Origin of the sequence: Shewanella sp. MBTL60-112-B2 (assembly GCF_019655055.1) — a bacterium.
In the GTDB taxonomy this organism is placed as follows: domain Bacteria; phylum Pseudomonadota; class Gammaproteobacteria; order Enterobacterales; family Shewanellaceae; genus Shewanella.
In genome coordinates, this window is sequence record NZ_BPFA01000013.1 from 1 (window position 1) to 114,544 (window position 114,544).

Annotated in this window: 104 protein-coding genes, 1 tRNA gene and 1 pseudogene; 54 read left to right on the forward strand and 52 right to left on the reverse strand. The window is 43.7% G+C overall.

From position 1 onward, the window contains the following. Positions 1–65: 65 nt before the first annotated feature. The 7 genes from tyrA to ffh all read right to left on the reverse strand — a co-directional run bounded on the left by tyrA (position 66) and on the right by ffh (position 6,208). Positions 66–1,205, reverse strand: a complete 1,140-nt coding sequence (gene tyrA / locus K5Q73_RS10075) for a bifunctional chorismate mutase/prephenate dehydrogenase (RefSeq protein WP_220764437.1) — start codon at positions 1,203–1,205, stop codon at positions 66–68. 14 nt (positions 1,206–1,219) lie between these two features. Further along, positions 1,220–2,311, reverse strand: a complete 1,092-nt coding sequence (locus tag K5Q73_RS10080; protein WP_220764435.1) for a 3-deoxy-7-phosphoheptulonate synthase — start codon at positions 2,309–2,311, stop codon at positions 1,220–1,222. Between the two features lie 351 nt (positions 2,312–2,662). Next, positions 2,663–3,016 carry a 50S ribosomal protein L19 gene (gene rplS, locus K5Q73_RS10085; protein WP_012276214.1) on the reverse strand — a complete coding sequence of 118 codons (354 nt, stop codon included), beginning with the start codon at positions 3,014–3,016 and terminating at the stop codon, positions 2,663–2,665. Between the two features lie 36 nt (positions 3,017–3,052). Then, on the reverse strand, positions 3,053–3,799 hold the full coding sequence (trmD, locus tag K5Q73_RS10090) for a tRNA (guanosine(37)-N1)-methyltransferase TrmD (protein ID WP_012154309.1): 747 nt from the start codon (positions 3,797–3,799) through the stop codon (positions 3,053–3,055). Between the two features lie 15 nt (positions 3,800–3,814). Further along, positions 3,815–4,345 (reverse strand): ribosome maturation factor RimM, encoded by a 531-nt coding sequence (gene rimM, locus K5Q73_RS10095; RefSeq protein ID WP_220764433.1) that lies wholly within the window; start codon positions 4,343–4,345, stop codon positions 3,815–3,817. A 20-nt stretch (positions 4,346–4,365) separates the two neighbouring features. Beyond that, complete coding sequence (gene rpsP / locus K5Q73_RS10100; protein ID WP_012154307.1) at positions 4,366–4,617, reverse strand: 30S ribosomal protein S16; 252 nt, start codon at positions 4,615–4,617, stop codon at positions 4,366–4,368. 217 nt (positions 4,618–4,834) lie between these two features. Then, the gene (gene ffh / locus K5Q73_RS10105) at positions 4,835–6,208 is read right to left on the reverse strand and encodes a signal recognition particle protein (protein ID WP_220764430.1); all 1,374 of its coding nucleotides are present in this window, start codon (positions 6,206–6,208) and stop codon (positions 4,835–4,837) included. A 405-nt stretch (positions 6,209–6,613) separates the two neighbouring features. Here ffh and K5Q73_RS10110 point away from each other — a divergent pair, with 405 nt between their 5' ends. Continuing rightward, complete coding sequence (locus tag K5Q73_RS10110; protein ID WP_220764428.1) at positions 6,614–7,402, forward strand: inner membrane protein YpjD; 789 nt, start codon at positions 6,614–6,616, stop codon at positions 7,400–7,402. Positions 7,403–7,545: 143 nt separating this feature from the next. Continuing rightward, complete coding sequence (locus tag K5Q73_RS10115) at positions 7,546–8,826, forward strand: HlyC/CorC family transporter (protein ID WP_220764419.1); 1,281 nt, start codon at positions 7,546–7,548, stop codon at positions 8,824–8,826. A 97-nt stretch (positions 8,827–8,923) separates the two neighbouring features. Here the strand turns inward: K5Q73_RS10115 and K5Q73_RS10120 are convergent, their stop codons facing one another. Continuing rightward, positions 8,924–9,463 carry a DUF962 domain-containing protein gene (locus K5Q73_RS10120; RefSeq protein ID WP_220764410.1) on the reverse strand — a complete coding sequence of 180 codons (540 nt, stop codon included), beginning with the start codon at positions 9,461–9,463 and terminating at the stop codon, positions 8,924–8,926. Positions 9,464–9,758: 295 nt separating this feature from the next. Beyond that, positions 9,759–10,811: a toxin-antitoxin system YwqK family antitoxin gene (locus K5Q73_RS10125; protein ID WP_220764408.1), complete on the reverse strand. Its 1,053-nt coding sequence runs from the start codon at positions 10,809–10,811 to the stop codon at positions 9,759–9,761. A 400-nt stretch (positions 10,812–11,211) separates the two neighbouring features. Here K5Q73_RS10125 and K5Q73_RS10130 point away from each other — a divergent pair, with 400 nt between their 5' ends. Together K5Q73_RS10130 and K5Q73_RS10135 are read left to right on the forward strand one after the other, a co-directional pair. After that, positions 11,212–12,153 (forward strand): Dyp-type peroxidase, encoded by a 942-nt coding sequence (locus tag K5Q73_RS10130; protein ID WP_220764406.1) that lies wholly within the window; start codon positions 11,212–11,214, stop codon positions 12,151–12,153. 189 nt (positions 12,154–12,342) lie between these two features. Continuing rightward, entirely contained in the window at positions 12,343–12,819 is a 477-nt protein-coding gene (locus K5Q73_RS10135) for a GNAT family N-acetyltransferase (RefSeq protein WP_220764404.1), read from the forward strand. On the opposite strand, the gene acpS is transcribed toward K5Q73_RS10135, so the two are convergent. The 11 genes from acpS to rpoE all read right to left on the reverse strand — a co-directional run bounded on the left by acpS (position 12,808) and on the right by rpoE (position 22,222). After that, entirely contained in the window at positions 12,808–13,203 is a 396-nt protein-coding gene (gene acpS / locus K5Q73_RS10140; RefSeq protein WP_220764395.1) for a holo-ACP synthase, read from the reverse strand. The two genes, K5Q73_RS10135 and acpS, sit on opposite strands and share 12 nt — an antisense overlap. A gap of 89 nt (positions 13,204–13,292) precedes the next feature. Then, the gene (gene pdxJ / locus K5Q73_RS10145; RefSeq protein ID WP_220764393.1) at positions 13,293–14,030 is read right to left on the reverse strand and encodes a pyridoxine 5'-phosphate synthase; all 738 of its coding nucleotides are present in this window, start codon (positions 14,028–14,030) and stop codon (positions 13,293–13,295) included. 122 nt (positions 14,031–14,152) lie between these two features. Then, positions 14,153–14,842, reverse strand: coding sequence for a DNA repair protein RecO (gene recO, locus K5Q73_RS10150; protein WP_220764391.1), 690 nt, complete (start codon positions 14,840–14,842; stop codon positions 14,153–14,155). Between the two features lie 104 nt (positions 14,843–14,946). After that, a complete protein-coding gene (gene era, locus K5Q73_RS10155; protein ID WP_220764389.1) occupies positions 14,947–15,939 on the reverse strand; it encodes a GTPase Era in 993 nt (330 codons plus the stop codon). After that, a complete protein-coding gene (gene rnc / locus K5Q73_RS10160) occupies positions 15,936–16,613 on the reverse strand; it encodes a ribonuclease III (protein WP_220764387.1) in 678 nt (225 codons plus the stop codon). Before rnc ends, era begins: the two co-directional genes overlap by 4 nt. A 1-nt stretch (position 16,614) precedes the next feature. Further along, positions 16,615–17,532: a signal peptidase I gene (gene lepB, locus K5Q73_RS10165; RefSeq protein WP_220764385.1), complete on the reverse strand. Its 918-nt coding sequence runs from the start codon at positions 17,530–17,532 to the stop codon at positions 16,615–16,617. A 140-nt stretch (positions 17,533–17,672) separates the two neighbouring features. Further along, positions 17,673–19,463, reverse strand: a complete 1,791-nt coding sequence (gene lepA / locus K5Q73_RS10170; RefSeq protein WP_220764383.1) for a translation elongation factor 4 — start codon at positions 19,461–19,463, stop codon at positions 17,673–17,675. A 131-nt stretch (positions 19,464–19,594) separates the two neighbouring features. Then, positions 19,595–20,059: a SoxR reducing system RseC family protein gene (locus K5Q73_RS10175; RefSeq protein ID WP_220764369.1), complete on the reverse strand. Its 465-nt coding sequence runs from the start codon at positions 20,057–20,059 to the stop codon at positions 19,595–19,597. Between the two features lie 13 nt (positions 20,060–20,072). Next, complete coding sequence (locus K5Q73_RS10180) at positions 20,073–21,005, reverse strand: MucB/RseB C-terminal domain-containing protein (protein ID WP_220764367.1); 933 nt, start codon at positions 21,003–21,005, stop codon at positions 20,073–20,075. Between the two features lie 12 nt (positions 21,006–21,017). Further along, a complete protein-coding gene (locus tag K5Q73_RS10185) occupies positions 21,018–21,620 on the reverse strand; it encodes a sigma-E factor negative regulatory protein (RefSeq protein WP_220764365.1) in 603 nt (200 codons plus the stop codon). Positions 21,621–21,643: 23 nt separating this feature from the next. Beyond that, positions 21,644–22,222, reverse strand: a complete 579-nt coding sequence (rpoE, locus tag K5Q73_RS10190) for an RNA polymerase sigma factor RpoE (RefSeq protein WP_202720438.1) — start codon at positions 22,220–22,222, stop codon at positions 21,644–21,646. A 220-nt stretch (positions 22,223–22,442) separates the two neighbouring features. On the opposite strand from rpoE, the gene nadB reads away from it, so the two are divergent. Beyond that, a complete protein-coding gene (nadB, locus tag K5Q73_RS10195) occupies positions 22,443–24,053 on the forward strand; it encodes an L-aspartate oxidase (protein WP_220764363.1) in 1,611 nt (536 codons plus the stop codon). A gap of 28 nt (positions 24,054–24,081) precedes the next feature. On the opposite strand, the gene K5Q73_RS10200 is transcribed toward nadB, so the two are convergent. The 9 genes from K5Q73_RS10200 to rppH all read right to left on the reverse strand — a co-directional run bounded on the left by K5Q73_RS10200 (position 24,082) and on the right by rppH (position 32,562). Then, positions 24,082–24,498, reverse strand: a complete 417-nt coding sequence (locus K5Q73_RS10200) for a protein YgfX (protein ID WP_220764361.1) — start codon at positions 24,496–24,498, stop codon at positions 24,082–24,084. Then, on the reverse strand, positions 24,479–24,718 hold the full coding sequence (locus tag K5Q73_RS10205; protein ID WP_220764469.1) for a succinate dehydrogenase assembly factor 2: 240 nt from the start codon (positions 24,716–24,718) through the stop codon (positions 24,479–24,481). Before K5Q73_RS10205 ends, K5Q73_RS10200 begins: the two co-directional genes overlap by 20 nt. Before the next feature lie 236 nt (positions 24,719–24,954). Further along, entirely contained in the window at positions 24,955–25,863 is a 909-nt protein-coding gene (gene nhaR, locus K5Q73_RS10210) for a transcriptional activator NhaR (protein WP_220764352.1), read from the reverse strand. Positions 25,864–25,931: 68 nt separating this feature from the next. Continuing rightward, positions 25,932–26,315, reverse strand: a complete 384-nt coding sequence (locus K5Q73_RS10215) for a hypothetical protein (protein WP_220764351.1) — start codon at positions 26,313–26,315, stop codon at positions 25,932–25,934. Beyond that, positions 26,312–27,487, reverse strand: coding sequence for a Na+/H+ antiporter NhaA (nhaA, locus tag K5Q73_RS10220; RefSeq protein WP_220764349.1), 1,176 nt, complete (start codon positions 27,485–27,487; stop codon positions 26,312–26,314). Before nhaA ends, K5Q73_RS10215 begins: the two co-directional genes overlap by 4 nt. Before the next feature lie 490 nt (positions 27,488–27,977). Then, complete coding sequence (locus tag K5Q73_RS10225; protein WP_220764347.1) at positions 27,978–28,829, reverse strand: thymidylate synthase; 852 nt, start codon at positions 28,827–28,829, stop codon at positions 27,978–27,980. Positions 28,830–28,912: 83 nt separating this feature from the next. Beyond that, complete coding sequence (locus tag K5Q73_RS10230; RefSeq protein WP_220764345.1) at positions 28,913–29,713, reverse strand: sulfite exporter TauE/SafE family protein; 801 nt, start codon at positions 29,711–29,713, stop codon at positions 28,913–28,915. A 74-nt stretch (positions 29,714–29,787) separates the two neighbouring features. Next, positions 29,788–32,022 carry a phosphoenolpyruvate--protein phosphotransferase gene (ptsP, locus tag K5Q73_RS10235; RefSeq protein ID WP_220764343.1) on the reverse strand — a complete coding sequence of 745 codons (2,235 nt, stop codon included), beginning with the start codon at positions 32,020–32,022 and terminating at the stop codon, positions 29,788–29,790. Between the two features lie 18 nt (positions 32,023–32,040). After that, complete coding sequence (gene rppH, locus K5Q73_RS10240; RefSeq protein WP_220764341.1) at positions 32,041–32,562, reverse strand: RNA pyrophosphohydrolase; 522 nt, start codon at positions 32,560–32,562, stop codon at positions 32,041–32,043. Positions 32,563–33,253: 691 nt separating this feature from the next. On the opposite strand from rppH, the gene mutH reads away from it, so the two are divergent. After that, positions 33,254–33,925: a DNA mismatch repair endonuclease MutH gene (mutH, locus tag K5Q73_RS10245; protein WP_220764339.1), complete on the forward strand. Its 672-nt coding sequence runs from the start codon at positions 33,254–33,256 to the stop codon at positions 33,923–33,925. Between the two features lie 125 nt (positions 33,926–34,050). Continuing rightward, complete coding sequence (locus K5Q73_RS10250) at positions 34,051–35,124, forward strand: adenylate/guanylate cyclase domain-containing protein (protein ID WP_220764337.1); 1,074 nt, start codon at positions 34,051–34,053, stop codon at positions 35,122–35,124. Between the two features lie 64 nt (positions 35,125–35,188). On the opposite strand, the gene oxyR is transcribed toward K5Q73_RS10250, so the two are convergent. The 3 genes from oxyR to K5Q73_RS10265 form a co-directional block, all read right to left on the reverse strand. Then, entirely contained in the window at positions 35,189–36,103 is a 915-nt protein-coding gene (gene oxyR / locus K5Q73_RS10255; RefSeq protein ID WP_220764335.1) for a hydrogen peroxide-inducible genes activator, read from the reverse strand. Positions 36,104–36,308: 205 nt separating this feature from the next. Further along, positions 36,309–36,674, reverse strand: coding sequence for an Hpt domain-containing protein (locus K5Q73_RS10260; RefSeq protein WP_220764333.1), 366 nt, complete (start codon positions 36,672–36,674; stop codon positions 36,309–36,311). A 202-nt stretch (positions 36,675–36,876) separates the two neighbouring features. Further along, complete coding sequence (locus K5Q73_RS10265) at positions 36,877–37,806, reverse strand: TIGR01212 family radical SAM protein (protein WP_220764467.1); 930 nt, start codon at positions 37,804–37,806, stop codon at positions 36,877–36,879. 488 nt (positions 37,807–38,294) lie between these two features. Between K5Q73_RS10265 and gltB the strand changes: the two genes are divergently transcribed. The 8 genes from gltB (at position 38,295) to K5Q73_RS10305 (ending at position 51,375) form a co-directional block, all read left to right on the forward strand. Continuing rightward, entirely contained in the window at positions 38,295–42,743 is a 4,449-nt protein-coding gene (gltB, locus tag K5Q73_RS10270) for a glutamate synthase large subunit (protein ID WP_220764331.1), read from the forward strand. Positions 42,744–42,750: 7 nt separating this feature from the next. Continuing rightward, entirely contained in the window at positions 42,751–44,160 is a 1,410-nt protein-coding gene (locus tag K5Q73_RS10275) for an FAD-dependent oxidoreductase (protein WP_220764329.1), read from the forward strand. A 539-nt stretch (positions 44,161–44,699) separates the two neighbouring features. Further along, positions 44,700–45,305: a transcriptional regulator BetI gene (gene betI / locus K5Q73_RS10280; RefSeq protein WP_220764327.1), complete on the forward strand. Its 606-nt coding sequence runs from the start codon at positions 44,700–44,702 to the stop codon at positions 45,303–45,305. Beyond that, positions 45,296–46,759 carry a betaine-aldehyde dehydrogenase gene (gene betB / locus K5Q73_RS10285; protein ID WP_220764325.1) on the forward strand — a complete coding sequence of 488 codons (1,464 nt, stop codon included), beginning with the start codon at positions 45,296–45,298 and terminating at the stop codon, positions 46,757–46,759. The genes betI and betB overlap by 10 nt, the downstream gene beginning before the upstream one ends. Before the next feature lie 9 nt (positions 46,760–46,768). Continuing rightward, positions 46,769–48,466, forward strand: coding sequence for a choline dehydrogenase (gene betA, locus K5Q73_RS10290; protein WP_220764323.1), 1,698 nt, complete (start codon positions 46,769–46,771; stop codon positions 48,464–48,466). Positions 48,467–48,796: 330 nt separating this feature from the next. Beyond that, the gene (locus K5Q73_RS10295; RefSeq protein ID WP_220764314.1) at positions 48,797–50,014 is read left to right on the forward strand and encodes a BCCT family transporter; all 1,218 of its coding nucleotides are present in this window, start codon (positions 48,797–48,799) and stop codon (positions 50,012–50,014) included. 29 nt (positions 50,015–50,043) lie between these two features. After that, positions 50,044–50,748 (forward strand): TorF family putative porin, encoded by a 705-nt coding sequence (locus tag K5Q73_RS10300; protein WP_220764465.1) that lies wholly within the window; start codon positions 50,044–50,046, stop codon positions 50,746–50,748. A 144-nt stretch (positions 50,749–50,892) separates the two neighbouring features. Further along, positions 50,893–51,375: a MarR family winged helix-turn-helix transcriptional regulator gene (locus tag K5Q73_RS10305; protein ID WP_220764313.1), complete on the forward strand. Its 483-nt coding sequence runs from the start codon at positions 50,893–50,895 to the stop codon at positions 51,373–51,375. A 22-nt stretch (positions 51,376–51,397) separates the two neighbouring features. On the opposite strand, the gene K5Q73_RS10310 is transcribed toward K5Q73_RS10305, so the two are convergent. Both K5Q73_RS10310 and K5Q73_RS10315 read right to left on the reverse strand, forming a co-directional pair. Beyond that, complete coding sequence (locus K5Q73_RS10310; RefSeq protein WP_220764303.1) at positions 51,398–51,862, reverse strand: GNAT family N-acetyltransferase; 465 nt, start codon at positions 51,860–51,862, stop codon at positions 51,398–51,400. A gap of 89 nt (positions 51,863–51,951) precedes the next feature. After that, positions 51,952–52,809, reverse strand: a complete 858-nt coding sequence (locus tag K5Q73_RS10315) for an alpha/beta hydrolase (protein WP_220764301.1) — start codon at positions 52,807–52,809, stop codon at positions 51,952–51,954. A 318-nt stretch (positions 52,810–53,127) separates the two neighbouring features. On the opposite strand from K5Q73_RS10315, the gene mtnN reads away from it, so the two are divergent. From mtnN to K5Q73_RS10345, 6 genes are all read left to right on the forward strand, one after another. Further along, positions 53,128–53,820, forward strand: a complete 693-nt coding sequence (gene mtnN, locus K5Q73_RS10320) for a 5'-methylthioadenosine/S-adenosylhomocysteine nucleosidase (RefSeq protein ID WP_220764299.1) — start codon at positions 53,128–53,130, stop codon at positions 53,818–53,820. Between the two features lie 85 nt (positions 53,821–53,905). Further along, the gene (locus tag K5Q73_RS10325; protein WP_220764297.1) at positions 53,906–54,886 is read left to right on the forward strand and encodes a cobalamin biosynthesis protein; all 981 of its coding nucleotides are present in this window, start codon (positions 53,906–53,908) and stop codon (positions 54,884–54,886) included. A gap of 166 nt (positions 54,887–55,052) precedes the next feature. After that, a complete protein-coding gene (locus K5Q73_RS10330; protein ID WP_220764463.1) occupies positions 55,053–55,430 on the forward strand; it encodes a DUF2721 domain-containing protein in 378 nt (125 codons plus the stop codon). Beyond that, positions 55,427–56,050, forward strand: a complete 624-nt coding sequence (locus K5Q73_RS10335; RefSeq protein WP_220764295.1) for a trimeric intracellular cation channel family protein — start codon at positions 55,427–55,429, stop codon at positions 56,048–56,050. The genes K5Q73_RS10330 and K5Q73_RS10335 overlap by 4 nt, the downstream gene beginning before the upstream one ends. Then, complete coding sequence (locus K5Q73_RS10340; protein WP_220764293.1) at positions 56,050–56,529, forward strand: nuclear transport factor 2 family protein; 480 nt, start codon at positions 56,050–56,052, stop codon at positions 56,527–56,529. Before K5Q73_RS10335 ends, K5Q73_RS10340 begins: the two co-directional genes overlap by 1 nt. A 154-nt stretch (positions 56,530–56,683) precedes the next feature. Further along, entirely contained in the window at positions 56,684–57,094 is a 411-nt protein-coding gene (locus K5Q73_RS10345) for a hypothetical protein (protein WP_220764285.1), read from the forward strand. 65 nt (positions 57,095–57,159) lie between these two features. Here K5Q73_RS10345 and tyrS read toward each other — a convergent pair whose 3' ends face one another. Then, on the reverse strand, positions 57,160–58,356 hold the full coding sequence (tyrS, locus tag K5Q73_RS10350; protein WP_220764283.1) for a tyrosine--tRNA ligase: 1,197 nt from the start codon (positions 58,354–58,356) through the stop codon (positions 57,160–57,162). A 127-nt stretch (positions 58,357–58,483) separates the two neighbouring features. On the opposite strand from tyrS, the gene K5Q73_RS10355 reads away from it, so the two are divergent. Together K5Q73_RS10355 and K5Q73_RS10360 are read left to right on the forward strand one after the other, a co-directional pair. Next, positions 58,484–59,899: a peptidoglycan DD-metalloendopeptidase family protein gene (locus K5Q73_RS10355; protein WP_220764275.1), complete on the forward strand. Its 1,416-nt coding sequence runs from the start codon at positions 58,484–58,486 to the stop codon at positions 59,897–59,899. Positions 59,900–59,948: 49 nt separating this feature from the next. After that, positions 59,949–61,058 (forward strand): anhydro-N-acetylmuramic acid kinase, encoded by a 1,110-nt coding sequence (locus K5Q73_RS10360; protein WP_220764273.1) that lies wholly within the window; start codon positions 59,949–59,951, stop codon positions 61,056–61,058. Between the two features lie 261 nt (positions 61,059–61,319). Here the strand turns inward: K5Q73_RS10360 and K5Q73_RS10365 are convergent, their stop codons facing one another. Continuing rightward, positions 61,320–63,470 carry a winged helix-turn-helix domain-containing protein gene (locus K5Q73_RS10365; protein WP_220764271.1) on the reverse strand — a complete coding sequence of 717 codons (2,151 nt, stop codon included), beginning with the start codon at positions 63,468–63,470 and terminating at the stop codon, positions 61,320–61,322. 353 nt (positions 63,471–63,823) lie between these two features. On the opposite strand from K5Q73_RS10365, the gene K5Q73_RS10370 reads away from it, so the two are divergent. From K5Q73_RS10370 to K5Q73_RS10395, 6 genes are all read left to right on the forward strand, one after another. Further along, the gene (locus K5Q73_RS10370; protein WP_259650809.1) at positions 63,824–66,607 is read left to right on the forward strand and encodes a TonB-dependent siderophore receptor; all 2,784 of its coding nucleotides are present in this window, start codon (positions 63,824–63,826) and stop codon (positions 66,605–66,607) included. 135 nt (positions 66,608–66,742) lie between these two features. Further along, positions 66,743–69,265: a S9 family peptidase gene (locus K5Q73_RS10375; RefSeq protein WP_220764269.1), complete on the forward strand. Its 2,523-nt coding sequence runs from the start codon at positions 66,743–66,745 to the stop codon at positions 69,263–69,265. Positions 69,266–69,360: 95 nt separating this feature from the next. Next, positions 69,361–70,788, forward strand: coding sequence for an alkaline phosphatase (locus K5Q73_RS10380; RefSeq protein ID WP_220764267.1), 1,428 nt, complete (start codon positions 69,361–69,363; stop codon positions 70,786–70,788). Positions 70,789–70,941: 153 nt separating this feature from the next. After that, the gene (gene aqpZ / locus K5Q73_RS10385; protein ID WP_220764265.1) at positions 70,942–71,637 is read left to right on the forward strand and encodes an aquaporin Z; all 696 of its coding nucleotides are present in this window, start codon (positions 70,942–70,944) and stop codon (positions 71,635–71,637) included. A gap of 136 nt (positions 71,638–71,773) precedes the next feature. Next, entirely contained in the window at positions 71,774–72,154 is a 381-nt protein-coding gene (locus tag K5Q73_RS10390) for a DUF2750 domain-containing protein (RefSeq protein WP_220764263.1), read from the forward strand. Positions 72,155–72,241: 87 nt separating this feature from the next. Next, on the forward strand, positions 72,242–72,742 hold the full coding sequence (locus K5Q73_RS10395; RefSeq protein ID WP_259650858.1) for a hypothetical protein: 501 nt from the start codon (positions 72,242–72,244) through the stop codon (positions 72,740–72,742). 101 nt (positions 72,743–72,843) lie between these two features. Here K5Q73_RS10395 and erpA read toward each other — a convergent pair whose 3' ends face one another. Then, a complete protein-coding gene (gene erpA, locus K5Q73_RS10400; protein ID WP_012154245.1) occupies positions 72,844–73,194 on the reverse strand; it encodes an iron-sulfur cluster insertion protein ErpA in 351 nt (116 codons plus the stop codon). Next, the gene (locus K5Q73_RS10405) at positions 73,187–73,990 is read right to left on the reverse strand and encodes a DUF6776 family protein (RefSeq protein ID WP_220765735.1); all 804 of its coding nucleotides are present in this window, start codon (positions 73,988–73,990) and stop codon (positions 73,187–73,189) included. Before K5Q73_RS10405 ends, erpA begins: the two co-directional genes overlap by 8 nt. Before the next feature lie 61 nt (positions 73,991–74,051). On the opposite strand from K5Q73_RS10405, the gene K5Q73_RS10410 reads away from it, so the two are divergent. From K5Q73_RS10410 to K5Q73_RS10435, 6 genes are all read left to right on the forward strand, one after another. After that, a complete protein-coding gene (locus tag K5Q73_RS10410) occupies positions 74,052–75,773 on the forward strand; it encodes a chloride channel protein (protein WP_220765736.1) in 1,722 nt (573 codons plus the stop codon). Between the two features lie 505 nt (positions 75,774–76,278). Further along, positions 76,279–76,599 (forward strand): c-type cytochrome, encoded by a 321-nt coding sequence (locus K5Q73_RS10415; RefSeq protein ID WP_220765737.1) that lies wholly within the window; start codon positions 76,279–76,281, stop codon positions 76,597–76,599. Further along, positions 76,599–77,825 (forward strand): molybdopterin-dependent oxidoreductase, encoded by a 1,227-nt coding sequence (locus tag K5Q73_RS10420; RefSeq protein WP_220765738.1) that lies wholly within the window; start codon positions 76,599–76,601, stop codon positions 77,823–77,825. The genes K5Q73_RS10415 and K5Q73_RS10420 overlap by 1 nt, the downstream gene beginning before the upstream one ends. After that, positions 77,825–78,214: a cytochrome C gene (locus K5Q73_RS10425; protein WP_220765739.1), complete on the forward strand. Its 390-nt coding sequence runs from the start codon at positions 77,825–77,827 to the stop codon at positions 78,212–78,214. The genes K5Q73_RS10420 and K5Q73_RS10425 overlap by 1 nt, the downstream gene beginning before the upstream one ends. 1 nt (position 78,215) lies before the next feature. Next, positions 78,216–78,626: a cytochrome c gene (locus K5Q73_RS10430; protein WP_220765740.1), complete on the forward strand. Its 411-nt coding sequence runs from the start codon at positions 78,216–78,218 to the stop codon at positions 78,624–78,626. Positions 78,627–78,907: 281 nt separating this feature from the next. Then, positions 78,908–79,972 carry a glucosaminidase domain-containing protein gene (locus K5Q73_RS10435; protein ID WP_220765741.1) on the forward strand — a complete coding sequence of 355 codons (1,065 nt, stop codon included), beginning with the start codon at positions 78,908–78,910 and terminating at the stop codon, positions 79,970–79,972. Between the two features lie 71 nt (positions 79,973–80,043). Here K5Q73_RS10435 and lgt read toward each other — a convergent pair whose 3' ends face one another. Beyond that, entirely contained in the window at positions 80,044–80,829 is a 786-nt protein-coding gene (lgt, locus tag K5Q73_RS10440) for a prolipoprotein diacylglyceryl transferase (protein ID WP_220765742.1), read from the reverse strand. Between the two features lie 296 nt (positions 80,830–81,125). Between lgt and K5Q73_RS10445 the strand changes: the two genes are divergently transcribed. Together K5Q73_RS10445 and hemL are read left to right on the forward strand one after the other, a co-directional pair. Continuing rightward, positions 81,126–82,145, forward strand: a complete 1,020-nt coding sequence (locus K5Q73_RS10445) for an aspartate carbamoyltransferase (protein ID WP_220765743.1) — start codon at positions 81,126–81,128, stop codon at positions 82,143–82,145. 26 nt (positions 82,146–82,171) lie between these two features. Beyond that, positions 82,172–83,461 carry a glutamate-1-semialdehyde 2,1-aminomutase gene (gene hemL / locus K5Q73_RS10450; RefSeq protein ID WP_220765744.1) on the forward strand — a complete coding sequence of 430 codons (1,290 nt, stop codon included), beginning with the start codon at positions 82,172–82,174 and terminating at the stop codon, positions 83,459–83,461. A gap of 107 nt (positions 83,462–83,568) precedes the next feature. Here hemL and K5Q73_RS10455 read toward each other — a convergent pair whose 3' ends face one another. Further along, a complete protein-coding gene (locus K5Q73_RS10455; protein WP_220765745.1) occupies positions 83,569–84,657 on the reverse strand; it encodes a general secretion pathway protein GspB in 1,089 nt (362 codons plus the stop codon). After that, positions 84,657–86,324 (reverse strand): ExeA family protein, encoded by a 1,668-nt coding sequence (locus K5Q73_RS10460; protein ID WP_220765746.1) that lies wholly within the window; start codon positions 86,322–86,324, stop codon positions 84,657–84,659. The genes K5Q73_RS10455 and K5Q73_RS10460 overlap by 1 nt, the downstream gene beginning before the upstream one ends. A 407-nt stretch (positions 86,325–86,731) precedes the next feature. Between K5Q73_RS10460 and K5Q73_RS10465 the strand changes: the two genes are divergently transcribed. Next, the gene (locus tag K5Q73_RS10465) at positions 86,732–87,970 is read left to right on the forward strand and encodes a multifunctional CCA addition/repair protein (RefSeq protein WP_220766142.1); all 1,239 of its coding nucleotides are present in this window, start codon (positions 86,732–86,734) and stop codon (positions 87,968–87,970) included. A gap of 216 nt (positions 87,971–88,186) precedes the next feature. Next, complete coding sequence (locus K5Q73_RS10470; protein WP_220765693.1) at positions 88,187–88,453, forward strand: Lpp/OprI family alanine-zipper lipoprotein; 267 nt, start codon at positions 88,187–88,189, stop codon at positions 88,451–88,453. 174 nt (positions 88,454–88,627) lie between these two features. Here K5Q73_RS10470 and K5Q73_RS10475 read toward each other — a convergent pair whose 3' ends face one another. The 5 genes from K5Q73_RS10475 to folB are packed head-to-tail and all read right to left on the reverse strand — an operon-like array spanning position 88,628 to position 92,138. After that, positions 88,628–89,527 (reverse strand): L,D-transpeptidase family protein, encoded by a 900-nt coding sequence (locus K5Q73_RS10475; protein ID WP_220765694.1) that lies wholly within the window; start codon positions 89,525–89,527, stop codon positions 88,628–88,630. 53 nt (positions 89,528–89,580) lie between these two features. After that, positions 89,581–90,414, reverse strand: a complete 834-nt coding sequence (locus K5Q73_RS10480) for a putative RNA methyltransferase (protein WP_220765695.1) — start codon at positions 90,412–90,414, stop codon at positions 89,581–89,583. A gap of 54 nt (positions 90,415–90,468) precedes the next feature. Beyond that, entirely contained in the window at positions 90,469–91,269 is an 801-nt protein-coding gene (locus K5Q73_RS10485; protein ID WP_220765696.1) for an undecaprenyl-diphosphate phosphatase, read from the reverse strand. A gap of 23 nt (positions 91,270–91,292) precedes the next feature. Continuing rightward, complete coding sequence (folK, locus tag K5Q73_RS10490; protein WP_220765697.1) at positions 91,293–91,784, reverse strand: 2-amino-4-hydroxy-6-hydroxymethyldihydropteridine diphosphokinase; 492 nt, start codon at positions 91,782–91,784, stop codon at positions 91,293–91,295. After that, positions 91,785–92,138 carry a dihydroneopterin aldolase gene (folB, locus tag K5Q73_RS10495; RefSeq protein ID WP_220765698.1) on the reverse strand — a complete coding sequence of 118 codons (354 nt, stop codon included), beginning with the start codon at positions 92,136–92,138 and terminating at the stop codon, positions 91,785–91,787. It lies immediately after the preceding gene. A gap of 312 nt (positions 92,139–92,450) precedes the next feature. Here folB and plsY point away from each other — a divergent pair, with 312 nt between their 5' ends. Next, positions 92,451–93,050: a glycerol-3-phosphate 1-O-acyltransferase PlsY gene (gene plsY / locus K5Q73_RS10500; RefSeq protein ID WP_220765699.1), complete on the forward strand. Its 600-nt coding sequence runs from the start codon at positions 92,451–92,453 to the stop codon at positions 93,048–93,050. 313 nt (positions 93,051–93,363) lie between these two features. After that, positions 93,364–93,987, forward strand: coding sequence for a 2OG-Fe(II) oxygenase (locus K5Q73_RS10505; RefSeq protein ID WP_220765700.1), 624 nt, complete (start codon positions 93,364–93,366; stop codon positions 93,985–93,987). A 62-nt stretch (positions 93,988–94,049) separates the two neighbouring features. On the opposite strand, the gene tsaD is transcribed toward K5Q73_RS10505, so the two are convergent. Continuing rightward, positions 94,050–95,066, reverse strand: a complete 1,017-nt coding sequence (gene tsaD, locus K5Q73_RS10510) for a tRNA (adenosine(37)-N6)-threonylcarbamoyltransferase complex transferase subunit TsaD (protein WP_220765701.1) — start codon at positions 95,064–95,066, stop codon at positions 94,050–94,052. A 228-nt stretch (positions 95,067–95,294) separates the two neighbouring features. Between tsaD and rpsU the strand changes: the two genes are divergently transcribed. The 5 genes from rpsU to K5Q73_RS10535 all read left to right on the forward strand — a co-directional run bounded on the left by rpsU (position 95,295) and on the right by K5Q73_RS10535 (position 100,246). Further along, positions 95,295–95,510, forward strand: a complete 216-nt coding sequence (rpsU, locus tag K5Q73_RS10515) for a 30S ribosomal protein S21 (protein WP_006080725.1) — start codon at positions 95,295–95,297, stop codon at positions 95,508–95,510. Positions 95,511–95,517: 7 nt separating this feature from the next. Continuing rightward, positions 95,518–95,961 carry a GatB/YqeY domain-containing protein gene (locus K5Q73_RS10520; protein ID WP_220765702.1) on the forward strand — a complete coding sequence of 148 codons (444 nt, stop codon included), beginning with the start codon at positions 95,518–95,520 and terminating at the stop codon, positions 95,959–95,961. A 153-nt stretch (positions 95,962–96,114) separates the two neighbouring features. Further along, positions 96,115–97,845 carry a DNA primase gene (dnaG, locus tag K5Q73_RS10525; RefSeq protein WP_220765703.1) on the forward strand — a complete coding sequence of 577 codons (1,731 nt, stop codon included), beginning with the start codon at positions 96,115–96,117 and terminating at the stop codon, positions 97,843–97,845. A gap of 126 nt (positions 97,846–97,971) precedes the next feature. Beyond that, positions 97,972–99,816: an RNA polymerase sigma factor RpoD gene (rpoD, locus tag K5Q73_RS10530; protein ID WP_220765704.1), complete on the forward strand. Its 1,845-nt coding sequence runs from the start codon at positions 97,972–97,974 to the stop codon at positions 99,814–99,816. 353 nt (positions 99,817–100,169) lie between these two features. Then, positions 100,170–100,246, forward strand: a tRNA-Ile gene (locus K5Q73_RS10535). 283 nt (positions 100,247–100,529) lie between these two features. On the opposite strand, the gene K5Q73_RS10540 is transcribed toward K5Q73_RS10535, so the two are convergent. Together K5Q73_RS10540 and K5Q73_RS10545 are read right to left on the reverse strand one after the other, a co-directional pair. Beyond that, positions 100,530–100,859, reverse strand: a complete 330-nt coding sequence (locus K5Q73_RS10540) for a hypothetical protein (protein WP_220765705.1) — start codon at positions 100,857–100,859, stop codon at positions 100,530–100,532. A gap of 186 nt (positions 100,860–101,045) precedes the next feature. Continuing rightward, entirely contained in the window at positions 101,046–101,321 is a 276-nt protein-coding gene (locus K5Q73_RS10545) for a hypothetical protein (protein ID WP_220765706.1), read from the reverse strand. Between the two features lie 374 nt (positions 101,322–101,695). Here K5Q73_RS10545 and K5Q73_RS10550 point away from each other — a divergent pair, with 374 nt between their 5' ends. The 4 genes from K5Q73_RS10550 (at position 101,696) to K5Q73_RS10565 (ending at position 105,004) form a co-directional block, all read left to right on the forward strand. After that, complete coding sequence (locus tag K5Q73_RS10550) at positions 101,696–103,168, forward strand: site-specific integrase (RefSeq protein WP_220765707.1); 1,473 nt, start codon at positions 101,696–101,698, stop codon at positions 103,166–103,168. 69 nt (positions 103,169–103,237) lie between these two features. Further along, entirely contained in the window at positions 103,238–103,513 is a 276-nt protein-coding gene (locus K5Q73_RS10555) for a hypothetical protein (RefSeq protein ID WP_220765708.1), read from the forward strand. An 8-nt stretch (positions 103,514–103,521) separates the two neighbouring features. Then, on the forward strand, positions 103,522–103,923 hold the full coding sequence (locus tag K5Q73_RS10560) for a hypothetical protein (protein ID WP_220765709.1): 402 nt from the start codon (positions 103,522–103,524) through the stop codon (positions 103,921–103,923). A 259-nt stretch (positions 103,924–104,182) separates the two neighbouring features. Continuing rightward, positions 104,183–105,004, forward strand: a complete 822-nt coding sequence (locus tag K5Q73_RS10565; RefSeq protein WP_220765710.1) for a hypothetical protein — start codon at positions 104,183–104,185, stop codon at positions 105,002–105,004. 344 nt (positions 105,005–105,348) lie between these two features. Here the strand turns inward: K5Q73_RS10565 and K5Q73_RS10570 are convergent, their stop codons facing one another. Next, a complete protein-coding gene (locus tag K5Q73_RS10570; RefSeq protein ID WP_220765711.1) occupies positions 105,349–105,798 on the reverse strand; it encodes a hypothetical protein in 450 nt (149 codons plus the stop codon). Positions 105,799–105,950: 152 nt separating this feature from the next. After that, entirely contained in the window at positions 105,951–106,859 is a 909-nt protein-coding gene (locus K5Q73_RS10575; protein ID WP_259650855.1) for a hypothetical protein, read from the reverse strand. A 282-nt stretch (positions 106,860–107,141) separates the two neighbouring features. On the opposite strand from K5Q73_RS10575, the gene K5Q73_RS10580 reads away from it, so the two are divergent. Both K5Q73_RS10580 and K5Q73_RS10585 read left to right on the forward strand, forming a co-directional pair. Next, positions 107,142–108,419: a hypothetical protein gene (locus K5Q73_RS10580; RefSeq protein WP_220765712.1), complete on the forward strand. Its 1,278-nt coding sequence runs from the start codon at positions 107,142–107,144 to the stop codon at positions 108,417–108,419. Positions 108,420–109,339: 920 nt separating this feature from the next. Then, positions 109,340–109,600 carry a hypothetical protein gene (locus tag K5Q73_RS10585; protein WP_220765713.1) on the forward strand — a complete coding sequence of 87 codons (261 nt, stop codon included), beginning with the start codon at positions 109,340–109,342 and terminating at the stop codon, positions 109,598–109,600. 514 nt (positions 109,601–110,114) lie between these two features. Here the strand turns inward: K5Q73_RS10585 and K5Q73_RS10590 are convergent. Further along, positions 110,115–110,632: pseudogene (locus K5Q73_RS10590) on the reverse strand (transposase); the annotation flags it as partial. A 195-nt stretch (positions 110,633–110,827) separates the two neighbouring features. On the opposite strand from K5Q73_RS10590, the gene K5Q73_RS10595 reads away from it, so the two are divergent. Both K5Q73_RS10595 and K5Q73_RS10600 read left to right on the forward strand, forming a co-directional pair. After that, a complete protein-coding gene (locus K5Q73_RS10595; protein ID WP_220766143.1) occupies positions 110,828–113,047 on the forward strand; it encodes a retron Eco8 family effector endonuclease in 2,220 nt (739 codons plus the stop codon). A 155-nt stretch (positions 113,048–113,202) separates the two neighbouring features. Beyond that, positions 113,203–114,435, forward strand: coding sequence for a reverse transcriptase domain-containing protein (locus K5Q73_RS10600; RefSeq protein WP_220765715.1), 1,233 nt, complete (start codon positions 113,203–113,205; stop codon positions 114,433–114,435). The last annotated feature ends 109 nt before the right edge of the window (positions 114,436–114,544 follow it).

The following is a 114,544-nucleotide window of genomic DNA, read 5'->3' on the forward strand; positions in this document are numbered from 1 at the left end:
ATCATATCTATTAATTTATGCTGAAAACATGTTCTAGCAACCAGCCTTAAACTTGGCAGTGACTATTAACCGGTTTTCATATCGTTAACTGACTGCAACATTGCCCGGCTCTCGCGCTGGAATTGCGGCGCGAAGTCACCAAACCAACGCGAGACTTCAGCAAATTGCTCAACAAAAGCATCACGGTTGCCAGATTTTAAAATCGACAGCGCCTGTGAGTAATTATCTAAGTAATCACCAATCGCCACTAAACTCTCTTCTTGAGCAAAGATAATGTCGGCGTATAGCTCAGGGCTTTGAGCAAATAAGCGTCCAACCATCGCCAGCTCTAAACGATAAATTGGCGAGCTAAATTGCAGTAATGACTCAATATCGGCTTCTTCTTTATATAGGTTTAAGCCATATACAAATGAGGAGAAGTGTCGCATCGCCTGCACTAACTGCATGGCTTTATCATGCTTACTAGGCTCAGCTTCAACAATACGCGCGCCCCAGATTTCGATTTGCTCAATCAGCCATTGGTAAGCATCACTATCGCGGCCATGACACACCACCACAACTTGTTTAGCAAGGCTACCAACATCCGGGCCAAACATAGGATGTAAGCCAAGAACGGGGCCTGAATGCGCCGCAAGCATCGCCTCTACTGGCGCACCTTTAATCGATGTTAAGTCAGCTAGAATACAGTCTTTAGGTAGATTGGTTAGCTTGTCAGCAATCAGTTCACAGGTAATGTTAATTGGCACTGTCACTATCACTAAGCCTGCACCATCAAAAATGCTTTCGCTATTGACCCAGTCATCTTTATCTAAGCTTTTAACTTGGTAGCCAGACAAAGTGAGCATTTGCGAGAATAAGCCGCCAAGCTTACCTTCACCGCCCACTATCACCACATGGCCTAAATCTTGTTTTACTTGCTTAAAGCCTACATCTTTTTCATTAAGGTAAGACTCTCGCATAAGGCGACGCAGAATATCTTCTATCAGTTGCGGCGCCACATTCATCTCTTTAGCTTCAGCACGTCGCTTAGCCAGCATATTAGCTTCACGCTGCGGAGCATAAATTGGCAAACCTGCACCATGCTTGACCGCGCCAACTTGGGCGACTAAATCGAGTCGCTTTCTCAGTAAATGCAGTAGTTGCTGATCAACGCCATCAATCAAACCTCGTAGGTTTTCTAGCTCTGCGGTAGTTTTCTCATTCATCAGTCTTTCTTCCATCAGCCATTTGCTACTTTGAGCATATCAAATCGAGTCGGTAAAACCGGCGCTAACAGCTTAGCCCCTTCACGCAATAGGCATTCAGTTGTCTGCCAATTAATGCAAGCATCTGTTACTGATACACCGTACGCAAGTTCATCCATTGCTAAATCACTACTTTGCTTACCCGCATTTAAGTGACTTTCAAGCATAACACCAATAATTGATTTATTACCCAAAGCGATTTGGTTAAACACATCTTCACAAACCGGCTTTTGCTTATTGTGATCTTTTGAGGAATTACCATGGCTACAATCAACAATTAAGCGCGCGCTTAATTTAGCAGCATGTAATTGTTGTTCGCACTCAGCCACACTCGCGGCATCGTAATTTGGCGTTTTACCGCCACGTAAAATTACATGGCCGTCTGGGTTACCCGCGGTTTGTAATAACGCTACCTGCCCTTGCTGATTAATACCCATAAAACGATGACTGCTCGCCGCGGACTCAAGGGCATTGATGGCAACTCCAAGCTTACCATCGGTGCCATTTTTAAAACCTACAGGCATAGAAAGACCTGACGCCATTTCGCGGTGAGTCTGTGATTCAGTGGTACGTGCACCAATCGCTGACCAAGTGATGAGCTCTGACATGTACTGCGGGCTAATAGGGTCGAGTGCCTCAGTGGCAACTGGCAATTCAAGTTCAGCCAGCCAAATCATTAGCTCGCGTGCTTTTCTAAGGCCTTTATCGACATCGAAAGATTCATCCATATCAGGATCGTTGATCATGCCTTTCCAGCCAACCGTAGTGCGCGGCTTTTCGAAGTAAACACGCATCAGTACAAAAAACTGATCACCGAGTTCATCATGTAGCTTCTTGAGCTTAAGCGCGTACTCTTTTGCGGCATCAATATCGTGGATTGAGCAAGGGCCTGAGATCACCAATACGCGATTATCACGTTTGTGCACGATATCTGATACCGTTTTACGCGCATTCAGTACATATTGGTATGCATGCTTAGACAGAGGCAATTCACGCTTTAGCTCTTCTGGAGTCACTAACACTTGTTCTGAACTGATATGGACATTGTTAATTGTATCTTGTTGCATAATAACCACCTGCTTATCTCTAATCCGCTTCCCGCGTCAACGACTTTTTCTACACTGAAGAACGTCTCAACTCATATGAACCAAACTACCAAAGTAATATTGTAACGGTACACCATTACACCTTGTAAGCACTATGCCTATTCGGCGATATAAGATCAAGTGCAATTTAAATAAATGAAAAATTCTAATCTAGCAGTGGGCAAGCTGAAGGAAAGAGAACAAAACGAGGAGGTGGCTGCTTGAGCCAAAACAGACAGCTCTGTCAGTTTTGACTTATTTTAGGCAACAAAAAACCGCCATATAGGCGGTTTCTCGTGCGAACACTGCATCTTTTTTTTAGCGAGTACTAAATTACTTAGTAGCAAGCTTCTCACGGATACGTGCAGACTTGCCTGAACGATCACGTAGGTAGTAAAGCTTAGCACGACGAACACGGCCGCGACGCTTAACTTCGATGCTAGAGATGATTGGGCTGTGAGTCTGGAACGCACGCTCAACACCTTCACCATTAGAGATTTTACGTACTGTGAATGCAGAGTGAACGCCGCGGTTACGCTTAGCGATTACAACGCCTTCAAACGCCTGTAGACGCTCTTTACCGCCTTCTACAACACGTACTTTAACAACTACTGTATCACCGGCACCAAATTGTGGTACGTCGGTTTTCATTTGCTCTTCGTTGAGCATTTTGATGATGTTATTCATTAAATAAACTCCATACTAGTAATAACTGCGCTTCGACTAATCATCTTGTTTGATGCTGTCAACAAATTCGGCTAAAAGCTTCTCTTGTTCGCCAGTCAGAGCTAGATTTTCAAGTAATTCTGGTCGTCTCAACAAAGTCCTACCTAGGCTTTGCTGTAAACGCCAGCGTCTAATATGTTCGTGGTTGCCACTTAGCAATACGGCTGGAACATCCAGTCCATCCAAACTTTCAGGACGCGTATAGTGGGGACAATCCAGTAATCCGTCAGAGAAAGAATCTTGCTCTGCAGAAGCTTGTTTTCCTAGCACGCCAGGAACCAATCTTGAAACTGAATCAATCAGAGTCATCGCTGGAAGTTCACCGCCCGAAAGCACGTAATCCCCTATCGACCACTCTTCGTCCACTTCAGTTTGAATAATGCGTTCATCAACACCTTCGTATCGACCACACACTAAAACCAAACTGGATGATTTTGCTAACTCTTCAACGCCTTGCTGTGTCAGCTTACGGCCCTGAGGAGACAGGTAAATCACCTTTGCCTCTTTTCCAGCTGCAGCTTTCGCCGCATGGATGGCATCACGTAAAGGCTGCACCATCATCAACATTCCAGGGCCACCACCGTAAGGGCGGTCATCCACTGTTTTATGTTTATCATGGGTGAAATCACGAGGATTCCACGTTTGCAACTCTAGTAACCCTTTGCTAACTGCACGACCCGTTACACCAAAGTCTGTTACGGCACGAAACATCTCGGGAAACAGGGTTACTACCCCTAACCACATATGTTGTACCTCGACTTAAAAGTCCGGATCCCAATCCACTAAAATCTGTTTTGCTGCCAAGTCCACCTTTTGGATGAACTGGTCAGTAACAAAGGGAATCATACGTTCCGCTTTGCCAAAGCCATCTTTCGCGTTTGCTTTAACTAGAAGTACGTCATTCGATCCTGTTTCCACGATCTCCTGCACTGTACCCATGTTGTAGCCTTTGGTATTAGTGACTTCACAGCCTATAAGATCTCGCCAGTAGAATTCATCTTCTGGTAAGTCTTGCATCTGATCAGCTGGCACAGCAATCTCACAATTAGTAAGCGCTTGCGCCTCATCCCGTGTTGATACGCCTTCAAGACAAGCAACTACGGCTTTACCTTGGAAACGCCACTGGGCGACTTTAACCTCGCGCCATTCGCCTTGTTCTTTAATAAGCCAAGGTGAATAGTCAAAGATACCTTCAACAGAGTCGGTATAGGTAGTGATCTTCAACCAACCTTTAATGCCATAACTTGAACCGATTTTGCCAAGGATGACGGGTTCTTGTTTACTACTCATCAATCTATACCTTAACGCTATTAAGCAGCAGCTTTACGAGCGTCTTTGATCAGTTTTGCTACACGATCAGTAGTAGCAGCACCGTTAGCAACCCAATGCTCAACACGGTCAAGATCTAAGCGTAGAGCTTCTTCTTGGCCACGAGCTACAGGGTTAAAAAAGCCAACGCGCTCGATGAAACGACCGTCACGGGCGTTACGGCTGTCAGCTACAACGATGTTATAAAATGGACGCTTTTTTGCGCCGCCACGAGCTAAACGAATGGTAACCATGCGTTTGGTATCCTCTAATGATTTGCTTTTTATCAAGCAAAAATAAAAACTGAAACTCCGTGTTCGCGAAGAGCCCCAGATAGAAAGCCGGCAGATTTTACCTGACTGACCGACGAATGCAACCGTAATCGGCGTTTTTTACGCCTAAAACGATTTACAGACCAGAGTGAGTTTCACTCTAGTCTGTAAATTTAGCTTTGCGGAATATTATAAATGCCTAGCGACCGGGCATTTTCATGCCTGGTGGAAGCATACCACTCATGCCACGCATCATTTTTTTCATGCCGCCTTTTGAAGACATTTTTTTCATCATCTTCTGCATCTGCGTAAACTGTTTCAATAAACGGTTCACGTCTTGAATTTGTGTGCCGCTGCCCATCGCGATTCTGCGCTTGCGCGAACCTTTAATGATATCTGGACGTTGGCGCTCGCCTGGTGTCATAGAATTGATAATCGCTTCCATCTGCCCAGTCATTTTGCCATCTTGAACTTGAGCAAGTGCTTCAGGTGGTAATTGACCCACACCCGGTAGCTTCTCAATCATGTTCATCATGCCGCCCATGTTTTTCATCTGCTGTAGTTGTTCACGGAAATCTTCTAAATCAAAATTTCCACCTTTCTTCACTTTAGCAGCCAGCTTCATGGCTTTTTCTTGGTCTACGCCGCGCTCAACCTCTTCAATAAGAGAAAGTACGTCGCCCATACCAAGAATACGTGAAGCAACACGATCAGGGTGGAAAGCTTCTAGTGCGTCGGTTTTTTCACCTACACCCAAGAACTTAATTGGCTTACCTGTGATGTGACGAATCGATAGCGCTGCACCACCGCGTGCATCACCGTCAACCTTAGTTAGAACCACACCCGTTAGCGGTAGTGCTTCATTAAAGGCTTTGGCTGTATTTGCCGCATCTTGACCTGTCATGGCGTCAACCACAAACAGTGTCTCAACCGGTTTTACTGCAGCGTGAAGCTCTTTGATTTCATCCATCATGGCTTCATCGACGTGCAAACGACCTGCAGTATCGACAATAACCACATCAATGAACTTCAGCTTAGCGTGTGCAATTGCTGCATTAGCAATATCGACTGGCTTCTGGCTAACATCTGATGGGAAAAATTGAACTTCAACTTCAGCCGCTAAGGTTTCTAGCTGCTTGATCGCTGCTGGTCGATATACATCGGCAGATACAACAAGAACTGATTTCTTTTCGCGCTCGCGTAAGAACTTAGACAGTTTAGCAACACTGGTTGTTTTACCCGCACCTTGCAAACCCGCCATCATAATCACAGCTGGAGGCTGCGCCGATAGGTCCAAAGCTTCGTTTGCTTCACCCATCGCATTTTCAAGTTCGCTTTGTACGATCTTAATAAAGGCTTGGCCTGGACTTAGACTCTTGGAAACCTCTTGTCCAACAGCGCGTTCTTTAACGCTATTTACGAATTCACGAACCACAGGCAAGGCAACATCGGCCTCAAGAAGAGCCATGCGGACTTCGCGTAAGGTTTCCTTAACGTTTTCTTCCGTTAAGCGACCACGGCCACTGATATTTTTCAGAGTCCGTGACAATCTGTCAGTTAAGTTCTCAAACATTATCCAGTTCTTTACCGTTTAAAATTACTATTGATGGGGCTGTATTATAGCGATGCCCAGATATTATGCTACAGAATGAAGCAAGTTACTTTTACAACTAAGAGCAGTGAAACGTAAAAAGTGACTAAAAATTGGTTATTAGATAAAAAATCGACCTATTTTTGCAACCAAGGTCACTGCCCAAAGCCCATTAGCTCATGCTATTCTACACCATAATGTTACATGCTAACTTAGTGTTTAAAGTCTAAATAACTTTTGTGGTTAGAATCGACACGATATTTTAGTTCATCAGTGATTTAACTCCTGCTTGAATCAGGCTAGTATGCAAGTCGTTGGTCAGCTTTGCTTAAACATAAGAGCATGTGTTAGCGCATCAAGTTCATAAAACAAATAGGTTAATACTCAATGGTCATTTTTTCAGCTTCAGCCATGTTGTTTTACAGTATTGCTTTAGTTCTCGTCGCCAGCCGACTTTTTCACGCTGACGGTCCAAACAGAAAATTAGTTGCTGGCGTTGCCGCGATTGGTGTAGTTCTGCATGCAGCAGCGCTATCTCAAGCCATTATGACAAGTGATGGGCAAAACTTCAGCCTAACCAATGTTATCTCAATGGTTAACTGGATTATTACCTTCAGCTTTACCATTTTACTATTTAGACTCAAAGTAATTGTCGTATTACCTGTGGTCTATGCCTGTTCAGTGATCTCTGTCGCTCTACTTTGGTTAGTGCCACCCGAGTACATAATTCATTTTGAGATCCATCCAGACGTCTTAGTCCACGTTGTATTGTCATTAATGGCCTATAGTGCGCTGATGATTGCTGCTCTGTATGCAATTCAGTTAGCCATTATTCAGAACCGTCTTAAGAACAAAAAAATTGTCATGACATCGGCTATGCCACCACTAATGACGGTTGAAAAGCAGCTTTATCATTTGGTGATTGTTGGGGTGATTTTATTGAGCTTGTCGTTAGCAACTGGCTTTATTTTCCTCGATGATATGTTTGAAGAAGGCAAAGGTCACAAAGCTGTATTATCGATTATGGCTTGGTGCGTCTATATCGCCATGTTAGCTCAACAATACTGGGTAGGTTGTCGTATTAGAGCTGCGGTTGCTTACACGTTAACCGGTGGCGTTCTATTATCATTGGCCTATTTTGGCGCCCGCGTTGTTAAAGAGCTAATCCTCAACTAAGCTGCACCCATTGATATTTGACCCACCCATCATGGTGGGTCAAACTTGACACCCTCTTCAAAGTTCTGTAATTACTAATTTCATAGTGCTTTTTGAGCTTTAATATTCGCCCCTTTCTTTAAACAACAGCGGAGTTCCAACGTTTGGACGATATATCCACTGGCGTACTTTTATCTATTCTGTTCGTCTTAATTTTACTGTCTGCTTATTTCTCTGGCTCAGAAACTGCCATGATGTCGCTTAACCGCTACCGCCTGCGTCACTTGGCAAATAGCGGCCACAAAGGGGCTAAACGCGCCATCGTCATGCTTGAACGCCCAGACAGGCTTATTGGGCTAATCCTTATTGGCAATAATCTGGTTAATATTTTAGCCTCAGCTATCGCGACTCTTATTGGAATGCGTTTGTTTGGTGATGTGGGGGTCGCCATCTCGACCGGTGTGTTAACTTTAGTCGTATTGGTTTTTGCAGAAGTCACGCCAAAAACCGTTGCCGCACTTCACCCTGAACGTATCGCCTTTCCCTCTACTTTAATTCTTCGCGTGCTATTAATCGTGTTATCGCCCTTTGTTAAAGTCGTTAATTTTATCACTTCAAGCTTTTTACGCTTGCTTGGCATTCACTCAGTAAAAGCCAGTGACGCACTTAGTCAGGAAGAGTTACGCACGGTAGTCAATGAAGCTGGCGCACTAATTCCACAGCGTCACCAAGAGATGCTGCTATCGATTATGGATCTTGAAAAAGTCACCGTTGATGACATCATGATCCCGCGTAATGAACTCTACGCAATTAATATCAATGATGATTTTAAGAGCATCAACAAACAGGTCATTCAAAGCCCACACACACGTGTTTTACTTTATCGTGATACCGTTGATGATGCAGTGGGTTTTGTTCATCTAAGAGATGCCCTGCGTTTACAATCCAAAGGACAGTTCAGTAAATCATCCCTGCTACGTGCGGTAAAAGAGCTGTACTTTATCCCTGAAGCCACGCCACTCAATGTGCAGTTATCCAACTTTCAACAGAACAAAGAACGTATCGGCCTAGTTGTCGATGAATATGGTGATATACAGGGCTTAGTTACACTTGAAGATATCTTAGAAGAGATAGTTGGAGACTTTACTACCTCTATGGTAACCACACCAAGTGAAGACATTACTCCACAACAAGATGGTAGTTACTTGATTGAAGCGAGTATTAACATCCGCGATCTCAACAAAGAGATGAGTTGGCACTTTCCTATTGATGGCCCTAAAACCATCAATGGCCTTGTACTTGAGTACCTTGAAGAGATCCCGGAGCCAAATACTTCAATGCGCTTATACGGTTACCCATTAGAAGTGATAGATGTTGCTGACAATATGATTAAAACAGTTAGAGTGATGCCGCAACATTATCGACCGCCTAAAACGGCTGGCTAATCGAGTGCAGCTCTATTCACAAATAAAAAGGCGCTTTTGCGCCTTTTTAACTATTTAACAGACCCATCCTTAATAACGTTGACACTTTTCAAACCGTTTAAACGGCTTTTCTTGCCACTTCTAACGCTCTGCGTTTATCTCGCGCTAAAGGCGTAATGTCAGCTAACAGCTTCTTCTCCAGACCCAACATAAAATACACCTCTGCCATCAAAAAGAACGGGCCGATTAATAACTGATTCAAATCATCGACAAAAGCGGGCTTGGCTTTCTCGTAATGGTGACCCACAAACTGGATCAGCCAACCAAAAAAAAAGACAACGACCGCTATCCATATCGCATTGGGAATTTGCGCTACTAGGCTCGATGTATAAAGTACTGGGATGATAAAAAGGGTCAAACCAATTGTGAGTCTGGCATGCAACAAGAAATAGTAGATAAGCACAGCGACTGTGAAAATCGTGGCGACATTAAAGCTAATGACAGGATCATTTAAGACTGCAAAATTAAGCGGGATTAGATTCAATAATAAAAACAGCGACCAAATAATCAGTGGTACTCCCACAAAATGAGTTCGGATATTTTTAGGGTTCAAATGGACACTTTTATAGGTTGATAACTGTTCTTCAGCGGATTTCATCTGCTCTTCTCCATATAGGCTTGCGAGGTTTGATGCCTAGCTCTTAGTATCTAACTGACGACGGTATTTGGCTCAACATGACATGAGTTGCGTCAATGCCGCGATAGTTTGTTGTTAGCACTTAGATTAACCGAGATTAACCGCCGCCGAATTTAACTAAATATTAACCTAATGGATCTTTCCACATTTTAATAGAGTAAAAGTTCAAAATAGCGTTTTAGGCTGCATCGCTCACCAATAAAGCAGCTTATGCTGACTCACAGCCCTCATCGCAAAGGTAGAATCACTCTGGCACCTAATCTGTCGTCGAATAAGTCACCCATTTAGCAGAGTCATCATCAAAGTAGCTTTCCTGGGTGATCTTACCTTTACCATCAAGCTTTTTGATCACCACCGCCTGGCCATTCTCATCATAAACTTTAATCTGTTTATCTATCACCACGCCGTTGACATAGGTACGCTTGGATATTAACTGACCATTACAGTGATATTTAGCAAACTCGCCATCTTTTACGCCCATATTGTAATGCTCGCGAGAATCAACCCGACCATTTTCACCACAGAAGGTTAGCTGCACCCCATGGCGAGTATTTAACGGATTATAACCATAATGCTGCTCTGAGCGTCGTTTGCCATCTGAGCTATAGGTTTCTAACATCCCGCAGTTACTTGCTCTGTCGTAGCTAAATTTGCTTCTTAAACGACCATTTCGATAGTAGGTTTTCTCATTCAGTTTTTTATAATCGGCATAAATAAATTCACTATTACTCTCAAGCTGGCCATCTGCATAATAGTCCTTGTGACGCTGGCGCTTTTCACCATCGACAAAGTAGTACAGGCGCCATTCACGGCCCCTTTCATAACTGATGCTCTCGACCTCTTTGTCGCCTTCAAATCGCTTATAACTGAGGATTACGCCCTGCTCATTATAAAGCCACTGCTCAGTCTTCACGCCTGCTTGATAAAGTCTCACCCATTGCGGCTTTCCAGTGGTCGAAAAGTGGTAACTAATCTCTTTACCATCTAACTTGCCCGCCTTATACCAAGCGGTTTCATTGAGTTGATTATTGAGCGTCGAGAAACTATAGCCGTGCTCGAGTCCATCTTGATACTGAGTCGCTCTATAAAACGCCTTGCCATAAGCATAATTAGTCGCAATGCCAGTAAAAAATTGGCCTCGATAAAACTCAGGGCAATCACTTTGATATCGCTCGCTGCACTGGGGCTGTTTTAGGTCATCCTCACTAACCGGAAGCTGTATATCATTGCCGCATGCCGATAGTAACCACACACTTATCAGCAGCATTAATAGGGAGGTTACTCGCATTAATCTTTGGGTATACAGCATAATCATTACTCAATGTGGTTAGAGGTATTTGGCAGGAAAGCCAATGCAAACATAAAACACGTAAATAAAACACGTAAATAAAACACCAACTTAAACTGCAGCACAATACACAGAGTTAACAGGGTTCTCAAATTGCTCAAGCATTAGTGCCTACTTTATTGATGGTTTCGTAACTCAGGTCACTGTATGCAATTAATTCTAACCCAAATACCTATCCTCTCGCTCTTCCAGACAATGATTAACGCTAGTTAATTTCACATCTATAATTAAAGGCGTATAGTTTTAAGTACTCCAGTCAGTTCTATCTTCTCTTTAACAAGAGGTATTTATTTGGGATGTACTCCTGCAATAGATATTGACGGTTCTACCATAGCTAACCTTTTCAGACGGGGAAACTTTAATGACAGCGCTTTGCTCACTCGCACAACCAGGGGTGTTATCTAACCCTACCTCCCATGTTGAGTACCTCACTTTTTGCCTCAAACCTAGCTCAGCACCCTCGGATGCTATTGACGATTGCATTGCTACAATTGGCGGTATTGAAAAGTCTATAAACCACAAAGATCTCAGCGCAGGCCTCAATATCTCTGTTGGATTCTCGGCAAACGCTTGGCCGCAACTTTTCCCCGACCATGCCTTACCGGCTGAGTTACACCCTTTTCCCGCCATGAGTAATGGCGAACGCGTATTTCCTGCTACTGCTGGCGACATCTTTGTGATGATTAAGTCTGAGCGCATAGATCTAAACTTCCAAGCGGCAAAGTACATACGTAACAGCCTGGCTGATATCGCCACTCTTACAGAAGATATACAAGGCTATAAATATCTGGATAACCGCGACATGATCGATTTTGTCGATGGTACTGAAAATCCTGATGGTGATGAAAGAGTCGAAGCGGTATTGGTTACCGATGATATTGAATTGCACCGTGGTGGCAGCTATTTACATGTGCAGCGCTATATAGACCGTCAAGGCCTGTGGGACAAACAGACAACTGAATATCAAGAGCAGGTTGTTGGTCGTACAAAAATGGATAACGTAGAGCTCAATGATGACGTCAAACCTGCTTGGGCACACAATGCTAAGAGTAAAGTCGAAATTGATGGCGAAGAGATAAAAATGCTTAGGCAGAACCGTCCTTATGGTAATGCAATAGAGCATGGCACCATGTTTGTCGGATTTGCTGCTACACCAGCAATTATTGAAACCTCTTTAAGTCAAATGATTAACGCTGATGATAACGGCCACTATGATCGTTTACTCGATTTTGTCGAAGCTAAGACTGGCTGTTTATTCTTTATGCCATCAAAATCCTTTCTTGAGCAGTTTGATGATGAATAAATAGCCTATAACGTTATGAACTTGCTCTATTAGCATATGGTTAGTCATTAGCGCGCAGATAGAGTGAGTTCAAATCAGTTACTAATATCAGTTCAACTTTGTAGTGGTTTTAGTTTTAGCTTGAAGCTGAGTAGCCAAAGGATTATATTCGCCGCATTAGAGTAACACTATCCTTAAACTAAGCCATCAATGTCACAGCCTATTCCTTTACTCACTATCGACCCCGTCAATAGCCATAACTTGAGCACACTACTTAAACTGCAATTAAAACCTGAGCAGTGTGGTTTTATCGAGTCGATTGCCGAGTGTTTACAAGAGGCTAAAGAAGACCCTCGTTACACACCTGTAGCACTTTGTTGTGAGCAGCGAGTCGTCGGGTTTGCTATGTATGGTTTATTTAATGAATGCCAAACGCAACGGGTATGGTTTGACCGATTCCTTATCAGCCAAGACTGTCAAGGCCAAGGTTTAGGCAAAGCCTTTGCAGACTTGCTATTAGCGCTTTTATTTCGCCAGTTTCAATGCCCACGGATTTTCTTAAGCGTTTATCCGAATAACCTCACAGCTATCACTCTGTATCACAAACTAGGTTTTGAGTTTACCGGTGAGCAAGACATAAATGGTGAGCATGTAATGGCATTAGAGAATGCCAAATCAAGACTCTAAAATTACCGTAGCCGTAGCGTAATGTTTTTCATCTGCGATAGATATATGAACCCGGCAGCCCCCCAACGCTGATAACCTTTGAGCTGCGCCATCAGTGAAGGTAACCAGTGGTGCGCCATGGTCATTATTACTGATCTGTATATGCTGAAAAGACACCCCGCGACCTATGCCTGTGCCCAGTGCTTTTGCCGCAGCTTCTTTAGCTGCAAAGCGCTTAGCTAGATAGCGGCCAGGTTGAGTTGAGCCTACAAAGAGTGCGAACTCAGCTTCTGTTAATACACGCTTGGCTAAGCGACAACTTAATAATGCTTCATCTCCTGCCACAGGAATACGTTCTTCAATCCGAGCGATTTCCACAATGTCAGTGCCTAAACCTACAATCATAATAGCTCTCTATCTAATCTCGTCTCAATTTAGGGTAAATAAAAGCCGAGAGCATCAGTCTCGGCTTCAATAACAACGCTATGCTGAGTTTATTCGCCGCGACGACCTTCTAGCATCAGCTGCTTCATATCACGTACGGCTTTATCTAATCCATCGATAGCGGCGCGAGCAATAATCGCATGGCCAATATTGAGCTCATAAAGTTCAGGGATGGCAGCAATTGCTTTAACATTATGATAATGCAAGCCATGACCCGCATTGACCACTAAACCCTTGCCATGAGCATAGGTCGCCATTTCAGTAATACGCTTAAGCTCTGCAGCTTGCTCGCTATCCGTTTCTGCATCGGCATAACAGCCGGTATGAATTTCAATAACCGGTGCGCCAACAGCAACTGCGGCATCAATTTGCCTACTATCGGCATCGATAAATAAAGACACCTTGATGCCTTCTTTAGTCAAACGCGACACAGCGGCTGCAATCTTGTCTTGCTGGCCAGCCACATCAAGGCCACCTTCGGTAGTCAGCTCTTCACGCTTCTCAGGCACTAAACATACGTAGGCAGGCTTAATTTCACAGGCAATATTGAGCATTTCTTCGGTAACTGCCATCTCAAAGTTCATACGCGTCTTTAAGGTTTTTGCCAATGTATATACATCACGGTCGATGATATGACGGCGATCTTCGCGCAAATGAATGGTAATACCTTCTGCACCGGCATGCTCTGCAACGGCGGCAGCATGAACGGGATCGGGATAATTTGTACCGCGCGCCTGACGCAGAGTCGCAATATGATCGATGTTAACGCCCAATAAGATCCGGCTCATGATTGTTCCTTAAAAAGTAAGCAGAATAAAAGACAATATTGTACTGATAGGGTTGCTGTTTAGCCAGTATCGCCGACCAAACTGTGATGAATTTATTGTGAGTGACTTTTACCAGTTACGGCCTAAAGTTTAGGTTTTTTAGCGAACAGGGTTCTGGAGTGCAGCGGTTTATCACCAAGGACGGGAGCTAATAGCTGTCGCATTAACTTCTTAGCTTCTAGATAGTGCTCTACCGTCAATGTACGCTGATTCAAGGCCACCAACATTTCTCCAGTAAAAAATCGATGTTGATTGAAAGCTGTTGCAATCACAGGCGTAAAGCCGTGGTCTTGCTCTAAACGATAAAAGCCACTTGCAGTAATGGGGGCATCACTTGGATCAAAATCAAGTGACGGCATAGTACCAAGTTCTTTCAAAAGCGCATGCTCAAAGTATCTAAGTTGGCTTTGATTGAACTCTGTCGCCATCGCAATCAAGGTGCGGTGATAGTCAAAAAACAAGTTTTCGGCACTATGCTGCACGCTTAAACAACGAATGAGTAGCTCATTAAGGTAAAGCCCTGAATACAAACAATCTCCCGTTAACGGGACTGCAGGACTTGCTGCCTCTACTTGTTTAAGGTTTTTGAGATCGGTTTTCCCCTGCAGTTGAAAAATAATCGGCTGGAAAGGTTGGATAATACTGCGAATTGAGTTTTTCGCGCCGCCCAAACGCGCAACAGCATCAACCCGCCCCTTACCATCTACTAGTAAGTTCACGATGACGCTGCCATCACGAAAATGCCTACTATGAAGAACGTAACCACGTTCCATATTTACGATCCCAATTCACTAATACCAATCAGTATAATAGCCAATAAAAATGCCCCTTCTTATCACTAAAAAGAGGCATATTTCGCTGTTAAGTTAACAGGTGACTATTCGTCACCGTAACCTAAGCTACGCAGTGCACGTTCGTCATCAGCCCAGCCTGACTTAACTTTAACCCACATTTCTAAGAAAACCTTGTTATCAAACAAGACTTCCATATCAACGCGTGCAGCAGAGCTTATCTTCTTGATACGCTCGCCCTTGTTACCAATCACCATACGCTTTTGAGTTTCGCGCTCAACAAGCACCAAAGCGTTGATCTGGTATACGCCATTTTCCATCATCTTAAACTGTTCGATCTCTACCGTACAATCGTATGGTAGTTCGTCACCTAGGAAACGCATCAGCTTTTCACGTACGATTTCAGAAGCCATAAACTTTTGCGAACGGTCGGTCACATAATCTTCAGGGAAGTAATGTGGCGACTCAGGTACTGAGGCAACAGACATATCCAAGATGCGTTGAACGTTTGTGCCTTGAGTCGCTGAAATAGGCAAAATTTCATCAAATGGAAACTTCTTAGATAGCTCTTCAAGGTGCGGGAACAGCGCTTCTTTATCTTTGATGTTATCAACTTTGTTGATCGCTAGAATCGTCTTACGACCATCATCACGGCTCTGTAGCTTACGCAGCACCATCTCATCATCTGGCGTCCAGTTCATACCGTCGACCACAAATATCACCAAGCTGACTTCCGCTAACGAACTTGCCGCAGCACGGTTCATTAAACGGTTAATCGCACGCTTCTCTTCCATGTGAAGACCTGGCGTATCGATAAACACAACCTGACGCGGACCATCGGTATGAATACCCATGATGCGGTGGCGGGTAGTTTGCGGCTTTTTAGAGGTAATACTAATCTTCTGGCCTAAGAGCTTATTAAGAAGCGTTGACTTACCCACGTTCGGGCGACCAACAATCGCCACCATGCCGCAATAGGTCACCGCGTACTTAACCGCTGACGACGGATTGTTCATATTAGCCAGTAGTTCGTCTAAACTTGGCTCTTGGCTTTCAGGTAAATCTTTGTTGTCACTCATTTCTTAATTAACTCCAACACTTGAGCCGCAGCACTTTGTTCCGCTTTTCTGCGCGAACTTGCTACTCCGATAACGGCTTGGCTCAAGTCTTCTACAATACATTCAACGGTGAAAGTCTGCTCGTGAGCATCACCTTCAGTATGGGCTACTCTGTAAACAGGCAGTGGTTTTCTAAACTTCTGCAAATACTCTTGCAGTAATGTTTTAGGATCTTTTTGATTTATAGGTTCAATAACCTTTAGGCGCGATTCGTACCAATTAAGGACTAACTGACGACAGTTCTCAATATCAGAATCGAGATAAATTGCACCAATAATCGCTTCTACTGCATCGGCTAAAATTGACTCTCGTCTAAAACCGCCGCTCTTTAGCTCTCCAGGGCCTAGCTTTAGGTAATCACCAAGCTTAAATTCAATCGCAATTTCAGCCAACATTTTGCCGCATACCAGTGTTGCGCGCATTCGGCTTAAATCACCTTCAGTGGCTGCAGGAAACTGATGATAAAGCGCATCAGAAATTACTATCGATAAAATAGAATCCCCTAGGAACTCCAATCTTTCATTGTGCTTGTTAGAGGCACTTCTATGGGTCAAGGCTTGGTCTAAAAATGCTTTTTCGTTGAACTCATACCCTAGAGTACGGCACAAACGTGGAATGTTTTTAATTGGTTCCATATTACTCAATTCCGCCTACACGGTTAAAGCGAACCCCTGTAGGGATCCAAGTCGGTAAAAAGTCTGCAGGCGCTCTGTCAAATTCAAAGCTAATCCAAATTGCTACAGCTTTACCCACTAAGTTTTGCTCTGGAACGAAGCCCCAGTAGCGACTGTCTTGACTGTTGTCACGGTTGTCACCCATAGCGAAGTATTGACCTTCAGGGACAACAAACTCCGTAAGTGGGACATTGTCTTGACGGAAAAAGTGACTAATCATATCTGGACGAGACGGATTGATTAAGATGTCATGACTCACGTCACCAATCTGCTCTTTATAACGCAGCAAAGGCGTACCATTTTGAGAAAACTCACCACGGTTCACTAAGGCTCTATCAACCATCTTTAGCTCTGGACAAGGGCTTTGGCCCTCTTTGCAAGCTGGTTGAATATAAAGCTCTTTGTTGCGATAAATAATTCGATCACCTGGTAAACCTATGATGCGCTTTATGTAATCGACTTGCGGGTTAACTGGATATTTAAATACCGCTACATCGCCACGTTCAGGCTTACCCGTCTCTTTAAGCGTAGTACGCCAAACAGGATCTTTAATACCGTAGCTAAATTTCTCAACCAAGATGAAGTCACCAACTAACAAAGTTGGCATCATAGAGCCTGATGGGATCTGAAATGGTTCATAAATAAAAGAACGTAAAATCAATACAAAAGCGATAACTGGGAAGATAGACTTGGATGTTTCAACCAAAGCCGATTCACGCATAATCTTATCAACGCTTTCTTCGCTCAAATCTGCTTGAGCAGCTTGAGCCATTGCCAACTTCTCACGGCGCTTAGGCGCAAAAAACAGAGCGTCGGCCATCCACACTAAACCGCTACTTAAAGTAACCAACACCAATATTAGAGAAAAATAGGCTGCCATTATTAAATAAACTCCTGCCAAACATAATCGGTTTTATGGCGATAGCGCCATTGTCATTAATGGTTATACGCCAGTAATGAAAGCGCCGCAAATTGCGGCGCTCAGTCTAGCGATATATTAACAATTCTTAACGATTAAGCTTAATCGTTAAGCTTCAGTACCGCTAAGAATGCCTCTTGTGGCACTTCAACGTTACCAACCTGCTTCATACGCTTCTTACCTTCTTTCTGCTTGTTCAGTAGTTTCTTCTTACGAGATACGTCACCACCGTAACACTTAGCCGTTACGTCTTTACGCATCGCTTTAATCGAAGAACGCGCAATAATCTGGCTCCCCACTGCCGCTTGAACAGCAATATCAAACATTTGACGAGGAATAAGCTCTTTCATCTTATTCACAAGTGCTAGACCCTTAGTACGGATCAAACCTTTATGGATAATCATGGCTAACGCATCGACTCTGTCACCGTTGATTAAGATGTCTAAACGCACCATGTCAGCAGGTTCAAAACGAATGAAGTTATACTCAAGAGAAGCATAACCGCGACTGGTTGACTTAAGACGGTCGAAGAAGTCCATTACCACTTCAGCCATTGGCAATTCGTAAGTCAGTGCCACTTGGTTACCGTGGTAAACTAAGTTGGTCTGTACACCACGCTTTTCAATACAAAGCGTAATAACGTTACCCAAATACTCTTTTGGAACCAAAATATTAGTTTCTACGATTGGCTCACGCATCTCGGCAATGTTATTTACCGCTGGTAAATCTGACGGGTTATCAACATAGATAATCTCGCCATTAGTTTGAACAATTTCATACACTACCGTAGGAGCGGTAGTAATTAGCTCTAGGTTGTATTCACGCTCTAGACGCTCTTGAATGATCTCCATGTGAAGCAGACCCAAGAAGCCAATGCGGAAACCAAAACCTAGTGCTGAAGATGTTTCTGGCTCGAAGAACAACGAAGCATCGTTCAAGCTTAGCTTGTTAAGTGCTTCACGGAAGTTCTCGTAATCATCGGTAGAAATTGGGAATAAACCCGCATAAACCTGCGGTTTAACCTTTTTAAAGCCACCAAGTGGTTTGTCTGCACCGTGCTTAGAATGCGTCAAGGTATCACCTACAGGTGCACCATGGATCTCTTTAATACCAGCAATAACAAAGCCAACCTCACCGGTTTTCAACTCGGTAGTATCGGTTTGCTTAGGAGTAAAGATACCCACGCGATCAGCATTGTAGTTCTGCCCTGTAGACATAACCTTAAACTTATCGCCTTTTTTCAATACGCCATTTTTAATACGTACTAAAGATACAACACCTAAGTAGCTGTCAAACCAAGAGTCGATAATCAGTGCTTGAAGTGGACCTTCTGGATCACCTTCTGGTGGTGGAATTTGCGCAACAATAACTTCAAGAACATCTTTGATACCGATACCCGTTTTAGCTGAACAACGAACAGCGTCAGTTGCTTCGATACCTACGATGTCTTCAATTTCTTCAGCTACACGATCTGGATCGGCCTGAGGTAAATCGATTTTATTAAGGACAGGAACAACGTCCATATCCATCTCTAACGCTGTATAACAGTTTGCTAGAGTTTGCGCTTCAACGCCTTGACCTGCATCGACAACTAACAATGCACCTTCACACGCGGCAAGCGAGCGCGATACTTCATATGAAAAGTCAACATGACCTGGAGTATCGATGAAGTTTAGCTGGTAAGTTTCACCGTCATTCGCTAAATAATCCAAAGTTACGCTTTGCGCTTTAATGGTAATACCACGCTCACGCTCAATATCCATTGAGTCGAGAACTTGCGCAGCCATTTCGCGATCTGTTAAGCCACCGCATTCTTGAATAAGGCGATCTGATAGTGTTGATTTGCCGTGGTCAATATGGGCAATAATTGAAAAGTTTCTAATATGCTTCATTATGCTGGGATGACTTAACTCGAAGTTGATAAAAATTTTAAAGTGCAGAATTGTACCCGATTGCAGCTTTAATACCAATTTTTATAGTGCGATAACTGAGGAAAAAGTAACTAGTGTGCCTTATGAGGTCGCTAACTCGCGATCTCGATAGGTTTACCTAGAGACTTAATAATGACTGGTTGAGCCTCGAGTTCTAATTTTTTAGCTGCTCGCTTTCCAAGCATCCAAAAAACAAAGGCTCCAAATACGGCTCCAAAAATGGGTAGTAAATCTGAATAGTTACCCAATAAGTGTGCCATTTGATTTCCGCCAAATGCGCCTATAAATAGGCCTATGAGGGGGAGTATATAGACTAAGGCAGCTGCTTTTAAAATAACGCTTTCAGGCAAACCAAGCTTCAAGCGTTCGCCTTTAGCAAACTGCCTATCACTCTGAATCGAAAAACGTTGTACCTTAGGTGAGAAGGCTTTTGAAACTGCTGAAGTACCACAAGAATCACCACTTTCACAATGATTACAAGCGCTCTTCATCTCAACTTCCACGACTACCCATCCAGAGTTGCTATTAGCAACAACTCTGGCGACCTCTTCCATCATGACAAAACCTTCATTACTGTAACATGATACTCTTGGCGATACGGCTCAAGGTCTCAGCAGGCACCTTACCCACAGCAACCACTTCTGCATTGCCGACTCGCTCTGTCGCAAGCGATAATCCGTTGCGAGTCACTAGCTCATCAGGCAGTGGCGCCTCACCCGCCTTAGCAACGTATACAGAGATATGAGCTAGACCATCGCTTATGGCGATGTACTCAACCGCTTCTTTACTGCCTATGAGTCTGTGTTGATCTTTAATCAGCACCTTAAAACCTGCCGGTAACCAGCTAAACTGCCAGTCTTCACCACCGTCTCTGTCCGATTGAGACAGCACCGGAGGCCATTCTTGCTTGTAGGCTTCTTTTAGAATCGCAGGTACTTCATCGAGTACTAATAATTCAACCACTAACAACTGCTCTAAAAGTTGCTTGTCATCGCTAATCATGTCAAAACGTAGTGGTAAATAAGTATCCATATCCAACCAAACTTGATAACCATAGCGGTTATTGTCTATTGGAATAATTCGCACAAGCTGGCCTGGTCGTCCCGCAATTCGGCTACGACCGCCCAACACGAACTGATAGCCTTCTTCTAGCTTAGATACATCATCGGCTAATGCTCCGGGAATAACCCCCTGAATGCGATTAGAATGAACACTATAAGCAGGTTGGTCATGCTCAATAAAAGTGACGGTGTTACCCACACGCACGGCATTTTTAGGCGGTCCATTTAGGTGCTCTAAAAAGGCCACTTCTTGATCTTCGACTTTACCGTGAATATAAACCAGTGGGCGTATATGATCGGCCTGAAGTTGGATAAGGGATATTTTAAATTCTTGTTCACGCAGGGCTTGGCTCATATTCTCTAGCCAAGCTTTGGCGGGCATGTCCTCCCGCGCCATCGCGGGAAAACTCATGGCTATAATAGCCAATAGGATCAGACGCAAGCTAACTCCTCATTATTGAGCAACAGGTGTAGTATCGACCTCGCTATTGTCGTCGATATTCACTCCATTATTCAATCGTTGTTGCAACATATGATCTTGAATATAGGCATTAATACGTCGACGCTGGTCAGCAACCTGGTCATTAGTATAGCTTTGGCTCTGCTGTACCGCCCCCGTTTGAAGGCTTACAGGTGAAGCGCTACCAATTAATGGGCGCGTATTTAGCACTGGTAATGGAGAGTTTTCCATTAACGTGTCTTGGTTGTAGTTCTGCACACCAACTACGGCAACCAAAGCCACCGATGCAGCAATAGCATACTGACCAAATTGCTTAAACAACGGAATAATTTTACCCGCTGAAGAAACCTTTGGCTCTTGGGTTGCTACTGGCTGAGGCGCAACAATAGCAGGCTCATCATCAATAGCAGCCATAATGCTTGCGCTAAGATCCAAAGACATTGTCTTTGGCAACTCACCACGCATCGCATCACCAATTAAATGATAATCACGCCACTGTTCATGTGAATCTGCGTCAGCCGCTAATTCAGCTAACGTGTGCTCATCAATTTCACCATCGACAGCAGCAGATACCCATTCCTGACCTAACTTATCCATTATTCACCTATCTATTTAAGATGCTAACGTTCTAGCAACGGCTTAAGCTTTTTATCGATTGCTTCTCGGGCTCTGAAGATCCGTGATCTTACCGTCCCCACAGGGCAATCCATGACATTGGCAATCTCTTCGTAACTCATACCATCGAGTTCTCGCAGTGAGATAGCCATCTTCAATTCTTCTGGCAACGTGTCTAACGTGTCGAAGACAACCTTCTGAATCTCATCCGACAGTACTAGACGTTCTGGGGAGGCAAACTCCTTTAACGCATCACTGCCATCATAATATTCGGCTTCTTCGGCATCGACATCATTCGCTGGAGCACGACGCCCCTGAGCGACCAGATGATTCTTCGCAGTATTCACTGCAATGCGGTACAACCAAGTATAAAACGCACTTTCACCACGAAAGTTTGGTAGTGCTCGGTAAGCTTTAATAAAAGCTTCCTGCGAAACATCTGCAACGTCGGCCTGATTTCGTACGTAACGAGATATCAGATTTGCGACCTTGTTTTGATATTTCTGTACCAAAAGGTTAAAAGCGTTTTTGTCTCCACGCTGTACGCGCTCAACTAACTGTTGATCACTTATTTGTCCACTCATCCGAGCCGACTACTCCTAAATCTAATACTGATTTCTCAGCCGCTCGAATCATATTCACTTATGTAGACTAGCGAGTTTCAAAAAAGTTCTAAAAAATTTTGCAAAGATGTGATTTTCTTTTATGGAAGCTTTGATTTCTTTATATGCGACCTATGAAAGTATCCATATTCGGCGTCATGGTTTAACATAGTCGGACTCCCAGATAACTCTATGATACCTGATGAAACAAGTAGTTGAACACCAATCTGACGTTTTGGTTATCGGCAGTGGTGCCGCTGGTCTCACTTTAGCTTTGCATCTTGCTGAAAAATCTAAAGTTATTTTGCTTTCCAAAGGGCCACTCAGTGAAGGCTCAACCTATTATGCACAGGGCGGTATCGCCTCAGTCTTCGATGAAGATGACACAATTGAGTCTCACGTTGCCGACACATTAGTGGCCGGAGCAGGGCTTTGCGACGAGCCTGTTGTTAAATTTACCGCCGAAAATGCCAAAGCAGCAATGCAATGGTTAATTACTTGCGGCGTTGCCTTCGATAAAGAGGAACTGCCAGCTGGCAGTACTGCAGAAGCACCTTATCATTTAACCCGTGAAGGTGGTCATAGTCACCGACGTATTTTGCACGCTGCCGATGCAACTGGCAAAGAAGTGCAAGTGACCTTGCAAGACCGCGCGCGTAACCATCCTAATATTCAAGTGCTAGAAAGATATAACGCCATCGATTTGATTACTACACGTAAATTGAATCGTCCTGGTAACCGTGTTCAGGGCGCTTATATCTGGAACAGAAATGAAGAGCATGTTGAAACCGTTAAAGCACGCTTCGTCGCCTTAGCGACGGGTGGTAGCTCCAAGGTTTATCAATATACCTCTAACCCTGATATCGCATCAGGTGATGGCATTGCCATGGCGTGGCGCTCAGGTTGCCGCGTAGCAAACATGGAATTTAATCAATTTCACCCGACCTGTTTATACCATGCTGACGCGCGAAATTTCTTACTCACTGAAGCACTTCGCGGCGAAGGCGCATTTTTACGTCGCCCCGATGGCACCCGCTTTATGCCTGACTTTGATGAACGTGCAGAGCTTGCCCCGCGTGACATAGTAGCCCGTGCTATAGACTATGAAATGAAGCGTTTAGGCTCTGACTGTGTCTATCTTGATATCACTCATAAGCCTGCAGACTTTATCATTAAGCACTTCCCTACTATCCATAAGCGCTGCCTAGAGCTAGGAATTGATATCACTACAGATCCGATCCCTGTAGTACCTGCAGCCCATTATACTTGTGGTGGCGTGATGACTGACTTACACGGGCAAACCGACCTTAATGGCTTGTATGCTATTGGTGAAGTTGCCTATACCGGTCTGCACGGGGCAAACCGTTTAGCCAGTAACTCACTACTTGAGTGCTTAGTGTTTGCCAGAGCGGCGGCTGAGGATATTGAAAGTCAGCTAAATAAAATCCCTATGCCAGGCACTTTGCCTGCTTGGGATGAAAGCCAAGTATCTAACTCAGATGAGGAAGTGGTGATTGCCCATAACTGGCATGAGTTGCGTCTATTTATGTGGGATTACGTTGGCATTGTGCGCTCAGATAAACGTCTTGAGCGAGCACTGCGACGCTGCGTGATGTTACAGCAAGAGATCCAGGAGTATTACAGTAACTTTAGAGTTAGCAATAACTTGCTAGAGTTGCGTAACTTGGTACAGGTAGCTGAGCTGATTATTCGCTGCGCAATGGAGCGTAAAGAAAGTCGAGGCCTGCATTACAATATCGATCATCCAAACAAGGATGCCTCACCAAAACCAACGATTTTGCAGCCAGATTAGTCCCGTTATTAACTAAACTAGCTAGCTGTCAGCTCTGATAGGCTAACTGCAGTAGACGACATAAATGCCGATAATTTGTGTCGTCTAACATATCCGCCCATAGCACGAGTCTTTTCTTCCCCCCCATAATAGTGATATCAAACATTACCGCAAATGGTGTAATCACCGGCTTGCCCTGTATAACAAAATCTCTACCATCTTTAAATCTGCCTGCGCCATCCGCTTTTAGCACAAATTGACATTGCCAATACTTTAATCGATAAAGCTGCCAAATAAAAAAGCCACTGCAGGCGCAGAATAATAGCGACTTGAGCAAGATATAAAGGGTATTTTCAGCGTAAGGCCAAATAAGAAAAGAGCTTAAACAGATGAGGGCAACAACGGTCAGAGAGAGTCGCTGACCGTTTGATGAGGTTAGATCAAAACTATGCTGCTGGACGTCCACGAACTCTGATAATCATTTCGGCAAACGCAGAATTTGGACACTGTTCATGCCCCATAAACCAAGCAAACAACTCAGGATCTTCACATTCGAGCAGTGCAACAAAAACGTTTTTATCTTCTACCGATAAGGCTTCATATTGCTGCTCAACAAAAGGTTGAAATAGCACATCCAGCTCGAGCATGCCTCTGCGGCAAGCCCACTTAACTCTAGGTAACTTCATTGGTTCTTGGCTTGATTCAGACACAGTGAACACTCCAATTTTTTATCGTTTTTTATAGTAACGTTAGTGTATCAGTTGCTGAGTATTTGTGTCGATATCGAAACACTAGGAAAGAAATAACTCGCCTTATTCAACAAATAACTCTACCGATAAAGCTATCAACTGGGTTATTAAAATTTGTGAATTGCTGATTGGGGCAAAGCGGTTAACTAGGAAGTCCGCTTTTATGCAAAATACTATAACTGTTGTACAGACAAATCCTTACCCGCAAACAACTCTGTAAAATCAGTTTCTAGTAGGCGCTTAACTGCAGGGTGCTGGATCATGCGTTCAGCAAACATCACATGGTAGACCTCTTTAACTTCAGATGTTTCACCCAACAAAGTCATGCCATGAGCAAGAATATCTTGCTTATAAATCGATGGAGCAACAAAGATCCCCTGCTTAAAAAATCCAAACGACTTCATCATTGCAGCATCGTCAAATTCACCAAGAATGCTAACGTTTAAGGCTTTTTCATCGAACCAGCGCACCAACTGCTGACCAAGCGAAGTACGTCTTCCTGGAATAAGTAGCTTTCCCTGCTCTAAGCACTGAGGAAAAGGCTTGGAGTATGTTTCAGCAGAGAAGAAGGCGACTCCAGACTCACCTAATTGTTTAGATAAGATCTCAGGGTACTTCAAACTTTCCCCTGCACAATCGGATAGGATCATATCTAATTTATGCTCTCGTAGTCTTGTCATTAGGTCTTCGTGTGTCGCCTCATAGCAAGCTAGGTGCATAGAGCCATCACTCGGCACGACAGATAACAATACTCGACTTGTTAACGCTTTAGATAACGCCGCGGCGATTCCGACCTCAAATAAAATATTCTCATCTTTTTGATAGTTCAACAGATCTAACATTTCATAGCTGAGGCTAAACATCTTATCGGCATAACGAAATACTAATTCCCCCAGTTCGGTAGGCTCCAATGAACGACCGACTCGTTTAAACAAGCTTCCTTTAAGGCTGGCCTCTAATACTCTAATTTGTCCTGTAACCGTTTGAGGGGTTAAACATAACGCCTCTGCAGCCTTAGCAACAGTGCCTTTCTTTTGGATCATCCAGAAGTAATAGAGGTGATTGTAGTTTAGATTAGACATGGTGAACGCGGCCGTTTTGGATAAAAAAAGAGGCAACTAATATTGTTGCCTCGTTAATTAATCTAGGATTACTTAAGACGTTGGCAGTCTAATAATCCAGTCATTGCTGTCGTTAAATCATCTGTGGTTTTAATTTCTTTGGCTGAAAAAGCCTCCGCTAACCCCGCAACTAACACATCTCTATCTGGTAGATTGTCTTGGCAGAAAGTTCGGTTAGCCTCTTGGAAACGCTTACCACCTCGGTATTTTAGCGCGCGAGACTCATAACCATCACTTTCTAGTCTCTGACCCACTGCTGCGGCTTTATACATCAAAGCACCATCAACCACGCCTTCAAGGTAGTTTTGACATACAAGGCCATCAATATCTTGATTACAAACTTCAATTTGATTGGCCGATGCTACTGAGCTAAATCCCAATCCAACGACTAATGCTAATAGTGTGATTCTCATGCTTTCTCTCCTTTTTCAGGTAGCACCTTAGACAACCAGAAATAACCAATAAGTGCCGATGCTAGTGATCCCAATAAAATCCCTAATCTTGCGTAGTCACCGTACATTTGACTGTCGCCAGTAAAGGCTAGAGACGAAATGAACATTGACATAGTAAAACCAATACCACACATAACCGCCACAGGCGTAATGTGTCTCCAACCCATGCCTTCAGGCAATACAGCTAGCTTTAGCTTCACCGCTACAAAGCTAAACAACATAATGCCAAGTGGCTTACCTACGAGTAACCCTAGTGCAATACCTAATGGCACAGGAGACAATAGCGAGCTTAAACTCATGCCGCTTAAGTCAACACCAGCATTCGCGAAAGCAAAGATCGGTAGAATAATGAAGGTACTCCATGGGTGCAGGCTATGCTCTAAACTTTCAGATGGCGACGAGCCGTCTTTCGCTCGAAGCGGAATACAGAACGCAATAATTACACCAGCAAGTGTCGCATGGACACCGGACTTAAGTACTGCTATCCACAGGATCATACCCACTACACCGTATGGCGCTAATGATGTCACCCCTTTGCGGTTTAGGCCAATTAAGCCCACAATCGCTGCAGCTGCAATAACTAAGCTGATCGTCGATAAATCTGTGCTGTAGAACAAGGCGATAATCACCACGACGCCGAGGTCATCGATAATAGCCAGAGCTAACAGGAACACTTTTAGCGCAACTGGAACACGACTACCTAGCAACGCCATAATACCTAACGCAAACGCGATATCTGTCGCAGCCGGAATAGCCCAACCCGCTTGGGTTATCGGATCTGAGTAGTTGAATATAAGATAAACGGCCGCAGGAAAAACCATACCACCAATCGCTGCAAACGTAGGCAAAGACGCCTGCGCTCGACTAGACAAGGCGCCTTCGAGTAGCTCTCTTTTCACTTCCAAGCCGATAAGCATGAAGAAAATAGCCATCAAGCCGTCGTTGATCCAATGAATAAGTGTCTTATCGATATCTAGGCTACCAAGCCTAACTTGCATTTCTGTTTCCAGAAATCCTTGATACATACCCGATAAAGGTGAATTCGCAAAAATCATTGCTACCACGACGGAAATCATCAATAAGATGCCGCCTGCCGATTCCTGGCTTAGAAAATTCCTAATTGCCCGTTCCATTAATACGCTCCATAAAATCTCAATACTTCGAGTCTAGCTGAATACGATTAACCTGAATAATCGTTTGCGTCAGCTACAAACATCGGAATATCCGAAGTATCGAGTCTAGTCCTAGTAAGAATAAATATCAAACATCAACAGAATAATCACGTTTTAAAAACTCACAATAACAATAAAGTGCTGAAGATCACACTTTTTTAGCAAGTAAAACGGCGATCTATATTGTAAGTCTATTTTTCCTTAAAAGTGAGAGCTTAAATAACATACTTTCAAGGCTTCGAAAATATCGAGCAATCGCTCGATTTATCAGCAACAACTAACTGAAGCAAAGCTGAAAACAGACTTAAGGCACCAAAAAATCAGGAGTTTTTTACAGATATAATTCAGTTTGAAGCGGGAAAGTATAAGAAGTGATTTTAGAGAGGCTAACGCACTTAATAACAAAAACTCGCCGTTCGGCGAGTTTAAAATCTGGTTTTTAACAAGTTAACTACACTGAAAAAGGATAGCTAATTGCTTCGTGATGCTCGTAACCTGTCACCTCAAAATCATCCATTGTTACCCAAGTTTCAAGATCTTCAAGTGACTTTATATCAGGATTAATGACAAGTTTAGGAGAATTAAAAGGTTCACGCTTAAGCTGAACATCCTGCATCAACTCTAACTGATCTTCATAAATATGGGCGTTGACGATCTTATGGTAAGCCTTTCCCGCTTTAAAACCGGTGATCTGCGCCATTAACGCCAGCAAGGTAAATACCTGCACTTGGTTAAAGTTAAGCCCTAATGGCACATCACATGAACGCTGAAAACTGGTTAGGTGTAGAGTATCGCCTACTAACGAGAAGTTATGGGTGTGCATACAAGGTCTCAAACAGCCCATATGAAACTCACCTGGGTTATAAAAGCTTAGGATCTCGCCTCTATCATCTATTCCCTGTGATAAGTCATCAACAATTTTACGTAATTGATCTATGCTTCCGCCATCAGGCTTACTCCAAGCGCGGCCTTGCACACCATACACGCGCCCCATATCGTCAGTACCTTTACGATGTGGGTTATCGAGCCATGCTTGGTTATCGTTAGCATTGGCGTTCCAAGTGTTGCAACCTATCGCCCTAAAATCAGCAGCATTGTCATATCCACGAATGTAACCGAGCAGCTCTGCTATTGCCGCTTTATAAAAACTCTTACGGGTCGTAATAAGTGGGAACTCATTTTTATCTACATGATAAACCAAGTCAGCATTAATCACGGTGAGGCAACGTTTACCCGTTCGACTATTCTCCACCCAAGTTCCTTCATCAATGATTCGCTGACAAAGATCTAAATACTGTTTCATGATTATCTACCTATAAAAAGAGTTGCTGAGCTTACTCTCAGCGCCAACCAAAGAAATACTAGCAATAATAGCTCAATAGAACATTATGCTAAAACAAGTTTAAGACCAACTAGGGCAAGGAAGACGGCAAAAAAACGCTTCAATTTCACCGTTGGTAAATTAGTTGCTGCCCGCGCGCCCACTGGTGCCATCAACATAGACGTCGAAACAATGCCTACCAATGCAGGTAAATAGATGTAGCCTAGGGTCCAATCCGGTAGGCTGCTTGTATTCCACCCCGCTAGCGTATAACCAATACTGCCAAACGAGGCGATTAATAAGCCTGTTGCCGCAGAGAAACCAACGGCATACCGCATCTGTAAACCGCACCAGGTTAAAAACGGCACTAAAAGCACTCCACCGCCGATCCCCATCAACGCAGCAATTATTGCTATACATGTGGCAGCAAAAAATAAGCTAATTGGGCCCGGCATAGCCCGATTAGATTCAGCTTTAAACGGGAATGCCATTTGCACGGCCATCAAGATAACAAACAGTGCAAAAATTTGTTGTAATGATTTAGCGGGGATCATTTCAGAGATAAAACCTGAACACATTGCTCCTAACACGAAGCCTGGCAGCATGGATTTAAATAACGGCCAAGGAATGTTTTCTCGTTTATGGTGAGCACGAGCAGAAGAGAGCGAAGTGAGAATAATTGCGGCTAAAGAGGTGGCAATCGCAACATGGGGTAAGCTTTCTGGCGCAATGCCGATTTGTGGCAGGATATGCAGCAATGCAGGAACCGCAATCAGACCACCACCGATCCCAAGCAGTCCGGCCATAAAGCCAATTCCCGCACCTAGCACTAGGCAGATGCACAATATATATAGCCAGCTTTCCACAAGCGCTACCTTTATTCGTTATTATTTATAAAGCTTAAAGCAATCAAGTTGCAGTTAATAGAGTATTGGCTGTTTTAACTCAATACCGATGCCAGACCCTTTTGCTCACAATACTGGCTCACGAGTATCCTCACCTCTTCACCACTATTAAGCTTTAATACATCATCCAATAACTGATTCAACTCAGTTTGGGAAACCCGTCTCAATAGATAATTGATCCGCGCTAAGCTGGCTTGGTTCATACTCAGTTGCTCGTACCCCATGGCAATTAACAACACCGCACCTAGAGGTTCACCTGCCAACTCGCCACAAACGCTAATCGGCAACTTATGCTCGTTACAACGTTCGACTGCAAACTTAAGTGCTCTCAGCACTCCGGGATGATAGCTATCAAACAAAGGACTCACGCTTGGATTATTACGATCTACCGCTAGCAGGTATTGGGTTAAATCATTCGAACCTACTGAGACAAAGTCCACCCGTTTAGCAACTTCATCGAGCTGATACAGCAGCACAGGGACTTCCAGCATGATGCCCACTTTTGGCATAGTGATTAACTTACCTAATTCAGCAGTTAACTCTTGGCAGGCTTGCTCTAAATAGATAAGCGCTAAATCGACCTCTTCGAGGCTACTGACCATAGGGAGGAGGATATGTAATTGCTGTGAGCCTATCGCTGCTTGCAACATGGCACGAAGTTGAATAAGAAACAACTCCGGATGATCCAGTGACAGACGAATACCACGCCAACCTAGAAACGGGTTATCTTCCACGATAGGGAAATAGTCTAGGGGTTTATCTCCCCCGACATCAAGGGTACGCATCACTACGGGCTTGTCGCCTGCAGCTTTTAGGACTTTTCTATAAATCTCAAGCTGCTCTATCTCACCAGGAAAGCACTGCTTGAGCATAAACAGGATCTCGGTACGATACAGCCCGATACCATCTGAGTCGCTACCAGTTTCAGAGTCAACACTAGAGAGTAAGCCACTATTAATATACAGATAAATTCTTTTACCATCTGAGGTAACAGTTTTTAAAGATAGCTCTTTGGCATACTGACGCTGCTGCTCGACTTGTGCAGCAATTAAGCTCTGATATTCAGAGAGTACAAATGCGGTAGGCTCAATAATCACCTGACCACGATTAGCGTTGATGATTATTTGCGACTGGTCAATGTTAGCGCTTAAGATGCCATCGACACCAATTATCGCAGGCACTCCCATTGCTCGAGCAAGAATAGAGGCGTGGGAATTAGCCCCACCAAACTCGGTCACAATACCGGCAAGCTTTTGTCTTGGAAATTCAGCTAACAGCGTAGTGCTCGCTTCACGCGCAATTAAGATAACAGGAGTTTCTGGCTCTAAAAAAATCTTATTAGGCTCAATCAACTGCCTAAGCACCCTTTGCCCCAGATCTCTTATGTCACTAGCCCGCTCTTTTAGATACAGATCACTCATCGACTCAAAGTGTTCTATATAGCGTTTTGACACACGACAAACCGCGGTTTCAGCGCACCAACCAGAGCTAACGTCTTTAATGTACTCGCCGCCTAGACTGCCTTTTTCAAGTAACAGTAACAAGGCATTAAATATAGACGCGGCCTCTTCATCTTTCTCTCTGTCAAAACGCTGCGATAAACCAACTAATAAGTCTTTACTGCGGTTCATTGCTTCTTGAAGACGAAGTAACTCAGCAGCGATTGACTGTGCTCTGTTCTCTACAAGATCAAAAGAGATCTGCCCACCAAGCACTAACGCCTTAGCTATCGCGATCCCTTTTGACGCTTGAGTTCCTGTGTAATAACGCTGCAACAGGCTATCGTCAGACTTGCTCCTATGAGTCAGCCCCTTTATAGCCACGGCGAGTTGCGCCGCGAGAGTCATTAAAAATGCTTCTTCTCCTTCACTAAATTGCCGCGCTTGAACTTGCTGAACAACGATGACACCTATCACCAATTTTTGATAAACGATGGGCACAGCAAGAAAAGCGCTATAAGCTTCTTCGGCAACTTCAGGGAGTAACTTAAATCTAGGATGTGTAGCCGCGTCGGCTAAGTTAATGGCTTCTTCACGCTGGGCAACAAGCCCGACTAAGCCTTGAGTAATGGGGAGTTTTACACGATTAACTGCTGAAGGATCTAGGCCATCGGTCGCTGAAAGAACAAGGTGTTGCTCTTCTATAATATAGATTGAGCAACATTCGGTCTTCATAGCTTGTTTGGTTTGCGTAACCAGCAACTCTAACGCGTATTGAAGGTCGCGAGCTGAAGCTACTGCTTGTGTGATATCTCTAAGTGTTTTGAGCACTAACGCAAACCTCCCTATTTAGTTTCTACGCATACCTCGTCTTCTGTTATTCGACTCTTTAACCTGTAGAGGTAAAGTGGTCACCGCAAACTCTTTCATGACTTTACGGTAAACATCTCTTTTAAAAGAAACGACTTGTCTTACTGGATACCAATAACTCACCCAACGCCAATCATCGAACTCTGGATGACCACTTGCGTTAAGATCTATAGCAGTTTCGGCACTTTTCAATTGTAGCAAAAACCACTTCTGTTTTTGCCCTATACACACGGGTTTACTATCTTGTCTGATTAACCGCTTAGGTAGCCTATAGCGTAACCATGATCGCGTCGATGTTAGAATTTGCACATGTTCTGGCTTTAATCCTACTTCTTCGTATAACTCACGATACATGGCCTCTTCTGCTGACTCTCCATCGTCAACGCCACCCTGAGGAAATTGCCAGGAATGTTGGCCAAATCGTCTTGCCCACATAACCTGCCCAAAGCGATTACAGATAATGATGCCCACATTTGCGCGAAAGCCGTCACTATCAATCACATGGACTCCGAACTATTAACTATTAATCTTTCGATTGTTTCACAAAGCGTGTCCGGCGGCAAATATCTGTTAACCACATTTCTTTGGATAAATCCTCTTTAATGCCAACCTTATCAACAGAGCGGTTACTGAATAACTCATGATATCCACAAAAACTGTGGATATCTCTGTTGGAAACTCAATTAAAGTCTAAGAACTTATGCTTTAAGGCTGAATTAACTAATTTTACACAGACAAACAAATGACATACATATACCTTTAAATCAACAACTTAAAATTAAAGGTAAAACCAATTATAGCTACCCCACTTATAATCGATTACTTTTTAACCAATGAAATTAAATCCCATAAACTGATAAATGACTTAAGGGTGTTATTCACAAGTGCAATAGTTTAGCGCTATAAAAAAGCCAAAAAGCGCTAAATAATTGCATTGACAGATCACATTTATTTCAGTAGTGAGTCAATAGATTGGAGTTATCCAACAAATCTGTGGATAACTATGTTGGAAAAAGCGGGAAAGCAGTGGTGTAACTCTACAACTAATGAATAAAAGCATTGCCACAAAAACAAGATCACCCTGCAATTCATGAACTTAGATAAATTATTCTCCATTCTCTTCAACAAAATGAACCAGTGTTTGTTTTTTATCCAGTTTAATTAACGCCGTTACTCAGGTAAAATTACCCACATGAAGAAATCACTCCACTCTCCAAATAGCATCGCAGAATTGATGCAACGCGCTGAATCCATGGCAGGATTAACCCTAGGCCAACTCGCGCATTTTCATGGCATCGAGATGCCTCAAGATTTAAAACGCCATAAAGGCTGGGTTGGTCAATTAATAGAGCTGGAACTCGGCGCCTTGGCGGGCTCAAAGCCTGAACAGGATTTTGTACATTTGGGTGTAGAGCTGAAGACGATTCCAATCAGCCGTCTAGGCAGAGTATTGGAAACGACCTATGTGACTGTCGCTCCACTTACCAATATACAAGGCTTAACTTGGGAAGACAGTGTTGTGTGCCATAAGCTACAGCAGGTTCTGTGGATCCCAGTACAAGGTGATCGAGAGATCCCATTAGCCGACCGTCAAATTGGCTCACCTATTCTGTGGCAGCCATCGATTGAAGAAAGCGAACTTCTCAAGCAGGACTGGGAAGAGATAATGGAATTTATCTCAATGGGCCAAGTCGACAGGGTCACTGCTCGTCATGGTGAAGTTTTACAGTTACGACCAAAGGCTGCAAATAGCCAAGTACTAACTGATAGTATTGGACGCGATGGAGAGCTCACCCAAACTAACCCTAGAGGTTTTTATTTAAAAACCCAATTTACCCAAAAAATACTTTCACAGCTGCTTTAAGCGGTTTTTGTTTCAAAAATCACACTCATTTGACTTAGATCACAAATACTACTGGTAAAAGTAGGGAGATATTCTATAAAATGGCGCCTCCTAAAATTATGTAGTATTTGGATACCCCTTTAATAGTGAAAGCACATATACAAGCGAAGAAATTAGCCTTTGCTATGTTCGCTTGGACTACAGCCATGGCGGCTTTCGTATTCTTTAGATACGCGCAAACTCCAGAACTTCCACAGTGGGCCATTGGTTCCGCTGACTTAGCCACGCTTTCTATTTATATGGGTATTATTTTCGGTAGCCTTCACTGGATGTCGAACTTAATTGCCGACTTTAGTGCAATCAATCGCTTACCTTATGTTTTCTCTGTAGTTTTTAAGGGCTTATTCCTACTTTTAGGCGCCACTACGCTGGCTTATATTACTCAATACCTAAATATGTGGGCCATTGAGAATCATATGACCACCTTGCGCCAAATGTTAACTGCGCACATTCTCTATAGTCCTTCATTCCAAGCACTGATTGTTTATTTGGTTGTGGTTCGTGTTGGCCTAGCTTTTATTGAACAGATGGCGTTACTCGTTGGCCCTAGAGTGCTGTTTAATATAGGTTTAGGTAAATACCATAAGCCAAGATATGAGCAACGATTATTTCTTTATTTAGATATGGTGGCCTCAACCACTCATGCAGAGTCTCTTGGTGATTATCGTTTTAGCCGTTTAATCCAAGATAGCTTTAGCCTGTTAGCCGACACCGTGACTAACAATGAGGCTGAAATATATCGCTATATGGGCGATGCGGTATTAATCCACTGGCCACTCAAAGACGGGATTAAAGAAGATCGATGCTTCAATATTTATCATGAGTTCAGTCAGCAGCTTAGCTGGCAGAGACAATATTTTGAAGAACAGTACGGCTTTGTTCCAAAATTTAAAGCTGCAGCTCACTGTGGGCAAGTCGTAGCTGCGGTTGTTGGTGTACAGAAGCAAGAGATTAGCTTTTTTAGCGACGTACTTAACACCTTAGCGCGACTGCAAGATCAGTGTAATCCTCTAGGGCAGCGCATGCTTATTTCAGGTTCATTACAGTCACGATTGGAATATAGCGACTCACAATATAACCTAAACAGCCTAGGTCCCATTAAGCTAAAAGGTAAGCAGCACTCCATCGAAGTCTTTGGTGTTTCGCCTAAAAATACCTAGTACATCAATGCTCAAAACTTATAGCCAAAAAAGCCGATAGTAATATCGGCTTTTTTGTTTGATCTTATAGCGAATCTGATTGTTGCAACAGCTTTTGGATCTCTAATCCCAAGGTTCTGAAGGTCAGGATCCGACTCGACGTTTGTCGCCAGACTAAGCCAATATCTCGATAAGGGGTTTCACCTGGTGGCGCCATTGTCGTCAGATCGGTATTATTCAAAATCCCCGCATCAATAGCCATCTGTGGCAGAAAGGTGGTACCCAGTTTACAGTTCACCATTTGCACTAAGGTATGCAAACTCGTAGCTGCAAACGGATTAATCTTAACGCTCTCCCCTAACTGACACGCCGTTATCGCATGTCCAGTAATACAATGCTCAGCCTGTAACAGGAAGATACTCTCATCGGGCAAATCTTGGTAGTCAATCGGCTCGTGGATCTCATCTGTTAAATCTTTATGTACCACCATCTTAAACGGGTCAATGCCCACCTTCATGCTATGGAAACCGCTGGTATCCACAGGAAGAGCTAGCAACAACAGATCTAACTCTCCTTTGCCTAGTGCATCAATCAGCCTATCTGTGGTGTCTTCTTTTAAAAATAGCGTCAGCTCAGGGTAAACCTGCTTGCAATGTTGAACCACATTACTCAGCAGAAAAGGGGCAATTGTTGGAATACAACCTAAACGGATCTCTCCAGTCATAGGCTCACCTTGGTGCTTAACTAGCTCGACAAGATCATCAACATCAGTCAATAACTTACGCGAACGCATCACGACCTCTTCGCCAATAGCGGTAAAGATAAATGATTTATGATCCCGTTCAATAAGTTGGTGTCCCAACTGTTCTTCAAGGTTTTGAATACCGCTAGACAAGGTCGATTGACTAACATGACAGATTTTGGCCGCTCTATTAAAATTCTGCTCTTGATGTAGATTCACCAAATAGAACAGATTTTTTAAACTCGGGAGATGTTTCATAAAACAGATTACCAACGACATTATTTATCTATAAGTTCAATCTAACTCTAGCATAAATCTGTTAGTGAACCTTTAACTAGCTTGATTAGTTTGTGAACTGAATCAAAAATGTACAAGATAATCGACTAACACAAGTAAATTTTGGATAAAAAAATAGCGCAGTGGGAAACCCAAGCTGCGCTATTAAATACAAGAGTCGGTTTAGTTAAACCTTAGACTCCAAATATTCTTTTAATTGCTGTAGATCTTTCGATGCATATTCAACAATTTCATTTAACCATACTGCGTGTTCTTGTTCCCAAGCCGCATCTTCGCCATGCTGTAATAACTGAGCGTATTGTTGAATACGCTTAAGACCTACTGAACCCGCCGCGCCTTTAAATTTGTGCGCTTCGCTGCAAAGTGTATCTTTATCATTTGCCTGCTGTGCACTGACTAAATTGCCAACGTATTCAGGCATAAGTTGTTCAAACAAAACGACGCTTTTAAGTAGCGTACCTGCACCAATTGCACTGCAGTATTGCTCCAGTGTATTAAGATCTAAGATTGATTCTAATTCAGCTGCTGCCATTTAGGCACCTCTCAAAATATTGTCGTGTATACAAAAACTCGATTTTACCACATAATACCCGCTAAAATCTTAGGCGCAACAACTAGTGTCATATGAGTCTAAAATTCCCGCCAATTTAACTATTTAACAACATCAAATTAAACAAAATCACTATAAGCCATAGGATTAATAGCTAACACTGAATATTTTTCACTCAACAAAGTTAAGCAGCAGGGTCTTGCTCAATCTCAAGATAAGCTCCTTGACCACCTTTAGCTTCTAGATCGTCAACAATAGCGACGAGACCATTCCAACGATAAGCACACCAATCAGGCCCTAATAGCATTGGCTTTTTCGCATAAGCCGTCACGCGGTGAAATATCACCTCTTTAGGGGTTCGGCGAATTAACTCGCCTACGCTATAAGCATAGTCCTCTAGCTCAAGCAGACTCATCTTATTATTGCGCCATGCTTTAGCCATGGTGCTGCCTTCAACAATGTGCAATGGATGTATCTTCATTCCATCAACACCGACGCTCAATACCTTATCAAGTGTTTGCAGGTAATCTTGATGCTCTTCACCCGGTAAGCCCAAGATCAAGTGAGTGCATACTTTAATGCCAAGCTTACGCGCACGAATAACCGTATCTTCATAAGCGGCAAAATCATGACCACGATTGATCTTCTTCAGCGTCTTATCATTAGCTGACTGTAGCCCTAGCTCCAACCAAACATCAACACCATCGTTTTGGTAGCCAACTAATAACTCTAGCACCTCATCGGGAACACAATCTGGGCGAGTGCCAACACAAAGGCCAACGATGTCGCTATCTTGAATAGCCTCATCGTACTTTTGCTTTAATACTAGGTACTCATCATAGGTACTGGTATAAGCCTGAAAATAAGCGATGTACTTAGAGGATTTAGAAGATAATCGCTCTCTGCCTTGAGCCAGTTGCTCTTGAATAGATAGCTCGGTCTTATGCTCGTGGCTAAAAGATGCCACATTGCAATAGGTACAACCGCCCTTTCCCAAAGTGCCATCACGGTTCGGGCAAGTAAACTTTGCATCGATTGTCAGCTTACGGATCCGCTCGCCATATTTTTGCTTACACACACCACCGAAGGTATTTACGTAACTATCCAGTCCCAACTGCAATATCACCTAGCCAATGAATTTGCGCTATTTTAACCAGTTCTAAAAAACATTAATTAGCGCTAGCTCAAATAACCGTAATACCGAGCAGTTAGACTGTCTGCTGTTAGTTAACAACTTTAGCGGTTATCAATGCATAAATAATCACAAGTTGCAGTGATTATCATTTCACTGTATTTGCAATAAAAATCACTTTACTGAAATCAAGTACAATCAACCAATTTGTTACAAAACCGTAAACAATAGAAAGGGGTGAATTTAAAATTCTTTTTATTCATAAGGTTATACGTGCAATTTTACAGTTTACGTTAAGGTAAACCAAGTAATACGAGCGTATGAAACCACACGGTTAAGTTATTTTTTATGCAATAAATAGGTTTGACCTTTACCACTCATGGGGTTAATTTGATTGATTCGGGTGCATATCTATAGATATTTTTGCTTTATTTCCCGAGTTGTATCAGTCGAGGTTAGGGAGTGTAGTAATGAGCTTATATCATCCAAGTTTTGAGCGGGACAATTGTGGATTTGGCTTAATCGCCCAGATGGACGGTGAACCGAGTCACCGAATTGTACGTACCGCTATTCACGGCCTAGACCGAATGAAGCATCGTGGTGGTATTGCAGCAGATGGTCGCACCGGCGATGGCTGTGGTCTACTGATGCAATTACCGATTAATTTCTTCAAAGCGATTGCCGAAGAAAATGAGTGGCACCTTAGTCGTCGCTTTGCGGTGGGAATGCTGTTTCTCAGCCAAGATGCCATTTTAGCTTCTCAAGCCAAGCAGCTCATTGAGCAAGAGCTGCAGAAAGAGACCTTAAGTGTTGCAGGCTGGCGAGACGTACCAGTTAATAGCAACGTACTTGGCCCTATAGGTAAAGCTAGCCAACCACAGATCGTACAGGTGTTAATTAACGCCCCTATCGGTTGGCGAGAAAAAGATTTAGAGCGCCGCCTATATATGGCAAGGCGCCGAGTAGAACAACAGCTCACCCACGATAACGACTTCTACGTTGCCAGTCTTTCAGGCCAAGTTATCGTCTACAAGGGTTTGATGATGCCTGCGGATCTGCCCGCTTTTTATAGCGACTTGGCAGATATACGCTTGCAGAGTGCGATCTGTTTATTCCACCAGCGGTTCTCAACAAATACTTCACCTAAGTGGCCACTGGCTCAGCCATTAAGATACCTCGCGCATAACGGTGAGATAAACACCATCACTTGTAATCGCCAATGGGCAAGAGCCCGTGCTTACAAGTTTACAGCACCACTACTTGCCGATTTACAACAAGCCGCTCCTTTCGTAAATGAGACCGGCTCAGACTCTTCGTCCCTCGATAATATGCTTGATATGCTGCTAGCCGGCGGCATGGATTTATACCGAGCCATGCGTCTGCTTATTCCACCAGCATGGCAAAGTAATCCAGAAATGGATGAAGAGCTTAAAGCATTCTATGACTTTAACTCTATGCATATGGAACCTTGGGATGGACCCGCGGGCATCGTAATGACCAATGGCCGCCATGCGGCCTGCGCTGTGGACCGAAATGGTCTACGCCCGTCACGCTATGTCATTACCAAAGACCGGATTTTAACCTTAGGTTCAGAAGTCGGAATTTGGGACTACGGCCCCGATGAGGTGATAGAAAAAGGCCGAGTCGGTCCAGGAGAACTACTGGTTCTGGACACCTTAAATGGCCAACTTTACTCGTCGTTTGAGATCGATAACGACCTCAAACGTCGCCATCCCTATAAAGAATGGATGGCTAAAAACAGTAAAGTACTCAAGCCCGCCGAAGATTTTGGTCCAAATGAGCAAGGCAAGCGCGAGTTTAACGACGCTCAGCTGCTGCAATACCAAAAGCAGTTTGGCTATTCACGAGAAGAGCTCGAACAAATTATTTGGGTGCTAGCCCAAAAGGGTGAGGAAGCAACAGGCTCTATGGGTGATGACACACCTATGGCTGTACTATCAAAAAAGTCTCGCACCATCTATGACTATTTCCGTCAAAAGTTCGCCCAGGTGACCAACCCACCTATCGACCCTTTGCGAGAAAAGCATGTGATGTCACTGACCACTTGCGCGGGTCGTGAGCAAAACCTATTTAACGAAACCACAGGCCACGCTTATCGGGTAATGTTTAATTCGCCAGTGTTGCTATTTAGTGATTTCAACCAGCTGATGGCTCTCGATAGTACTTATTATCGCGCCAACACAGTTGACTTGAATTATGACCTCAGCGAAGGGCTAGAAGCGGCCTTGAAGCGCATCTGTGACGAAGCCGATCGCTTAGCTCGCTCCGGTACCACGTTGTTAGTGTTATCAGATCGCGCTACCGCCAAATCAAAGCAAGTGATCCCAGCAGCTATGGCTGTCGGCGCTGTGCAGCAGGTCTTAGTCAATAATAGTCTGCGCTGTGACACCAACATTATCGTAGAAACCGCATCGGCAAGGGATCCGCACCATTTCGCTGTTCTACTTGGCTTTGGCGCTACGGCGATTTATCCATATCTTGTTTATGAATGCATCTCCGATCTTGCAAAGCGTAACGGTGTTGAAAATACCCGCGACTTGATGCTCAATTTCCGTTACGGCATAGACAAGGGACTACGTAAGATCATGTCCAAAATGGGCATTAGCACCGTCGCATCTTATCGCTGTAGCCAACAATTTGAGGCCATTGGCCTTGCAGATGAAGTGGTCAAATTATGCTTTAACGGCGTAATTAGCCGTATTCAAGGGGCCAGCTTCAAACTAATAGAACAAGATCAGCAACTGCTTCATAAGCATGCCTTTAGAGCCCATCAACCATTGTCACAAGGTGGCTTACTAAAATATGTAGAAGGCGGCGAGTATCACTGCTTTAACCCTGATGTGGTTAATAGCTTACAAGCAAGCTTGCGAGATCAGGACTACCCCGCCTATAAGCGATTTGCAGAGCTTGTGGATAATCGTCCGGTAGCAACATTGCGTGACTTAATTGAAGTCAAAGGCGAACTTGCTCCGGTATCGATCGAAAAAGTAGAAGCGGCAAAAACCTTATACCCACGTTTCGACAGTGCGGCGATGAGCATTGGAGCACTCAGCCCCGAGGCACACGAAGCATTAGCAGTGGCTATGAACCGTTTGGGCGGCCGCTCCAACTCTGGAGAAGGCGGTGAAGATCCACGCCGCTTTGGCACCGACGGGAACTCTGCCATCAAGCAGATTGCATCGGGTCGATTCGGCGTTACCGCACATTACTTGGTTAATGCGGAAGTGTTACAGATTAAGGTCGCTCAGGGCGCAAAACCTGGCGAAGGTGGACAGCTTCCCGGTGACAAGGTCAGTGTCGAAATTGCCGCGCTGCGTAATGCTCGCCCGGGTGTCACGCTGATCTCTCCGCCGCCGCATCACGATATTTACTCCATCGAAGATTTAGCCCAGCTAATTTTCGACTTAAAACAGATCAATCCTAAGGCATTGGTATCAGTCAAGCTGGTCTCTGAACCCGGTGTCGGAACAATCGCTACTGGTGTGGCTAAAGCATACGCCGACATGATCACCATATCAGGATATGACGGCGGCACAGGGGCAAGCCCAATTACCTCGGTTAAGTATGCCGGTAGCCCTTGGGAGTTAGGTCTTGCCGAAGTGCATCAATCACTGGTTACTAATGGTCTGCGCCATAAAATTCGCCTACAAGTTGATGGCGGCTTAAAAACCGGCAAAGACGTTATCAAAGCCGCGCTTCTTGGCGCCGAAAGTTTTGGTTTCGGAACCGTGCCTATGATTGCCCTTGGTTGTAAGTATCTGCGTATTTGTCACCTGAACAACTGTGCCACTGGTGTAGCAACCCAAAATCAAAAGCTTCGTAATGAACATTATCACGGCCTACCTGAACGGGTAATGACATATTTTGAGTTTGTCGCTCAAGAGATCCGTGAGTACATGGCGGCACTGGGAGTTAGTGAGTTTGAACAGCTTGTCGGCAGAAGTGACTGGTTGGCGGCAATCGAAGGAGAAACGTCCAAGCAACAAAGCTTAGATTTAGCGCCGATCCTATATCGTCCACAGGTACCAGAAAGCTCTGCAGTCACTTGGCGTGAAATCAATCAGCCTTCAGACAAAGGCCAGCTAAATCAGCGCCTGGTAGCCGATTGCAAAGAAGCAGTAAGAGCTGGAGTGTCGATTTGTGAGATGTTTAATATCAACAATACCGACCGCTCTGTTGGCGCTAGCCTTTCAGGTTTCATTGCCACTCATGCTGGCCGTGACGGTGCCAAGGCCCCTATCACCTTGAAGTTTAACGGCAGCGCAGGCCAAAGCTTTGGGGTGTGGAATGTGCCCGGGCTTGAACTAATGCTCTGCGGTGATGCCAACGACTATGTGGGCAAAGGCATGTCTGGCGGTAAAATTTGTGTCTACCCGCCGCTTGGAAGCCCCTTTAAAAGTGAACGTTCAGCCATTTTAGGCAACACCTGTTTATATGGCGCTTCTGGCGGCAAGCTATTCGCGTCAGGTAAAGCTGGTGAACGTTTTGCTGTACGTAACTCAGGGGCTATTGCCGTTGTTGAAGGCTTAGGTGATAACGGCTGTGAATACATGACAGGCGGTATCGTTGTCGTGCTTGGCAAGACAGGGGTTAACTTCGGCGCGGGTATGACAGGCGGGTTCGCCTACGTATTTGACCAATTTGGCCGCTTTAACCGCCGGGTTAATACTGAGATGGTCGACACCCATAAAGTCCAGTCGCCGATTCAGCAACAACATTTACGCGACTTGATTGAACAACATGTTAAAGAGACTAATAGTGAACATGCCAAGATGATCTTAAGTGATTTTGAAAACTGGTTGGATTGCTTCATTTTGGTCAAACCTAAAAATGTTGAACTGAGCGATCTGTTGAAGTTAGAACAACCTGAACCTGCACTAGCAGTAATAGCGGGGTAATACCAAAATGAGCAATGATTTTCAGTTTCTTGAGGTTGGTCGTAAAGACCCAACTAAACACGCAGCCAAACAGCGTGCCACGCAGTTTATTGAGATTTATCAGCCTTTTGCCCAACCACAAGTAAAAGAGCAGGCTGACCGCTGTTTAGATTGCGGTAACCCTTATTGTGAATGGAAATGCCCACTGCACAACTATATCCCTAACTGGCTGCAACTAGCCAAACAGGGACGCATTATGGAGGCGGCCGACTTAGTCCATGAGACTAACACCTTACCCGAGATCTGTGGCCGTGTTTGCCCACAAGACAGACTCTGTGAAGGCGCCTGTACACTTAACGAAGAGTTTGGCGCTGTGACTATTGGTAATGTTGAAAAATACATTACCGACACCGCTATCTCACAGGGCTGGCGCCCGGACATGTCGAAAGTCACGCCGCGCAAAGAGCGTGTCGCTATTGTTGGCGCAGGTCCTGCAGGACTTGGCTGCGCCGATATCTTAGCCCGCAATGGTGTTAACGCTGTGGTGTTTGATAAAAACCCACAAATAGGAGGTCTACTCACCTACGGTATTCCATCATTTAAACTCGACAAAGAGGTGATGCAAGTTCGCCGCACTGTACTCGAAGGCATGGGCATCGAATTCAAGCTTGGGGTTACCGTAGGTATAGATCTCGACTTTAAGCAATTGATTGAAGAGTACGACGCCGTATTCCTAGGGATGGGTACCTATACAGCGATGAAGGCTAATCTGCCCGGCGAAGATGCTGATGGTGTGCATCAGGCGCTGCCTTACTTGATTGGCAACACTCATAATATTATGGGTACTGAGTGCTTAGACAATCCCTATCTCAGCCTTGAAGGTAAGCATGTTGTGGTTCTCGGCGGTGGAGACACCGCTATGGACTGTGTTCGCACTGCGGTGCGTCAGGGGGCTGCCCGAGTGACCTGTGCCTATCGCCGTGACGAGGACAATATGCCAGGTTCACGCCGTGAAGTGCAAAATGCCCGTGAGGAGGGAGTCGAGTTTCTATTTAACCGCCAACCGACGGCAATCAAAACTGACGATGGCAAAGTGGTTGGTATCGAATGTATCGAGACTCGATTAGGAGAAGCCGATGATAGTGGTCGCCGCCGCCCAGAGCCAATAGCGGGTAGCGAACAAGTATTAGATACCGATGCGCTTATCATCGCCTTTGGCTTTCAACCAAGTCCAGCAGCATGGTTAACGGAGCACAATATTGAACTTAATGAATGGGGCTTAGTGAAAGCACCAAAACTGGCCGACAATCCATTTCAAACCAGCAACCCTAAGGTGTTTGCTGGCGGCGATATGGTACGAGGTTCTGACTTAGTCGTTACAGCGATAGCTGAAGGCCGTGATGCGGCCATGGGCATTTTAAATTACTTAGAAGACTAACAGACAAAACAGAGTAAGCCAGCCGATTAAATCGGTTAATCCAATCGCCTCAAGATTGATTGAGCCTGCTGCAAAAGTTGCTTGTGTTTGTGCGCCCCAATGGGGCGCCTTTTTTTACCGACTCTTTCCCGCTATCAAACCCAATTTCCTAAGTCTAATAGGGTTCTCTAAAAGTAGCGCCGGTTACTCAAGTAAATCTCAGCCTTTTGCTCACAACCGCACCAATTCGATAACGATTACAGCTAAAACTAATTTTTATTCAAATTTAATTTGTAACTCATCTGACCTCAATGAATAAAATTGCAGCAGTCGATTTACTGACTAATAAACAATAACTTGCAAACACTTTGCTTCTGCCACAATTCGCAAAATAAAATCCGCGAGGTGCGTCACACTTTTGAATAAAGCTTGATCGTTACAACTCTAACCATTAGAGTTGTTATTAATTGAACGCTCAATCAACAATAAAAAATACAAAATAATAATAAAAATAACACCAAAAATAACATTCAATCACTGTACTCAGGAATTTGCTCTTTATGCCGCGCCCGCCAATGAAAACCGTTCGACAGCAACAACTCATCGAAGCCACTTTAGTCTCTGTTGAGCGCCACGGTTTACATAACACCACTATCAATACTATTAGCGGTTTAGCCGGTTTATCTTCTGGACTCATCAGTCACTACTTCGGTGGCAAACAGGGCCTGATTGAAGCAACGCAAAAGTATCTCTTAGAACAACTTAAACAAGCCTTACTTAGTCGCACCTCTGGCAAATCTATGCTGCCGCTAGAAAGGCTACATGCTATTGTTGAAGCCAACTTCACCGAGTTACAGCGCTCAAGACCCGCAACAAAAACCTGGCTAAGTTTTTGGTCACAAGCCATGCATGAGCAAGGCCTTGCCAGACTACAACACATCAATAGCCAACGTTTATATAGCAACCTCTTGTTCTCTTTCAAAAAACTTCTTCCTAAAACCCAAGCCATTACCGCAGCCAAGCAAACCGCTGCAATGATCGATGGTTTCTGGCTACGCAGTGCCTTAAGCCCTACCCCGGAGAAAGAGTTCCAACAGGCCCAAATTCTATCTAAAGCCTTTATCGAGGCAGTGATCATGCAGTACGGAGAAACCCGATGTCACTAGTCGTTTATGCCAATTATATCCACGGCAAAGCCCTCAGAAATACCACAGGTGAAACCTTCGAAGTCATCAATCCAGCCAATGGAGAAGTGAGTTATTTAGTCGAAGTCGCCGACGATAAGATTCAACAAGCCGCTATCGAAAGTGCTAAAGCCGGCTTTGAAACCTGGTCGAAGATGACCGCAATGGAGCGAAGCCGCATTTTACTCAAAGCCGTGGAACTGCTTCGTCAGCGTAACGATGAGCTCGCCGCCATTGAAGTTCAAGACACGGGCAAGCCTTGGCAAGAGGCCTCGGTGGTCGATGTTGTCACTGGAGCGGACTCTATCGAGTTTTTTGCTGGTCTTGCCCCAAGCATCGAAGGCAACCAACAAAGCGTAGGCGATGATTTTTATTACACTCGCCGCGAGCCTTTGGGGATTTGCGCCGGCATTGGCGCATGGAACTACCCGCTGCAAATAGCTTGTTGGAAGTCAGCTCCCGCACTCGCTTGCGGTAATGTGATGATATTTAAACCTTCGGAAGAAACCCCCCTCGGTGCATTAAAGCTGGCTGAGATCTTTACCGAAGCAGGCGTACCTGATGGTGTGTTTAACGTCGTTCAAGGCGATGGTCGCGTTGGCGCTTGGCTAACCAATAATGACCACATAGCCAAAGTATCATTCACAGGTGAAGTCGGTACCGGCAAGAAAGTAATGGCCGCCGCGGCAAGCTCACTCAAAGAGGTCACCATGGAGCTAGGCGGTAAGTCACCGCTAATCATCTTCAATGATGCCGATATCGACAACGCGGTATCCGCAGCCATGTTAGGCAACTTCTACACCCAGGGTGAGATCTGCACTAACGGTACCCGCGTTTTTGTGCAACAAGATATCTACCCACAGTTTATCGAAAAGCTAGTTAACCGCACTCAAAACAATATCGTTTGTGGTGATCCTATGGATCCAGACACTAATTTTGGCGCGCTAATCTCTAAGGCTCACCAAGACAAGGTGCTGAGCTATATTGAGATAGGTAAACAACAAGGCGCCGAGCTGCTTATCGGTGGCCACGCCCTTAAGCCTGAAAATAGCCCTAATGGCTTTTTTGTTGCACCTACCATTTTTGGTAACTGCACTGATGAGATGACCATAAGCAAAGAAGAGATTTTTGGCCCGGTGATGTCAGTACTGCCCTTTAGCGATGAAGAAGAAGTGGTTCGCCGCGCTAACGATACCCGTTTAGGGCTTGCAGCTGGTGTATTTACTCAAGACATCACCCGCGCTCACCGAGTGATTCATCAGATGCAAGCCGGTATTTGCTGGATAAATGCCTATGGCGCCTCCCCTGCCGAAATGCCAGTGGGTGGTTACAAGATGTCAGGCATTGGCCGTGAAAATGGCAGCGAGACCCTAAAAGCTTACACCCAAATCAAAGCCGTATATGTAGGTATGCAGCCTCTTGAAAGTCCATTTTAAGGAGCTGATATGACCACAACTAATCCACAATACGACTATATTATCGTTGGTGCAGGTAGCGCTGGCTGCGTATTAGCTAACCGCTTATCGGCCGACTCGAATAACCGTGTGCTATTACTTGAAACGGGTGGCAGCGATAAGAGCATCTTTATCCAGATGCCAACGGCATTATCGATCCCCATGAACACTAAGAAGTACGCTTGGCAATTTGAAACCGATGCCGAGCCTTACCTGGATAATCGCCGTATGCACTGCCCACGAGGCAAGGTGTTAGGTGGCTCTTCATCGATTAACGGCATGGTGTATGTACGCGGCCATGCTCGTGATTTCGATGAATGGCAGCAACAAGGTGCAAAAAACTGGGATTACGCTCACTGCTTGCCCTACTTCAAAAAAGCCGAAAGCTGGGCGTTTGGCGAAGATGACTACCGCGGCGGAAATGGCCCTTTAGGAGTCAACAACGGCAATAATATGAAAAACCCGCTCTACAAAGCCTTTGTAGCAGCAGGTATTGACGCCGGTTACTTAGCCACTAACGACTACAATGGTGCACAGCAAGAGGGCTTTGGCCCTATGCATATGACGGTTAAAAATGGCGTACGTTGGTCAACGGCTAACGCCTACCTAAGACCTGCTATGAAGCGTGAAAACCTAACCGTTATCACTCATGCTCAGGTACACAAGGTGCTGTTTTCAACCAAGCAAGGCGAAGCTAACAAAGCCGTAGGTGTACGCTTTGAGCGTAAAGGCAAGATGTTAGAGGTTAATGCCAATAAGGAAGTGGTGTTATCGGCAGGCTCAATTGGGTCGCCACATATCTTACAACTCTCTGGTATTGGCGCAGCAGACACCTTAGCCAAGGCTGGTATTGAGCAAATACACGAGCTGCCTGGTGTGGGTGAAAACTTGCAAGATCACCTCGAGTTTTACTTCCAGTTTAAGTGCCTTAAGCCTATATCGCTTAACGGCAAACTAGACCCACTGAATAAATTGTTTATCGGCACTCGCTGGATCCTGAACAAATCGGGCCTAGGCGCGACCAATCATTTCGAATCTTGTGGCTTTATTCGCTCAAAAGCGGGACTAGAGTGGCCAGATCTGCAATATCACTTCTTGCCAGCTGCTATGCGATACGACGGTAAAGAGGCCTTTGCAGGACATGGGTTTCAGGTGCATATAGGGCATAACAAGCCTAAGAGTCGCGGCAGTGTCAAAGTCATCTCAGATGATCCTAAGCAGGCACCTAGCATTCTATTTAACTACCTGTCTCATCAAGACGATATCGAAGGTTTCCGCGCCTGCGTTCGCTTAACACGAGAGATCATCAACCAGCCAGCGCTAGATGAATTCCGCGGTGAAGAGATCCAACCAGGAATGAGTGTAGAAACCGATGAGCAGATAGACAGTTTCGTAAGAAGTGCGGTTGAAAGTGCCTACCACCCCTCTTGCACCTGCAAGATGGGAGAAGATGCAATGGCAGTGGTGGACTCAGACACCCGAGTACATGGAATACAGAGTCTTAGGGTGGTTGATTCTTCAATTTTCCCGACCATTCCAAACGGTAACCTTAACTCGCCAACCATCATGTTAGCCGAGCGTGCCGCCGACTTAATCTTAGGTAACACACCACTGGCGCCAAGCACTGCCGAAGTGGTTATTAGCCAAGATTGGCAACAACAGCAAAGACAACGACCACCAGCAAGGTAATCGCTTTGGCTTAACTCATGCAGCTTAGCTCATGCACAAGCGCATCAGTGCTGTACATGGGCTAAGCCAAGCCCCTCCACAAACGAGATGAAGATGTTCGGCAATCCTTATGCCGCCTCTTCAAACTGTTTACGTATAGGTAGCCAGCCTAAGCCACTGCGGCTAAATGGCATTAATCGCCACGTTTAATTTATCAAACCTTAACTGTCGTAAAAGCGGCAATTAAGGCTTGAGGGATTTTTGCAGCCAAAATTTGGCTGAAAGCGGGCATAACGATAATAAAAACAAGGATCAAACCATGTTAAATAAACAAAAGTTAGGAGCTCAATAATGACTACCTGGCTAACTATAGGGATATTATTTACTTTCGCCGCCATTGCCTTTGTGATTTATCGCTGGGGTAACGTCAAGTGTATCGGTGTCACGCCAGTGCGCACCTTTACCTTTATCGCCATCCTATTTACCTCGGGGTTGGATGTTGGCTTGATCATGTTCCCGCTAACGGAGTTTGCTGGTTATGCAGACTTAAGCGCGAGCCCTGAGTACGGCTTTACTAATCCATTAGCGATTGAGTTTGGTTTCTGGGCATTTTTAATCTGGGCATTTTACTTCTTAACCTGTTTCTATTTTTGTGTGATAGAGCCAAGAGTGAAGTTCTTCGAGATCCCAGTGATTAAGTTTATTAATAACTTAGTGATTATCGGTACCTGTGCCTTTACCGCTTACCTGTTATTAACCAACTTACCTTGGTACCTGCCCGAGATGGGCGATGGTGAGTCGATAGTCAGCAGCTTCTATCTGATCGTATTTGTGATTATTGCCGCCGCTGTCTACTCAAGTACTAGCATACGTTATGTGCGTATTCTTAGCTTAGCCAGCACTTGGTTATTCTTAGGCCTTATCGTATTAATGTGGGCCGGTGCCTTTATGTCAAAAGAGTCCGGTGTGGGCGAGTTTGTAAACACCTTCGCCTTGATTGGCGACTACTTTGGCAATATCCACCACTTCGTACTGCCGATGAATGATTACCATGAGTTCTACCTATTCTGGTGGTTTGCTTGGAGCATCATGATTGGTCAGTTCACATCACGCTTTGTCGGCGGCCTGAAGACCTACCAAGTACTGATTGCCATGATGGTGTTCCCATCCTTGCCAATCGCCGTATGGTTTACCGTTTTGTACTACTACAGCGCCAATGAGATCGCCACAACAGGCTTCTATAACCTTGCTATGGTGATGGTTGGAATTACCTTTGTTGTTAACTCGCTCGACTCGTTAATTCGTCTGTACACCGACAACCTCAACCTGACCGTTGAACGCTTCGGCAAGACGAAATACATCATAGGCAACCTTGCCTTAATGAGTGGTCTCACTCTGTTATTCCAGCTTAACTTCTTAGAAATCCAGTGGGTTGGCGCCCTAGCTATTGGCCTAATTTTAGGCTGCTTTGGTTACATAATGGTGACGAAATACAAGAAAGTGGCCGCGATTGAGCGTTCACCAACCGAAAACAAAATCGACTTTAGCAAAATTGAATTAGCTAACTAAAAAGAAACAAAGGAAAAGAAAGACAAATGATGAAAACAATAATTAAAAATCTTGCGCTACTGGGTCTAATCGCATTGCCAACAACGGCAATGGCTAACGTGAGCTCAACCATTAATGCCACTTCTGATTACACCTTTAACGGTGTGAGTCAAACAGATAACGGCCCAGCATTACAAGCTAGCCTAGATTATGCTGCCGATGCAGGCTGGTATGTGGGTACTTGGGCATCAAACGTTGATTACGGCTCTGGGGATGACACTTGGCTAGAGCTCGACTTTTATGGCGGTATGTTCTTTCAACTAAGCGAAAGCGTGTCACTGGATGCCGGTATCGCTTACTACACTTATCACGGCGATTCATTCTCAGATGAGTATCAGTACCCAGAGGTTTACACTAAATTTGGTTATGGCTCATCTGCTGGTCAAACAGAGCTCAACTTCTGGTACACATGGGATTACTTCGGTGTGGACGCGGGTCATTATATCATGATGGCTGCGCACACATTTACCATAGCAGAAGGCCATGATATCCGTATCAGCTTTGACCGCTCAACTTCTACCGACGAAAACAAGTGGTCTTGGGATGGCGATAAAGCCTATAACCATTACCGCGCCGAGTACATGACTAGCTGGAAAGGGTTTGACTTTAACCTAGCGGTTGAGGATACCAGCATGGACATAGATACCGCCGATACGCGCGCGGTACTGTCTGTAGCAAGAACCTTTAACTTCTAAAGGGCTTAAGGCTTGCGCCTAGCATAATTAGTGCGGTATAACGCCTGTCGTTATAGCGCACTTTTTATTGCTGTTATAGCGATCACTCAACAATACTAATCAGTACAACAACACCGGCACAGTTTTTTTGACCAAGGAAGACAGATGGAAAAGTACGAACAATTATTGATTTCACTGCGCCGAGTGATCCGAGCCATCGATATCCATTCTCGTCAACTCAATAAGCAATCTGGTTTGACTGGGCCGCAGTTGATGGTAATGCAAAATATCGCTCAGTTAGAAACGCCATTGGCAAAAGAGATAGCCAAGGAGGTTGCCTTAAGTCCTGCCACTGTCACCACCATTATCGATAGGCTAGAAAGTCGAAAACTGGTAATTAGAACGCGTAGTGAAACCGATAAACGCAAAGTCCACCTATCGCTAAGTGAAACAGGATTAGCGCTATTAAGCGACTCTCCTAAGCCATTGCAAGAACACTTCATTACCCGCTATCAAAATCTTGAACAGTGGGAGCAAAGCCAGCTGTTATCGTCAGTAGAGCGCATTGCCGCCATGATGGACGCCGAAGAGCTCGACGCCGCGCCAGTGCTGTTGGTTGGGCAGATCCAAGCCGATGAACAAACTTAACAGATGCCTGCTCTAACACTAATTAATAGGAAGTAAGGCTTAATGTCATAAAGCTACTGTAGGGATCCTGCTTATAATCCCCAAATGGCTCACACTCTTTAAAGCCAAACTGCTGATAGAGTTTACGGGCTGGAATGAAGGCGGCCATTGAACCAGTCTCAAGGCTGAGTCTTTGGTAACCGCGTAATCTCGCCTCACTGATAATATGATCCAACAGCATTTGGGCGACACCTTGGCGAAGAAACTTGTTCGATGTGCGCATCGATTTGATTTCACCATGAGCCGTGTCTAACTGCTTGAGTGCGCCGCAGCCTGCCAGTTCATCTTTGCGCCATAGGCTCCAAAAGCTGACATCGTCAGCTTCTAGCCCAGACACATCGAGCGCATGCACACTTTCTGGCGGGGAATGAGATGCCATATCTTCATGATGTGCCTGTAATAAAGCTAACACCTGTGTGTCACGTAATAAGCCTAGTTTAATCTGCATTGCTCTCTCACTCTTACTCTAGATCTAACTTTATACACTCGCCATGGTGGATTCAGTCAGTTCTCACCCACTCACCTAGCCTTCTATGCTCAAAGCCGCCTAAAGTCTTTGATAAAATTGGTATAGGCTTTTAGCGCCTCATCCTTTTTCATCGACTCACCATGCCCTGTATCAGCAAGTATGGTTAAAGTTTTGTTTGCGCTAGCTGATGCATCATAAAGCGCTTGAGAAAATTCAATAGGCGTCGTTGAATCATCATCTCCTACCAGCAACAACAGTGGCGCATGATAATGTTTAACTAACTCAATATTATCGATTGTTGTTAACTCAGTCGCTACTGTAACTGTTGAGAACAGTTTGCTCCAGCTTGGCACAACATTGTCGACTAATTCAGGGACCGAGCTAATAGCACCGTCTAAAACTAACGCATCAATGCCTCGTTGATTAGCGGTATAGCTAGCGAGTAAAGACCCCATCGACAAACCATGAATCACTGTAGGAAGAGTAGAAGGAAGGTTATCAGTAGCGAAGTCAAATACGGCGAGAGCATCTATTTGCATATCCTTCACGGTTAACGCTTCTTTTTTTTCACTGACCCCAGTGCCACGATAATCAAACCAGATAACGTTGACGGGTAATGAGGCAAACTTCCTGAGGATCCCTGATGAAGTGCTAATTTTCATACCGCTACCACCAAAAAATATTAGGTTTGCAAGGGCCTCTTCATGCAATAGCTGAATTCCTTTTAGTGTTAAGCCATCATGGGTGGTCAGTGATACGGCAGTGACTTCAATAGCCGCATCACTTAAGGTTAACTCAGACTTTATTGCGGCTAAATTCAGATTTTTTTCGACAACATCATCTTGATAAATAAATGTATCTGGCGTGATATTGATGGAGCAACCCGTTAGCAATAGCATTGCTAAAAATGAAAAAGCTTTAGTCATAAAACATTCCTTGTTTATGTAAATCCAAACACTCGCTATGAGCCCGTATACGTCAAACCTAACACTGTGGTTGAGTCCATCTATTCACAACCTTAATTCATAATCAAGTCATTACTAATATTATGAGGACTCTTCAAGTTCATCTAACTTTCAAAGTTTATTCAGTCGTCACTTTAGCGCCCAGCGAGAGTAAAACTCACAAAGAGCTGGCATAGCCTCGCCCTACCTCTCATCTTATCTTCAAGGCTTTTTCACTAACGCCTAGTGCCGTGGTATATTAGCGCCCATATTCATTCAGGTAGTTAAAAAGGTCATTTAATGAAAATCGGTATTATTGGCGCTATGGAGCCAGAAGTTGCACACTTAATTGAGTCGATGGCAAACCCAAGCTCTACCACCATCGCCGGTATCGAGTTTGTTGCAGGTCAGCTTGCGGGTAAGGAAGTTATCGTCACTCGCTCTGGTATTGGTAAAGTCACTGCCAGTGTTGCGACTACGCTACTTATCGAAAAGTATGCACCTGATACAATTATTAACACAGGTTCTGCTGGCGGCTTCGTCGACGCTCTAGCCATTGGCGATATCGTGATTTCATCTGAAGTGCGTCACCACGATGTTGACGTGACGGCTTTCGGTTATGAGATCGGTCAGATGGCGCAGCAACCTGCAGCGTTTATTCCTGACGCTAAGCTTGTGAGCGCTGCGCAAAAAGCAGTTGCGAGCCTAGGCGAAGTTAAGGCTATCGAAGGCCTAATCTGTACTGGCGATAGCTTTATTTGCGATCCTGTGCGCACTAAGACCATGCTTGAGAACTTCCCAACTATGGCTGCTTGTGAGATGGAAGGTGCAGCAATTGCTCAGGTTTGTCATCAGTTTGGCGTACCGTTTGTGGTTATCCGCTCACTGTCAGATAATGCTAACAACGACTCACCAGTAGATTTTGACGAGTATATTGTTAAAGCGGGTCATCACTCGGCGTTGATGGTTATCGCACTACTTGAGCAACTTTAAACTAAATAGTTTCTCCCTCTGACTTAACTCTCTGTTCAAGTAACTGTTTTAAGTAAAGAGTGCAACACAAGGAAAGCGCGACATTATGGTTCCAGAGTTTACTAAAATCTTCTCTCAAGATAGTCAGCTTTACATTGGAGCCTTGGTGTTATTGGTGGCCGTTTTATTGGCACGAATCGCCCCATTGCCGCGCAGCCTACAGCCACTTGAGTGGTTATCTCAAGTGGCTAAAAACCTAAGTGCTAAAGCGAACCATGTTGACCGCGCGCCTTCGCAGCAGTTAATCGCAGGCACCTTAGCTATGTTGCTACTTATCATCCCCTTTTGGGCGGTGATTAGCTTCTTAATCGAATTGGCTGAATTCCCCTGGTTCTTCGAGACCATCATTATCTACCTTTGTTTGCAAGACGATCATTTTAGGTATATTGCCAACGAAACGGCTATCGCTTTAAAACGCGATAATAAGCCCCGAGCTCGTAGCTTATTGCAGCCTTGGTTAACCCGCAGCACAGTGTCGCTTTCCAATGTAGGTTTGTGTAAGGCTGCCATAGAAAGGCTGTCAACCACCTCAACATATGGCACGGTTTCGGCCATCTTGTTTTACGCTATCGGCGGTGTGCCTCTGCTTATCGTCGCCAGAATGATTAAACAGCTCGAGTCCTGCTGGCCAGTCTATAATCCTGCGTTTCATTTTTTTGGTATGCCCGTCTATGCCTTGAGCACCCTGTTCCACTTTCTTCCGGCAAAATTATGGAATTTAAGCCTAGCAATCCAAGGTGGCCCTAAAAGCCTCGCTACGCTGTTTTTCCCAAAAGTAAATGCAACTCCCTTAAACGAATATCAAACCTGCGAAGTTGTCGCCAGCGCATTGAGTATCGAACTTGGTGGGCCAGTTAAGTTTAAACAGACTCAGGTAGACATGCCTAAGATCACTTATGGAGATCTTCCCGATGAGCAGTCCCTTCTCAGAGCGATAAAACTCAACTCCATTGCCTTTAGCCTATGGGCACTGGCTATCATTATCTTACCCACTATTTGGGGACTTTTACGAGTGATGCAGGGCTAGCTAAGTGTTATAAACAGTCGGTGTTGAATTCTATTTAACAATGTCATTTTAGCGCTGCTTATTTGTCCATAGGATTGTAATCATCTTGTATAAATTATTGGCATTGGTATTATCCCTAAAACTCTTGTGTTGACTCGTTTAAGGGCTGAATCCATTGTTCGATAATATCCATGTTTCGCTAACTACGCCTGCCTTGCTCTTTCCGGCAATCTCTTTGCTATTACTGGCTTATACCAACCGTTTTTTTGCTTTAGCGGCACTTATTCGTAACTTGAGTAATGATGGTAAACCAATTCATAACAGCCAGTTAAAGAATCTTCGTCAAAGGATCAGCATCATTAGGCGCATGCAGGAATCTGGCGCTTTAAGCTTCGCTCTATGCGTGTTATGTATGATTTTTATCTACATTGGCTTTAACAAGGTGGGCGCTTTTATTTTTGGTTGCAGCCTATTTTTACTGCTCTATTCATTATTACTATCGGTTATTGAGATCCGTATTTCGGTCGACGCCCTCAACATTCACCTTGAAGAGATGGATAAATGATCGACTGGATCTACTTCTTTGACTTGTGTGGTACCGCGGTATTTGCACTTTCAGGTGCATTAGCCGCTGGCAGACACAAGATGGACCCTTTTGGGGTGCTAGTGTTAGCTTCAGTTACCGCTATCGGTGGCGGTAGCATTCGCGACGCCCTGTTAGGCACCACTCCTGTTTTTTGGATCCAAGACCATAATTACATCACGGTTATTTTAGTCACCGTGGCTTTAACCTTTATTTTTGTCCGTAAACCTAAACGAGTCCCCCGCTATATTTTGCCTGTGGCCGATGCCCTAGGTTTAGCGCTTTTTACTGTGATTGGTGTAGAAAAAGCGCTAAATTTAGAGCTCAATGGCATGACAGCCGTCGTGATGGGGTTAATCACTGGCGTTGGCGGTGGTATTATTCGTGACTTACTCTGCCAGCAAGTACCTATGGTACTGCGCACTGAGATCTACGCCACCGCTTCAATAATGGGGGGGATCTGTTACACCATTAGCCTTCATTGGGGAGCGGCCGATATGTTTGCCTTATTATTTGCAATGAGTACTGCACTCGTGATTAGATTAGCCGCTATTCGTTGGCACTTATCGTTACCCGCTTTTGATTTAAAGACACCACAATAATGAGATTAGCTTTATTTAGTTTTTTACTTGTACTCTTTAGCTTTCCGGCTCTCGCTAATATCGGCGATATGCCTAAAGAGCAGCAGCTCGCGATTAAATATATTCAAGCGCTAACTCATCAAGACTATTCAAGCCTAAGTGGTTTTTATAATCGTGACAGTGTGTTTAACGACCGGACCGCCGGACGTAAATACACCGGCAGACGCCATATTCTCCAATTCTTGAAACGCGCTCATCGTGGTGTACTCGAATATAACTTTAATATCGAGCATATGTTTAACTCTGGCTCCTTAGTCGTGCTTATCGGTAACTACCGCTACAAAGGACCGGGGGAGCTCTTTGGTAAGCCTGGACGCATTATTGACATCGCCATTCCCGGTGTGACGACACTGCGCTTAGATATGACTCATGAAAGAGTTAAAGAACATCAAGATTTGATGGATTATCAAACCATGTCAGATCAACTCTCCGTTCAGTAATCGCCAAACCAGCTTAAAGCGCTAAACAGCAATGCAGCAATCGCAAGCTTATAGCCATTACTAATCTACCTAGTTCACAAATTCACCCTACTACAGGAAACTTTTTCTCACTTACGTGTCAAAGTATTAAGTACCTTATCTGTAGTAGGTTGTTATGAGTTTTAATAACGCGCTTCGCTCTTTGATTATCTTTTCCACGCTAGCTGCTGTCTCTACTTTTGCTCTCGACCAACCTATCGTGGTCTCTTTTGCCGATCAGCCTATTAATAAGTTCAATCAGAAACTTGAGCTTGCTCAGCAACAACAACGCAGCTGGAGTCAGTTGCCAGAGTCGATTTCCGCCCACTATGCAGGCAGCAGTTTTCAGCTAGCCAAAGTCAAGAAGTACCAAGGCAAAGTAGTGACTTATAATGTCAGTGGTGCCAGTGAGCAGCATCCTAAAATGCTATTGATCCTATCGATGGAAAAGCAGAAAAATCGTTGGAAGTTAGATGCGGCGAGATTAACTTGGCAATGTAAAAACGGCCTGCACTTTGGTACAGACCGTTGTTCGGATAACCACTAGCCGTTTAGGCTTAGTCGCTAGTGCTTAAGCTCTCTGACTGAAACTCAAGAGTTAAGCTGGGCAGCTTAAACTAAGGTGATCTTAGCGAATTTGCGCTTACCCACTTGGAATACCGCAGTGATACCTGCGTTTAATTGTAAGCGAGTATCTTCTATCTTATCGCCATCAATCTTAGCCGCACCTTGCTTAATCATACGCATAGCATCAGATGTAGAGTTCACTAAGCCTGCTTCTTTTAGCAAGTTAGCAATCGCAATACCTTCACCAGCAGCAATTTCTAACTCTTCAATATCGCTAGGGATTGCACCTTTTTGGAAGCGGTTGATAAACTCATTGTGTGCAGCTTCTGCCGCAGCTTCGTCATGGAAGCGTGCAATGATCTCTTTCGCTAGTGCGATTTTCACATCACGTGGGTTAGCACCTGCTTCTACGTCAGCTTTAAACTGCTCAATCTCGCTCAATGGACGGAAAGACAGTAGCTCGAAGTAACGCCACATCAAATCATCAGAGATTGACATGATCTTACCGAACATCTCACCAGCAGGCTCACTCACACCAATGTAGTTGTGAGCAGACTTAGACATCTTCTTAACACCGTCTAAGCCTTCAAGCAGTGGCATCATGATCACTGTTTGTGGCTTCTGGCCTGCAGACTTTTGCAGTTCACGACCCATTAGAAGGTTGAACTTCTGATCGGTACCACCTAGTTCAACGTCAGCCTCTAGTGCAACTGAGTCGTAACCTTGTAGCAATGGATACATGAATTCATGAATAGCAATTGACTGACCAGAACCGTAACGCTTCTTAAAGTCGTCACGCTCCATCATACGTGCAACGGTTTGCTGTGAAGCAAGACGGATCATGCCTGCGGCGCCGAGAGGCTCTAGCCAAGTAGAGTTAAACTCGATACGGGTCTTAGCAGGATCTAAAATCTTATAAACCTGCTGTTTATAAGTTTCAGCATTGGCAAGCACCTGTTCACGAGTTAAAGGTGGACGAGTGCTGTTCTTGCCACTAGGGTCACCGACCATACCAGTGAAGTCACCAATCAAGAAGATCACTTCATGACCTAGCTCTTGGAAAGTACGCATCTTGTTCAAAATAACCGTGTGGCCAAGATGAATATCAGGTGCGGTTGGGTCAGCGCCAAGTTTAATTTTTAACGGGCGACCTTCTTTCAACTTCTCCAGTAGATCCGCTTCGAGTAAAATCTCGTCGGTGCCACGTCTTATTTCTGCTAATGCTTGCTCTAAATCAGCCATATCGGCGGTTACTCCTGGGAGCCTAATCAAAAAAATATGGGCACTCATGTTACTTGTTAGCAAGCACAAATGAAAGTGTGTACACTAAAGGGATCACTAAGAAAGGGCTAATTTGGTATCAAGGTCAATGGGAAAGGTTATAACTTTATTTAAATTACTGCCGAAATTACATCAAATGCTCTTGTGCGGTCTATTTTTTGTCACGTTAATTATTATCTTAATGCCATCGGATAACGTGCAAGCATCCAAACAAACGCCATCAGCCAACGGTGAATATGACGTTAATACCCGTTATAGCGTGCCGTTAGCTTTTAGAACTCCCACGGCTCCGGCGGCAGAATTAAGTGACACAAATCCAGAGCATCGTAAACGTCCAGCTCAACTTGCGCCGGCATCAAGCAAAACTACTGAGCAGGATCCACAACAAGTGAAGCCTGAACCCAGTGTAGTTGCAGCGAAAAAACTCAATGAAAAACGTTTTCAAGTTAAAAGTGGCGACACCTTAGCGGCGCTATTTGAACGCGCAGGCCTTAGCGCTAAAGATGTCTATGATGTCACCCAACTGCCTAAAGCGAAAAAGAATCTATTAAAAATTATGCCCGGCGATAACTTAGTTATCGCTAAGAGCGAAGATGGAAAACTGGTTCAGCTTAGATATCATCTCGACAAAATTACCACGCTTATCGTTGATAACGGCGAAAATGGCTATCAAGAGTCAATCGTTAAGAAAACCGTTGAAGCTCGCTCTAAATTTGCCAACGCCACTATTGAAAATAACTTTTGGAACGCCGGGGTAAATGCAGGACTGACACCAAACCAAATCATGCAACTGGCCACCATTTTTGGCTGGGATATCGACTTTGCCTTAGATCTGCGAAAAGGCGATCAATTTGCGATGATATTTGAAGAAGAGTACGCCGATGGTGTTTTCTTAAAAAACGGTAATATCCTCGCAGCTGAATTTACCAATCAGGGCGACCGTTACACCGCGGTTCGTTATAAAGATGGTAACTACTATTCAGAAGAGGGCCGCAGCATGCGTAAAGCCTTCTTACGCTCGCCAGTTGACTTTAAATATGTGAGTTCAAGCTTTAACCCACGTAGACTTCACCCGGTAACGGGCCAAGTTAAAGCCCATCGTGGTGTTGACTATGTGGCAGCCGTTGGTACACCAATTAAGGCCGCTGGTAATGGCCGAGTCATCAAGTCTAGCTATAACCAATACAATGGTAACTACGTGTTTATTAAGCACAACGATACCTATACCACTAAGTACCTGCACTTGACTAAACGTAAGGTAAAGACCGGACAATCTGTTAAACAGGGGCAGATTATTGGTACCCTTGGCTCTACAGGCCGAGTTACGGGTCCGCACCTACACTATGAATTCATCGTCAATGGCGTACACCGTAATCCTCGCACCATCAAGCTGCCAAAATCTGAGCCTATTGCAAGCAAAGAGAAAGCCCAGTTTGCTAAGCTTAGTGCAACAATGATGGCTGAACTTGAACATAACAAACAGGTGCAGATCGCAGCGCAATAGCGCTGTATTTACTCGGTGCGATTTATAGGGTCTTTATAGGTTTAATGCCATGAATAACAGTTATTACGTAGGCTTAATGTCAGGCACCAGCATGGACGGTGTCGATGCGGTTCTAGTTAGCTTTGAAGGCGAGAAACCAAGTCTTATCGCCTTTCATACAGAGGAACTTCCAAAAGCGCTATTAAGCAGCTTGCAAAAGCTTTGCTTGCCGGGAAATGATGAGATAAACCGTCTCGGTCACTTAGATCGCAGCATGGGCAAGCTCTTCGCCAAAGCGGTCAACGCCCTGTTGGCAGCAGCCAATATCGAAAAATCACAAGTCATAGCTATTGGCAGCCATGGCCAAACCGTACGTCATATGCCTAACCTTGAGATGGGCTTTACCCTACAGATTGGCGATCCCAACACCATTGCCGTTGAGACGGGTATCGATGTTATTGCCGACTTTAGACGCAAAGATATCGCTCTTGGTGGCCAAGGTGCCCCGCTAGTTCCCGCTTTTCATCAGCATGTATTTGCCAGCCCTAACCACAAACGCATCATCCTTAATATTGGCGGCATTGCCAATGTGACCTACCTGCCAGGTAATAATGAGGATGTCACAGGTTTTGATACCGGACCTGGAAATGGATTAAGTGATGCGTGGATCCAACATCAGTTAAGTCAGCCCTATGACAAGGATGGCGCCTGGGCAAAATCCGGCACAACAGATCAAAAAATGTTGCAGCACCTGCTGTCACACCCTTATTTTGCTCTCGCCGCGCCAAAGAGCACAGGTCGAGAACTTTTCAATCAAGCTTGGGCTGAGCAGCAGCTATCGGAATTTGGCTACTTAAGTGAAGCTGATATTCAATCTACCCTCCTCGACTTAACCTGCTACAGCATAGCCAACGATGCACTTAAGTTATCGGAAAATGGTGAACTATATGTATGTGGTGGTGGCGCCTACAACAGTGAGTTAATGCACCGATTACACAAACTCCTGCCTAACTATAAGGTGGTGACAACCTCAGAGCTTGGTATGGACCCGCAGTGGGTCGAAGGGATTGCATTTGCCTGGTTGGCAATGCGCTATCATCAAGGTCTACCTGGTAACCTGCCGGCGGTAACCGGCGCTTCAAGAGAAGCCATCCTAGGCTCTTTCTACCCAGCCAACTAATCATCATTAGCCAGTAATATTCAATACTACTGGCTAACCTTGTGGCTTAACATCCAGCTCAAGCCTAACGATAAACCCTAACGATAAACCCTAACGATAAACCAATCTAGTACAGCAACTTATGCTGTAGCCTAATCACATCACGTTTGTAATTTTGCGATAACGTCATCAGTTGGCTATTACGATATTCGATACTACTGGCTAACCCTGTGGCTTAACATCCAGCTCAAGCCTAACGATAAACCCTAACGATAAACCAATCTAGTACAGCAACTTATGCTGTAGCCTAATCACATCACGTTTGTAATTTTGCGATAACGTCATCAGTAAGCTGTTTCGGTTAGCCACATAGGTCATAGCGCCCGAGCGTGGAATACTGCCCGACGGTAACTTCAAAATAGGCGTAATTAGCCCAGTGTTAAAACGCCAAAAGTTGATCAACTGAAAACCACTACGGCTGTTTCTAAAATAAATGCCTTTATCGGTCGCCACCCAGTTATAGCCTTCGCCGAAATTATTGCCACTGATCAACTCGCTTGGCTGGCCTGGATTAGCTAAAGAGAGCATCCACAATCCGCTTTTTCCAAGCTGAGTAAAGACTAACTTATCAGCGGCAATCATCTTGCCTAACCGCATATCTATAGGGCTTATGACCTTGGGTAAGCGGTTATCTAGATAAAACTCAGTGATACCATCTTTACTGCTCGCCAGCACCATCTGATCATTCCAGCCCCAGCTTGGGCGGTTATGATCTAAATAGGGGGTAGCAAGAATACTAATATTGGAGGTCTTCATATCCAGCACATGAATTTTGTTGCCTTCATTTTTGTCATCGGGCGCAAGGAAAGCCACCTTAGTGCCATCATGGGACCAACTAGGATAAGCCACCCTGCGCTTAAGATCTGTGTGCTGTCGCCTTTGCTTGCCATCAGCATCGCTTGACCAGATTTCGTTAAAGCCGGTTTCATTAGAGACATAAACAATACGCTGAGTAACAGAAGAATAATCGGGGTTTCGGTAGCTGTATTCCACCTGTAGCAGTGGGAAGGTTGCGGTTGGAATAGACTGCTCTAATGCAAATGAAGCGACCTGATAGTCACGCATATAATTGGAATAGACCACTTCATCACTATTGGGAATAGAGCGGGGATAACTCATGCCTTCCACTTCCAGTGGCTGGATCTGCTTGTCATCTATCCCCACTATGTAACCATTTCTTACCCCGGAATTTTCGGTGCTAAAAATCAAACGCTCACTGTCTTGATGCCAACTAATACCACGAATATCTTCTAAGCCAAAGGTTAAACGCCGCTCCTCTCCAGTTTCGGTATGCAGTAGAAAGATATCTTCCGAGATATTACCAAAGCGCCTAGCCACTGCGAGCCAACTGCCATCGGGACTAAAAGCCGCATCGCGATCTCGGTAACTACAGTTTTCTTTGCAGGATAAACGCTTAGGAATACTGTCGTCTCGATTTAAAGCCAACTCATACAGACCCGAGCCAAATCCTTCGTCGGCATCCCAGATATAAACCAAACGACTGCCATCTGGCGCGACATCAATAGCTGAGCTATAGGTGAAACATTGCCCCAACTTAAGTGCTTCGTTACTGTCTAAATTGAGTTTAGTCAGGTAACACTTATCTTCACTCCTATGCTCTGAACCATAATACAGTGCGCTGCCATCAGGACTCCATACGGCTCGGATCTCCGCAGACTTAGTCGATGTCAGTCGCTTGGGGCTTTCGGTTGGGTTTTGCAGATCTTTAAGGTAAAGGCTCGCATACCTATTACTGCCACGACTGCCATAAACAAGCCAACGACCATCGGGGGAAACTGCGGGGTAAAGCTCTGAGCCAGCTGCAGTGGTTAAATTCAACTTAACCGTTGGGACATAGCGAATGCTGTCTTGATACAAATGGTAACCCCAAGCTACAGCAATTAGGGCTAAACAAAGACTTGCTGCCAGCAGCAAGCGTCGATTTACGACAGTCAACCGAGTGATTGTAAATTGCGCTTGCTGAAATAAGTCTGGCTCATCCACCAGATCCGCATCATTAAACTTAGGTTCGAGCAGTAAGCGATAACCCATCTTACGAACTGTTTCAATGGCTTGTTCGCCACCAGCATCGAGACCGAGTTGTTTGCGTAGATGCCAGATAGCATTGGTTAGCGCTTTACTACCCACATAGCTATTACCTTCCCAGATATTGTCAATCAGCTCCTCACGGGTGACAACCTTCGGGTACTGCCGCGCAAGGTAGCTTAATACTTCAATAAATTTGGGCTGAATAGAGACTTTTTTAATGCTATTGCTATCGCTGCTCGCGTCATAAAAATTAAGGCTATTATCGCTAGGATTGACCTCACAACGACCGAGCTTAAATACCGCTTCTTTTCTTATCTCTATCATCCCAACCCCATTTTTTGCTTATCTTTTTTATATCGACAGTGACAAAGCCATCAAGAGTTCACATCTATTCAACATAGACAAAGCAAACCACACGCCCCCAAAAGATACACTAAACCAATGAAAATATGAACAATAGAGATTAAATAGACATATAAACAACAAAGAAACGACCCGCAATCGATTGCCGCCAAGTTACAAATTAATTACAAATGAACTCAGTTGACAACCAGCAGCATATGAATTGGAAACTCGACAGTATTCACCCCAGGAATGACTCGCCTTAATCAGCTGATGTTGTGCGCAAATACGATTAAAGGCGTTTGGGGACATTATAAAAATAAGGACTGCAATCAATGAAATCTAAGATGAAACCTAAGATGAAAATTTCAGCATTGAGCCTAGCCATAAGTATGGCAACGCTCACCCCCACAACCTTATTTGCAGCCGAAGCCGCAGACAAGAGCGACGCTAAACAAGAGATGGAAAAAATTGAGGTCACGGGTTCACGTATTAAACGTGCCGACTTCGAAGGTGTTGCCCCAGTAACCGTGATCACCGCCGACGATATAGCCAATAGCGGCCTTAACTCTATTGCAGAAGTACTGCAATCCTCTGTAGCCAATACTGGTGGTTCACTCAATGGGGAAAGCGATGGCTTTACCGATAGCGCAAGCTCAGTCAACTTACGTGGTATGGGAGCTAACCGCACTCTGGTATTGATCAACAGTCGTCGCCAGGCTTCGTTCCCAAGTGCAGCTGGCGGCACTTCAAACTTTGTCGACGTATCTGATATTCCAACAGCTGCGGTAGAGCGTATTGAAATTCTAACTGGTGGCGCGTCGGCAATTTACGGTTCTGATGCGGTAGGTGGTGTGGTGAACATCATCTTAAAGCAGCAATATGACGGCGCTAAAGTCGCCGCGAAATATACCGAGCCGACTCAAGGCGGCGGTGAACAATTAGACTTGTCTTACCTACAGGGATTTAATACCGAAAAGAGCCAAACCCTGTTAATGCTTGAATACAAAAAAGTCGAATCGATTCAAACATATCAACGTGACGACCTTTATAGTCCTGCTTACTATGAAAATGAAGATGGTGAACTTACATGGGGAGCAGGTCCTTATGGCGACGCAACTCCTTCAAGCTGGTCTTCTAGAATTACCGATTACAGCAAGGTTTATCACGAAGATAAGTACGTTAACCTAGACGAACAGCAATGTAGTGAACTATTTGGTGACAAAGGCATTTACAGACCCGACTACAAATATGGTTGTTACTACGATAAGTACGCCGACCGTGGTCTACAGTCAGCTTACGACCGCGTTAACTTAGTGCTTAACACTACTTATGACTTAAACGATGATTGGCAAATTTACGGCATGATTAACGCGTCGTACAAAGAGTCGACTAAGTACAAAGATGAAAAGGGTTTCGGAACCAGTATTTATCAAGATGAAGCGACCGGTGCGCTGAGTTATGACAAGTATGAGTTTGAAGATGATAGCCGCTTCTACCTAGCCCGTAGAATGGAAGAGTATCCTGGACCTCGTACCTATGATACGCAAAACACTAAGGCTGCTATCTCGTTTGGCGCCGACGGCACCATAGGTGAGTATGAACTAGATCTCTCTTGGTCTAGCAGCTACAACAAATACGAAAAACAAAACCATCACATGGTGAGCGCCGATGCGCTGCTCGATATTGTCACCTTTGATCCAAACGATGCAGATCCATCAAAGTGGTATCCGCATAATGAGCTGACGACTGAACAAGCTAACATGCTAATTGCTGATTCAACCAAGAATTCAGACTCAAGTATGCACCAGTTCCAAGCGGTGTTTACTGGCGACCTAATGGAATTACCAGCGGGTACAGCAGGCTTTGCAACCACGGCCGAATGGGCGCGTGAAAGTTATGAAGATACCCTAGATGAAGTGACAATGAGCGGTGGTTTAATCGGTATGGGCGGTACCGGTGGTAAAGGTGATCGTGACCGTGTGGCCGTTGCTGGTGAATTACAAATCCCACTACTTGCCGACATCACTGGCATTAAGTCTTTAGACCTATCTGCAGCACTGCGTTACGACCAATATTTAGATGATTCAGATGTAGGCGGCGCAACCACACCACAAGTTGGACTTTCATACCGTCCGATTGATGAAGTCATGGTTCGTGCCAACTGGGGTAAGAGCTTTAGAGCACCAGACATGCACCGTTTATACGCAGGCCTCACTCGAGCTTACGGTTCTACCTCATACCCGCATCCAACCATTCCAGATGAGGTCTATGAAGATAATTACAGCAGCATAAGCTCAGGTAATGTCAACCTTGAAGAGGAAAAGGGTGAATACTGGAACTTTGGTATTGTAGCCAACATAACCGACAATGCAGACATCACGGTTGACTGGTGGAACATCGAACTTGATGGAGCAGTAAAAACGATCTCAACCGATGAGATGTTAGACGACGAAGCCAAGTATAAGCAAACTGGCAACTACAATAGCTGTGACGAGATGGACATTGTCGGTTACCTAACCGAGCTTGATGATGATGGTTTTGAGAATATCTCTTGTATGCGTAAAGGCCCAATCAACAGCGCGTATGAAGCATCTGAAGGTATCGATACTAGCTTTAACTATCAATTCCCAGAAACTTCTGTGGGTGATTTTAAATTCAAAGTTGCTGCCTCTTACCTAATTAAGAAAGAGTACCAAGAGCGCGTCGATAGCGAGATTGAAGAGCAAACTGAAACCGATTACTTCCCTAAGTGGAAAGGTAACGCAAGCTTAAGCTGGAACTATCAAGACTTCAGCGCAACAGTCGCCTACTACTACACAGGTGAAGCAAAAGGAACTGACACCTTTACCCTTATCGATGCCGATGGCGAAGAGTATGAAGAAGATGATTACACTGACACGCTTGATGTCTATCAAACTGTCAACATCACCTTGAGCTACTACGCACCATGGGAAGGTCGATTCACCGCAGGTGTTAAGAACCTCACCGATGAAATGCCACCTTTGTATGACGTGCGTAACGACAAGCACAATGACTGGCCTTTCTATGAAGATGACAACAGCAGCTATTCAAATACTGGACGTAGCTTCTTCTTAGGTTACTCACAGAAGTTTTAACTCGTCATATCCCAAGCAAATTGAGTCATTGAACTCAATTTGCTTGGGTAAATCTCCCTTAATAACGAGTTCTCAAGCGCCCATCTTATGGGCGCTTATTTTTAATAATAACCACTTCTGGATCAGGAGATAAGAATGTCTCGCAACTCGCTCTTAATGTATGCCCTGACTGCCATCTGTTACCCGCTATTTTTCAGCAATCAAGCCATGAGCAATAGCTACCAGCTCCCCAGTCAGGCCCTGCAAGATGTCGTCGAACAAACAAAAAATGTAAGCACTCGCTTATCCAGAGATAAGCAATGGTTGGCGGTATTGACTCCTAAAAAACATCTTTCAATCGACACCCTCGCACAAGATGAGCGTAAACTCGCCGGGCTTAGAGTATCACCAGACTTGTTGATCCCGAGTCGAATCAAATACACCTACTTAAACATCGAACTCATTAACCTAACCCAGCTTAAATCAACCGTAAAGCCTGTCACCATAGCGCTAGCCAGCGGCATGCAAGTAGCCAATGTCGCCTTCTCACCTGATAGCCAATACCTAAGCTATATCGGTCTAACAAAGCATAGCGCCGATCTATTTATTTATGATTTAGCCAAACAACAAAGCCACAAACTTAATCCTAGCCGCCTCAATGCCACATTAGGCTTGAAATATATCTGGCAAAACGACAGCAAGGGAGTATTCACTAACCTCGTAGTCAAGAGCGCACCACAAACTCAAGATTACACGGCAATATCCCCTAACATAAGTGAAACCTCTGGGCAGAAAGCGCCGCGCAGAACCTATCAAGACCTGCTCAAAAACCCGCAGGATGAGCGCGAATTTTCAAGTTTAACCACCAGCCAACTCAGTTTTATCTCACTCAGTGGCAATGTCTCCCCAATTGGTGAACCTGCGATTAATATTAGCTATAGCCTGTCACCTAACGATAAGTACTTAGTGGTAAAACGCATCGCCGCGCCTTTCTCATATATGGTGAAATATTATGACTTTGCCCAATCGGTTGAACTCTTTAGCCGCTCGGGAGAAAAACTGCAAACCCTTGCCCAGTTAGAGAGTAGTGAATATCGCCCACCGGGAAGCGACTCGGTGCGAAAAGGTCCACGCATGATCCATTGGCGTAGCGACAAACCCGATACTCTCGCCTTCGTAAAAGCTCTCGATAAAGGCGATAGCCGCATTAAAACCGCTTATCGGGATCAACTGCTGCAGCTCAGCGCTCCTTTTACTCAACAACCAACGCCATTAACCAAGACGCCTTGGCGGATCAGCAAAGTACAGTGGGGGGAGAAAAATACCGCGCTTATCACTGAGCGTCAGTCCGATAAGAAGCAGATGCGAGTGAGCCTTTTAGATACCTCAATGCAAAGTGATAAAAGCTTATCCCTCTGGTATCAAAAGGCAATCCGCGATACTTACAAGGACCCGGGTAGCCTCTATCGCCAAAGCGCTAAAGTTGATGGACAAAGCCTAGGTCGAGTCTACAAGCTTGATAATAATAACCTGTTACATTACGGCCTTGGAGCATCGCCACAGGGCTATCAGCCATTCTTAAAGTCATCTGCACTCAGCGCTAATAAAAAGAACCACAGCATAGGCAAGCCAGTAACCCTTTGGCAGTCATCCATGCAAGAGTTAGAAAAGGTCAAATACGTCGTAAAGCTTAAGCCGCTAACACTTATCATCAGCAGGCAAAGCACTGATACGCCATCGCACCTAGTTATGCTCGAAGTCGAGTCTGGAAACGAGCAAGTTCTCTATCAGAATCCGCATAAGCTAGATGCTTATCAAGGCATGAGCCGACAACTGGTTAACTACACTCGCGATGACGGACTACCATTATCGGGTGTGCTATACCTCCCCGCTAATTACAACTCTAAAGATGGCCCACTGCCAGTACTCATGTGGGCCTATCCCCGCGAATACAAAAATGCGGAGGTAGCCAGTCAAGTAAACTATTCGCCCAATCAATACAATCAAATTAGCGCTAAGGGCCCCGTTGCCTTCGTAGCCAAAGGTTTTGCCATCTTCGATAAGGTTGCCATGCCCATAGTTGGTGAAGGTAAAGATAAACCTAACGATAGTTTCCGCCATCAGTTGGTCGCCAATGCCAACGCTGCAATTGACACCTTGGTGAAGATGGGGGTGGCAGATAGGGAGCGAGTGGCTATCGGGGGTCACTCATACGGCGCCTTTATGGTAGCAAACCTACTGGCTCACTCGGATCTTTTTGCTGCAGGAATAGCCCGAAGTGGCGCCTATAACCGCACTCTTACGCCTTTTGGCTTTCAGCATGAAAAACGTAACTTCTGGGAGGCACCTAGTCTATATCAACAGATATCACCCTTTACCCATGCTGACAAAATTGATGAACCATTATTGCTGATGCATGGCGAGATGGACTCCAATTCTGGCACCTATCCAATGCAGTCAGCCAGATTGTTTAAAGCAATAAGAGGGCTTGGGGGCCAAGCTCGCCTAGTCACCTTCCCTTATGAAAGCCATAGCTATAAGGCTAAAGAGTCGATTATGCACATGTTATGGGAGCAAGAGAGCTGGCTAGAGCAGTACCTAAAAAGCCCTGCACTTAGCAGAGGTAGCGCCCACTTTTCACCTAACCAGCCAGACAAATCACAAGTGACATTCCATTAATAACATCTGTGGCCAATCCAGTTAACAGCTCATTTGAAGCTGAGCTTTTAACCGAGTGAGCCACAGATTTTTTGAACATTAAGGATAACTAGAGCATGACTCACTTAACCTCGATTGTTAGTTTCCCTGCAATCTGCTCAAGTCTAATTATCGCAGGCCTATGCAGCGCAACCCTCTTAAGTAAAGAAGCTGCTGCAGACACGGATGATCCCTTTGCGCCAATTATCGCGACCGAATACCTACCAAAAAATATCATCTATCTGATTGGCGACGGTATGGGGCCAGCTTATACCAGCGCCTATCGCTACTACAGCGATAACCCGCAAACTCAAAGAGTCGATAAGACCATCTTCGACAAGCTATTAGTCGGCATGTCTAGCACCTACCCTGATGACGATACTTATGTCACCGACTCTGCCGCAGCGGCTACTGCGCTCGCGACTAGCTATAAGAGCTATAACGGCGCGATTTCAGTAGATCATCAAGGCGGGTCTTTCCCCACGCTACTTGAAATGGCAAAAGCCCAAGGAAAAACGACGGCGGTAGTGGTAACCTCGCAAATTAACCACGCCACCCCAGCCAGCTTTTTAGCCCATAACCAAAGCCGCCGAAACTACGACCAAATTGCCGATAGCTATTTAACCAACCTTATCAACAAGCGCCCCGTTGCCGATCTTATGTTGGGTGGTGGTAGCCAATATTTTGCTCGCGATGACCGAGATCTAACGTTAGAATTTCAAGAATATGGCTACCAGTATATCGATAGCCTAAGCGATTTAAACAGCATCGAAAAACTGCCAGCCCTTGGCCTATTTGCCCCCAAAGGTTTACCTAGCACCTTAGAAAGCCAAGATCCTCTTCACCTCACCACTATGACCCGAAAAGCCTTGGCTTTATTATCAGACCAAGACGCCCCCTTTGTGATGATGGTAGAGGCCAGTCAAATTGACTGGTGTGGACACAGCAATGATATTGTTTGCGCCATGAACGAAATGCATGACTTTGCAAATACTTTGAGCCTAGTAAAGCTCTATGTCGATAGCCACCCAGATACCTTACTCATTGCTACGGCCGATCACTCAACGGGTGGCTTAACCTTAGGGCGAGATGGCACCTACCAATGGCAAGGCCAGTTACTGCATCAAGTTCACTCATTGCCGAGCTCCATCGCGAAACAAATTGTGGAGACACCAGAGGTCCTCAATGATTTACCTAGCTTCACTCGCTTTCTTCGCCCCCATATCAGCATTGATATTCAGCCCAAAAAACTCGACTTCCTGCGTAGCCGGCTTAACAGTCTCATCTCGCATCATGAGCCGACAAAAGAGCTCGCAGACATTCTTAAACAAGCAATTGATAAGCTGACCTATACTGGATGGACTACCGGAGGCCATGACGCTATCGATGTACCGGTTTACGCCTATGGTAAAGGTGCACTGTACTTCAGGGGCCATAAAGACAATACCGAAATAGCCGCCACCTTAATTCAGATGGTGCAAAACGAACGCTACAAGGTTCAGTAAGGCTCTCAATACACTAAGTTGTAGCAACAATAAATTTCATTTTATAACTGTTTACTTCTTTGTTTAGTAAGGCATAAAGTAAGCTTGTCTTATATTGACAGTCGGCAGTCTATTTTCTGCCAATGGATTGATGCAAACTCAAGGAACTGTTTTATGAATATAAACCAAAAAATGACTGCCGAATTTATCGGTACACTTTGGCTTGTCTTAGGTGGTTGTGGTAGCGCCGTCTTAGCCGCAGCTTTTCCTGAAGTCGGGATTGGCCTACTCGGAGTGGCATTTGCGTTCGGTTTGACCGTCCTCACCATGGCATTTGCCATAGGCCATATCTCGGGATGCCATTTAAACCCGGCAGTTTCAATTGGCCTATGGGCTGGCGGACGCTTTCCTGCATCTGAATTACTACCCTATATTATTGCTCAGGTAGCAGGCGGTATCGCTGGCGCTGGGATTTTATATCTTATCGCCTCGGGGCAGGATGGTTTTAGCCTGTCGGCAGGTTTTGCTTCAAACGGCTATGGTGAACACTCTCCAGGTGGCTATAGCTTAACAGCCGCACTAATTTGTGAAATCGTAATGACGCTGTTCTTCTTACTGATCATTCTTGGCGCTACCGACTCACGCGCACCAAAAGGCTTTGCCCCTATCGCCATAGGTTTGGGGCTTACACTAATTCACTTAATCAGTATTCCTGTCACCAATACCTCAGTAAACCCAGCCCGCAGTACCGGGCCGGCACTCTTTGTCGGTGACTGGGCAGTTTCACAGCTTTGGCTATTTTGGCTTGCGCCAATTGTCGGTGCGATTCTCGCTGGGCTAATTTATAAAGTCTTCGACGCTAAAGATTAATTGTCAAAATAGATAAACAGAGCCAAATTAGGCTCTGTTTTCTTTTTCAATAGTCAGCTTGGTGCTATTATCCGTCTAATCGGCGCGTTCTCCTTGTTTCAAGGCTCGCCTTATTTAAATTTAAGAGATGTATACCATGAGCAACAAAAACAAAAGCCTTAAACAAATCACTGAAATGACGCCAGAATCTCGCTACGACTACCTAGTTGAGCAAGTTAAAGAACATAAGACTCTTTGGTCATTACAAGATTTAGACGGCTGCGTAATGCTGACCACCGAAGAGGAAGATTGTATTCCTATGTGGCCAACTGAAGAAGCTGCAGCACTTTGGGCTGTTGATGACTGGCAAGACTGCCAAGCATTAGCGATTCCAGTTGACGAGTGGCTAGAGCGTTGGGTACCAGGTATGCAAGACGATGATCTTTTCGTTGCCGTATTCCCAGTACAAGATGACTTAGGCGTAGTGATCCCGCCACACGAGCTTGAAGAGCGTTTAGCTCCTAAAAAGCGCCACTAATTTATTAAGACCCTTTGATGGCAAGCCATATTAGCTTGCCATCTTGGTCTTTTTATCTGCTAATAAAACTAAAAAGAGAATAAAAAAGTGGATAGTGAAAAGCCTGTCACCCCCGAAAAGTCTGCAACTAGCAATAGCTGCCACGATACTCAAACCTCTAATAGCACCGCAGAAACCCCAACTGAAAAAATCAACATGCCCAAGCGTCTTATCGCCTTGCTCATCTTTTTAGTGGTGATTTCTATTAGTGGCTTAATGGCTAAACAAGGCGTGCTATTTTGTATCTTAACCCTGTTTATGGTGCTAGCAATTATCGGTAAACAAAAAGCTGGCTTGCTAATGCTAAGAGTTTATACCTCTCTGCAATTAGTTATTGCGAGTGCCTTGCCCATAGTGCTGCAAGATCCAGATAACATGGTACCTTCTGAGCCATCTAGTTATGCCATTGGCAGCTTTAGTATGCAACTACCTGATTGGTTTGTATTTGGCGTACTTATCATCATATCATTTGTGCAAGTTTGGATAGCCTTTACCCCGAAGGTGAGCCGCTACTTTAGCCGCGCAATAAACCTTAATATTATGCGCTAACATGCTATAACGGCGACCCCAAAAAATAGCCAAACTGCAGATACAAAAAAGCCGTCAGATGACGGCTTTTTTTACGTCTTCAATTCAGTCTTATTACAAGATTAAACTGAGAAGCTTGCACCACAACCACATGTGGTCGTAGCATTTGGATTCTTAACGAAGAAACGTGAACCTTCAAGGCCTGAAGTGTAATCCACTTCGCCACCAACAAGGTATTGCAGGCTCATTGGGTCAACAACCAACTGAACACCTTGCTTCTCTACAGTAAAGTCACCTTCGTTGACCTTTTCATCGAAAGTAAAGCCATACTGGAAACCTGAGCATCCGCCACCCGTTACATAAACACGTAACTTAAGTGCGTCATTTTCTTCCTCTTCGAGCAAGGTTTTTACTTTTGAAGCCGCCGCATCGGTGAAACGGATTGGCAAAGCATCTTCAGCTTGTTCAGTCATTATTACCTCTTACTTCTGTTTGCTGTGCAGAATTATCTAATACCTGAGTGTTTTGTTCAAGTAATATGCCCTGCTCTTTTTCATCCACAAGTAAATCTTGTGCACTATATTCCTGTTCAGTTTGTGAACCTTTGGTCCAACGACTCGTAGGTACTATCACTTTGGCCTTCACTCTAGACAAGCTAAAGCCCTCAGGCAATGTAAATTCACCCTCTAGTACCTGAAAATATCTAAATTTAAACTTAAATGAGGCATCACTCAGCTCAGACAACTTAAGGCTAACGGTTTTGCCATCTTGCAAACCAACTAATGTGATTTCACTGCGCCCCGCCAAAGATCGCTTGCGCTTCTCTAATTGTGTCAGCACTAACTTAACTCGGTACTGACGTGGTTCTAGGCTAGGCTCTAGCTCTAAAGTATTAATCGCCACCCCGTCAGCATTGTTTTCTGGAGCCATAACACTGCGATAAAATGCCAGTTCGCGTTCTAACTCTTTCTGTTTCACATTTTGCTCGACAAACATCGCCTGCATGTCGCGATTGGCTTCACGCTCTAATGCCAACTCTATATTTCGGGCCGCCAGAGTCTGTGCTTGCTGTTGTAACTCTTGTACATAGCGCTCGCTGTTATCGACTTTCGCCTCCACTTTAGGGAGGTAACGAGCTTTCGCAACATCGTAAATCAGTGCGCCCAACGTAAAGGCTATCAGCAATAAAAGTAATAAATAGACACTTGAGGGTCTAATTTGTCGTTCAATCACTTGCATGCGATCGATCCAACGATGATAATTTGGCATTAAGTAACAGCCCCTTAATAAAAAATCTCACATTTTGAAATCAATGTGACAAACATAAATTTTGGAAATTTCTGTGCATCAAATCATTGCGAAGAAGCGAGAGCAATTTCAAAAGTACTTACATACCGACCTTAAAGACATGCTTTCTCAGTCTAAGGTCAGTGTACAGTTATGTTTGCTCGCGTTGCTTTTTGCACTGTTTGCATCCGGTGTCATTGTTCTTTTTAGGTTATTACTGGTCTGGTGCGACACCTTTACCAAAACCCAAGAACTGAATTTTACGGACATCATCGATGACTGGCGAGTATTATTACCGCTTTTCGGCTCCTTTTTAATCTGGGGTGTCGCAAAAATGGGATCTCAGCGCTATAAACGTATGGGCATTGCCTATGTGATCCACAGAATGAAACTGCATTATGGCAAGATCCCGTTGCAGTCTGCCCCCGGACAGTTCTTCCAAGCGTTATTTGCCCTTGCCACTAACTTCTCTGTAGGGCGAGAAGGCCCAGCTATTCATTTAGGTGCCGTCAGCGCCAGTGTATTAGCGGAAAAGTTTAAGCTGCCAGACAACAGTGTCAGAGTTATGTGTGCCAGTGGTATTGCCGCGGGTATCGCTGCCATTTTTAATGCACCACTCGCTGCGGTGATTTTCGTTTTTGAAGTGGTACTCAGAGAGTACAAGATCCATTATTTTTTCCCGATTATGATCTCTGCTATTTGCGGCGCAGTGAGTAGCCAGCTTGTGTTTGGTGATGTTCATGAGTTAGATCAAATTGGTGTCGCAGCAATCCCACTCAGTCAATATCCACTACTTGCAATATTTGGAGTGATCCTTGGCTGCATTGCCGCATTATTTAATACCAGTCTACTTAAAGTAACCGCTATGGGCCAACACTGGCCGCTTATCAATCGTCTACTACTTGCGGGCGCAGTCACCACATTAGTCGGCTTAGTGTTACCCGAAGCTATTGGCAGTGGTGAACTCGCCATTGCCGAAACCATTAACCAGCACCCGAGCATTTTATTTTTATGTGCCATTTTGGCAGGTAAGATAATAGCCACCATAGCCGCTATCGGCTTAGGTATTCCTGGCGGACTGATTGGCCCCCTCTACGGGATTGGGGCATTACTAGGTACGGTATTAGCCTTAGTCAGCTCACTAATGTTCCCCAGTATTGCGCCTTATATTGGTATTTACACCATTCTCGGTATGACGGGTATGATGGGGGTGTGTTTAAGTGCGCCACTCGCCGCACTCGTTGCGTTAATTGAGTTGACCAATAACGCTTCAATTATTTTGCCTTCGATGTTTGTATTAGTGCCGGCCTTCTTGATTGCTCACCAAGGCTTTAAGACTAAATCTATATTCTTCAAACAACTTGAGATAATGGGGCTTGGGTATAAAGTTGCACCTGTAAACCTTGGATTGCAGAAAGTAGGCGTACGCCACCTAATGGATAAACGCTTTGTCATCGTTTACGACAACCAAGAGCTATTACTAGAAGTACTTAAACGCGCTGAGGGCCGCTCAGTATTGGTACGTAATGCTCAAGGTGCTGTAGAGATGTTGCAGCTCGAACTACAAGTGAGAGATGAAGACACCACCTTAACTCGTCACCCGATTCAAGGGTTACCCGATACTTCGACTCTCAATGAGGTATACGCAATTCTTTCGAAGGAACGACGAGGAGAAGTCTATATCTATCAAGAGACAGATGAACAAATTGTGGGGGTGATTAACTGGGTGTCTCTACGCAAAGAGATCCGTTCAGGGCAAGTGTAAATTTATACTCTACGCTCAATAAGCTAATGAGGTCTCTAAGTTAACCAACAAAAAGGTCTGCTTTTAAAACCTAAACGCCTCCCTCCCCTTACCTCTCATCGCTAGCTAATTGATGAAAGAACTGCCTGTTTACGTAAAAAAACCAATTGCCAGCAAATTCAAAACTAGCGAACAATAATAAAGCAACAATCGCCACACAACTGCAGTAACTTACTCCCCTAACTGCAAATGGCATCAAAAACAAACAAACCGCTCAAACTCCCGGCACTTTCACAACTTTTTAGATTTTTTCACAGGCTTGTTGTCACATTTTTCGGTAATTTCATGAACTCAACCGCTTTCATTTACGAATAACGAATAAAGAAGTACTCGTGAGCGTTGATAAGAAAACGTTGCAAGGTCGTAATCGGGTGCTAGCACCAACGAGCTCTATGCAAAGGTCAGGCGATTTTCCAGGGGCTCGCTTAACCAAGAGTAAACAACATCATCCCGAAAAGGGCACACAATGAGTGTATTAAATAATAAATTAGCAGCACTAGTCGTGATCTCTGCCTCTATGTTTGGCTTCAGCAGCCAGGCATTCGCAGAGGACTATCAAAAGCTGCTCAACATGTGTATCGCTTGCCACGGAGTCGACGGAACTAACGAGTTCGATTCTATCCCAAATTTAAAGGGACAAAACGCAGCATACATGGTTGGACAACTAAAGAATTTTAAAGCTGACAAACGCCAAGATAAGACGATGAGTAAAGTCGCCAAACTGTTAACCGAAGAACAGATGCAGACAATGGCGGAATATTTCAATACGGGTAAGGAACAAGACTAATGGCTATCGATAGACGTAATTTTTTAAAGGGTGCAGCAGCGACCTCTGTAACAGCCATGCTGCCGCTAAACTGGGCATTTGCATCAAACCGCCCAGCCGGTATTGAGCCAATGGACGTATCTGCTGTTAAGTGGAAAAATGTTGATGACTTACCAAGCCACTTTAAAGTGCTTAACTCAAGCCCACTGAACGCCTTCCCACCTGAGCACTTGCTTGCACCTGTAAAAACCCCTGCTGACGTCGCCTTTATTCGTTGGAACGGCAAGATGCCAGAATTCGATAAAATTGATGCCGATACTTGGGAATTTACCGTTGACGGTGAGTCAATCGAAACGCCAAAGACCTACACTATCGCCGAGCTTAAAAAGAAGTTCAAAACTCACACTCAGCAATTGGTTCTTGAATGTGGCGGTAACAGCCGCGAAAACTTCTACCCAAATGCTAAGGGTAACCAGTGGAGTAACACAGCGGTATTCTGTGCAGAGTGGACTGGTGTACTGATTAAAGACGTTCTTGCCGATTGTGGCGTGAAGAGCGACGCAGTTTATACCGCTCACTACGGTGCAGATAAGCACATCAGCGGTAAAGGTGCTGCCATTTCTCGCGGTGTACCAATCGATGCCGCCATGAATGAAAACGGCATGATTGCTTGGGGCATGAACGGCGAAGATATTCCATACATGCACGGTTACCCGCTACGTATCGTATTCGGCGGCCGTCCAGGTTCAGTTTCACAGAAATGTGCAACCGGTATGGGCGTTCGCGATCGCGTACACGATGGTAAGAAGATGGGCGCTCCTGCTTATCAAGTGCCAAAGTATCCAGTAGCTCCAGGTGAGAAAGTCGATAACAAAGACTTTAAGATCATCGAAGAGATGATTGTAAAGTCACTTATCACAGCGCCTCAAACGGGCAGTGAGCTGGCTTTAGGTAAAACGCTTTCTGTAAGCGGACATGCTTGGGCAGGTATGCGTGATGTCGCTAAAGTCGAAGTCAGCTACGACTACGGTACGACATGGCAAACAGCCGCTTTAACTAAGCCGGTAAACCCAACAGCGTGGCAGCAATGGAACATTGACCTTAAGTTGCCACAGGCTGGCTACTTTGAAATTTGGGCTCGCGCGACTGACACCAAAGGCGATACTCAGCCTATGGTTCAACCACAGTGGAATCCAAAAGGTTACCTATTTAACGGCTGTCACCGAGTGGCAGTAAGGGTCGTATAATGAGAAAGACTCTGTTTACGGCAAGCTTGCTTGCCTTAAGTTGCCTCTCTCCTGCGATGGCTGCCGATGCAGCCAAAAGCTATCCTATCGACCCTGAGTCAGGCTTAATTATGGCGCCGGGTTGGGAGATGGTTAACTATCAGTGTAACGCTTGCCATACCACGTCAATTATCCCGCAGAATAAGGGTAACCGTGAAGTTTGGCGCGATACCATTCAGTGGATGGTTGATACCCAAGGCCTTTGGGACTTATCTGATACCTGGGATCCAGTACTCGACTACCTCTCAACTTATTATGACGAGACGGGCATCGACATGAAGATCTTTAGACGTAAGCCTTTGGATAGCGATCAAATGCCACCAATGCCAACATCGATGAAGGAAGATTAAGATGCCTAACCTTTTTATTAAGCAAGTCTTAGCAACCAGCTTGATATGGGCAACTTCTGTAGGCGTAAGCATTGCCCATGCAGATACATCCTTTAAAGATACCCTAGCGGTACAAGGATTAAAGCTTGAGGCTAGCGCCTTAAACTATCAAGCAGATGCAAGCAAAGGTGAGGCACTTGCCAACCAACGCTGTATCGCTTGTCACGGTGATGCCATGCTGGGCATGATGAAGACCTACCCAGATCTTAAAGGTCAAAAAGCCGCTTACCTATTCAAGCAGTTGGTTGACTTTAAACGTGGTGATCGCTCAGATCCATTGATGCAGGGACAGGCTGGTATGTTGTCTGAAACTGAAATGAAAGATATTGCTTACTACTACTCTACGCAAACTGCGTCGGATTTAAGTAAATAGCCTTGAGCGGCTCTTAATAAACAGTCATAAAGACAATAAAGCCCAAGTAACTCAGAGTTATTTGGGCTTTTTCTTCGCTGCAATTTCATGTCATCCCCTCTTCACCGTACTACCTCCACAGTCTCGCTTTATTGGCTCTTTTTAAAGCCAGCAGCTTCGACCCGTAACGACATCCCACTCCATAGGTTCAGATGTAGAGTTTACAATTTAGCAACAATAAAGGAGTATGTGTCTTATATCTATGTAATTAGAACAAAGTCATTCGACGTAAAGGACTGTTTATGCTTAAAAAGCCTCAAACACTTATCGCTCTAGCCTTTATAGCCATTGCATTGATTCTTTATGCAGCCAACTCACAATTCAACCCTGAAAGCAGTCTACTAGTAACGGTTCATGAACCGGTTCAGACAAGTGTCCAGGAAACAGTGAAGCCAGCGCCCAAAACGGTTGCAGCCGATCTTGCCACACCGTCTGACTCTGACGGAACCCAAACCAGTTTTATAAAAGTATCAGAAAAGCGTCCGACTAAGGCGCCTAAAGATATTCGGATCAATTCTCTCGATGAACTGATGACGCTATTTAATTCACTTAATTACAACACTAAAAGCTGGCAAGACGGCAATCGTGAAGTGCCTCGCCTGACCTTTGAGTCAGTTAGTGAGCGCTGGCAAGAAACCTCGAATCAAATCCCTGTGCAACAGAAAAAAATGGTGTTTTTTCGTCTGTTAGCACCATTAATCTTGGTGGCAAACGAGAATATTCTTTTGGAACGTCGCCTGATTGAATCGGCGCCATTAGACGATGTGGTTTTACAAAGAATTGCCAAAAAATACAAAATCACCAAAGATGCTGATACGCCACTAACCGAGCAACAGAGACAGACTTTGTTAGAAGAGGTCGATATCATGCCACCCTCACTTGTTCTTGCACAAGCTGCAGAAGAAAGTGGTTGGGCAACATCGCGCTTTACTGTTGAAGGAAATGCATTTTTCGGACAGTGGGATTTTAGCGGCAAGGGAATGATCCCTAAACAACAGCGTAAAGAACTAGGCAACTACGGTTTGGCTCGCTTTGATACGCCGCTCGCGTCTGTAGAAGGTTATATGCTTAACCTCAACACTAACAATGCCTATAAAAAATTAAGAGAGTTACGAGCAAAACTGCGAGCAGAGAATAAGCCAATAACAGGCATGGAACTCGCTGGCACCTTAGATAAGTATTCAGAACGTGGCCAAGCCTATATCGATGGGATCAGGCAGATGATCAGTTATAACAAGCTAGATCAAGTCGATGAAGCCTATTTAAGCGATGCCGCCCCTCTTCACTTAATACCAAGGCCTGATTAGCCTCTTCTCGCCACAAAAAAAGCCGTAAGCTATCTGCTTACGGCTTTTGCTTTGTAAAAATCATCGCTAAATCAAGCTTTACTCTTACGCAGATAAGGCATTAACAACAGCATGATACCGACAAGCAAGAATGGAATACTCAACAGCTGACCTGCGCTGAATGTCCAGGTATCGGCGTATACTGCTTGCTTGACCTTCACCATCTCAATCAGGAAGCGCGAGCTAAACACTAATACCAGGAACAGACCAAAAATAGCGCCGTGTTTCTGCTTCATATCGGTGAGCTTATAGATTGCCCACAACAAGGCAAAAATCGACAGGTAAGCAATCGCCTCATACAGCTGCGCAGGGTGACGCGGCAACATGTCGACACGCTCGAACACAATAGCCCAAGGCACTGTGCTTGGTAGACCCAGAATTTCTGAGTTTACAAAATTAGCCATGCGTACGAAGAAGCCGAAAATTGCCGTTGCTATCGCTAAACGGTCTAGCAAGAATAGGAAAGGTAACTTCACCTGACGCTGATAATAGTACAAAGCTAAAATTGCACCTAAACCACCACCGTGGCTAGCCAGTCCTCCTTCCCATATCGCCAAAATTTTTAGCGGGTGACTAAAGTAATAAGCTGGGTCGTAGAAAAGGCAATGTGCTAAGCGCGCACCGACAATAATACCTACCACGCAATACATTAGTAAGTTGTCTAACGACTCTACTGGCAGGTTTTCTTTGATATAAATGCGCTTCATCACCTGAAAACCTGATGCTATCGCTAGCGCAAATAAAATGCCGTACCAATGTACCTTCAACCCCATAAAGCTGATGGCTACAGGGTCAATATTCCAAATAAAATGGTCCAAACTAAGCCTTCCAAATCGGTTGTTTTTAATCGAAAATATGATAACTCATGGGCAGTTTTACGCGTCAGCAAGCCATTTGGCAAGGCTTAAGCGAAATTTGCCGCAACAGAATGTCACAGCCTGCCACTATCAACGACTTTAATTAGCTTGAACCTCACAAAATTTAATCCCATGTTCTGTACTTGTTATATTTATCTGCCAATTAGATTCTGCTATAGTGCCGCCTCAGCCACCCTACATAAATTTGGGCTTATAGCATTGCTATAGCGCCCCTCAGAAATTGGAAATATAGGCTGATGACTCAGTTTCAAGGTTCGCACATCCTTTCGGTAAACCAACTTGATTTGGAAGCCGTAGAAAAAGTTTTCTCTGTTGCTACTCGCATGACTCCCTATGCTTTAAGACAAAAACGTACCACTGTTTTAGATGGCGCAGTTTTAGGCAACCTGTTTTTCGAGCCTAGCACCCGTACTCGCGTTAGTTTTGCCAGCGCCTTTAGTTTACTAGGCGGCCGAGTTAACGAAACCGTGGGTATGGCGTCTTCATCATTATCTAAAGGCGAGTCTCTTTACGACACTGCCCGCGTATTATCGAGCTACTCAGATGTGATTGCTATGCGTCATCCTGATTCATTCTCGGTACGTGACTTTGCCAAAGGCAGCCGCGTTCCCGTTATTAACGGTGGCGATGGCTCAAATGAGCACCCTACTCAAGCGCTGCTAGATCTATTTACCATCCAAAAAGAACTTGCCGCTGGTGGCCGCGATATCAGCGGTATGAATATCGCCATGGTAGGCGACTTGAAATTTGGCCGCACGGTGCACTCACTTTCTCGTCTGTTATGTATGTATAAAGATGTCAGCTTCACACTCGTATCACCAAAAGAGCTAGCAATGCCTGACTCTGTGATCAATGACATTGAAAATGCTGGCCATAAGATCACAATAACAGACCAACTTGAAGGCAATTTAGATCGCGCTGATATACTCTATCTGACGCGTATTCAAGAAGAACGCTTCCCCTCTCAAGAAGAAGCGAACAAATACCGCGGTAAGTTCCGTTTAAACCAAAGTATTTATACACAGCATTGCAAGTCAAACACTGTGATCATGCACCCGCTACCACGAGACTCTCGTGAGCAAGCAAATGAATTGGATAATGATCTTAACGATCACCCAAATCTGGCTATCTTTAGACAGGCTGATAATGGTCTGCTGATCCGCATGGCGCTGTTTGCACTGACGTTAGGTGTTGACTCTCAACTTGAGCAGTACGAACGCCCAGTTAATTGGTATTCACGAAAAGCTGATTTCTAAGTCGGCTACAAATTTAAGGATTAAAAATGACTCGTTCTGACGAACTATTTGAACAAGCTAAAAAGACCATCCCAGGTGGCGTTAACTCTCCAGTACGTGCATTTTCAGGTGTGGGTGGATCGCCACGCTTTATCGAAAAAGCTGATGGCGCTTATATTTTTGACGCTGATGGCAAAAAATATATCGACTACGTAGGTTCTTGGGGCCCAATGATTTTAGGCCACAACCACCCAAAAATTCGTGAAGCAGTACTAAAAGCAGTTGAAAATGGCCTATCATTTGGCGCACCAACTGAACTTGAAGTCACTATGGCTGAAAAAGTTATCGAAATGGTTCCTTCAATGGAACAAGTTCGTATGGTGAGCTCTGGTACTGAAGCGACAATGAGCGCTATCCGTTTAGCACGTGGTTTCACCAACCGTGATAAGATCCTTAAGTTTGAAGGCTGCTACCACGGCCACGCTGACTGCCTACTAGTAAAAGCTGGTTCTGGTGCACTAACTCTGGGTCAGCCAAGCTCTCCAGGTATTCCTGAAGATTTCGCTAAGCACACGCTAACAGCAACTTACAACGATTTAGATTCAGTTAAGGCTATCTTCGAGCAGTACCCAGAAGAGATCTCTTGTATCATCATCGAGCCTGTTGCTGGCAACATGAACTGTATCCCGCCAATCGACGGTTTCTTACAAGGTCTTCGTGCTATCTGTGATCAGTACGGCGCACTGATGATTATCGACGAAGTAATGACAGGTTTCCGCGTTTCTAAGAGCGGCGCACAAGGTCACTACGGCGTAACACCAGATCTAACTACTCTGGGTAAAGTTATCGGTGGCGGCATGCCAGTGGGGGCTTTCGGTGGTCGTAAAGATGTGATGCAGTTTATCGCACCAACGGGCCCAGTTTACCAAGCTGGTACTCTGTCTGGTAACCCAATTGCGATGTCTGCAGGTCTTGCTCAAATGGAAGCGCTTTGTGAAGAAGGCGTTTACGAGCAACTAGCTGCTAAGACTCAGTACATTGCTGAAGGCTTTAAAGCTGCTGCTAACAAGCACGGCATTCCAATGGCAATCAACTACGTTGGCGGCATGTTCGGTTTCTTCTTCACAGACGAAGAAACTGTAACTAACTTTGCTCAAGTCACTAAGTGCGACACTGCACGATTTGCTGAGTTCTACCACCTAATGCTAGATGAAGGTGTTTACCTAGCACCTAGCGCTTATGAAGCAGGTTTCTTATCGCTTGCTCATAGTGAAGAAGAGCTTGAAGCAACTCTTGCTGCAGCGGATCGTGTTTTTGCTAAGCTTGCAAAGGCTTAATTTAAATAGATAAGCGGTACGTCTATAAATAAAAAAGGAACACTAAGGTGTTCCTTTTTTTGCTTTAAATAACTAGTGAGTTAAGCCATTGCTACCAGTTAAGAAGTTTAAATCGCTGGTACTTTGAATTTGCTACCTTGAATCGCTAACACTACATCTCTTGGTCTTATCTCTACAATGGTGAGTTTGCCTTGGATACTATCGCCCTCTTGCAGCTCTGCCCCATCAACATTTAACCAGCGGTTATCTGGTGCAGTTGAGTACACATGAGCATTAATACTGAACTCTGGAACTTGTAGCTGAAGACCTGCAGGTAACTGACCATACTTAGGAATGTCATCCGATTTAGGCGTAGCTGGGATAGGATCTAGCTTAGGCTCTGTCACTGGAGTGGCGACTGAGTTATCACGCTCTACGTCCTTAAGGGCTGCCTCAAACGCCGCTAACAGATTATTGTTATCAGCCACTTCCGTACTTTTAAGACCGACATCATTAGCGGCGTCTTCAACTTGATGCTTCAGCGATGCTAACAGCTCGTTGCCACGCTGATTACTATTCGCACCGAGAATGATAGGCTCCAGATCCGTTTGCTCACTTGCTTGGCTGTTTACTTGGCTGCTCACTTTAGAGTCAGCTTGAGTCGAAACAGGCTGACGGCCTTGCTCTACACTCTGCTGCGCTTTTAGCAATGCGGCCATTAAATCACCTGGCTGCTCATCTACTAGGTTATTGGTTGTCTGCACCGAATGAGTAACCTTTGCAGCTTGAGTTACCGCTAGAGGTTGAGCTAATGGCAGCGCGACCTTTCCGGCAAGACGGATCTCAGTTTGCTCGCCTTGTTGTTCATACAAAACTTCATTTGATTGAATGGCTAAGTGATTAGTCTCGTTATGATTTAAGCTATTACTTAAGCTAGCACTCTGAATTTGAGGCATATTTAACGCTGAGGTAGGCTTTATACTCTCAACTTGGCTAGAGGTTGAAACTAGACTCGCTGTAGGGTAAACAACTCGCGTTAATAACCAAGCTGCTACGACCATAAGTAGCGCTAAACAAACAAAAACAGCTGCGTATAGCAGCCCTCTTGCCGACTCCCGTTTCGCCTTATATTGCGCTCTTGGAGTTAACACCACATCATGAGTCACCGCTTGGGTTTGCTGACTATTTCTTGTCACCGCATCGAGTAAAATCGACATTAATACAACCTCTTGCTTTGACCTAGACGCGGTCCAGCATCACTTAAGTATAAGTTTAGCTGTATCAGGGTTTGCGTCCCCGCGATGCCGTCGGCACTCAAACCATGTTGGCGCTGAAATGCTTTTAACTGCTGTTCTAATTCAGCGTCAAAATGATCGACCAGTCTCGGCGCTCTGTCATTTATCCGTGCCAGACTATTTTCTAACCATTGGATCTGCGCCTGATTGGCTGACTGCCCGATCTCTTTAGGCTGATTATGAGGCGCTTGCCAGAGGATCTCGAAGGTGCCAGTAAAGTGTCGAGTAAACCAATCGCGGCTCACCCAAAGCTGCTGCTCATTTAACTGCAATAGAATTTGCTCGCCCTGACGAGATACCACTGTGCCATAGAACGCTTGCTGGTTATCATCGACGAGGTAGACAACTGCAGGGTAATTAAGTCGCACTAATGAATGCCAGTTTCCCTGCTGTTGAAAACAATCTAAACCTTGCTGCTTAGCCGACTGACATGCTGACAAGCCGATATAAGGTACCTTGCCCCAAAGACCTAAGATACTGGCGTAAGCCGTATCTATCTCATGACTTTGAGCAATAGCACTATTTAGTACCTGCTGGCTGCTACTTAGGCTATTGGTATTTCGAGTAGCAGGAACTTGAGCTACACCTTGATTTGCCATTTTATCGGCACTGATACTCGCTATTTGATTTTGCCCTGCACTCAAACTTGGATTTGTTTTCTGATGTAGATTGGGGCTTGCAGCTGTGCTGCCTGCTGGTGAGAACAGGTAAAATGCAATACCAAAAGTAGCAAGCAAAGATGCTGCGATACTCACTGGCAATAACAAACTCTTCTTCTCAGGCTCTTCACCTAATACCTCAGCCGAGGCAAGACGCACCATCTTGCTATCAATAGGCACCTTTGACTGCGCATAACTCGCCATCAATGCCCGCTCACACAGCAAATTAATCAATCTTGGTATACCGCCACTGTATTTATGTAGCGCCTTAATCGCACTCTTATGAAACAGTGGCTCATGACGCCCTGCAACCTGCAAACGATGCTGTACGTATAACGCCACCTCTTCTATCGTTAACGGCAGAAGATGGTAACGCGCGGTTATACGCTGAGCTAATTGACGCAGTTCCTGCCTCTTGAGCAATTGCTGCAATTCTGGTTGGCCAATTAAAATGACCTGCAATAGCTTCTTAGTATCAGTTTCTAAGTTGGTTAATAGCCTTAGCTGCTCAAGGACTTCCGCTCTTAAGTGCTGAGCTTCATCGATAATAAGCACGGTATTACGATCTTTACTGTGATTTTCCAGCAAAAACTTACTGATTAAATCGGTTAGCTGTTTAAGACTCGGTTCATCGCCATAAACAATTCCTAACTCATCGCACAGCGTGGCCAATAATTCTGACTCTGTAAGTGAGGGATTTAGAATAAATGCGGTATCGGTATTATCCGGAAGTTGTTTCAATAAGCAGCGAGATACAGTGGTTTTACCCGTTCCCACTTCACCGGTTAACAATACAAAACCACCCGTTTCACCCAGTCCATAAGTAAGATGTGCCAAAGCTTCTCTATGACGATCACTCAAGAACAGATAATGAGGGTTGGGTGCGATAGAAAATGGATTGTCATTTAAGCCAAAGAAAGCCTTATACATGCGAGCTTGTATCCTTTTAAAACTATGATGAACCAGCGAATCACCTAGCTGGACTTTTATGTGTATTTTTCTAAATTTTAAATACACATTGAAAACACACAGTTTATTACCGTGATTTTCGAGTCAAAACTGTTTCAATTTTCTTTAAAGGCAAACGGCCCTTACAGCCGTATCTACAGCCTAAACTTGTAATTAAGACTCAAGTTAAAGCCAAGGGCAATACTTGTCAAAATTTGCAGTAACTTATTAAGCTAAAGTAAGCTCAATATCAAATAGCGCGTAAGATATTGCCAATTATACCTGTATCTTTGCTCCTAGAAAGGACAAGTGATCACCTTATCGCACTATGCTTCTAACCCTGCGCTTCCATGCTACACTCGCCTCTAAGTTATTAAGTGAGAATCCCTGTGAAAATTTACCTTGTTGGCGGTGCTGTCCGCGATAAATTACTCAAGCTTCCGGTTAAAGATCATGACTATATGGTCGTTGGAGCGACACCTCAGCAAATGCTTAGCCTTGGCTACAATCAGGTTGGTAAAGACTTCCCTGTATTTTTACATCCCAAAACAGGGCAAGAGTATGCTCTTGCACGTACCGAACGCAAAACCGCGGCTGGCTATGGTGGCTTTAGTGTCGATGCTGCACCTAGCGTTACCCTTGAGCAAGATCTGTTGCGTAGAGATTTAACCATTAACGCCATCGCACAAGACGACGAAGGTAAGCTGTACGATCCTTACTTAGGTGTAGAAGACATAGAAAAACGCACTTTAAGGCATGTATCAGCAGCCTTCGTTGAAGATCCTCTACGCGTTCTTAGAGTCGCTCGTTTTTCCGCCCGCTTTCACTCACTGAAATTTACCATCGCACCAGAAACCCTTGCGCTAATGACAACCATCAGTCGTAGCGGAGAATTAGAGGCATTAACTGCCGAACGTGTCTATATGGAACTCGATAAGGCGCTTGCTACCGATAACCCACAAGTCTTCTTTCAGGTACTAAAAGACTGCGGTGCACTTGCGGTACTTTTCCCTGAAATTGAGGCACTGTTTGGTGTGCCTCAGCCAGAAAAGTGGCATCCAGAAATCGATACCGGCGTCCATACCCTAATGGTGCTTGAGCAAGCAGCCAAGCTAAGCGACGATAACTCAGTACGATTTGCCGCACTGGTTCATGATCTAGGCAAGGCTTTAAGCCCTAAAGAGCACCTGCCAAAACATCATGGTCACGGCCAAAAGGGCCTGCCTTTAATCAGATCGCTTTGTGAACGTTTTAGGGTGCCAAACGAATATCGAGACTTAGCCCTACTCGTTAGCGACCAGCACCAAAATATTCACAAAATAACCGAACTTAGAGCCGATACTCTAGTTAAACTGTTTGATAAAGCAGACTTTTGGCGTAAGCCACAACGGATGGAGCAACTATTACTAGCCTGTGAAGCCGACTCTAAGGGTCGAACCGGGTTCGAACTTAACCCTTACCCTCAAGCTTATTATCTTAAGCAGTGTTTTGCTGCCGCAGCAGCAATAGACGTGCAGGGCATAATAGAACAAGGCTTTAAAGGAGCGGAGATCCGCGAGCAGTTGAGTATTAAGCGGATTGCAGCGGTTCAGACAGTCAAAGAGTTACAAACAAAACAGCATTCATAAAAAAAACATAAAAGTTACTTTTATATACTAATATTATAGGTGTATTATTTGTAAATAATTTACACTTAGCTTGCAATTGCACAAATTTTCACTAAGTTATTCAGAGCTTAGCGTTAAAAGGCATAGCAAAATTTTTTCTCTGTGACATAATTAACAGGTTCAGTTGTGATGTGCAGCTGTACTTATTTAAACCAACCTATCTAAAGGGAATTCCCGATGAATAAAAAAGTACTTATGATTGCTGGTGTAGCAATGACTGCCCTACTAGGTGGCTGTGCAAACACTACTGCTCTTGAAGAAAGCGTTGCAAACCTAGGTAACAAAGTTGACCAGCTTTCAGCTGAAGTTAGCACTCTAAAGTCAGATCACGCTAAAATGTCTGCAGACATCAACGATGCTGCTGCAATTGGCGCTGCTGGTCTTGCTGAAGCTGAACGTGCTAACGCTCGTATCGACAACGTAGCATCTTCTTACAAGAAGTAATACGTTTAGGAGCTTAACCTATTTTCAATAGGTTAGATCCAAAGGCTTGGTTTCAAGTATCGCACTTGACCAAGCCTTAAATTTATCTGTAATCCCCAACTAAATTTAAACCAATCTATAGATAATAAAAAAGCGCCCAATGGACGCTTTAACACTCATTTCATACCGATCAGTTTAGCTCTGAATGTTGACAGGGATCCCCGCTTGAGTCAGCAGTGCATCGTTAGCTTTACTGTAATCGACCTGCTCTTTACCTATAAACTCAACCACGCCACGCTTCATCTCTCTTACCGTGTTATCGCCGCCCTCTGCAGTCGATAACGGTGAATGCACCTCTATCAACTGGCGACCATCTGGTTCTGTAGAAGTCTTAACGGTTTCGTTAATGATAGTGACCTGATCGCCATATTTTACTTTGTCAAACAGCCACTCGATATCATCAGGATTCAAACGAATACACCCAGCGCTCACACGCATGCCGATACCGAAGTCCTTGTTAGTGCCATGTATAAGATAACTACCGTCACCATAAGACAGCTGAATAGCAAATTTTCCGAGTGGATTTTCAGGGCCGGCCGGTACTACTCGTGGCAAGACTTCTCCCCGCTCTTCTAGGTGTTCTTTACGAATGCTAGCTGGAGGCGTCCAGCTTGGATTAGGGATCCGAGACTTAATTCGAGTTACCATCTCTGGCGTTTCACGCCCCACACGCCCAATCCCTACAGGGAACACATGCACCTCTTTACCACCTTTCGGGAAGTAATAAAGTCGTAATTCGGCTAAATTGATTACCACACCTTTATGTGGCACATCAGGCAATAGCATTTGGCTTGGGATTAACAAGCGGGTGCCAGGTGTCGGTAAAAATGGGTCTACACCAGGGTTAGACTGCATTAACTCCAATATCCCGATATTGTATTGCTTAGAGATCGTTTGGAAATAATCCCCCTTCTGCACGACGTGTTCCTGTAACTCCCCAACTAGGCGACTGCCGTTCTGAGGAATTGAGTAAACATTGGCAAAAGAAGTAAGTGGCAAACATGCCAAGATGAACAACAGCAAAGTACGCATCATCAGTTTTTCAGTTTCCGTTTAGTTCAATAAGCAAAGGTTACCCTGAGCACAGATTATTTTCTAGTCATCACGTTAATTACGAAGTCAATTTCTAGTGCATCGAACTGCGTATTTTGGATTTGATGTCTCACTTTATCATTGGCTCGCCATGCATAAGGTGTCATCTCAAGCAAAGCAATAGCCTGCTCACCCGATACATTTGCCGTCAAAGATAAGCGCTCGCTATGTAGTAACTCAAGCTCTTTAGGTAGGTTCTCACTAACGGGTTTCTCTGATAAATCCGGGTAGATAAACTCACGGATTTGCCATAGATGTCTCGGCCCCGCAGCTACTTGTAGCAAGATACCATCTTGCTTTAACACTCGAGTTAACTCTTTACCTTTTAATTGCTTGTCAATCAAAGTGACCAAGTCAAAACTTTCATTGGCAAAAGGCAAATGCTTTAGTGTTGAAACGATATACGTTGGGCTAGGTTCCGCCTTAGCCGCAGCAAAGATTGCATTCTCAGCCTCGCAGATCCCAGTCTGTGTTAATGCAAGTTCAGGTCTTAGCTCAGTTAATATCCCCTTGACGGTACGTAAGAAGTAACCGTCACCACAATCAAAATCTAGCTGAGATAGCGTCTCGGCTGAAGCCACTTGAGGTAACTCGGCAATAACCTTTGCAATCGCTTGCGCTAATGGAATATAGATGCCTGATTCAAGCACATAGCGCTTAGCACGCATAACCGCTCGTGAGTCTGCCTTAGGTTTTTTAGGCTGGCTAAATACCCAGTAGCCCTGCTCATTGACATCAAAGTGATGCTTATTTTCACAGTGCAAGCCTTTCGACTCTTCATGCACCATAAATGGTGACTGGCATACAGGGCAAAGATAAATACTATTCATTACACACTCATCATTAAAAATAGGAACTTTCAATTTTGCTAAAACGAAAACTAATTATAGGAAAATAACACCACAAAGTACTGCGCCTAGCGCTAGGCGATAGATAACAAAAGGCGTCATGCCCATCTTGCTGATGATCTTCAAGAAGTAGTGGATACAAATATAAGCTGCAATAAATGACACTAAAACACCAAGGCCTAAAGCTTGAAAATCAATAGCTTGGCCACTTTCCAGCAGGTCTTTAGTCACCAAGATAGCCGCACCTAAACTCACAGGTACAGACATTAAAAACGAAAAACGCGCAGCCGCTTCTCGGCTTAAGCCTAGCATCAGCGCTGCAGTAATCGTTGCACCAGAGCGAGAAGTGCCGGGAATTAAGGCCATTGCCTGTGCAATACCTATCACTAAGGCTTTTTTCCAGCCCACTTGAAATTCAGTAAAGCCTTGGCGCTGCATTCTGTCAGCCCACCAAAGTAATAAACCAAAAAGAATAGTGGTAGCTGCAATCACCTCAATATTCCGCAGGTGCGTTGAAATAAAGTCTTTTGCAGTGAAGCCAACGATAACGGCAGGAATGGTGGCCAAAATAATCCACCACGCAAGCTTACTCTCTTGAGTCTGCTCTCGGCTTACAATGCTGCCTGACCAGGCTGTAAACATCGACCATAGCTCACGGCGAAAATACATCACCACAGCGAGTAAAGAGCCAGTATTTACAGCTACGTCAAAAGATAAACCTTGGTCTTCCCAACCTAAAAGCTGAGCGGGTAAAATAAGGTGTGCAGAACTTGAGATCGGCAAGAATTCGGTGAGGCCCTGAATAAGAGCCAATATAATCACCTGAAAGGTATCCATAACTATCCTAAATAAAAAGAGGTTTACGCTGACCAGCTAAACTCAACAGGCCATAGTGATTGTTGACTCTTATCGTAATCATTCCAAAGCGCTTGATACGACTGATTGACAACTGGGTGGTTCAAAGTAGGGGCTATTTCCGCTAATGGCCACAAAACGAAGGCATTATACAAGATTTCAGCTCTTGGCAACTCAATAGGCTGCTCACTAACAGTATCGTCATACAGCAATAGATCTAAATCTAAGGTTCTTGGGGCAAACTTCTTAGCACCTTTAACTCGACCATGGCTCTGCTCAATCTCTTTAAAGCAACTCACAACATCACTTATCGATAACTGAGTCTGCGCAGCAACCACCATATTAAGAAAGTTTGTTCCCTCAAAGCCCACTGCTTCGCTTTCAAATACCGATGATAATTCGAGCGAATCAAAGTGAGTATCTAGGTCCGTTAAGGCGGCCTTTAAATGGCGTTCAGGATCGATATTGCTACCCAAACTTATAAAGATTGTTGCCATCTACGCATAACCTCTTTCAATCTCAACACCCACAGCAGTCGCTGACGGTATAGCACCGGGCTTCATTACCTTGACCTTGACCCAAGGCACATTAAATTCAGTCATTACACAATTTGCGACCATCTCAGCCACGGTTTCAATCAACTCAATTGGCTTTTCAGTGATCAATGCCGTTAATCGATTCGATACCGTTTCATAACACAGCGCAAATTGGTAATCATCGCTCTCGGCTGCGGGACGGTTATTCCAAGCCATATCTAAATCAATAAGTAAGCTTTGGTGGATCTGCTTTTCCCACTCATAGATCCCAATAACGGTTTCAATTCTAAGTTCTCTAATCAGTACTTTATCCATGATATCTCCAAAACTTTAAGCCATGACACTGAGGTCAGATAAGCTAAAACGGACAAAAGGGATATAATCCGCCACAAAGCTGAAATATTAGTCTAACGCTCTTTCTAACGAGACCAAACCAAAGTAGGATAAGTCTCGTTATATAAAGAATGACTAAAAAGCTGTCGCCTTAAATAGCAAGCTTGCTAACAAAGCATTACAGACCATATTTCACACGCTTGTTACCCACTAAAGGCGTAACTCCGTTATAAAAAATAGCAGCGCATTAATTATGTGGCGCGATGATACCCTAAGACGAATAAGGAAACCAATTTGACCGTAACAGTACTGACCATTGTGATGATATTGGCTGCCTATTTGGCAGGCTCGATATCGAGTGCTGTTCTGGTATGCAAAATGCGTGGACTACCCGATCCTCGTAGCCAAGGTTCAGGCAACCCTGGAGCGACCAATGTACTACGGATCGGCGGCGCCAGTTCGGCAGCATTGGTGCTGTTTTTCGATATGCTAAAAGGTGCAGCCCCGGCTTACCTAGCCTTTAGGCTCGGCGTCGATCCCATCGCGCTTGGTGTTATTGCTATCGCAGCCTGTCTAGGGCATATTTTCCCGATATTTTTTAACTTCAAGGGCGGCAAAGGTGTCGCGACGGCTTTTGGTGCCATGGCGCCAATCGGCCATGACTTAGCGCTCTGCCTCATGGCCTCTTGGATAGTGCTTGTCCTCGTCACTCGTTACTCGTCCTTTGCTGCTATCTGCACAGCGCTACTCGCGCCCGTTTACACTTGGTGGCTCGATGATCGCTTCACCATTCCAGTTGCCATGCTGTCGACACTAATTGTTATCCGCCATAAAGATAATATTAAGCGACTACTCAAAGGTGAAGAGTCTAAGGTCTCTCGCAAGAAGAGTTAACAGCGCTTTCCCCGAATAACCTATGTGTTAAGCAGCCGTTAATAACGCTTACGTTTGGCTTTAATCTTTCTTCCTATTTGTAGCGCTAATGCTTCGCATTAGCTAATCATCGTAAAATTGCGTTTTAACAAAGCCTCTCTATACTTTCTTCGATTGCTTTTTAACAAGCCCAACTTATAATTGCGCCGATTTTGACTGGGTAGCCCGTTTTCCCAAATAAACTACCCGTTCTGACACTACCTCGAATACAGTGCTCACTTCTTATGAGCCTGCCAGTAAAGCTATCGTGTTCTCTTTTTTTGAGTACCTCTTTATGGTTCCACAATTAAGTGAAGCTGTGATGGATACCATTGCAGATGCATTGGTTGAAACCGGTTATATCGTTCTATCCGACACACTTCCGCCTTCGGTATGTGAGCAGTTATTACACAGCTCCAAGAATGCAACTTGGGATGATTTTCGCCCAGCCGCAATTGGTCGTGGTGGCGAGCAACAACTCGTCGATAGCATTCGCAGTGACCAAATCCGCTGGCTGTCTGAACAACGACCAGCAGATAAGTTATACCTTGATCTTATGACACAACTGCGTGAGGGCATAAACAAACGCCTATTTATGGGGCTGTTTGATTTTGAAAGCCACTACGCCATTTATGAACCAGGGGCTTTTTATCAAAAGCACTCAGACGTTTTGCAAGGCTCCAGAAATAGAATCTTAACCTCTGTACTCTTTCTTAATCAGGACTGGCAGCCTGAACACGCTGGTGAGTTGGTTGTTTATGATGAAAATGACAACAAGATTGAAACCATTGCACCAGAATTTGGCAAGTGGGTGGTATTTTTAAGCGAGCGCTTTCCTCACGAGGTGCTACGTACCGAAGTTAATCGTTACAGCATCGCCGGCTGGTTCCGCGTCAGTAATGCCAACCACGGCTTTTAATAGATAGTAATTAGAAATAAAAACGGCGCTCAATGAGCGCCGTTTTTGGTTTTCTTTTAGCCTTAATCTACAGGCTCTAGCGTATCAAGCGGCCATCTTGGCTGACCTTTTACCGCTAAATCTTCAACCTGCCCGGCCTTTAAACGCTGCAAACCTGCATAAGCGATCATCGCGCCATTATCGGTACAAAACTCACCACGCGGGTAATATACTCTACCGCCTAAACTCTGCATCATCTCAGCTAACGATGAGCGTAGTCGAGTATTCGCGCTTACGCCGCCAGCAATGACAAGGTTCTTATAACCAGTTTGCTTGAGTGCTCGCTTACATTTAATAGCTAAGGTATCGACAACGGCCTCTTCAAACGCACAGGCGATATTGGCACGAGTTTGTTCATCTTTTGGCTCAGCCGCGATGGTGTTTGCAGCAAACGTTTTAAGGCCTGAGAAACTCATGTTTAGCCCAGGCTTGTCAGTCATAGGACGCGGGAAACGATAGCTATTTGGCACGCCTTTAGCCGCTAGTTTTGAAAGTCTTGGACCACCTGGGTAATCCAGTCCCATTAGCTTAGCGGTTTTATCAAACGCTTCACCGGCAGCGTCATCAACAGACTCACCAAGTACTGTATATCGGCCAATGCCTTCGACACCCACAATCATTGAGTGCCCGCCAGAAACTAACAAGGCAAGGAATGGAAATTCAGGTACGTCATCTTCAAGCATTGGCGCTAATAGATGTCCTTCCATATGGTGTACACCAATTGCTGGCTTATCCCAAGAAAAAGCTAAAGCGCGGCCAACACAAGCCCCCACTAATAGGGCGCCGATAAGACCAGGTCCCTTGGTGTAAGCAATACCATCGAGATCGTCGATGCTCATATCCGCATCGGCTAAGGCTTGACGAATTAAAGGCACAATTTTTCGAACATGGTCGCGAGATGCTAGTTCAGGCACCACTCCACCATAATCTGCATGCAATTTAACCTGACTATAGAGCGTATGCGACAGCAAGCCCTTTTCATCATCATAAACCGCAATACCTGTTTCATCACAGGATGTTTCTATACCTAAAACCCGCATTATTTGTCGTCTTTGGTTAACATAACTGGCGCCAATTCTACCTGCTGTGCTTTAATTACTCCATAGCCCTATCGCAGTCTGGGGATAATTTCATCTAATATGCCTTATTCTGATCACTTTAAGGGGTTTACAAGTGGGTGCGACTCGGTATAGAATTCCGCACCATTTTTAAATAATCTGAGTCAAGTAATTGTCTCAATACAACCTACACCTAAGGGGTGATGGCGTATGCCAATTATTAAAGTACGTGAAAACGAACCATTCGACGTAGCTCTACGTCGTTTCAAGCGCTCTTGTGAAAAAGCTGGTATCTTAGCTGACGTTCGCGCTCGTGAATTCTACGAGAAGCCAACTACTGCACGTAAGCGTGCTAAAGCCGCTGCAGTAAAGCGTCTAGCTAAGAAGCTTTCTCGCGAAAACGCACGTCGCGTACGTTTATACTAATCTCATTATGAGCCTAGTTGATCAGCTAAAAGACCAAATGAAAGAAGCCATGCGCGCGAAAGAAAAGCTGCGTTTGGGGACGATTCGTATGGCACTAGCCGCCGTTAAGCAAGTTGAAGTGGATACCCGCGAGACTCTGACTAACGACCAAGCTATAGCGGTCTTAACCAAAATGGTAAAACAGCGTCGTGACTCTATTGCTCAATACGAAGCAGCAGGTCGTGACGAACTAGCACAAATTGAAGCAGATGAAATTCTAGTTTTAGAAAAGTTCTTGCCTCAACCTCTTTCCGAAGAGGAAGTTATTGCGCTAGTTGATGCAAGCATCGTTGAGATGGGAGCATCCACCATGGCGGATATGGGTAAAGTAATGGGAGCATTAAAACCAAAGGTAATGGGTAGAGCTGACATGGCGGCAATTGGCGCTATGATCCGTGCAAAACTCAAATAACTTTAGTTTTATTGCATGAATGAGCCGTGCTTCTGCGCGGCTTGTTTGTTTTCGATATTCCCAAACTTGAGTTCACAAAGCGTTTGATTTCACGAAACGTCTGATTTCAAGTAACTTTTAATTTCACGTAAAAAGGCGGCATTTAACAATCTAATGGCGATACCTCGTGATTTTATTAATGAGCTAGTTGCTCGCACTGATATTGTCGATCTAATCGACCCCAAAGTGCCCCTTAAAAAGGCGGGTAAAAACCACTCTGCCTGTTGTCCTTTTCATAGCGAAAAATCTCCCTCTTTCACCGTTAGCAGAGATAAACAGTTTTATCATTGTTTTGGCTGCGGCGCGCACGGCAACGTCATCGATTTTGTCATGGAATATGACCGACTCGACTTTGTTGATGCTATTGAAGAACTCGCCGGACAACTCGGACTCGAAGTCCCAAGGGAACAAGGCACAGGTAAGCCACGCGACCAAGAACTAAGCCGTGATTTATATCAGCTAATGGAAGAAGCTAGTAACTTCTTTCAGAACCAACTTAGACAACATACAGATAAACAAAAAGTCCTTGATTACCTTGAACATCGAGGCCTTTCAAAAGAAGTGGTTGAACACTTCAATATCGGATTTGCACCCGATGGTTGGGATGGCTTACTGAGCCGTTACCGCCAAAACCAAGATTCGCAAGACAAGTTACTTACCGCCGGTATGGTTATTGAGAATGATAGCGGTAAACGCTATGACAGATTCCGTGACCGACTCATGTTTCCTATTCGCGATAGACGCGGACGAGTCATTGGCTTCGGCGGCCGAGTATTAGGAGAAGGTACGCCAAAGTACTTGAATTCTCCAGAAACGCCCATATTTCATAAGGGCAATGAGCTTTACGGCCTTTACGAATTAAAACAGCGTCACCGCGATCCACAAAGAGTCCTTATTGTTGAAGGCTATATGGATGTGGTTGCCTTAGCGCAATTTGACGTTGACTATGCAGTCGCCTCCTTAGGCACCTCGACAACAGCTGATCAATTTCAGTTATTACTTCGTAGTGCAAAAGAAGTTATCTGCTGCTACGACGGTGATAAAGCAGGTAAAGAAGCTGCATGGCGAGCACTAGAAACGGCGCTCCCCTTATTAAAGCCTGGTAATCAAGTTCGCTTTATGTTCCTGCCAGAGGGAGAAGATCCCGATACGCTAGTAAGACAAATCGGCAAAGAACAGTTTGAATCCCAAATCGACCAAGCTATGGCACTACCCGAGTTTTTGTTCGAGAACTTGGCAAAGACTTACGGTAACGAAGATAAGAGTGTTTTGGCAAAAAATGCCATTAAACTTATAGAGAAAGTACAGGACACAGTATTACAGAGCCTGTTACTCGAAGATTTAGCACATAAGCTAAGAATGAATGGTGCAGACGAACTTAAACGAAAATTTAATTTTTCAGCTAAAGCGGCTGAAAAGCCGAGTCAGCACAAAGCGTTGAAAGGACGCGGTACTCCTTTGCGATTAGCCATTGCATTGCTAGTACAGCATCCACGTTTAGGTGAAAAACTACCTGAGCAACCAGCGCTAAAACATATACAGATGGCCGGCATTGACTTGCTGACCCTTGTATTAGATTTAACTCGCGGACAAGTGATAAGCAGCGCACAACTACTTGAACAGTTCAGGGGCGATAACCAATTCAGCACCCTAAAAAAACTGACCCAATGGGATCATCAAGTGGCGGATGAAAACTTGCTTCAAAAGTTAAAAGAAACACTCGTTTGGTTAAACAACCAGTATCTTGAGCAACGATACCAAGAGCTGAGTATGAAGAAGAACCTCACGAAAGAAGAGTGGTTACAGCTTAGTAAGCTAATTTCAGTGATTAAAAATAAGGCTTAATTAAAAATTCAGCCTCAAAAGTAAACACTTGGACTAGCACAGAGAAGCACCGAAGGCTATAATTGACGACTTGCGTGGCTGTTTTTTGCCCGTCGTTTTAACAGTTTCCCAACTTGGATGATATCTATGGATCATACTCCGCAGTCGCAACTTAAATTGTTGCTCGCCAAAGGTAAAGAGCAAGGTTACTTAACCTATGCAGAAGTGAACGATCACTTACCTGCAGACATGGTCGATTCTGACCAGATTGAAGATATTATCCAGATGATCAATGACATGGGTATTCGAGTCTATGAACAGGCTCCGGATGCTGATGAAATCATGATGTCTGAAGACAGCACCGATGACGATGCTGCAGAAGAAGCCGCTGCTGCACTTGCAACAGTTGAAGCTGAATTAGGTCGTACGACTGACCCAGTACGTATGTACATGCGTGAAATGGGTACAGTTGAACTTCTAACACGTGAAGGCGAGATTGTTATCGCTAAGCGTATCGAAGAAGGTATTAACACGGTTCAAGCATCTGTTGCGGAATACCCGCAAGCGATTGCGATGATCCTTGAGCAATACGATCGTTACGAAGCAGAAGAAGTAAGACTTTCTGATATTATCTCTGGATTTGTTGACCCAAATGCAGAAGATGTTGCCCCAACAGCAACTCACGTTGGTTCAGAGTTATCTGATGATGATTTAGATGACGAAGATGACGACGATGATGATGACGACGATGACGATGCAGAAGAAGAGGAAGGTCCAAAAGGTCCTGATCCTGAAGAAGCAAAAGAGAAGTTTACAACACTTCGCGTTGCCCATGAAAATGCATTAAGAATCATTGCAGAAAAAGGCCGTGGTCACCCTGAGTCGACTGTAGCACTATTCGAAATTGGTGAGATCTTCAAAGAGTTCCGTTTGATGCCTAAGCAGTTTGACCGCTTAGTTAAGAACATGCGCTCTATGATGGACAAAGTTCGTGTTCAAGAGCGTTTGATCATGAAGCTTTGTGTTGAACAAGCCAAAATGCCGAAGAAAAACTTCGTCAAAGTTTATACCAGCAATGAAAGCAGCATCGAATGGTTCAACGATGAACTTGCATCAGGCAAGCCATATGTAGAAGGTCTACAAATGGTTGAGTTCGATGTACAGCGTTGTCGTGCCAAGCTTGATGCAATTGAAGTTGAAACTGGTCTAGCGATCGGTGCAATTAAAGATATTAACCGTCGTATGTCTATCGGTGAAGCGAAAGCTCGTCGTGCGAAGAAAGAGATGGTTGAAGCGAACTTACGTCTAGTAATTTCTATCGCTAAAAAGTATACCAACCGTGGTCTACAGTTCTTGGATCTTATCCAGGAAGGTAACATCGGTCTGATGAAAGCGGTAGATAAGTTTGAATACCGTCGTGGTTATAAGTTCTCAACTTATGCAACTTGGTGGATCCGTCAGGCGATCACTCGCTCTATTGCTGACCAAGCAAGAACGATCCGTATTCCAGTACATATGATTGAGACTATCAACAAGCTTAACCGTATCTCTCGTCAAATGCTGCAAGAGATGGGTCGTGAACCTTCTCCTGAAGAGTTGGCAGAGCGCATGTTAATGCCTGAAGATAAGATCCGTAAGGTACTTAAGATTGCTAAAGAGCCAATCTCAATGGAAACCCCTATTGGTGACGATGAAGATTCGCACTTAGGTGATTTCATTGAAGATACGACGCTTGAGCTACCACTTGACTCAGCGACAGGCGAAAGCTTGAAAAACGCAACTCACGAAGTACTAGCGGGCCTAACAGCTCGTGAAGCTAAAGTACTGCGTATGCGTTTCGGTATCGACATGAATACTGACCACACACTTGAAGAAGTGGGTAAGCAGTTTGACGTAACACGTGAACGTATTCGTCAGATTGAAGCTAAAGCGCTACGTAAGTTGCGTCACCCTTCTCGCTCAGAGATCTTAAAGTCATTCCTAGACGAGTAGTCTAGTAATTGAGCCATCGTTTACTCGATGCATCAAATGAAAGCTGCCTAAGGGCAGCTTTTTTTTTGCAAAAAAATCGAGCCAACCAAAACCACATAGCAAATGAAGCAATCATTCGAGTATTAGCGTGAGAGTTTATCCCCATAATCAAGCGTGTAACAGCTTGCTATGGCTTTGAATTCCGCTAAAAAGTTAGCTTAATAGTAAAGCCTGCAACTAAAACTCACCAATATTGATTAACAGATAAGCAGTCGTGCAAGTATAAGCACATTTCGAGCAAAATCTCTGGTGACAAGCGCTTACAAACCTCGTATACTTCTCAGCGCTTTCGATAGTGACGACTATCTTAAGTCGGCCCCTTAGCTCAGTTGGTTAGAGCATACGACTCATAATCGTCAGGTCCACAGTTCAAGTCTGTGAGGGGCCACCAATTTAAAACGAAGAAGCCCATTGATTCAATGGGCTTTTTTGTACCTGAAATTCAAGAACTGCTATTTTGCGAGTTTTGAACTTAGGACCCATCGCACACATATCGCACAAAACCATGCAACCCAGTGCAAAAGGGGTGCAATTTCAATACTAATCCTTTTTGTCTTCGATTCAAGTTTTGAGTCCAAACACTTTTCACTCCGAAACAATAACCAGATGATAAAAACAAAAAAAGCGCCCACCTTCCGGTGAACGCTCTTAAATAATGAACTGATGAGTATTAGCTAGATCAGCGTTGACCAATCGAATGCATCATCTTCCGCTGGCTTTTTAACAGCAGCTTCAACATCACCGTTCTCAGCGGCTGTATCCGCCCTATCACAAGCACTATCATTAGCGGCCATATCTTGCGGCATTAAGTTACTCACAAACTCCTCAAGATCGCTGAGCAAGTATCGAATAGCCCCATTTTCTTTAATGAACCGAGGAGCCAGACCATCATCTATCTTGGTCGATTTTTTTGAGCGACTTTTCTGCAATGCACTCAAAGAGCAACTTATAGCTGCCGCAGCTTCTACTTCAGTCAATAATACTTGGTTTGCAATAGCTAACATTTTAAGGGCTCCTTTGTAGACACCCTTAAATTTTAAGCTAGATGAAAAATTCCAAAAAATTCTGGTTAAGCTCTAATGTGGAGTTAAATGTTGTGAGCACCTACCTCAATTTAAATCCTCACACTTTCTTTCGCTGATGACTCAACAAGTACAGACCAGTCAAATTGATCTTCTTCCTGCTCAATATCAAGCGAAGTCGGAATAGCAGGAGCTTCGGTTAGGTAAATAGGAAGTCTCAAGCTCAGTGTAGAAATCCTTAGCGCCCTTTTCAGCTTTAAATTGACGTAAGGCCCCAACACTATAGCGAACCCCGCCTAAATGCTTCACAAAAGTCGGTGCTAAGCCATTTAAAATCCTAGTGTCGCCTTTGGTTCGACTTTTCTGCAAGGTGCTAACTGAGAGCTTAAGATATTCAGCCGCTTCGACTTCTGTGAATAGTAGTTTTGTAATTTCTTGGCGCATTCGGTAACTCCTCTATTAGAAGAACCGAACTTTAAATAAAAAAATAAAAAGTCAGAAATCGGGGGTTAAGCTCTAATCCATCGTCACATAACCAAACCAACTGAAACCACTCCAGCACAACCTAAGCCAATGAATGTGTTGATATTCATATTAAAACACCAATGTATTCATTATTGCCGAGAGGAGTTATTTAAAAATAAATAAAAATTATTTTTAACATGTAACACACTGTTTAATTAAGGATATATCTGAACTAGGCAGATTTTTAATAAAAAAAGTGTGATTACAGCTTACCCACGATTCTTTTAAAAAAAATTTTACTGCCATCATCTACTCAACAAGCACTTAACCCCACTAAGAACGAGAGACGATACATGTTATATAACTTAATCATTATTATGCTACTTCCAATGATAAAGCAGCTTTATAAAGCCATCGATAGCAAGGTTTCTGACCTATTCCTAAATAACTTTACTGTCTACGGAGCTGGGAATATGCCTGGCGAAACCAAGGCAGAACAAACCCGTGCAAAGCTCAATGATTGGTTCAACAAAAAAATTAGTTATCTTGAAATTAATGTTCTCGCTATCGATAACTTAAATGTACGCCTGTACCGAAATGGGTTTAACAGTGAGAATAATGAGCTAAAGGTTATATTGAATTCAGGAGTAGTCTTCTATAGTCGTGCTAGATTGCCTAATAAAAAACATTCTACTCAGAAAAAAATCTGTGACCTTTCGGAAGGGATAAAATTAGAGTCAAAAGTGAAATCGGAGCTAGGTGCAATTGCTGCTCAGCAAGCCATTCATCAAAATGGTCGAAATATTCACGCCAGAAAACCAATACCAACGCTTGGAGAGTACTTACCTGAGTACCAAAATTTAATCTATTTAAGCAACCCTAAAACAGCAGAATCGAAAACGCAGCTTATTGAAAATCACTTCTCAAATTTGCTATCGCTGCCGATTAATGAAATATCTAAAAACCATCTATTAAAATGGCTAAGTTCTCATACAGTTAAGCTAACAAGCAAACAGCTTAGCTCAGGTATGTCGCCCTATGATTTAGCAGAGTCAACAATAAAGGGCGCAATGAGTACCTTAAGAGCTGCTATACGTGCGGCATCGGAAGATCCTCGTCACCCTTTCGTATTCGATGAAGAGCTACTTTGTAAGCCTCTAAAGGTGCAAGTTAACAATACTGAAGATAAATATTATACAGATAATGAACTCACAGAAATTTACCAAGAGTTGGCTGCAAGAGATAAAGAGAAGCTTAAAGGGAAGACTGTAGGGTCAGTTTATGCTGATTACTTTACTCCACTAGCACTGCTGTGTTTCCACACAGGCCTACGCCCTAGTTACGCACTACAAATAATGAAGAGCGATATCAACTTTGCCGATAAAAAACTAAGAATTCGTGCGACGGTAGGGAAAATCAAAAAAGACCAATATATTGAGATCACGCCTGAAATCGAAGCGATTTTAAAAGAATGGCTAAAACACTCATGTCACCAAACAACTGCGACTAAATGGTTGTTCCCAAGTCCCAGGAGCAAAGGAGCTCATATTACTAGCTACAAAAAAACGAAGGCTAGCTTTATAAAGCGTCTTAGCTTTGGCCATCTTGACTTTAGAATTATTAGGCATACTTTCGCCACTAGACATACCAAGCAAACTAATAACATCCGTAAAACTCAAATTGCTTTGGGTCATAAAAGCTCACAAACAACAGAACGTTATTCTCATGTGATCCAAGATGATCACTGTAACGATATGGATGACTACTCTGCATCACTAAATCATATTATGCCGGCTAAAGCTCAAGGTTGCTCTTTGCATACTTAGTGTTCGCCTAAAACTCGCCTTCTCACTTTCTACCTAGTTATTGAACATCAAAAACAACAGGAGACGTCGATGAAACCGAGTTATCAATACCAGTTAAATAACTTGATTAGCTTACTTCATGAAATATCAAGCTGCCTTGTAGAAGAGCTGAAGTATGTCGATAGAGAGCTGTATACGCTTGAAACAGAGCTCAATTTTTTAGAGTTCGCAATAAGGAAACACTTGAGTAAAAAACACGTATTACCACTGCAGCAAGAACAGGTAATCACGTTTTTTCGCCAACACTTCAATAATTCGCATGTGGCAACCCTAGCTACTAATGAGGACACATCATTAGCCAATTAGGAGGCACTATGAGCGATAAGAAGTCACTTTTTATCAGAGAGTATCAAAGGCAATCTAAATCGCCTTGGAGCGACCACAGCACCATTTTGTTACTGGCGGGCCATCAAGTAACACAGGATGATGATATCGAATTAAGTTTTAGTCGATACATCTATCAACATAGAGATTCTGCTGGGAGGGTTTTAGGTATGAGTATCAGTAAATCAATACAAGAAGAGCATCCAGAACTTGATAGTCAGTATCTGGAAGATTTTGATATGTACATGGTGTTACTGCTGCTCAAAGAAGAAATACAAAGCTTCTGCGGCTTATTTGATGACGAATTCGAAGCTATTTTTGGATTACCTCCTGAAATTTACTTCGATATAGCTGAGCAACATTGGGCACAAAAATTAGAGGACAGTTTATAGCAACAACTCGCGAGCCATTAGGCTCGCTTTCTTGGGCTCTTTAAGCTTTCTCTTAGCAACACGTATCAAAATTAGGTTAATAGACAGGCATCAATAGCATTTTGCATCGGTGTTGATAAGGCAAACCAAACATAACAACGGTTAGTGACCGAGGCTCTATTGAGCCTAAACAACAAACACTTTTACTTATTAACTATTCTGCCGTCATCACAATATATGCGGTAGTTACTTTTACGCTCGCAAGTGTCAGGAACCTAATATGAACAGCAAAATTAACACTGCAGTAAAGCCCCCTTATCCCAAAGCTGAGGGCCGACTTGAAGCCACACACCACTTAATTAAGTTCTCTTTAGTTGAGAATGTACTCATTTTTCCAACTGGCTTAACGCTTGAACAAGCAAAGCACAATGCAAAAGAGCTTGAAAAGGAACAATCCCTAAGCCACGCAGATGCCATGAAATGCATTTGTTGGGGTAACGGTATTCATAACGTACAAAGCTTCAACGAAGCACTTCTTCTGCTTGTAAAGTCAACTTTTGGAATCGAGCATACAGAGCTTGGTCTTTACTCTAATGACAATAGCTACACTGGTTTTTGGTGGCTAGAAGCAGGAACAACTAAATATACCAGAGTCGCAATTCCAAGTATCAAGAATACAGAGAAAAACCTAACAAGCATGCTAGTAGATCGACTTTTACCTGTTAGAGAAGACTCCCCTAAACAAGTTAAATTTTTAAATGCCGTCAAAGACTGTCTGATTTATTTAGGTCGTGGTTACACCCTCGCTCCACACCGAAAAAACCTTAACCAAGTTCAAGATATTTATGAAATCGACATCGATATTAAAAAGCTCATATTTGACAGCAAAGGCTCAGCAGACAAGCTTTTGAGCTACGCCTTGGCAAGTTGCTACAACACGCGACACACAACGGAGCTAATGATGTCACAGAGCCTTGCCGCTATAGGTGAATCGCTTGGAATGACAAAGATTGACCTTTCTAATAAGTATGAACGAGAAGAGCTTGCTAACGGCTTCCGCTACCCTCAGTTTGGCGACATGTGCATGCAACTAGATAACTAGATGATGTGCAGAAAGACATTCTAAAAAGACTACTCGATAGCTATCAAGGCTGGTAGGGGTTAAGCTTGCGAAAAGTTCGTCAGAGTAATTTTTAAGTACCTATTTTCTTCAATAATACAAACTAAGAAAATTCACTACCTCATGACCTATCTATTAATACTGGAGAACAGGGAAGCCTTCGGTCGGTGCTTAGTAATTTAACCAAAGTGTTCAATTGCTTCCACAATACTGCAGACTATTCAAAACTATAGTCTGCCGGGAAAAGACACATTGCGTATCTTTTCTTCGTTATACCCAAGCCAAAGAGCCCGCTTATTAAATATAGCAGCTCATAATATCTTCCTTTACATGAACCACTGCCTAATCCGCTTTGAAGGAATAAGAGCAGTAACCATTCTGTTACCCAGAAAACTCAATAACATACAGAATGAAAATACAAAAAATATATAGGCTGGATATGTCCAAACTACTCTCCCTGCAACCACGCCTGCATTCATTCTGGAAAAATTCCTTTTGTAAGCGTATGAGTCTACATATTCAAATGATTGCTCACCAAAAAAGTTAGTCTCTTTTTCTAAATAAACAAAATCCTTATTCTTGGGCTCATCATACTTAGTCAAATATTTGCCAGTAAATGGATTTCTAACCCCATAGGCAAGCAAATTTGTAAATGCAATGTCCCCAGAACGTGCACTCGAGATTGTCTCATCTGACGAAATATAACTAACGCGACATACGAATAGTAAGACGAAGGTTAAGAAAAATATAATAGATAATACGTATGTTTTTTTCACAAAGCACTCCCTGCCACTTAATTCCAACAGTTTTATAACACACGTCAGTAAAAAAACAAATTCCCCACAAGACTAAAAATTAACTCCGACTACTACACACTAACATAAATATGAATTACAAATGTAAACACATACTCGTTAATCACTCCTTTCTATTGTTCGTAGAACCTCTTATTCAGTTCATCACACAGCACCGTTCGGTGCACTATCCGTGCTTTGAGCAGGGTTGCATCCTCCTGACTTAGTAACACCTGTCGTGTCTTCTTATCAAACCTTGTTGGCATCTCTTCATAGAGCTGGCTATGCAGCCTCTTTATGTCATTGAAGATTTGCAGTGATTGCGAGAACAGCATGACCTTGTGGTAATAACCGTTCTTGAGGCCATACAGCCACTTTAAAAGGATGGTTTGCCTAGCTGCTTTGGTTTTGAATGAGTGCTCAATTTCAATCGCTGCGATTGTGCCATCGGGCTCTATCGCTATACCGTCGACATTGCGCACATCATTAGATTTAAAAAGCCGCTTAAACTCAGGTTCGGTAACGAATGAATACCAGTAGGGTTTAGCTATCTTATCTTTTGTTTGATTGTGCACGCCTTTGAGCAGAACGTACTGCATCATAAGGTCGTGCATTATGGTGTTTTGGTTGACTCGTAAGCAGGGTTCTCCAGCACGGAAATAGACCGCAACGGATAACAACTCTTCGGCGTATTTAGCCCCAGCATAATCCAGCACATAAACCCGGCCATCAATAGAGCGATGAGTGATAACAAGGCTCAGCAATTTCTCGCTGACGAGCTTGTTTAAATGCTCTAATGCCAGCCGGTGTGGAATGCCGTAAAGCCAGCTGATAATCGTTGGTGATGTTAGGCCGAAACGTGTAACGATTTTCATCGTTAATACGCGCCTATCTTTACCAATCTGATTGTTGCTTGTTCCCGGTTGGTAGTGCATGAGCATGGAGATATAAGGTTGATATAACCGCGCTGCTTCAGGAGCTATTTCACCCGCTGTTTCGACGGTTTGATTTAACTGTTGGATTGGATTGTTTTGCTTATTCATCTTGATATCCGTTGTTACGTTGAACATGGTTATCAAGAGGTAGAACCTTAGAACACAAACAATTCGGGTTAAAACAAGAGAACAAATTTTAACTAGAAAATAATTTACTTACGCCTCGCTTCCTGCGATACCTAAAAACTCAATAAAAACAGCTGAATGAAGTAACTCAGAAGCATATCTGTAAATATTTACGCAAAAAATACACACTTTACGTAAAAGTAATTTTTGTTGTATGTTTATTAAGCCTTAAAAATACCTTCTCAGAAAACAAAGGAGAAGAACATGCAATTTGACCCACATGCAACAAAACAATCCAAGATCACAACACAGATTCTAATCGCTCATGCTATGAAAAGGTGCCCTCTTCAAAAGACTTTAGCACTTGAGTTAAACACTCCAGACTCTCGAATTAGCGAGTGGAAGAATGGCAAAGGACAAATGGCAACAGGCACAGCCTTAATCCTAATTGAAAAGTTTGGTTCACCTGCCAAAGCTAAAGGAGTACTTAAAAATAACTGCAGATTTTTACCGCCGGAGACATCACTACAACACTTTTTCAATGGACTTGTTTGTGAGCAAGTAAGTAGGCTGATTGCGGGCTATATCACACACATACGCTGCATTGTTATTCCGGATAGAAACAATAATTTAGAGGCTTCAGTAGAAGATTATGTTATTTCACAGCTGTTAGATGACGAGGAGTTCATAACAATCTCCAAAAAGCTGCTACATGATCACAATAGCAAAGAGCACCACAGGACCGCACAGGAAGATTTCCTACTTAATAATTCAGATATTGAGTTGAATCACGCCTTAAAGGGGCAGGAGGTCTCCCTCTTATCGCTAATAAACAAACACAAATTAGATTACCTACTAAAAGAAAAAGAATACAAATATCTGCATGACAAGAAACGACCTAAACCTCTAGAAATTATTACATTTTTGGCCTACTTGTCAATCGTAATCAACGAGGTAAAATCAATACCAACAACTATCTTATCAACCTGGGTAGGAAAGCCCTGCTACCTAAATACACCTGATAACATAGGCGGAGAAGTTGTGCTTACGGGAGAATTAATTCATGAGTGGTATGACACTACCTTTCAAGGGGAACCAATCCTCGCATCTTCTGAAACAGATCCCGCAGGTCAAGTACAACCGCTAGTTAAACATATGATGCAACTCAAAACATGGGTGAATAAGTTTGAAATGAGTATGGAGCACTCACTTAATCGCTTAATGATCAAACAAAAGCCTTTATATGACCTTCATAACTGTAAGCAAGCATTCATTCTCATTAAAGAAGTTCAGGTGTTTCATAAAGAAGAAAGCTCATATTTAAATCTAGCTATAACAGTTTCACCTCACGACTGCATCAATGAGCATTATAAACACGATGATTTTACGCTAATAATTGAACAGGTAACGACATTTAGACTGCTAGAAGATGTGATACCAATGTTAAAAGCCATTGGACTTGAACACGCAATAACCGAACTAAGCACTAAATATAAGCTTGCAATGCATGGCCTATTAATACCTGGAGCAATCTCAATTTAACGGGGCTCTCATAAGTCATTACAGAGTACTTTATTCGGGTACTCTGCAATGACCTCTGTGTTAAATAAACAAAACAATTAGCCGGCTTGGAAACACGGATATAGACATTATATAGTGAGTTAATTTTGCTCATTCATCTTGATATCCGTTGTTACGTTGAACATGGTTATCAAGAGGTAGAACCTTAGAACACAAACAATGCCGGTTTAGGCAAAAAAGTACTGATTTTTATTCCGAGATGCTTATTTCTCCCTCTCGGGATGAAAATAGCGATACCCATCGCTACCAAGTCAGGCTTTGCCTGATGGATGAATCACTTCGTGACACATCCATATGCCTTGAATCGCCCGCCAGTTCTGATGACTCGTCATCGCCACTGTCTTACGAGCTACGCTCTAGCTTTTCAAGACATCAAACGCGCATGTATCTCGCTACGCTCTGTACTAACCGCATTTTCACCGCTTACGACGAGGGGATGTGTGCCACCTCTACTCCCTCTTTCGACGCCCCGCTTTTCTGACGAAAAGGCAAATGGTTTAGCCATCAATTTGTGCCAAATATGAGGCTAAATTTTGCTGAAGCAAAATGTAAATACGGTTAGTACAGACCAGCTGTACATGCGCGTTGCTCCTTTGAATCGATACTTTGTATCCATCCAAATACGCGAGCTGATAGCATGTTTCACATGCACTTTTGTCACAAAAACTCGTGCCGACTTTTGTTATTAACAGCACACATTCGTTAAAGCGTAACGGGAAAATTTTGCGGGATTTTTGAAGAAAAAACGAAGAATAATTAGAGGTGAAACGCCAAACTTTTTGTTGCTGACAGTTCAGTCAAACAAGTTTGTAATCTAACATTTTTTCATTAATGTGTATAGACAACGGTGAACTTTTAAACAGCAAAATCAGGAGATGATTATGAGTACAAATTCTAACATCGGGCCACTAGTAAATGTCGATGGCACACCTATGGTCGCTGATAGCGGAGTAGATATCAAAGGCAATCCTTATGGTGTAACCGACTCAACAATGGATACGAGTTGCACCTCAATCGATACCAGCTTCGACTCTATGAGTTGCAGCATTACTAACTCATTCGACAACTCTTGTAGCAGTTCGTTTGATAGCTCTTTTGACAGCAGCTTCGACTCATTTAGCTCAGGATTTGATGACTTCTAGATGCCAGGAAAGCAATTAAATCTAAACCAGACAATGAGCATCCCGCTGGTAATCGGCGCGATATTATTGTTCTGGTTATTCTCTTTTTATATTGAAACCGATGATATTCGGTGTCTTGTCATCTATAGTCTAGGAACGTGCAAACTGATTAATGGCGCTTCAACATACCAAGTCCTTTGCAAGCAAAACCCGAGCAAAGTGAACTTATGGCGTGCCAGTTACTATGTATTCTTTCGATTCGTCTAAGCTAAAAATTAAGGAGAACATATGTCCTTTCTAATACCCGCTGCAGTGATGGTTATAGGTATTTTATACCTCATCAAACACGTGAAATATTGAGATGAAGGTGCTCCTAAGCTATCATGTTCAGGAGCAACTAAACGCAAGCATGTCTGTCTATCTGTCACCCCCATTATCGGCATTAATCGACTAGCACAAAGGACCTAAAGCCAGCTCTTAGAATCAGAGCTTATAAGGCAATAAAATAATGTTTACACTGACCCCACATATTATGAGATTTGAACCTTCCTTCCCAGAAACGACCTGTGCAGTTATCTTCTTTATTGGCCATGCGAGCAATGGGCTCATTCAGTGCTTGCAACTCTCTTAAAAACATTAGCAAGAGATGTCACTTAATCGACCTCGGTATTGAGCAATCAAATGCTTTAAACTGCTAACTTCAACACTTTCAATGACCTCACCTTTGGTGAATTTTTGAGTAATGTAGGTGTCTTTAAACAGTTGGTGCCAGTGCTCTACTACTTCTCTATCCGTCCAAATGTTCGCTTCAAAAACATCTACCCTCAGCACCAAATGAAGGTGATTGGACATCACCGCATAAGCGCTTACGTCTATTGCAAAGACACTTGCTAACTCAAGGAGTCTTGATTCAACCCAATCACGACGATGCTCATAAGATTGGCCAGTATATTTATCGATGCAAGTCAGCCAAGATTTTCGCACGCATCTAGATGTGCAGTGGTAAAAAGGAGTCTATTCTACGCTAACTAACGTACTTTTTGGTCTGGCCATAACAACCTCAGTCCAATTGTGATTATTAAAGCTTAGTCAGCAGTTTAAATTCTAGCCAACAATTATGGGTGTCACAGTTAACTAAACAAACTTCTAGCAAAGATCGCTTATATTAAAGAGCGAATACATTAATATAAGTACCTCTAACCATACACTTTATGGTATAACCTCAAAAAACCAAACACTGAGGCCACAATGGGAATTAGCTCGATCAGAATAAAAAACATATTATCATTTGACGACTTCATCATCGAAAATATAAGTGATATCAATTGTATTGTTGGGCAAAATAACGTAGGAAAATCCAACCTCCTTAAAATAATAAAGTTTTTTTATGAAAAACTTGAAGGAAACCACACACTAACACCTTTACTACATTCGAGATACTCTCGTACAGGAATGATATCCATTAAGTTCAATACAACAAAAATTAGAAATGTTGTATTTTCAAGAATGGATGAGAAAAAAGAAAAATACCAAGGCCATGTTGTCAGAACTTTATTTAAAGACCAACATGAGAAAGTAATTAATAAAGGTAAAGCAGAGTATTTCTGCACAATCTCTCTAACAATAAATCAAGACGGCTCCACATCTTGGTCTGAATCAAATGAAGGATTAAGGAAAATAATTAGACGATTATTCCCTTTCTTTGAACTAGATGTTAGAAGATTAGACTTATATGATTGGGCTAGAATATGGAAAAATATTAGTGAACTAAAATTTCTGGACGTCAGCAGTTTAGATAGACACCAACATATAGACTACATAAACTCTAAAATATCACCCAAAAGTAATGCATACAAAGACTATGTTTCCACAACTGAGGAGCTTACACATACCTCAGCATTTGACTATGAAAGCGAGATATTAAATTACATCAAAGTCGGGTTAACAGGCGATTCCTTTCAAATAGACGGAGAAAGCTTGAAGACTCAGTCTGATGGCACAAACTCACATAGATACCTAGAAACATTCCTAAATCTTATGATCGCTCTTAGCCGAAGAGAGTTTGTTACGCCTACTATCTATATTGATGAACCAGAGATCGGGCTACATCCCAAGATGAATGAGGCATTCATCACTAACTTTTCAAAAACATATAACAAATACAAAAGTACTTCAAAATCTTTAGAATGGGGGAAATATAACACCCCGTATCCAAATGTGATTTTTTCAACACATTCTCCAAACATTGTTAAACAAGTTGTAAAGCTTTTCAATAAAGAGGGGGGGCATCAAGTATATCACTTTTCAAAAGAAACCAAACTCCCATGCACGACAGTACAAAGATTTAACAGCAGCTTTACAGACTCTCGATTTCTAAATGTTTTCAACGATAATGAAGCGAGACTGTTCTTTGGTAAGTTTATTCTCTTTGTAGAAGGAGAGTCTGAACTTGAATTGTTTGGAAATTTAAATTTAGTTAGTAAGTTTGAAAAATTAGCCGCAGTTGATATTTATCGTGCAAATGACGTCATGATAAAAGCAATTACTTCATGCATATCATATAAGTCTATACCACATTTAATCCTTTATGATGCAGATAAAGTAGTATCAATTGACCCTCAACGACCTACTTTTAAAATACGAAGCGGTGAAGTGGCTATCAAAGAACTGCAAATCAAGCTATCCCGCTCCTATTTTAATTCTGAAAAACATAAATCTTACATTAAACTTGTTCACTTAATGAGGAACAATGACAAAAAAAGAACTCTTAACGAAAAAAAAATCGGATACTCTTTTTTCAAATATTATGATTTCATTTCAGAACTGAATGAAGTATTAATTAAAGAAAAAAAGACAATGTTATTCAAAACAACATTAGAAGGCATCCTAATAAATAAAAGTAGTATCCATATCTTTTTGGAATGGATTGACTACGAAATTGAAAATAATACACCACTAGGTGGTAAGGGTGATAACGAAAAAAGAGTTAAAAATATTAAAAAATCTTATTACAAGAATAAAAACATAGAAAAAACGTACGGCGAATTGCATGCGAGTCCTACAAGCACTATAAAACTCAACTCTAAACTAGAGCGCTTTTCAAAGTTAATAAGAAAGCTATATGTAAAGCAACTTCGCGTAGGTGTTACCAATTTAAGTCTACAGGATGATGAGTTATTAATTGCCTACAGAATAGCCTTTGGTGGAAAATCGGACACCTTAATAGGTGCCTCTAATGATTCCTATGGTCATCTAGACAAAAGAATAATCGATGCTGTCAACTTTATCAAAGATCAACAATTAAAAAGATTTCCGTGCAAATTGTCTAAGACTCATGGTTGGCTCACAAGATTTTTTGATTTTGCTATTGAGAAAATTGACTCTGAAACATCTGGAAATACAAAAGATTTTAAAATGAAATTCTCTATAGTTTTCCCTGAAATATATGATATAGTACAAAAATTCTAAAGCGATAGATTTATGGGGCTTTGATACTAAAGTTAACGCTAGCCGTTATTAACCCAGTGGTCACTAATTACGATAAATTGGTCGCAATGATGACCTTTCATCAGCACGCAAAGCGTGAAAGGATGTTCTAGGTATCGTATTTGGAATTTTAATTCATGAAAATAATTGAAAAAAAAGACTTTGTTAACCAAGTGCTACAAGGGTACGACGGTTATAGCAATGAGATGGGGGTAAAAACTTTAACCCCTAATGAAATTGTAGAATTTAAGATTGGCAGCAAGTTTGGTTATCGCTGCTCAAATAACGATCTGGCAAAAAGTTTAGAAAACACTCAATTAAGAGCTCTTTCTCGAGTTGTAAATACTCTAGAAATAAGTAAATGCGCGACAGCTTTTGTTACTGGTAGTTCATACCTTGACTTTTTAGAGCCTCATAGATATAGCTATCATTTTATTCGATTAGATATCAAAGACTTTTTCCACTCAATTAGCTCAAGTGTTATATCTGAATCTTTTTCAAAACATTTTAAAGATACTAACATCACAAGCGGCGAGACCAAACAAACACTATTGAAATCGTTTTTAAATTTAGTCACATATACTATACCGCCTGATTCCACCAATAAAAAATTTGCGGGTAAGACTATTTTACCTATTGGTTTTCGAACATCTCCAGCTATTTCAAACATTGTATTCAGGCGTTTAGATTGCTTAATAGAGGATTTTTGTTATAGAAACAATGTTACCTATACTCGATACGCTGACGACATGTTATTTTCATCAAAGATCAATACTAAATTTAAAAGTATCCTACAAAAAAAAGACGTACTTCCCCCGATACCAATCACGCATAAGGAACATAAAACACGCCTTGCAAAAATTAAAAGGGAAGAAGCTTTAAAGCATGGTTGTTTTTTACATTCAGATAAATTCACTAATGAAATTTCAAGTATAATTAGAATTATTAACTTGAAGTTGAATATCAAAAAGACAATAAAATCAAATCAAACAATTTCTCTAAATGGATATACCATTGACGGTGTTGATAGTTATTTATCAGCTGGGACCATCAGGGTTTCCAATAAAAAATTAAATGTAATATCTAAAATAATTCATTCTTTAAATAAAAACATGAGTGCCATTGAAATTATGGAACGATATTTCAAAATGAATAAAGCTCACGAATGCTTCAAATATCCACCAAAATATGATTATTACAATACCTTTTGCATTCAAAAGCTGTTCAATAAAATAACAGGATATAGATCATACTTAGTATCATTAATAAAATATGATGAAGAGTATAACTGTATAACCCCATCTAGCCTAAAAAAGTACAAAAGTCTTATTGCAGAATTGGATAAAACATTCACAAAAATAAAACTTTAGTTCACAGCCCTACTTTTAATTATTACAAATTCATTGATAATGGTGACATACTTACATGTTTTTTTTGAATATAAGCATTAAAAATAGTAAAAAAGAACTTCCATCCAAT

What these genes read in the sequence shown, in the direction of transcription:
- erpA (WP_012154245.1), bottom strand. Translation starts at nt 73,194, where the DNA reads ATGACTGAACAAGCTGAAGATGCTTTGCCAATCCGTTTCACCGATGCG.
- acpS (WP_220764395.1), bottom strand. Translation starts at nt 13,203, where the DNA reads ATGATTGTAGGTTTAGGCACTGACATTGTGGAAATCGCTCGGATTGAA.
- rpsP (WP_012154307.1), bottom strand. Translation starts at nt 4,617, where the DNA reads ATGGTTACCATTCGTTTAGCTCGTGGCGGCGCAAAAAAGCGTCCATTT.
- K5Q73_RS10485 (WP_220765696.1), bottom strand. Translation starts at nt 91,269, where the DNA reads ATGGATACCTTTCAGGTGATTATATTGGCTCTTATTCAGGGCCTCACC.
- pdxJ (WP_220764393.1), bottom strand. Translation starts at nt 14,030, where the DNA reads ATGAGCCGGATCTTATTGGGCGTTAACATCGATCATATTGCGACTCTG.
- K5Q73_RS10365 (WP_220764271.1), bottom strand. Translation starts at nt 63,470, where the DNA reads ATGATAGAGATAAGAAAAGAAGCGGTATTTAAGCTCGGTCGTTGTGAG.
- era (WP_220764389.1), bottom strand. Translation starts at nt 15,939, where the DNA reads ATGAGTGACAACAAAGATTTACCTGAAAGCCAAGAGCCAAGTTTAGAC.
- tsaD (WP_220765701.1), bottom strand. Translation starts at nt 95,066, where the DNA reads ATGCGGGTTTTAGGTATAGAAACATCCTGTGATGAAACAGGTATTGCG.
- K5Q73_RS10110 (WP_220764428.1), top strand. Translation starts at nt 6,614, where the DNA reads ATGGTCATTTTTTCAGCTTCAGCCATGTTGTTTTACAGTATTGCTTTA.
- lepB (WP_220764385.1), bottom strand. Translation starts at nt 17,532, where the DNA reads ATGGCAGCCTATTTTTCTCTAATATTGGTGTTGGTTACTTTAAGTAGC.
- K5Q73_RS10260 (WP_220764333.1), bottom strand. Translation starts at nt 36,674, where the DNA reads ATGGCAGCAGCTGAATTAGAATCAATCTTAGATCTTAATACACTGGAG.
- folB (WP_220765698.1), bottom strand. Translation starts at nt 92,138, where the DNA reads ATGGATAAAGTACTGATTAGAGAACTTAGAATTGAAACCGTTATTGGG.
- K5Q73_RS10425 (WP_220765739.1), top strand. Translation starts at nt 77,825, where the DNA reads ATGAGAAAGACTCTGTTTACGGCAAGCTTGCTTGCCTTAAGTTGCCTC.
- recO (WP_220764391.1), bottom strand. Translation starts at nt 14,842, where the DNA reads ATGGAACGTGGTTACGTTCTTCATAGTAGGCATTTTCGTGATGGCAGC.
- nhaA (WP_220764349.1), bottom strand. Translation starts at nt 27,487, where the DNA reads ATGGAACGGGCAATTAGGAATTTTCTAAGCCAGGAATCGGCAGGCGGC.
- K5Q73_RS10130 (WP_220764406.1), top strand. Translation starts at nt 11,212, where the DNA reads ATGACAGCGCTTTGCTCACTCGCACAACCAGGGGTGTTATCTAACCCT.
- K5Q73_RS10405 (WP_220765735.1), bottom strand. Translation starts at nt 73,990, where the DNA reads ATGCCAAATTATCATCGTTGGATCGATCGCATGCAAGTGATTGAACGA.
- trmD (WP_012154309.1), bottom strand. Translation starts at nt 3,799, where the DNA reads ATGTGGTTAGGGGTAGTAACCCTGTTTCCCGAGATGTTTCGTGCCGTA.
- K5Q73_RS10540 (WP_220765705.1), bottom strand. Translation starts at nt 100,859, where the DNA reads ATGTTAGCTATTGCAAACCAAGTATTATTGACTGAAGTAGAAGCTGCG.
- K5Q73_RS10455 (WP_220765745.1), bottom strand. Translation starts at nt 84,657, where the DNA reads ATGTCGATTTTACTCGATGCGGTGACAAGAAATAGTCAGCAAACCCAA.
- K5Q73_RS10565 (WP_220765710.1), top strand. Translation starts at nt 104,183, where the DNA reads ATGAACAGCAAAATTAACACTGCAGTAAAGCCCCCTTATCCCAAAGCT.
- oxyR (WP_220764335.1), bottom strand. Translation starts at nt 36,103, where the DNA reads ATGAAACATCTCCCGAGTTTAAAAAATCTGTTCTATTTGGTGAATCTA.
- rplS (WP_012276214.1), bottom strand. Translation starts at nt 3,016, where the DNA reads ATGAATAACATCATCAAAATGCTCAACGAAGAGCAAATGAAAACCGAC.
- K5Q73_RS10135 (WP_220764404.1), top strand. Translation starts at nt 12,343, where the DNA reads ATGTCACAGCCTATTCCTTTACTCACTATCGACCCCGTCAATAGCCAT.
- K5Q73_RS10600 (WP_220765715.1), top strand. Translation starts at nt 113,203, where the DNA reads ATGAAAATAATTGAAAAAAAAGACTTTGTTAACCAAGTGCTACAAGGG.
- K5Q73_RS10445 (WP_220765743.1), top strand. Translation starts at nt 81,126, where the DNA reads ATGACTCAGTTTCAAGGTTCGCACATCCTTTCGGTAAACCAACTTGAT.
- K5Q73_RS10585 (WP_220765713.1), top strand. Translation starts at nt 109,340, where the DNA reads ATGAGTACAAATTCTAACATCGGGCCACTAGTAAATGTCGATGGCACA.
- dnaG (WP_220765703.1), top strand. Translation starts at nt 96,115, where the DNA reads ATGGCGATACCTCGTGATTTTATTAATGAGCTAGTTGCTCGCACTGAT.
- K5Q73_RS10375 (WP_220764269.1), top strand. Translation starts at nt 66,743, where the DNA reads ATGTCTCGCAACTCGCTCTTAATGTATGCCCTGACTGCCATCTGTTAC.
- K5Q73_RS10275 (WP_220764329.1), top strand. Translation starts at nt 42,751, where the DNA reads ATGAGCAATGATTTTCAGTTTCTTGAGGTTGGTCGTAAAGACCCAACT.
- K5Q73_RS10175 (WP_220764369.1), bottom strand. Translation starts at nt 20,059, where the DNA reads ATGATGGAAGAGGTCGCCAGAGTTGTTGCTAATAGCAACTCTGGATGG.
- rpoE (WP_202720438.1), bottom strand. Translation starts at nt 22,222, where the DNA reads ATGAGTGGACAAATAAGTGATCAACAGTTAGTTGAGCGCGTACAGCGT.
- rpsU (WP_006080725.1), top strand. Translation starts at nt 95,295, where the DNA reads ATGCCAATTATTAAAGTACGTGAAAACGAACCATTCGACGTAGCTCTA.
- K5Q73_RS10315 (WP_220764301.1), bottom strand. Translation starts at nt 52,809, where the DNA reads ATGACTAAAGCTTTTTCATTTTTAGCAATGCTATTGCTAACGGGTTGC.
- K5Q73_RS10480 (WP_220765695.1), bottom strand. Translation starts at nt 90,414, where the DNA reads ATGAATAGTATTTATCTTTGCCCTGTATGCCAGTCACCATTTATGGTG.
- K5Q73_RS10420 (WP_220765738.1), top strand. Translation starts at nt 76,599, where the DNA reads ATGGCTATCGATAGACGTAATTTTTTAAAGGGTGCAGCAGCGACCTCT.
- K5Q73_RS10505 (WP_220765700.1), top strand. Translation starts at nt 93,364, where the DNA reads ATGGTTCCACAATTAAGTGAAGCTGTGATGGATACCATTGCAGATGCA.
- K5Q73_RS10560 (WP_220765709.1), top strand. Translation starts at nt 103,522, where the DNA reads ATGAGCGATAAGAAGTCACTTTTTATCAGAGAGTATCAAAGGCAATCT.
- K5Q73_RS10185 (WP_220764365.1), bottom strand. Translation starts at nt 21,620, where the DNA reads ATGGATAAGTTAGGTCAGGAATGGGTATCTGCTGCTGTCGATGGTGAA.
- betB (WP_220764325.1), top strand. Translation starts at nt 45,296, where the DNA reads ATGTCACTAGTCGTTTATGCCAATTATATCCACGGCAAAGCCCTCAGA.
- folK (WP_220765697.1), bottom strand. Translation starts at nt 91,784, where the DNA reads ATGGCAACAATCTTTATAAGTTTGGGTAGCAATATCGATCCTGAACGC.
- K5Q73_RS10300 (WP_220764465.1), top strand. Translation starts at nt 50,044, where the DNA reads ATGAAAACAATAATTAAAAATCTTGCGCTACTGGGTCTAATCGCATTG.
- K5Q73_RS10355 (WP_220764275.1), top strand. Translation starts at nt 58,484, where the DNA reads ATGGGAAAGGTTATAACTTTATTTAAATTACTGCCGAAATTACATCAA.
- K5Q73_RS10215 (WP_220764351.1), bottom strand. Translation starts at nt 26,315, where the DNA reads ATGAGAATCACACTATTAGCATTAGTCGTTGGATTGGGATTTAGCTCA.
- K5Q73_RS10460 (WP_220765746.1), bottom strand. Translation starts at nt 86,324, where the DNA reads ATGTATAAGGCTTTCTTTGGCTTAAATGACAATCCATTTTCTATCGCA.
- K5Q73_RS10305 (WP_220764313.1), top strand. Translation starts at nt 50,893, where the DNA reads ATGGAAAAGTACGAACAATTATTGATTTCACTGCGCCGAGTGATCCGA.
- K5Q73_RS10120 (WP_220764410.1), bottom strand. Translation starts at nt 9,463, where the DNA reads ATGAAATCCGCTGAAGAACAGTTATCAACCTATAAAAGTGTCCATTTG.
- lepA (WP_220764383.1), bottom strand. Translation starts at nt 19,463, where the DNA reads ATGAAGCATATTAGAAACTTTTCAATTATTGCCCATATTGACCACGGC.
- K5Q73_RS10125 (WP_220764408.1), bottom strand. Translation starts at nt 10,811, where the DNA reads ATGCTGTATACCCAAAGATTAATGCGAGTAACCTCCCTATTAATGCTG.
- K5Q73_RS10340 (WP_220764293.1), top strand. Translation starts at nt 56,050, where the DNA reads ATGAGATTAGCTTTATTTAGTTTTTTACTTGTACTCTTTAGCTTTCCG.
- K5Q73_RS10545 (WP_220765706.1), bottom strand. Translation starts at nt 101,321, where the DNA reads ATGCGCCAAGAAATTACAAAACTACTATTCACAGAAGTCGAAGCGGCT.
- rimM (WP_220764433.1), bottom strand. Translation starts at nt 4,345, where the DNA reads ATGAGTAGTAAACAAGAACCCGTCATCCTTGGCAAAATCGGTTCAAGT.
- aqpZ (WP_220764265.1), top strand. Translation starts at nt 70,942, where the DNA reads ATGAATATAAACCAAAAAATGACTGCCGAATTTATCGGTACACTTTGG.
- K5Q73_RS10080 (WP_220764435.1), bottom strand. Translation starts at nt 2,311, where the DNA reads ATGCAACAAGATACAATTAACAATGTCCATATCAGTTCAGAACAAGTG.
- K5Q73_RS10555 (WP_220765708.1), top strand. Translation starts at nt 103,238, where the DNA reads ATGAAACCGAGTTATCAATACCAGTTAAATAACTTGATTAGCTTACTT.
- K5Q73_RS10470 (WP_220765693.1), top strand. Translation starts at nt 88,187, where the DNA reads ATGAATAAAAAAGTACTTATGATTGCTGGTGTAGCAATGACTGCCCTA.
- K5Q73_RS10370 (WP_259650809.1), top strand. Translation starts at nt 63,824, where the DNA reads ATGAAATCTAAGATGAAACCTAAGATGAAAATTTCAGCATTGAGCCTA.
- K5Q73_RS10225 (WP_220764347.1), bottom strand. Translation starts at nt 28,829, where the DNA reads ATGAAACAGTATTTAGATCTTTGTCAGCGAATCATTGATGAAGGAACT.
- K5Q73_RS10380 (WP_220764267.1), top strand. Translation starts at nt 69,361, where the DNA reads ATGACTCACTTAACCTCGATTGTTAGTTTCCCTGCAATCTGCTCAAGT.
- K5Q73_RS10430 (WP_220765740.1), top strand. Translation starts at nt 78,216, where the DNA reads ATGCCTAACCTTTTTATTAAGCAAGTCTTAGCAACCAGCTTGATATGG.
- K5Q73_RS10325 (WP_220764297.1), top strand. Translation starts at nt 53,906, where the DNA reads ATGGTTCCAGAGTTTACTAAAATCTTCTCTCAAGATAGTCAGCTTTAC.
- K5Q73_RS10335 (WP_220764295.1), top strand. Translation starts at nt 55,427, where the DNA reads ATGATCGACTGGATCTACTTCTTTGACTTGTGTGGTACCGCGGTATTT.
- rnc (WP_220764387.1), bottom strand. Translation starts at nt 16,613, where the DNA reads ATGGAACCAATTAAAAACATTCCACGTTTGTGCCGTACTCTAGGGTAT.
- K5Q73_RS10595 (WP_220766143.1), top strand. Translation starts at nt 110,828, where the DNA reads ATGGGAATTAGCTCGATCAGAATAAAAAACATATTATCATTTGACGAC.
- K5Q73_RS10520 (WP_220765702.1), top strand. Translation starts at nt 95,518, where the DNA reads ATGAGCCTAGTTGATCAGCTAAAAGACCAAATGAAAGAAGCCATGCGC.
- hemL (WP_220765744.1), top strand. Translation starts at nt 82,172, where the DNA reads ATGACTCGTTCTGACGAACTATTTGAACAAGCTAAAAAGACCATCCCA.
- K5Q73_RS10580 (WP_220765712.1), top strand. Translation starts at nt 107,142, where the DNA reads ATGCAATTTGACCCACATGCAACAAAACAATCCAAGATCACAACACAG.
- K5Q73_RS10550 (WP_220765707.1), top strand. Translation starts at nt 101,696, where the DNA reads ATGTTATATAACTTAATCATTATTATGCTACTTCCAATGATAAAGCAG.
- rpoD (WP_220765704.1), top strand. Translation starts at nt 97,972, where the DNA reads ATGGATCATACTCCGCAGTCGCAACTTAAATTGTTGCTCGCCAAAGGT.
- K5Q73_RS10475 (WP_220765694.1), bottom strand. Translation starts at nt 89,527, where the DNA reads ATGATGCGTACTTTGCTGTTGTTCATCTTGGCATGTTTGCCACTTACT.
- K5Q73_RS10575 (WP_259650855.1), bottom strand. Translation starts at nt 106,859, where the DNA reads ATGAATAAGCAAAACAATCCAATCCAACAGTTAAATCAAACCGTCGAA.
- K5Q73_RS10295 (WP_220764314.1), top strand. Translation starts at nt 48,797, where the DNA reads ATGACTACCTGGCTAACTATAGGGATATTATTTACTTTCGCCGCCATT.
- tyrS (WP_220764283.1), bottom strand. Translation starts at nt 58,356, where the DNA reads ATGGCTGATTTAGAGCAAGCATTAGCAGAAATAAGACGTGGCACCGAC.
- nhaR (WP_220764352.1), bottom strand. Translation starts at nt 25,863, where the DNA reads ATGTCTAATCTAAACTACAATCACCTCTATTACTTCTGGATGATCCAA.
- K5Q73_RS10390 (WP_220764263.1), top strand. Translation starts at nt 71,774, where the DNA reads ATGAGCAACAAAAACAAAAGCCTTAAACAAATCACTGAAATGACGCCA.
- mtnN (WP_220764299.1), top strand. Translation starts at nt 53,128, where the DNA reads ATGAAAATCGGTATTATTGGCGCTATGGAGCCAGAAGTTGCACACTTA.
- K5Q73_RS10345 (WP_220764285.1), top strand. Translation starts at nt 56,684, where the DNA reads ATGAGTTTTAATAACGCGCTTCGCTCTTTGATTATCTTTTCCACGCTA.
- tyrA (WP_220764437.1), bottom strand. Translation starts at nt 1,205, where the DNA reads ATGAATGAGAAAACTACCGCAGAGCTAGAAAACCTACGAGGTTTGATT.
- mutH (WP_220764339.1), top strand. Translation starts at nt 33,254, where the DNA reads ATGAAGAAATCACTCCACTCTCCAAATAGCATCGCAGAATTGATGCAA.
- K5Q73_RS10205 (WP_220764469.1), bottom strand. Translation starts at nt 24,718, where the DNA reads ATGAAGTTACCTAGAGTTAAGTGGGCTTGCCGCAGAGGCATGCTCGAG.
- ffh (WP_220764430.1), bottom strand. Translation starts at nt 6,208, where the DNA reads ATGTTTGAGAACTTAACTGACAGATTGTCACGGACTCTGAAAAATATC.
- betA (WP_220764323.1), top strand. Translation starts at nt 46,769, where the DNA reads ATGACCACAACTAATCCACAATACGACTATATTATCGTTGGTGCAGGT.
- gltB (WP_220764331.1), top strand. Translation starts at nt 38,295, where the DNA reads ATGAGCTTATATCATCCAAGTTTTGAGCGGGACAATTGTGGATTTGGC.
- K5Q73_RS10360 (WP_220764273.1), top strand. Translation starts at nt 59,949, where the DNA reads ATGAATAACAGTTATTACGTAGGCTTAATGTCAGGCACCAGCATGGAC.
- K5Q73_RS10310 (WP_220764303.1), bottom strand. Translation starts at nt 51,862, where the DNA reads ATGCAGATTAAACTAGGCTTATTACGTGACACACAGGTGTTAGCTTTA.
- nadB (WP_220764363.1), top strand. Translation starts at nt 22,443, where the DNA reads ATGAAACAAGTAGTTGAACACCAATCTGACGTTTTGGTTATCGGCAGT.
- betI (WP_220764327.1), top strand. Translation starts at nt 44,700, where the DNA reads ATGCCGCGCCCGCCAATGAAAACCGTTCGACAGCAACAACTCATCGAA.
- K5Q73_RS10435 (WP_220765741.1), top strand. Translation starts at nt 78,908, where the DNA reads ATGCTTAAAAAGCCTCAAACACTTATCGCTCTAGCCTTTATAGCCATT.
- K5Q73_RS10415 (WP_220765737.1), top strand. Translation starts at nt 76,279, where the DNA reads ATGAGTGTATTAAATAATAAATTAGCAGCACTAGTCGTGATCTCTGCC.